The organism is Sinorhizobium sp. CB7, assembly GCF_041357635.1.
GTDB lineage: Bacteria > Pseudomonadota > Alphaproteobacteria > Rhizobiales > Rhizobiaceae > Rhizobium.
In genome coordinates, this window is record NZ_JAULLL010000013.1 from 1 (window position 1) to 114289 (window position 114289).

At 60.0% G+C, this 114289-nt stretch carries 115 protein-coding genes and 1 tRNA gene (1 of these 116 cut by a window edge); 68 read left to right on the top strand and 48 right to left on the bottom strand.

From position 1 onward, the window contains the following. The first annotated feature begins 88 nt into the window (after positions 1-88). The 7 genes from AAE029_RS23340 to AAE029_RS23370 all read left to right on the top strand — a co-directional run bounded on the left by AAE029_RS23340 (position 89) and on the right by AAE029_RS23370 (position 9916). Positions 89-3016, top strand: coding sequence for an aminotransferase (locus tag AAE029_RS23340; protein WP_371075289.1), 2928 nt, complete (start codon positions 89-91; stop codon positions 3014-3016). Between the two features lie 526 nt (positions 3017-3542). Then, the gene (locus AAE029_RS23345; RefSeq protein ID WP_371075290.1) at positions 3543-3737 is read left to right on the top strand and encodes a hypothetical protein; all 195 of its coding nucleotides are present in this window, start codon (positions 3543-3545) and stop codon (positions 3735-3737) included. 217 nt (positions 3738-3954) lie between these two features. Next, the gene (locus AAE029_RS23350) at positions 3955-4962 is read left to right on the top strand and encodes a P1 family peptidase (RefSeq protein ID WP_371075291.1); all 1008 of its coding nucleotides are present in this window, start codon (positions 3955-3957) and stop codon (positions 4960-4962) included. 112 nt (positions 4963-5074) lie between these two features. After that, positions 5075-6604, top strand: coding sequence for an ABC transporter substrate-binding protein (locus AAE029_RS23355; RefSeq protein ID WP_371075292.1), 1530 nt, complete (start codon positions 5075-5077; stop codon positions 6602-6604). Positions 6605-6661: 57 nt separating this feature from the next. After that, on the top strand, positions 6662-7609 hold the full coding sequence (locus tag AAE029_RS23360; RefSeq protein WP_371075293.1) for an ABC transporter permease: 948 nt from the start codon (positions 6662-6664) through the stop codon (positions 7607-7609). Positions 7610-7611: 2 nt separating this feature from the next. Then, positions 7612-8481 (top strand): ABC transporter permease, encoded by an 870-nt coding sequence (locus AAE029_RS23365; RefSeq protein ID WP_371075294.1) that lies wholly within the window; start codon positions 7612-7614, stop codon positions 8479-8481. Positions 8482-8512: 31 nt separating this feature from the next. Continuing rightward, the gene (locus AAE029_RS23370) at positions 8513-9916 is read left to right on the top strand and encodes an amidase (RefSeq protein ID WP_371075295.1); all 1404 of its coding nucleotides are present in this window, start codon (positions 8513-8515) and stop codon (positions 9914-9916) included. Between the two features lie 17 nt (positions 9917-9933). Here AAE029_RS23370 and AAE029_RS23375 read toward each other — a convergent pair whose 3' ends face one another. From AAE029_RS23375 to AAE029_RS23390, 4 genes are all read right to left on the bottom strand, one after another. Next, the gene (locus AAE029_RS23375) at positions 9934-10176 is read right to left on the bottom strand and encodes a hypothetical protein (RefSeq protein ID WP_371075296.1); all 243 of its coding nucleotides are present in this window, start codon (positions 10174-10176) and stop codon (positions 9934-9936) included. A 257-nt stretch (positions 10177-10433) separates the two neighbouring features. Further along, positions 10434-11285 carry an NlpC/P60 family protein gene (locus tag AAE029_RS23380; RefSeq protein ID WP_371075297.1) on the bottom strand — a complete coding sequence of 284 codons (852 nt, stop codon included), beginning with the start codon at positions 11283-11285 and terminating at the stop codon, positions 10434-10436. A 25-nt stretch (positions 11286-11310) separates the two neighbouring features. Beyond that, a complete protein-coding gene (locus AAE029_RS23385; protein WP_371075298.1) occupies positions 11311-11661 on the bottom strand; it encodes a MarR family transcriptional regulator in 351 nt (116 codons plus the stop codon). Positions 11662-11873: 212 nt separating this feature from the next. Further along, the gene (locus AAE029_RS23390) at positions 11874-13265 is read right to left on the bottom strand and encodes a M17 family metallopeptidase (protein ID WP_371075299.1); all 1392 of its coding nucleotides are present in this window, start codon (positions 13263-13265) and stop codon (positions 11874-11876) included. 149 nt (positions 13266-13414) lie between these two features. Here AAE029_RS23390 and AAE029_RS23395 point away from each other — a divergent pair, with 149 nt between their 5' ends. Further along, positions 13415-14242, top strand: coding sequence for a tetratricopeptide repeat protein (locus tag AAE029_RS23395; RefSeq protein WP_371075300.1), 828 nt, complete (start codon positions 13415-13417; stop codon positions 14240-14242). Between the two features lie 76 nt (positions 14243-14318). Here AAE029_RS23395 and AAE029_RS23400 read toward each other — a convergent pair whose 3' ends face one another. The 9 genes from AAE029_RS23400 to AAE029_RS23440 all read right to left on the bottom strand — a co-directional run bounded on the left by AAE029_RS23400 (position 14319) and on the right by AAE029_RS23440 (position 23348). Beyond that, positions 14319-15299: a type II secretion system F family protein gene (locus AAE029_RS23400; RefSeq protein WP_371075301.1), complete on the bottom strand. Its 981-nt coding sequence runs from the start codon at positions 15297-15299 to the stop codon at positions 14319-14321. A gap of 15 nt (positions 15300-15314) precedes the next feature. Continuing rightward, positions 15315-16322, bottom strand: a complete 1008-nt coding sequence (locus tag AAE029_RS23405; RefSeq protein ID WP_371075302.1) for a type II secretion system F family protein — start codon at positions 16320-16322, stop codon at positions 15315-15317. A gap of 5 nt (positions 16323-16327) precedes the next feature. Then, a complete protein-coding gene (locus tag AAE029_RS23410; protein WP_371075303.1) occupies positions 16328-17821 on the bottom strand; it encodes a CpaF family protein in 1494 nt (497 codons plus the stop codon). 31 nt (positions 17822-17852) lie between these two features. Next, a complete protein-coding gene (locus tag AAE029_RS23415; protein ID WP_371075473.1) occupies positions 17853-19130 on the bottom strand; it encodes a CpaE family protein in 1278 nt (425 codons plus the stop codon). 198 nt (positions 19131-19328) lie between these two features. After that, a complete protein-coding gene (locus AAE029_RS23420; protein WP_371075304.1) occupies positions 19329-20051 on the bottom strand; it encodes a CpaD family pilus assembly protein in 723 nt (240 codons plus the stop codon). Positions 20052-20107: 56 nt separating this feature from the next. Further along, positions 20108-21586: a type II and III secretion system protein family protein gene (locus tag AAE029_RS23425; protein ID WP_371075305.1), complete on the bottom strand. Its 1479-nt coding sequence runs from the start codon at positions 21584-21586 to the stop codon at positions 20108-20110. 13 nt (positions 21587-21599) lie between these two features. Next, positions 21600-22403 (bottom strand): Flp pilus assembly protein CpaB, encoded by an 804-nt coding sequence (cpaB, locus tag AAE029_RS23430; protein WP_371075306.1) that lies wholly within the window; start codon positions 22401-22403, stop codon positions 21600-21602. Between the two features lie 116 nt (positions 22404-22519). Further along, positions 22520-23032, bottom strand: coding sequence for a prepilin peptidase (locus AAE029_RS23435; RefSeq protein ID WP_371075307.1), 513 nt, complete (start codon positions 23030-23032; stop codon positions 22520-22522). Positions 23033-23165: 133 nt separating this feature from the next. Next, complete coding sequence (locus tag AAE029_RS23440; protein WP_371075308.1) at positions 23166-23348, bottom strand: Flp family type IVb pilin; 183 nt, start codon at positions 23346-23348, stop codon at positions 23166-23168. A 379-nt stretch (positions 23349-23727) separates the two neighbouring features. On the opposite strand from AAE029_RS23440, the gene AAE029_RS23445 reads away from it, so the two are divergent. From AAE029_RS23445 to AAE029_RS23475, 7 genes are all read left to right on the top strand, one after another. Further along, positions 23728-24156, top strand: a complete 429-nt coding sequence (locus AAE029_RS23445) for a pilus assembly protein N-terminal domain-containing protein (protein ID WP_371075309.1) — start codon at positions 23728-23730, stop codon at positions 24154-24156. A 177-nt stretch (positions 24157-24333) separates the two neighbouring features. After that, on the top strand, positions 24334-24894 hold the full coding sequence (locus AAE029_RS23450; protein WP_371075310.1) for a TadE/TadG family type IV pilus assembly protein: 561 nt from the start codon (positions 24334-24336) through the stop codon (positions 24892-24894). A gap of 83 nt (positions 24895-24977) precedes the next feature. Continuing rightward, positions 24978-25562, top strand: coding sequence for a TadE/TadG family type IV pilus assembly protein (locus AAE029_RS23455; protein WP_371075474.1), 585 nt, complete (start codon positions 24978-24980; stop codon positions 25560-25562). A 132-nt stretch (positions 25563-25694) separates the two neighbouring features. Next, a complete protein-coding gene (locus AAE029_RS23460; protein ID WP_371075311.1) occupies positions 25695-26915 on the top strand; it encodes a phosphopentomutase in 1221 nt (406 codons plus the stop codon). After that, the gene (locus AAE029_RS23465; protein WP_371075312.1) at positions 26912-27880 is read left to right on the top strand and encodes an adenosine deaminase; all 969 of its coding nucleotides are present in this window, start codon (positions 26912-26914) and stop codon (positions 27878-27880) included. The genes AAE029_RS23460 and AAE029_RS23465 overlap by 4 nt, the downstream gene beginning before the upstream one ends. A 118-nt stretch (positions 27881-27998) precedes the next feature. After that, positions 27999-28628, top strand: a complete 630-nt coding sequence (gene upp / locus AAE029_RS23470) for a uracil phosphoribosyltransferase (protein WP_371075313.1) — start codon at positions 27999-28001, stop codon at positions 28626-28628. A 242-nt stretch (positions 28629-28870) separates the two neighbouring features. Continuing rightward, positions 28871-29395, top strand: a complete 525-nt coding sequence (locus AAE029_RS23475) for a TIGR02281 family clan AA aspartic protease (protein ID WP_371075314.1) — start codon at positions 28871-28873, stop codon at positions 29393-29395. Between the two features lie 8 nt (positions 29396-29403). Here the strand turns inward: AAE029_RS23475 and deoA are convergent, their stop codons facing one another. From deoA to AAE029_RS23520, 9 genes are all read right to left on the bottom strand, one after another. Further along, complete coding sequence (gene deoA / locus AAE029_RS23480; protein WP_371075315.1) at positions 29404-30711, bottom strand: thymidine phosphorylase; 1308 nt, start codon at positions 30709-30711, stop codon at positions 29404-29406. 4 nt (positions 30712-30715) lie between these two features. Beyond that, complete coding sequence (deoC, locus tag AAE029_RS23485) at positions 30716-31489, bottom strand: deoxyribose-phosphate aldolase (RefSeq protein ID WP_371075316.1); 774 nt, start codon at positions 31487-31489, stop codon at positions 30716-30718. Next, positions 31482-32291: a purine-nucleoside phosphorylase gene (locus tag AAE029_RS23490; protein WP_371075317.1), complete on the bottom strand. Its 810-nt coding sequence runs from the start codon at positions 32289-32291 to the stop codon at positions 31482-31484. The genes deoC and AAE029_RS23490 overlap by 8 nt, the downstream gene beginning before the upstream one ends. Beyond that, positions 32288-32680 carry a cytidine deaminase gene (locus AAE029_RS23495; protein ID WP_371075318.1) on the bottom strand — a complete coding sequence of 131 codons (393 nt, stop codon included), beginning with the start codon at positions 32678-32680 and terminating at the stop codon, positions 32288-32290. The genes AAE029_RS23490 and AAE029_RS23495 overlap by 4 nt, the downstream gene beginning before the upstream one ends. Positions 32681-32684: 4 nt before the next feature. Beyond that, positions 32685-33656, bottom strand: coding sequence for an ABC transporter permease (locus AAE029_RS23500; protein WP_371075319.1), 972 nt, complete (start codon positions 33654-33656; stop codon positions 32685-32687). A gap of 10 nt (positions 33657-33666) precedes the next feature. After that, positions 33667-34770, bottom strand: coding sequence for an ABC transporter permease (locus tag AAE029_RS23505; RefSeq protein WP_371075320.1), 1104 nt, complete (start codon positions 34768-34770; stop codon positions 33667-33669). 7 nt (positions 34771-34777) lie between these two features. After that, entirely contained in the window at positions 34778-36289 is a 1512-nt protein-coding gene (locus AAE029_RS23510) for an ABC transporter ATP-binding protein (protein WP_371075321.1), read from the bottom strand. Positions 36290-36529: 240 nt separating this feature from the next. Beyond that, entirely contained in the window at positions 36530-37522 is a 993-nt protein-coding gene (locus AAE029_RS23515; RefSeq protein ID WP_371075322.1) for a BMP family protein, read from the bottom strand. 289 nt (positions 37523-37811) lie between these two features. Continuing rightward, complete coding sequence (locus tag AAE029_RS23520) at positions 37812-38129, bottom strand: hypothetical protein (RefSeq protein ID WP_371075323.1); 318 nt, start codon at positions 38127-38129, stop codon at positions 37812-37814. A gap of 225 nt (positions 38130-38354) precedes the next feature. On the opposite strand from AAE029_RS23520, the gene AAE029_RS23525 reads away from it, so the two are divergent. Beyond that, a tRNA-Ser gene (locus tag AAE029_RS23525) sits at positions 38355-38444 on the top strand. Positions 38445-38692: 248 nt separating this feature from the next. Here the strand turns inward: AAE029_RS23525 and AAE029_RS23530 are convergent. Together AAE029_RS23530 and AAE029_RS23535 are read right to left on the bottom strand one after the other, a co-directional pair. Then, positions 38693-39172 (bottom strand): SRPBCC family protein, encoded by a 480-nt coding sequence (locus tag AAE029_RS23530; RefSeq protein WP_371075324.1) that lies wholly within the window; start codon positions 39170-39172, stop codon positions 38693-38695. Then, positions 39156-39506, bottom strand: a complete 351-nt coding sequence (locus AAE029_RS23535; protein ID WP_371075325.1) for an ArsR/SmtB family transcription factor — start codon at positions 39504-39506, stop codon at positions 39156-39158. Before AAE029_RS23535 ends, AAE029_RS23530 begins: the two co-directional genes overlap by 17 nt. Before the next feature lie 108 nt (positions 39507-39614). Here AAE029_RS23535 and AAE029_RS23540 point away from each other — a divergent pair, with 108 nt between their 5' ends. From AAE029_RS23540 to AAE029_RS23555, 4 genes are all read left to right on the top strand, one after another. Next, positions 39615-40256 carry a dihydrofolate reductase family protein gene (locus tag AAE029_RS23540; protein WP_371075326.1) on the top strand — a complete coding sequence of 214 codons (642 nt, stop codon included), beginning with the start codon at positions 39615-39617 and terminating at the stop codon, positions 40254-40256. Between the two features lie 454 nt (positions 40257-40710). Beyond that, on the top strand, positions 40711-40866 hold the full coding sequence (locus tag AAE029_RS23545; protein WP_371075327.1) for a hypothetical protein: 156 nt from the start codon (positions 40711-40713) through the stop codon (positions 40864-40866). Between the two features lie 160 nt (positions 40867-41026). Then, positions 41027-41212, top strand: a complete 186-nt coding sequence (locus AAE029_RS23550) for a hypothetical protein (RefSeq protein WP_371075475.1) — start codon at positions 41027-41029, stop codon at positions 41210-41212. Positions 41213-41409: 197 nt separating this feature from the next. Next, positions 41410-41781, top strand: a complete 372-nt coding sequence (locus tag AAE029_RS23555; RefSeq protein ID WP_371075328.1) for a hypothetical protein — start codon at positions 41410-41412, stop codon at positions 41779-41781. Between the two features lie 87 nt (positions 41782-41868). Here AAE029_RS23555 and AAE029_RS23560 read toward each other — a convergent pair whose 3' ends face one another. Both AAE029_RS23560 and AAE029_RS23565 read right to left on the bottom strand, forming a co-directional pair. Beyond that, positions 41869-42504 (bottom strand): NrsF family protein, encoded by a 636-nt coding sequence (locus AAE029_RS23560; protein WP_371075329.1) that lies wholly within the window; start codon positions 42502-42504, stop codon positions 41869-41871. Then, complete coding sequence (locus AAE029_RS23565) at positions 42491-43057, bottom strand: sigma-70 family RNA polymerase sigma factor (RefSeq protein ID WP_371075330.1); 567 nt, start codon at positions 43055-43057, stop codon at positions 42491-42493. The genes AAE029_RS23560 and AAE029_RS23565 overlap by 14 nt, the downstream gene beginning before the upstream one ends. A gap of 197 nt (positions 43058-43254) precedes the next feature. Here AAE029_RS23565 and AAE029_RS23570 point away from each other — a divergent pair, with 197 nt between their 5' ends. The 5 genes from AAE029_RS23570 (at position 43255) to AAE029_RS23590 (ending at position 46157) form a co-directional block, all read left to right on the top strand. Beyond that, the gene (locus AAE029_RS23570) at positions 43255-43521 is read left to right on the top strand and encodes a DUF2282 domain-containing protein (RefSeq protein WP_371075331.1); all 267 of its coding nucleotides are present in this window, start codon (positions 43255-43257) and stop codon (positions 43519-43521) included. A 48-nt stretch (positions 43522-43569) separates the two neighbouring features. Beyond that, positions 43570-43854 carry a DUF2282 domain-containing protein gene (locus AAE029_RS23575; RefSeq protein WP_371075332.1) on the top strand — a complete coding sequence of 95 codons (285 nt, stop codon included), beginning with the start codon at positions 43570-43572 and terminating at the stop codon, positions 43852-43854. A gap of 179 nt (positions 43855-44033) precedes the next feature. Beyond that, positions 44034-44888 carry a DUF692 domain-containing protein gene (locus tag AAE029_RS23580; RefSeq protein WP_371075333.1) on the top strand — a complete coding sequence of 285 codons (855 nt, stop codon included), beginning with the start codon at positions 44034-44036 and terminating at the stop codon, positions 44886-44888. A gap of 9 nt (positions 44889-44897) precedes the next feature. Then, positions 44898-45659, top strand: coding sequence for a putative DNA-binding domain-containing protein (locus AAE029_RS23585; RefSeq protein ID WP_371075334.1), 762 nt, complete (start codon positions 44898-44900; stop codon positions 45657-45659). A gap of 15 nt (positions 45660-45674) precedes the next feature. Then, on the top strand, positions 45675-46157 hold the full coding sequence (locus AAE029_RS23590) for a DoxX family protein (RefSeq protein WP_371075335.1): 483 nt from the start codon (positions 45675-45677) through the stop codon (positions 46155-46157). 39 nt (positions 46158-46196) lie between these two features. On the opposite strand, the gene AAE029_RS23595 is transcribed toward AAE029_RS23590, so the two are convergent. Further along, on the bottom strand, positions 46197-46793 hold the full coding sequence (locus AAE029_RS23595) for a TetR/AcrR family transcriptional regulator (protein ID WP_371075336.1): 597 nt from the start codon (positions 46791-46793) through the stop codon (positions 46197-46199). A gap of 115 nt (positions 46794-46908) precedes the next feature. Between AAE029_RS23595 and AAE029_RS23600 the strand changes: the two genes are divergently transcribed. Together AAE029_RS23600 and AAE029_RS23605 are read left to right on the top strand one after the other, a co-directional pair. After that, positions 46909-47616 (top strand): glutathione S-transferase family protein, encoded by a 708-nt coding sequence (locus AAE029_RS23600; RefSeq protein WP_371075337.1) that lies wholly within the window; start codon positions 46909-46911, stop codon positions 47614-47616. 41 nt (positions 47617-47657) lie between these two features. Continuing rightward, complete coding sequence (locus tag AAE029_RS23605; RefSeq protein WP_371075338.1) at positions 47658-47960, top strand: putative quinol monooxygenase; 303 nt, start codon at positions 47658-47660, stop codon at positions 47958-47960. A 41-nt stretch (positions 47961-48001) separates the two neighbouring features. Here AAE029_RS23605 and AAE029_RS23610 read toward each other — a convergent pair whose 3' ends face one another. Continuing rightward, the gene (locus AAE029_RS23610) at positions 48002-48739 is read right to left on the bottom strand and encodes an SDR family NAD(P)-dependent oxidoreductase (protein WP_371075339.1); all 738 of its coding nucleotides are present in this window, start codon (positions 48737-48739) and stop codon (positions 48002-48004) included. 201 nt (positions 48740-48940) lie between these two features. Beyond that, positions 48941-49855: a LysR family transcriptional regulator gene (locus tag AAE029_RS23615; RefSeq protein ID WP_371075340.1), complete on the bottom strand. Its 915-nt coding sequence runs from the start codon at positions 49853-49855 to the stop codon at positions 48941-48943. A gap of 224 nt (positions 49856-50079) precedes the next feature. Between AAE029_RS23615 and AAE029_RS23620 the strand changes: the two genes are divergently transcribed. The 3 genes from AAE029_RS23620 to AAE029_RS23630 all read left to right on the top strand — a co-directional run bounded on the left by AAE029_RS23620 (position 50080) and on the right by AAE029_RS23630 (position 53254). Continuing rightward, a complete protein-coding gene (locus tag AAE029_RS23620; protein ID WP_371075341.1) occupies positions 50080-50754 on the top strand; it encodes a peroxiredoxin-like family protein in 675 nt (224 codons plus the stop codon). Positions 50755-50835: 81 nt separating this feature from the next. Further along, the gene (locus tag AAE029_RS23625; protein ID WP_371075342.1) at positions 50836-51747 is read left to right on the top strand and encodes a TIGR03571 family LLM class oxidoreductase; all 912 of its coding nucleotides are present in this window, start codon (positions 50836-50838) and stop codon (positions 51745-51747) included. Positions 51748-51862: 115 nt separating this feature from the next. Continuing rightward, the gene (locus AAE029_RS23630) at positions 51863-53254 is read left to right on the top strand and encodes an MFS transporter (RefSeq protein WP_371075343.1); all 1392 of its coding nucleotides are present in this window, start codon (positions 51863-51865) and stop codon (positions 53252-53254) included. A gap of 8 nt (positions 53255-53262) precedes the next feature. Here the strand turns inward: AAE029_RS23630 and AAE029_RS23635 are convergent, their stop codons facing one another. From AAE029_RS23635 to AAE029_RS23645, 3 genes are read right to left on the bottom strand one after another with little or no spacing between them, the layout of a single operon-like run. Then, positions 53263-53598, bottom strand: a complete 336-nt coding sequence (locus tag AAE029_RS23635; RefSeq protein ID WP_371075344.1) for a hypothetical protein — start codon at positions 53596-53598, stop codon at positions 53263-53265. Beyond that, complete coding sequence (locus AAE029_RS23640) at positions 53598-54476, bottom strand: DUF6772 family protein (protein WP_371075476.1); 879 nt, start codon at positions 54474-54476, stop codon at positions 53598-53600. The genes AAE029_RS23635 and AAE029_RS23640 overlap by 1 nt, the downstream gene beginning before the upstream one ends. Positions 54477-54530: 54 nt before the next feature. After that, positions 54531-55700, bottom strand: coding sequence for a mandelate racemase/muconate lactonizing enzyme family protein (locus AAE029_RS23645; protein ID WP_371075477.1), 1170 nt, complete (start codon positions 55698-55700; stop codon positions 54531-54533). A gap of 226 nt (positions 55701-55926) precedes the next feature. Between AAE029_RS23645 and AAE029_RS23650 the strand changes: the two genes are divergently transcribed. The 7 genes from AAE029_RS23650 (at position 55927) to AAE029_RS23680 (ending at position 62899) form a co-directional block, all read left to right on the top strand. After that, positions 55927-56694, top strand: coding sequence for a FadR/GntR family transcriptional regulator (locus AAE029_RS23650; RefSeq protein WP_371075345.1), 768 nt, complete (start codon positions 55927-55929; stop codon positions 56692-56694). Next, positions 56691-57491 carry an SDR family NAD(P)-dependent oxidoreductase gene (locus AAE029_RS23655; RefSeq protein WP_371075346.1) on the top strand — a complete coding sequence of 267 codons (801 nt, stop codon included), beginning with the start codon at positions 56691-56693 and terminating at the stop codon, positions 57489-57491. The genes AAE029_RS23650 and AAE029_RS23655 overlap by 4 nt, the downstream gene beginning before the upstream one ends. A 147-nt stretch (positions 57492-57638) precedes the next feature. Beyond that, positions 57639-58886, top strand: coding sequence for an ABC transporter substrate-binding protein (locus AAE029_RS23660; RefSeq protein ID WP_371075347.1), 1248 nt, complete (start codon positions 57639-57641; stop codon positions 58884-58886). Positions 58887-58898: 12 nt separating this feature from the next. Continuing rightward, positions 58899-59828: a carbohydrate ABC transporter permease gene (locus tag AAE029_RS23665; protein ID WP_371075348.1), complete on the top strand. Its 930-nt coding sequence runs from the start codon at positions 58899-58901 to the stop codon at positions 59826-59828. Continuing rightward, positions 59825-60673, top strand: a complete 849-nt coding sequence (locus AAE029_RS23670; RefSeq protein WP_371075349.1) for a carbohydrate ABC transporter permease — start codon at positions 59825-59827, stop codon at positions 60671-60673. Before AAE029_RS23665 ends, AAE029_RS23670 begins: the two co-directional genes overlap by 4 nt. Before the next feature lie 119 nt (positions 60674-60792). Continuing rightward, on the top strand, positions 60793-61836 hold the full coding sequence (locus AAE029_RS23675) for an ABC transporter ATP-binding protein (protein ID WP_371075350.1): 1044 nt from the start codon (positions 60793-60795) through the stop codon (positions 61834-61836). A 76-nt stretch (positions 61837-61912) separates the two neighbouring features. Further along, positions 61913-62899, top strand: a complete 987-nt coding sequence (locus AAE029_RS23680; protein WP_371075351.1) for a DUF72 domain-containing protein — start codon at positions 61913-61915, stop codon at positions 62897-62899. Positions 62900-62901: 2 nt separating this feature from the next. Here AAE029_RS23680 and pncB read toward each other — a convergent pair whose 3' ends face one another. The 8 genes from pncB to AAE029_RS23720 all read right to left on the bottom strand — a co-directional run bounded on the left by pncB (position 62902) and on the right by AAE029_RS23720 (position 72571). After that, complete coding sequence (gene pncB / locus AAE029_RS23685) at positions 62902-64206, bottom strand: nicotinate phosphoribosyltransferase (RefSeq protein ID WP_371075352.1); 1305 nt, start codon at positions 64204-64206, stop codon at positions 62902-62904. Between the two features lie 176 nt (positions 64207-64382). Then, complete coding sequence (locus tag AAE029_RS23690; RefSeq protein ID WP_371075353.1) at positions 64383-64727, bottom strand: hypothetical protein; 345 nt, start codon at positions 64725-64727, stop codon at positions 64383-64385. A 157-nt stretch (positions 64728-64884) separates the two neighbouring features. Next, positions 64885-65844, bottom strand: a complete 960-nt coding sequence (locus AAE029_RS23695) for a 2-hydroxyacid dehydrogenase (protein WP_371075354.1) — start codon at positions 65842-65844, stop codon at positions 64885-64887. 10 nt (positions 65845-65854) lie between these two features. After that, complete coding sequence (locus tag AAE029_RS23700) at positions 65855-67492, bottom strand: ABC transporter ATP-binding protein (protein WP_371075355.1); 1638 nt, start codon at positions 67490-67492, stop codon at positions 65855-65857. Beyond that, positions 67489-68637: an ABC transporter permease gene (locus tag AAE029_RS23705; RefSeq protein WP_371075356.1), complete on the bottom strand. Its 1149-nt coding sequence runs from the start codon at positions 68635-68637 to the stop codon at positions 67489-67491. Before AAE029_RS23705 ends, AAE029_RS23700 begins: the two co-directional genes overlap by 4 nt. Before the next feature lies 1 nt (position 68638). Further along, positions 68639-69724: a microcin C ABC transporter permease YejB gene (locus AAE029_RS23710; RefSeq protein ID WP_371075357.1), complete on the bottom strand. Its 1086-nt coding sequence runs from the start codon at positions 69722-69724 to the stop codon at positions 68639-68641. 160 nt (positions 69725-69884) lie between these two features. Beyond that, positions 69885-71720, bottom strand: a complete 1836-nt coding sequence (locus AAE029_RS23715; RefSeq protein WP_371075358.1) for an extracellular solute-binding protein — start codon at positions 71718-71720, stop codon at positions 69885-69887. A gap of 221 nt (positions 71721-71941) precedes the next feature. Further along, positions 71942-72571, bottom strand: a complete 630-nt coding sequence (locus tag AAE029_RS23720; protein ID WP_371075359.1) for a TetR/AcrR family transcriptional regulator — start codon at positions 72569-72571, stop codon at positions 71942-71944. Positions 72572-72611: 40 nt separating this feature from the next. On the opposite strand from AAE029_RS23720, the gene AAE029_RS23725 reads away from it, so the two are divergent. From AAE029_RS23725 to AAE029_RS23755, 7 genes are all read left to right on the top strand, one after another. Continuing rightward, on the top strand, positions 72612-73184 hold the full coding sequence (locus AAE029_RS23725; protein WP_371075360.1) for a hydrolase: 573 nt from the start codon (positions 72612-72614) through the stop codon (positions 73182-73184). A gap of 128 nt (positions 73185-73312) precedes the next feature. After that, positions 73313-74392 carry a penicillin-insensitive murein endopeptidase gene (mepA, locus tag AAE029_RS23730; protein WP_371075361.1) on the top strand — a complete coding sequence of 360 codons (1080 nt, stop codon included), beginning with the start codon at positions 73313-73315 and terminating at the stop codon, positions 74390-74392. 91 nt (positions 74393-74483) lie between these two features. Continuing rightward, the gene (locus AAE029_RS23735; RefSeq protein WP_371075362.1) at positions 74484-74864 is read left to right on the top strand and encodes a methylglyoxal synthase; all 381 of its coding nucleotides are present in this window, start codon (positions 74484-74486) and stop codon (positions 74862-74864) included. Between the two features lie 32 nt (positions 74865-74896). Further along, positions 74897-75922: a glucokinase gene (locus AAE029_RS23740; RefSeq protein WP_371075363.1), complete on the top strand. Its 1026-nt coding sequence runs from the start codon at positions 74897-74899 to the stop codon at positions 75920-75922. Positions 75923-76036: 114 nt separating this feature from the next. Continuing rightward, a complete protein-coding gene (locus AAE029_RS23745) occupies positions 76037-77827 on the top strand; it encodes an ABC transporter ATP-binding protein (protein WP_371075364.1) in 1791 nt (596 codons plus the stop codon). 19 nt (positions 77828-77846) lie between these two features. Then, positions 77847-78671, top strand: a complete 825-nt coding sequence (gene dapB, locus AAE029_RS23750; protein ID WP_371075365.1) for a 4-hydroxy-tetrahydrodipicolinate reductase — start codon at positions 77847-77849, stop codon at positions 78669-78671. 23 nt (positions 78672-78694) lie between these two features. Next, positions 78695-79330 (top strand): 2,3-bisphosphoglycerate-dependent phosphoglycerate mutase, encoded by a 636-nt coding sequence (locus AAE029_RS23755; RefSeq protein WP_371075366.1) that lies wholly within the window; start codon positions 78695-78697, stop codon positions 79328-79330. A 160-nt stretch (positions 79331-79490) separates the two neighbouring features. On the opposite strand, the gene phnF is transcribed toward AAE029_RS23755, so the two are convergent. Further along, a complete protein-coding gene (gene phnF / locus AAE029_RS23760; RefSeq protein WP_371075367.1) occupies positions 79491-80228 on the bottom strand; it encodes a phosphonate metabolism transcriptional regulator PhnF in 738 nt (245 codons plus the stop codon). 84 nt (positions 80229-80312) lie between these two features. Here phnF and phnG point away from each other — a divergent pair, with 84 nt between their 5' ends. From phnG to AAE029_RS23835, 15 genes are all read left to right on the top strand, one after another. Next, positions 80313-80789 (top strand): phosphonate C-P lyase system protein PhnG, encoded by a 477-nt coding sequence (gene phnG / locus AAE029_RS23765; RefSeq protein WP_371075368.1) that lies wholly within the window; start codon positions 80313-80315, stop codon positions 80787-80789. Beyond that, complete coding sequence (gene phnH / locus AAE029_RS23770) at positions 80789-81397, top strand: phosphonate C-P lyase system protein PhnH (protein WP_371075369.1); 609 nt, start codon at positions 80789-80791, stop codon at positions 81395-81397. Before phnG ends, phnH begins: the two co-directional genes overlap by 1 nt. Before the next feature lie 4 nt (positions 81398-81401). Continuing rightward, positions 81402-82511 (top strand): carbon-phosphorus lyase complex subunit PhnI, encoded by a 1110-nt coding sequence (locus AAE029_RS23775; protein ID WP_371075370.1) that lies wholly within the window; start codon positions 81402-81404, stop codon positions 82509-82511. 142 nt (positions 82512-82653) lie between these two features. Beyond that, the gene (locus AAE029_RS23780; protein WP_371075371.1) at positions 82654-83556 is read left to right on the top strand and encodes an alpha-D-ribose 1-methylphosphonate 5-phosphate C-P-lyase PhnJ; all 903 of its coding nucleotides are present in this window, start codon (positions 82654-82656) and stop codon (positions 83554-83556) included. After that, positions 83553-84329 (top strand): phosphonate C-P lyase system protein PhnK, encoded by a 777-nt coding sequence (gene phnK / locus AAE029_RS23785; RefSeq protein WP_371075372.1) that lies wholly within the window; start codon positions 83553-83555, stop codon positions 84327-84329. The genes AAE029_RS23780 and phnK overlap by 4 nt, the downstream gene beginning before the upstream one ends. Positions 84330-84345: 16 nt before the next feature. Further along, the gene (gene phnL / locus AAE029_RS23790; protein ID WP_371075373.1) at positions 84346-85056 is read left to right on the top strand and encodes a phosphonate C-P lyase system protein PhnL; all 711 of its coding nucleotides are present in this window, start codon (positions 84346-84348) and stop codon (positions 85054-85056) included. Continuing rightward, positions 85053-85670, top strand: coding sequence for a DapH/DapD/GlmU-related protein (locus tag AAE029_RS23795; protein ID WP_371075374.1), 618 nt, complete (start codon positions 85053-85055; stop codon positions 85668-85670). The genes phnL and AAE029_RS23795 overlap by 4 nt, the downstream gene beginning before the upstream one ends. 233 nt (positions 85671-85903) lie before the next feature. Further along, positions 85904-86758, top strand: coding sequence for a phosphonate ABC transporter ATP-binding protein (gene phnC / locus AAE029_RS23800; RefSeq protein WP_371075478.1), 855 nt, complete (start codon positions 85904-85906; stop codon positions 86756-86758). A 93-nt stretch (positions 86759-86851) separates the two neighbouring features. Next, positions 86852-87757, top strand: a complete 906-nt coding sequence (gene phnD / locus AAE029_RS23805) for a phosphonate ABC transporter substrate-binding protein (protein WP_371075375.1) — start codon at positions 86852-86854, stop codon at positions 87755-87757. Positions 87758-87832: 75 nt separating this feature from the next. Next, positions 87833-88792: a phosphonate ABC transporter, permease protein PhnE gene (phnE, locus tag AAE029_RS23810; protein ID WP_371075376.1), complete on the top strand. Its 960-nt coding sequence runs from the start codon at positions 87833-87835 to the stop codon at positions 88790-88792. A gap of 7 nt (positions 88793-88799) precedes the next feature. After that, entirely contained in the window at positions 88800-90140 is a 1341-nt protein-coding gene (gene phnE, locus AAE029_RS23815) for a phosphonate ABC transporter, permease protein PhnE (protein ID WP_371075377.1), read from the top strand. A gap of 226 nt (positions 90141-90366) precedes the next feature. Further along, a complete protein-coding gene (locus AAE029_RS23820) occupies positions 90367-91062 on the top strand; it encodes a DUF1045 domain-containing protein (RefSeq protein ID WP_371075378.1) in 696 nt (231 codons plus the stop codon). Positions 91063-91073: 11 nt separating this feature from the next. Further along, positions 91074-92213, top strand: coding sequence for an alpha-D-ribose 1-methylphosphonate 5-triphosphate diphosphatase (locus tag AAE029_RS23825; protein WP_371075379.1), 1140 nt, complete (start codon positions 91074-91076; stop codon positions 92211-92213). Next, a complete protein-coding gene (gene phnN, locus AAE029_RS23830) occupies positions 92210-92806 on the top strand; it encodes a phosphonate metabolism protein/1,5-bisphosphokinase (PRPP-forming) PhnN (protein ID WP_371075380.1) in 597 nt (198 codons plus the stop codon). Before AAE029_RS23825 ends, phnN begins: the two co-directional genes overlap by 4 nt. Positions 92807-92841: 35 nt before the next feature. After that, positions 92842-93348, top strand: coding sequence for a GrpB family protein (locus AAE029_RS23835; protein WP_371075381.1), 507 nt, complete (start codon positions 92842-92844; stop codon positions 93346-93348). Here the strand turns inward: AAE029_RS23835 and AAE029_RS23840 are convergent, their stop codons facing one another. Both AAE029_RS23840 and polA read right to left on the bottom strand, forming a co-directional pair. After that, positions 93349-95778, bottom strand: a complete 2430-nt coding sequence (locus tag AAE029_RS23840; protein ID WP_371075382.1) for a DNA translocase FtsK — start codon at positions 95776-95778, stop codon at positions 93349-93351. Between the two features lie 187 nt (positions 95779-95965). Beyond that, positions 95966-98980 (bottom strand): DNA polymerase I, encoded by a 3015-nt coding sequence (gene polA, locus AAE029_RS23845; RefSeq protein WP_371075383.1) that lies wholly within the window; start codon positions 98978-98980, stop codon positions 95966-95968. 402 nt (positions 98981-99382) lie between these two features. On the opposite strand from polA, the gene AAE029_RS23850 reads away from it, so the two are divergent. The 4 genes from AAE029_RS23850 (at position 99383) to AAE029_RS23865 (ending at position 103056) form a co-directional block, all read left to right on the top strand. Beyond that, the gene (locus AAE029_RS23850; RefSeq protein ID WP_371075479.1) at positions 99383-99799 is read left to right on the top strand and encodes a MarR family winged helix-turn-helix transcriptional regulator; all 417 of its coding nucleotides are present in this window, start codon (positions 99383-99385) and stop codon (positions 99797-99799) included. Between the two features lie 205 nt (positions 99800-100004). Continuing rightward, positions 100005-101393, top strand: a complete 1389-nt coding sequence (locus AAE029_RS23855) for a dipeptidase (RefSeq protein ID WP_371075384.1) — start codon at positions 100005-100007, stop codon at positions 101391-101393. A gap of 450 nt (positions 101394-101843) precedes the next feature. Beyond that, on the top strand, positions 101844-102581 hold the full coding sequence (locus AAE029_RS23860) for an SH3 domain-containing protein (protein ID WP_371075385.1): 738 nt from the start codon (positions 101844-101846) through the stop codon (positions 102579-102581). Between the two features lie 148 nt (positions 102582-102729). Then, entirely contained in the window at positions 102730-103056 is a 327-nt protein-coding gene (locus AAE029_RS23865) for a hypothetical protein (protein ID WP_371075386.1), read from the top strand. Between the two features lie 82 nt (positions 103057-103138). Here the strand turns inward: AAE029_RS23865 and AAE029_RS23870 are convergent, their stop codons facing one another. The 3 genes from AAE029_RS23870 to AAE029_RS23880 form a co-directional block, all read right to left on the bottom strand. Continuing rightward, positions 103139-103381 (bottom strand): DUF982 domain-containing protein, encoded by a 243-nt coding sequence (locus AAE029_RS23870; RefSeq protein ID WP_371075387.1) that lies wholly within the window; start codon positions 103379-103381, stop codon positions 103139-103141. Positions 103382-103517: 136 nt separating this feature from the next. Next, positions 103518-103700: a hypothetical protein gene (locus AAE029_RS23875; protein ID WP_371075388.1), complete on the bottom strand. Its 183-nt coding sequence runs from the start codon at positions 103698-103700 to the stop codon at positions 103518-103520. Positions 103701-103854: 154 nt separating this feature from the next. Beyond that, positions 103855-104082 (bottom strand): DUF6719 family protein, encoded by a 228-nt coding sequence (locus tag AAE029_RS23880; RefSeq protein ID WP_371075389.1) that lies wholly within the window; start codon positions 104080-104082, stop codon positions 103855-103857. 247 nt (positions 104083-104329) lie between these two features. On the opposite strand from AAE029_RS23880, the gene AAE029_RS23885 reads away from it, so the two are divergent. From AAE029_RS23885 to AAE029_RS23905, 5 genes are all read left to right on the top strand, one after another. After that, positions 104330-106618, top strand: a complete 2289-nt coding sequence (locus AAE029_RS23885; RefSeq protein ID WP_371075390.1) for a transglycosylase domain-containing protein — start codon at positions 104330-104332, stop codon at positions 106616-106618. A gap of 292 nt (positions 106619-106910) precedes the next feature. Beyond that, positions 106911-108824, top strand: coding sequence for a molecular chaperone DnaK (gene dnaK / locus AAE029_RS23890; RefSeq protein WP_371075391.1), 1914 nt, complete (start codon positions 106911-106913; stop codon positions 108822-108824). Between the two features lie 82 nt (positions 108825-108906). Further along, complete coding sequence (gene dnaJ / locus AAE029_RS23895; protein ID WP_371075392.1) at positions 108907-110043, top strand: molecular chaperone DnaJ; 1137 nt, start codon at positions 108907-108909, stop codon at positions 110041-110043. 224 nt (positions 110044-110267) lie between these two features. Further along, a complete protein-coding gene (locus tag AAE029_RS23900) occupies positions 110268-112133 on the top strand; it encodes an adenylate/guanylate cyclase domain-containing protein (RefSeq protein ID WP_371075393.1) in 1866 nt (621 codons plus the stop codon). A 264-nt stretch (positions 112134-112397) separates the two neighbouring features. Then, positions 112398-112604 carry a hypothetical protein gene (locus AAE029_RS23905; RefSeq protein ID WP_371075394.1) on the top strand — a complete coding sequence of 69 codons (207 nt, stop codon included), beginning with the start codon at positions 112398-112400 and terminating at the stop codon, positions 112602-112604. 95 nt (positions 112605-112699) lie between these two features. Here AAE029_RS23905 and AAE029_RS23910 read toward each other — a convergent pair whose 3' ends face one another. Then, positions 112700-113647: an MBL fold metallo-hydrolase gene (locus AAE029_RS23910; RefSeq protein WP_371075395.1), complete on the bottom strand. Its 948-nt coding sequence runs from the start codon at positions 113645-113647 to the stop codon at positions 112700-112702. A 172-nt stretch (positions 113648-113819) separates the two neighbouring features. After that, positions 113820-114289: the 3' portion of an alpha/beta fold hydrolase gene (locus tag AAE029_RS23915; RefSeq protein ID WP_371075396.1), read on the bottom strand. The gene runs 529 nt beyond the window's last position; 470 of the gene's 999 nt are visible here — the last part of the coding sequence; its start codon lies beyond the right edge, outside the window; the stop codon is at positions 113820-113822.

The following is a 114289-nucleotide window of genomic DNA, read 5'->3' on the forward strand; positions in this document are numbered from 1 at the left end:
TTTATGCATGTCGTTGCCGCAAAACCGCTGCACACTTTTGCGCGACATGCATTAGCATGGCGATATCGAATCGCTTGCGGGGGGAAACATGACCGACACAGCGCTTCTCGAAAGGATGCAGAGGCCGCGACCGGACGTCACGATCGCAGAAGCGGAGGAGCTTCTGCGGGACTATTACGGGCTTTCGGGCACATTGAAAGAACTCGGCAGTCAACAGGACCGCAACTATCGCATCGATACCGGCGAAGGCCGCTTCATCCTGAAAATCACGCATGCGGATTATGAAAGGATCGAGCTGGAAGCGCAGAATGCGGCGATCAAGCACCTGAAGTCCAAGCAGGGTGCGCCGCGCGTGCCTGATGTCATGGCGGCGACGGATGGCACGGAGATCATCTCCGTGAACGTTCGCGAGAAGAGCTATCAGATCCGCGTGCTGGAATATCTGGAGGGGGAACCGCTGACGAGGCGCAAGCACCTTCCCCCCGCCTCGGTCTCCGCTCTCGGCGAACTTTCGGCGCGGCTTGCCCGCTCGCTTGCGGATTTCGATCACCGCGGGCTCGACCGGAGCCTGCAATGGGACCTGCGCAAGGCGGGCCCGGTCGCCGTGCAGCTTCTTTCCGCCATTACCGATCACGAAGCGCGCGACCGCATCGCCAAAACCATGGTGGCCGCGGTACGCCGCATCCATCCGCTCGCCGGCCGCCTGCGGGTGCAGCCCGTGCATCACGATGTCACCGACGACAATGTGGTGAGCCGCCCCGAAGAGCGCGGCTCTCCGATCCCGGATGGTGTCATCGACTTCGGCGACATCATAAGGGGATGGCTGATCGGCGATCTCGCCGTCACTTGCGCCTCGCTGCTGCACCATGCCGACGGCGATCCCTTTTACATCCTGCCCGCGGTCAGGGCATACCACGCGACCTACCCTCTGAATGAGGAGGAATTGAAGGCGCTCTGGCCGCTTGTGGTCGCCCGCGCGGTCATCCTCCTTGCCAGCGGTGAGCAGCAGCTTGCCGTCGATCCGGACAACGACTATGTCCGCGGCAATATCGCGCATGAACGCGAGATTTTCGAAACGGCAACCTCCGCATCTTTCGACCTGATGGAGCACGCGATCCTCGATGTGGCAGGCATCACCGTCGCCCCGCCGGATATGGAGAGCTGGCATTCGCTCCTTCCCGACATCGCGCCGGAAAACATCGCCTATGCCGACCTCGGCGTGACCGGGCCGGATTTTGCCGAGGGCAACTGGTTCCGCCAGGACATGGACTGGCGGCTGCTGGCAAGAGCGGCGGCGGAGACGGGCATCGCGGCGACGCGCTATGGCGAATATCGTCTGTCGCGCACAGAGCTTAGAAGCGCCAAGCCGCCTCAGACCTTCGCGCTGCATGTCGACATGTGCCTGCCCGCCGGAACGGCCGTCACGGCGCCTTTCGGCGGCCGTGTCCAGCTTCAGGAGCAGCATCTCGTTCTTGTTGGCGCCGATGTCAGCCTGCATCTCGACGGGCTCGACTGTGCGCTCGAGGACGGTGCCGATGTCTTGCAAGGACAGCCGCTCGGGACGGTGGCGGGAGAGGAGGGCGCTATCGGTGGGCTGCGGGTTCAGCTTTGCCGTCTTCCGACAATGACGCCGCCGCTGTTCTGCAGTCCGGATCAGGTGGGCGCCTGGTCCGGCCTCTGCCCCTCGCCCGCAGCACTTCTGTCGCCTGGCTGCGATGCGCCCAAACCGGAAAGCGCGCAACTCCTTTCCCTGCGGCAGGCCCATTTCGCCAGCCCGCAGAAGAACTATTACAAGATGCCGCCGCAGATCGAGCGCGGCTGGAAGGAACATATGTTCGATGTCGAGGGGCGCGCCTATCTCGACATGATCAACAATGTCACCATTCTCGGGCACGGCCATCCGCGCCTGACCGCGGCGATCGCCGGGCAATGGTCGCGCCTCAACACCAATTCGCGCTTCCACTATGCCGCCGTGGCCGAATTTTGTGAACGGCTGGCAAAGCTCGCGCCGGAGGGGCTCGACACGGTCTTCCTTGTCAACAGCGGTTCGGAAGCCAATGACCTCGCCTTGCGGCTCGCCTCAGCCCATACGGGTGCGAAGAACATGCTCTGCCTGCTCGAAGGCTATCACGGCTGGTCGGTCGCCAGCGATGCGGTCTCGACGTCGATCGCCGACAATCCGCAGGCGCTTACCACCCGTCCGGACTGGGTGCACGCGGTCTCCTCGCCCAACAGCTATCGCGGCGAGTTTCGCGGACCGGATTCCGCCCCGGATTATGTGAATAAGGTGACTGCCGTCCTCGGAGCGATCGATGCGAAAGGCGAAGGCATTGCCGGCTTCATCTCAGAGGCCGTCTATGGCAATGCCGGCGGCATCTCGCTGCCTCAACACTATCTGGAGCAGGTCTATGCGCTGGTCCGCGCACGCGGCGGCCTTTGCATCGCCGACGAGATCCAGGTCGGTTATGGGCGTCTTGGACATTATTTCTGGGGCTTCGAACAGCAGGGCGTCGTTCCCGATATCATCACCGTCGCCAAGGGCATGGGCAACGGCTATCCGCTCGGCGCGGTTATCACCCGCCGCGCCATCGCCGAATCTCTGGAGAAGGAAGGCTATTTCTTCTCCTCGACCGGCGGCAGCCCGGTCAGCTCAGTCGTGGGCGTGACCGTGCTCGATATACTCGAGGACGAACAGCTCCAGCAGAATGCGAAAGATGTCGGCGATCATCTCAAATCACGGCTCGCCGCGCTGATCGACCGATTTCCGATCGCCGGCGCCGTCCACGGCATGGGCCTCTATCTTGGCCTGGAGCTGGTACGGGACCGGGAGACGCTGGCGCCGGCGACGGAGGAGACGGCGGCCATATGCGACCGGCTGCTGGACCTCGGCGTCATTACCCAGCCGACGGGCGATCACTTGAATGTGTTGAAGATAAAGCCACCCCTCTGCCTTTCCGTCGAGAGCGCCGATTTCTTCGCAGACCGGCTTGAAAAGGTGCTTGAAGAGGGCTGGTGAAGATCCGAGACTTCACCTGAACCGACCGCATTATCTTCGTGACGTTTTCGTGAAGTTCGCCTTTTAATGTTCGGCCCCCCATTGTCGTGGGTCGCGCGAGTTCCTATCTCAGCCTCGGTGGTCGAAGAAGCGCTTCGAACAGTCACCGGAATTGCACAAAGACGTGATAATGTTCTTTCAACAAATCCGGTAATTGTGAAACGAAATTTTTCCGATCGCCGACATTTTGACATGTTTCGGAATATGTTTCTGGTAGGTCATCTTCTATTGTCTACAAATAACGTAGATTACGAAGATGGTCGCCGCCGCTCTTGACTTCGTCAGGATCACACGAACGCAACGCCAACTGAGGAAGTGACATGCTGAAAATTAAAGCCTTCGCTCTCATCCTTGGGCGGTCGGTGCTTGGCAATGACCGTCCGGGCGCGCTCTCCCGCCCGAACTGTCGAATGTGACGTTCGTCCTCTCCCGGATCAAAACTGTCAATTCGCCATGACTGCGCAGGTGCGCAGTGGGAGTATATTTCATGAAGAAGCAAGTTATCGAATATGCAGGCGTTCCCGTTGGAATCGTCGTTCCGGATAATGACCGGCTAAAGTTCATCGCCGTGAAGTATCATGTTCACGATCTCGATGAACAGCGCTTTAGCTCGCCGGACGAAGTGAAGAGCGCAATCCACGACCTGCTCACGCGCCGCAACCCAAAACCTATCCACGTCTGAGGCGTGCCGTAACGGCAGCGCATAGGCCGGAAATCGGCGCCTCCAGCTCTGAAAACCCACTGACCGGCCCACCTATCGAGGCCGGTCTTGTTTTTTGGCGCTCTTTACGATCCTATCGGAATCGCTGCGCAGCCGTAATTCAAAGTGCTGCAGCGACCTTTGTGCGCCTGATAAGACGCACGGCGCTGTAGTGCCGGCAGTGGCGAAGGATTTTCCGGTGGCCGAACTTCTCAATCTCCTCACCGATATCGAAGGCGTTTCCGTCGGTCACGCAACCGATCTCCGTCTGGGCTCGGGCGTTACTGCGATCGTCTTCGACGAGCCTGCGGTCGCCTCGGGAACAGTGCTCGGTGGCGCGCCGGGCGGGCGGGACATGGCCCTTCTCGACCCCGCAATGACGGTCGAACGGATCGATGCGCTGGTCCTCTCCGGTGGCTCAGCCTTCGGCCTTGACGCGGCGGGCGGCGTGCAGGCGGGCTTGCGCGAAATCGGCCGAGGGTTTCAGGTCGGGTCAACACGCGTTCCGATCGTGCCGCAGGCGATCCTGATGGACCTGCTCAACGGCGGCGAAAAGGACTGGGGCCGGCACTCCCCCTATCGCGACATGGGTTACGAGGCTTTCAAGGCGGCGGCGAAGGGGATCTTTGCCCTCGGCTCCGTCGGGGCCGGCACGGGTGCGACGACCGCGACGTTCAAGGGCGGTCTCGGCTCCGCGAGTGCCGTTAGCTCCGCCGGTCACAGGATCGCGGCGCTCGTTACCGTCAATGCCCTCGGTTCGGCAACCATCGGCAATTGTCCGCATTTTTGGGCAGCACCCTTCGAACAGAATGCCGAATTCGGCGGGCTGGGCTGGCCCGCCTCCGTGACATCGGCCGATACGGCCATCAGGCTCAAGGGCTCGACCATCATGGCGACGACGATCGGCGCGATCGTCACCGATGCGCAATTGACGAAGGCTGAAGCGCACAGGCTGTCGGTTGCTGGCCATGACGGCCTTGCCCGCGCGCTGCTGCCGGCACATCTGCCCCTCGACGGCGATACGGTCTTTTCCGCGTCAACGGCTGCACGCCCGCGTAACGACATGCAAAATTTCATGGAACTCTGCCACCTGGCAACGATCGTGATGGCGCGCGCCATCGCCCGCGGGGTCTACGAGGCGACGGCTTTGCCATTTGCGAATTCGCTGAAGGCGTGGCGCGACCGTTTTTCGACGCTGTCTCAGTGAGAGAACGCGCTCGATACGAAAGGGATAATTCCGAATTGTTTTCAGTTTGAGAAACTGTCTTCCTTTTCAAGAAGAAGTCCAGAATAAAGAGCCATTTAACTTGGGGATCCGAATGACCAACGTCTCGCTTCCGCTCACGGTGCGCCTCTTCCGGCGGCTTTCCTTCGGCCTGGCCGTTTCGGCAGGGCTGATGATCGGCGCTGCCATCCCGGCGGAAGCTGCCAAAACAACGCTCAATCTTGGCATGAGCGTGGAGCCGACCGGTCTTGATCCGACCATCGCGGCACCGGTCGCAATCGGCCAGGTGACTTGGCAGAATATCTACGAAGGCCTGGTGACGATCGATGAAAGCGGCAAGATCATGCCGCAGCTCGCCAGGAGCTGGGAGATTTCCCCTGATGGCCTGACCTATGCGTTCAAGCTACAAAGCGGCGTCAGGTTCCATGATGGCGAGGCCTTCGATTCGACAGCCGCAAAATTCGCTCTCGAGCGCGCTCGCGGCAAGGACTCCATCAATCCGCAAAAGCGCTTCTTCGCCTCCATCGGGTCAATCGAGACACCCGATCCGGAAACGCTGGTGCTGCACCTGTCGGAACCGACCGGCAGCCTGCTCTACTGGCTTGCCTGGCCTTCCTCCGTGATGCTCGGTCCGCAATCGGCGGCAAACAACAAGACGACACCCATCGGCACGGGGCCTTTCAAGTTCGTCACCTGGGCAAAGGGTGACCATGTCGAACTCGAAAGAAATCCCGACTACTGGAACAAGGACCTGCAGGTGAAGCTCGACAGGGTGACCTTTCGCTTCATCGCCGACCCGCAGGCACAGGCCGCGGCGCTCAAATCGGGCGATCTCGATGCGTTTCCGGAATTTGCGGCACCGGAACTGATGGGCACCTTCGAGGGCGATGCGCGGCTGACAACGAAGATCGGCGATACCGAACTCAAGGTCATCGCCGGCATGAACAATATGCGCAAGCCCTTCAACGATAAGCGCGTGCGCCAAGCCCTCATGATGGCGATCGATCGCCAGACCGTCATAGACGGCGCCTGGTCCGGTCTCGGAACGGAGATCGGCAGCCACTTCACGCCGAACGACCAGGGCTATCGGGACATGACGGGGGTTCTGCCCTATGATCCGGAAAAGGCGAAGGCGCTGCTGGCGGACGCCGGCTATCCCGACGGTTTCACCTTCACCATCAAGACCCCGCAAATGACCTACGCGCCGCGCAGTGCCGAGATCATGCAGGCCATGCTTGCCGAGATCGGCGTGACGATGAAGATCGAACCCACGGAGTTTCCGGCAAAATGGGTGCAGGACGTCTTCACGGGACGCGACTTCGACATGACCATCGTCGCCCATGCGGAACCGATGGATATCGATATCTATTCGCGCGATCCCTATTATTTCAACTACAAGAACCCCGTCTTCAACGATCTGATGCGGAAGGTCCAGGCGACCGTCGATTCCGGCGAGCAGAACAAGCTCTATGGCGAGGCGCAGAAGATTCTCGCCGAGGACGTGCCTGCGCTCTATCTCTTCGTCATGCCGAAGCTCGGTGTCTGGGACAGGAAACTCAAGGGCCTGTGGGAAAGCGAACCCATCCCGTCCAATGTGCTGAGCGGCGTCTTCTGGGACGAATAGATCGCTGGCCGGCCAATCATAACCGCCTGAGGCTCAGGCTTCGCCATTGGACACGAGATGATCGCACTTCTTTCACGCCGGATATCGAGCCTGCTGCTGACGCTCCTCATCGTTTCGCTGGTGATTTTCGCGATCATGGATCTCCTGCCCGGCGATCCGGCGTCAATCATGCTCGGCACCTCGGCGACCTCAGAAACACTTGCGGCACTGCGCCACGAAATGGGGCTCGATCAGCCCCTGATCCTGCGCTACGGGCAGTGGCTGGCCGGCGCACTGACCGGAGATCTCGGACAGTCCTATACCTACGGCGTACCTGTGGCTGGCCTCATTCTCGAGCGGTTGGCGGTGACTTTGCCGCTCGCGCTGATGGCGATCATTCTTTCCATTCTCATCGCATTGCCGCTCGGCGTGCTCGCCGCCGCCCGACGCAACAGCGTCTTCGACGTCATTGCCTCGGTCTTGTCGCAGATCAGCATCGCCGTTCCTGCCTTCTGGGTGGCGCTGCTGTTGATCATCCTGTTTTCGACCACGCTCGGCTGGATGCCGGCCGGCGGCTTTCCCGGCTGGCGCAGCGGACTGATGCCGGCTTTCCAGGCGCTGCTATTGCCAGCCCTTGCCCTTGCCCTGCCCCAGGCGGGCGTGCTGACACGTGTGGCGCGCTCCGCCGTGCTTGAGACGATTCACGAGGATTTCACGCGCACGGCGGTCGCCAAGGGCCTTTCGACACAATCGGTGCTCTGGGGCCATGTTGTGCCCAATGCGCTGGTACCGGTTCTGACTATCCTCGGGCTGCAGTTCACCTTTCTAGTCGCCGGCGCGGTTCTCGTCGAAAACGTCTTCAATCTTCCGGGGCTCGGACGCCTCGCATATCAGGCACTATCGCAACGCGACATCGTCGTCATGCAGGATGTGGTGCTGTTTTTCGCCGGCTTCGTCATCACCATGAATTTCCTGGTCGATCTTTCCTACATGATCATCGATCCGCGATTGCGGGATGGAGCCTGACCATGGCCTCGATCTCCTCGCCTTCCACCAATTTCCCCAGGGGATCGCCCTTTTTCCGGATTCGGCGCCGGTACAATCTCGTTGCCGGTCTCGTCATCACCGCAGCCCTTGCCGGTGCCGCAATTCTATCGCTTTTCTGGACGCCGCTTCCGCCCGCCAGAATGCAGATCATCCATAAATTGCAGCCGCCGCTCTCCTACGGCATTCTCGGCACAGACCAGCTCGGGCGCGACGTCCTCTCCATGCTGATGGTCGGATGCTGGAACTCCCTCTCCATCGCGGTAACCGCGGTCGCCATCGGCGGAATGCTCGGCACGATCGTCGGGGTGGCTGCCGGCGCGCTTCGCGGCCTCTTCGAAAGCGTGACAATGCGCATCTGCGATGTTGTTTTCGCGCTGCCGCCCATCCTTTCCGCCATGGTGTTGGGCGCCTTCCTCGGGACGGGCCGCTTCACCGCGATCATCGCCATCGCCGTCTTCATGATCCCGGTTTTTGCGCGAGTGACCCTTTCCGGATCGCTGCAGGCCTGGAGCCGCGACTATGTCATGGCCGCGCGAGCGATCGGCAATACCCGCCTTGCCATCACCATGCGCCATGTGCTGCCTAACATTTCGAACCAGATCATTGTGCAGGCGGCAATCCAGCTCGGGCTCGCCATCCTGACGGAAGCGGGGCTCAGCTTTCTCGGACTCGGCATGGCGCCGCCCGCGCCCACCTGGGGCCGGATGCTCGCAGACGCGCAGACCTATCTTTCGCTGGCGCCCTGGCTTGCCATCCTTCCCGGGCTTGCCATTGCGATTTCTGTCTTCGGCTTCAATATGCTGGGAGATGGGTTGCGCGACCTCCTCGATCCACGGGAGCAAAGCCGATGAATTTTAGAACAATAGCTTCAAGAGATAGTCGATGAACGATCTGATCGGCCTTTCCATACGCGAGCTACGACGCCAATTTGCCAGCAAATCTCTGTCGCCGCTCGAGTACTGGTCGGCACTTGAAGGACATATCGCAGCATGGGAACCGACCATCTGCGCCCTCTACGCCTATGATCCGGAGGAAGCGCGCAGGCAGGCGCGGGCTTCGACGGAGCGCTGGACGAAGAGCGAGCCGATGGGACCGCTGGACGGCATTCCGGTAACGCTGAAGGAGCTGATTGCGACCAAAGGCCAGCCGGTGCCGCTCGGGACGAAAGCAATGGAACTGAAGCTCGCCGAAGCCGACGCACCGGTCGCCGCCCGCCTGCGCGAAGACGGAGCCGTGATTTTCGCCAAGACCACCTGCCCGGACTACGGCATGCTCTCCTCCGGCCTTTCCAGCTTTCATCATCTGAGCCGCAATCCCTGGAACCCGTCGCAAAATCCGGGCGGATCCAGCGCGGGTGCCGCCGCAGCGGCCGCGGCCGGATACGGTCCCTTGCATATCGGCACGGATATCGGCGGTTCAGTTCGGCTTCCGGCTGGATGGACCGGCGTCTTCGGTTTCAAGCCGACCCACGGCCGCATCCCCATTGATCCCTACTATATCGGGCGCTGTGCCGGACCGATGACCCGCACGGTCGAGGACACCGCCTATGCCATGGCGACGCTCTCGCGACCGGACTGGCGCGACGGCACCAGCCTGCCACCGAACAGCTTCGACTGGCTGGATCTCTATATCGACGTCCACGGCATGAAGATCGGCCTGATGCTCGACGCCGGATGCGGCTTGCCCGTCGACGACGAGGTCCGGGACGCCGTCGTCAAAGCGGCCCGGCGGTTCGAGGAGGCGGGAGCCATCATCGTATCCGTCGATACCGTGCTGACGCGAGAGATGCTTGACGGGCTCGACACTTTTTGGCGCGCACGGCTCTGGGGTGAGATCGCCGAACTCAGCGAGGAGCGTCGGGCGATGGTTCTGCCCTATATCCTCGAATGGGCGAGCGGCGCAGAAGGCATCACCGGCGCGGAGGCCATCAAGGGCTTCAACCAAACAATCGAGATGCGCAAGACCTGCGGACGACTGTTCACCCAGGTCGATGCGGTGCTCTCGCCGACCAACCCGATCGTTTCCTATCCCGCGGAATGGGCTTCCCCCACAAATGATCCGGCCCGCCCCTTCGAACATATCGCCTTCACCGTGCCCTGGAACATGTCCGAGCAGCCGGCGGCTTCGATCAATTGCGGGTTTTCGCGGTCGGGAATGCCGATCGGTCTGCAGATCGTCGCACCGCGCTTCGACGACATGCGCGTCTTGAAGCTCTCAAAGGCCTATGAGAGCTGGACCGGTATTACCTCGTGGCCTACAGCGCCATGCGCTCAAACCAATCCGTAAAGATGCTGCGGTCTGACCTACAGGGTTGCAGCGCCCTTCTCCTCGATATTCGCGCCGAGCTGGTGAAGGGCCTTATCGATGATACGCAGATCGTCCTGCAGCCCATCGTCGTCGGCAGCCATCGAGCTCTCGGTCGCGGCGCGCTGGACATCACGGGCCTCGATCCGCAGATCGCGAAGCAGGTCGACCTTCTCATCCACCGGCATCACGCTGTCCTCGATAATCTCCTTTACCTTCAATCCGATCGTGGAAGCGGCCATTGTCCCGTTCCTTTCAAGCAAGGTTGTCATCGGGCTGCGAGGATAACGGCTTCGGGAAGATGCAGTTCCGCTCGAGCGGTACGCTCAAGCCCTTTGTTTTTGGGCAATTCCGAACGGAAAACCGCTTCGCACTTTCTTGGAATTGCCTAAGCATGTCGCGCAAAAGTGTGCAGCGGTTTTGCGGCAACGACATGCATGAAAACAACAAGCTAATGCCTGTCGCGTGAATCTCTTTTCACGCGACAGGCTTTAGGCAATCACGGAACAGGGCGGCGATAGCCCGTCGGCTGATCGTATAGCCAGCCGATGCGCTTCACGGCCGCTTCGAAATTCTCGCGGGCCACGGTCATCGTGTGACCGTTTGCATGAATGATCGTTTCTGGGTCTTCCATGATTGCCACATGCCCTTTCCAGAAGACCAGATCGCCCCGCCTGAGCTCAGAGCGGTCGATAACCCTACCGAGACCGGACGCCTGCATATCCGTATCGCGCGGCGCTGCCCGCCCCGTCATCTGCAGGGCCAGCTGGACCACCCCCGAGCAATCTATCCCGAAACCGGAACGCCCACCCCAGAGATAGGGTGTTTCCATGAAGCGGGTCGCGATCTCGACATAATCTCCACCGTCATTATAGCCAAGCGGCCTGCAATGGGCCGCGTAAAGGGCCGTTCCATCCTCCAACAGGACGTAATGATTGCCGCGCGTCTCGGCTTCGCCGACAACCTTGATGCGGCTTCCCATCGATAATACGCCGACATGAGGTTTTCTGAGCTCCGGCTCCGGATAGACGAAACTGCGTTGCACGGCGATGACATGCGTCGGTTCCGGCTGCGGCTCGCCTAGGGTTCTTTCCGGCAAGTAACCGACATATCCGTCAGCAAGCGCCTTGACCCAGCACCAACCGTCGGCGCGATCAAAAACCGTGACCTCCTCGCCAAGCAGCAGTTCCGTGTCTATCCCCATGGCCAAGTCTGGCTTCGGCCGAAGCGCTGCTACCGGAATGGCGACCCTTGCCTTCGTTCCCTCGACAAAGGGTGCGGCTTCGATCTTGCCTTCAAGCCCTGCTTCGGCGAGGTCGGGCCGGAAAGCATTGAGACGCCGGTCGAGCATGATGTTTCCTTCCTTCAGATCTAATTCAAATCGGCAAGCGGCGGCCCTGGTCCCTGACCAGATCCCCCAGCTTTTCCAGATAAAGCGCGCCGCCGACGGTGCGTTTGATGATGACATTGCGGCGGTCGCGCTCATCGCGGACGCGATCGACCAGCCCCATTTCTCCCATCGTGTCCAGCGCCCTGGTGATGACGGGCTTGGTAACCCCGAGCGTTGCCGCAAGACCTCGCACCGTATGCGGCGGCGGCACGAGGTAGATATGCAGCAGGATCGCCATCTGCCGGAGCGTGAGATCCCGGTTGTCCAGCCGGACCTGTTCCAGCGCCACCCCATGCCAGAGACCAAGTGCCTGAGAGGCAGTCAATTCAACGGGCAAGGAGAACTCCGACACGATTACACAAAGCGCATATTCCGAATACCGGACGCGATTTTTCGGAGAAATTATGCGCGGCTCAAAGCATTGCTTCGCCCCATGCGCATCCAGAATGCAGGGCGCAGCGATCTCTCATTTTCCCGCATGCGCCCCGGAGAAACAAGAGGCGGCAGAAATCGCCGCCTCTCAAGGTAAATAAAATTCTAATAAAAAGCTCAGCGAATGCTCTGACGAATATGATGGTAAAGAGCGCGGATCGCCTGCGCTTCACCGCCGCCCGGCGAATGCGGACGCTCGGACTGAGCCCAGCCATAGATGTCGAAATGGACCCAGCTCTGCGTCTTCGTGACGAATCGCTTCAGGATAAGAGCGGCCGTGATCGCGCCCGCCATGCCGCCCGAGGGAGCATTGGTGATGTCGGCGAATTTGGTGCGGATGTCCTTGTCGTAGCCCATGTAGAGCGGCATGCGCCATAAGGGGTCGTCCGTTTCGAGGCTCGCCTCGATCAGGTCATGGGCAAGGTTGTCGTCATCCGTGAAGAAAGGCGGCAGATCGGGACCAAGTGCGACGCGGGCGGCGCCCGTCAAGGTCGCCATATCGATCAGGAGATCCGGTGCTTCCTCGTCGGCATAGGCGAGCGCATCGGCGAGAATCAGCCGTCCTTCGGCATCGGTGTTGTCGATCTGAACCGTCAGCCCCTTGCGGCTCTTGTAAATATCGCCGGGGCGGAAGGCATTCGACGAAATCGAGTTCTCGACGGTGGGAATGATGACGCGGAGATCGACCTTCAGCTTGGCATCCATGATCATGAGCGCCAGACCCATGACGTTGGCGGCGCCGCCCATATCCTTTTTCATCAGCAGCATGGAGGAAGCCGGCTTGATGTCGAGGCCACCGGTATCGAAGCAGACGCCCTTGCCGACCAGCGTCACCTTGCGATGTCCCTTCTTGCCCCAACGCAGCTCCAGGAGCCGCGGCGCATCGGCGCCGGCGCGGCCGACCGTATGTACCAGCGGGAAGTTTTCCTTCAGCAGGTCGTCGCCGATGATGACGGACATCTCCGCCTTGTAATGTTCGGCAAGAGCGCGGAAGGCGGCTTCAAGCTGCTCCGGGCCCATGTCGTTCGTCGGCGTATTGATGAGATCGCGGGCGAGGAAGACGCCGGCAAGCTGGCGCTTGATGTCGGCGGCGTCGGCATCGCGGGGGATCAGAAGCGTTGGTGCAACCGCTTTTTCCGAACGATAGCGATCAAAACGATAGCTGCCGAGACCGAAGCCGAGAGAAAGCCGGTTTGCCGTCAATGGCGCAGTTTCAATATGCCAGTCGCCGGCGGGCAGCGCTCTCGCCAGCTTGCCTGTCAGAAATGGCTGTTCCGACGGGTTGGTCCCGAGACCGAACAGGGCGCCACCGAGATGGCCCTCCGCGGTCGGGATCAGCAGCAATGAACCGCTTTCCGCCTTGTAGCCTGCCTTGCGGGCCCAATCGAGCGCGATGGGATCGATTGCACCGGTCTCGATATGGGCCGGCGTGACGGCGAAAATGGGCAGGGTCCTGCTCCCCTTGGTGTTGAAGGGAGTGGGTCTTTCGATGAACTGGTAGGGAGCCATAATTATCCTTCGGTGATCGCATTCAGAATCGCGAGATTAACTGAGTGTTAGGGTTAACAGACTATTGCTGGAGTGAAGATTGCGTCAAACCTTTCCCCTGTTCCGTTTGGAGGCCTGGCGCGGCATTTCTACCTTCTCTGGAACACGCAATGACCTCCCCGGCAACGCCTCTCCTCAAGACCCGCATTCTGCATGGCGCCTGTGCCGCTTTGATAGCGCTAGCACTTGCCGGCTGCACGACCACGAAGGACAGGATGAGCACCGGGTCGATACCGAGGCTGACGAAGCCGGTCGAGGAAATGAATGCGACCGAGCTCCGCGCCGCGGCGGAAAGCATCGGCAGGGCCTACGAGAAAAATCCGGGGAATCGCGACGCCGGCATCAACTATGCCAATCTCCTGCGCATGACCGGCCGCGATGCGCAAGCGCTTGCGGTCATGCAGCAGGTGGCAATTACCAATCCGAACGATCGCGGCGTTCTGGCTGCGTACGGCAAGGCCCAGGCGGCGAGCGGGCAATTGCAGCAGGCCCTCGATACCATCGGCCGCGCGCAGACCCCCGATCGTCCCGACTGGAAGCTGATGTCAGCCGAAGGCGCCATTCTCGATCAGCTCGGACGTGCCAGCGAGGCGCGTCAGCGCTACCGCAACGCGCTGGACATCCAGCCGAACGAACCGTCGATCCTGTCGAACCTCGGCATGTCCTATGTATTGACCGGCGATCTCAGGACGGCGGAAACCTATCTGCGCTCAGCCGCAAGCCAGCCCGCGGCCGACAGCCGGGTTCGCCAAAATCTCGCCCTCGTCGTCGGGTTGCAAGGCCGTTTCCCTGAAGCCGAGCAGATCGCACGCCGCGAACTTTCGCAAGAACAGGCCGACGCCAATGTCGCCTATCTGCGTGCCATGTTGTCGCAACAGAATTCCTGGCAGAAGCTTGCTGCGAAGGACGATAGCCCCGCCAGCAGCAACACCAATTAAAGGCCATCAACTCCTTTAAAGTCAGCGCGGCAGAACCGGCAAGTAGCGGCCGGCTTCCTCCGCGCTCGAGCCTCCGTCAGAACCGGTCCGAGACCTGAATGAGGGCTGGGCCAAGGATGACTGCGACCAGCACCGGCAGGAAGAAAAGGATCATCGGAACAGTGAGCTTCGGCGGCAGCGCGGCGGCTTTCTTTTCCGCCTCGTTCATGCGCTCGTCGCGCCCTTCCTGCGCCAGAACGCGCAACGCCTGGGAAATCGGCGTTCCGTAGCGTTCCGCCTGAATCAGCGCCTGAGTGACCGCCTTCACGTTGTCGATCTGGGTACGAGTCGCAAGATTGTCCAAAGCCACGCGACGATCCGGAAGGAAGGAAAGCTCAGCCGTGGTCAGAACCATCTCCTCGGCCAGTTCGGGCGATTGTTCGCCCATCTCCTCCGAAACGCGGCGCATGGCGGCTTCGATGGAAGTGCCGGATTCGACACAGATCAGCATGAGGTCGAGGGCGTCCGGCCAGGCTCGCTTGATCGAATGCTGACGTTTGCTGACCCGGTTGGAGATATAAATATTCGGAGCATAGAAGCCGATATAACCCGTACCGATGACGATGAGCAGGCGAATGCCGAAAGCCTTATCGGCCAGATGTCCAAGCCCGAAGACCCAGATACCGGCAACGGCCAGGAATGCGAAGGGCAGGAAGAAACGGGCGACAAGAAAGGCATTGAGCGCATTTTCAGAGCGATAGCCGGCGGCGCGCAGACGATTGACAGTGTTTTCGTCGACAAGAGCTTTTTTCAGGTTGAACTTCTCGACGATTTGCCGGGTAGATTGGTTGTTCTGGTTCCTGAGAGTGGCCTTGCTCGCACCATCGTTCATGCGCGCGCGCTCACGGGCACGGATCTGATCGCGCTCGGTGGATACCGCTTTCATGCGCTTGTTGAGATCGCCCCGTTCGAAAAACGGGATAGCAATCGTATAGAAGGTCGCAAAGACCGCGATTGCCACGAAAAGGGCGACCAGCATGCCCGGGTCTGTCAACTTTGCGGCGAGTTCCTGCGACATTCGAGCTTCCCCTGGTCAGATTTCGAAATTGACCATGTTGCGCATGATAAAAATGCCGATCGACATCCAGACGGCCGAAAATCCCATGATGAGATGGCCTCGGGGATCGGTGAAGAGAATCATCATGTATTGCGGCGATGTCAGATAAACCAGCAGCGCCACGATGAACGGCAGCGCCCCGATGATAACGGCCGATGCCTTGGCTTCCATGGAGAGAGCCTTGATCTTGGCCTTCATTTTCCTGCGATCGCGAAGGACGCGCGAAAGGTTGGAAAGCGCTTCTGAGAGATTGCCGCCGGCCTGCGACTGTATCGCGATGACGATTGCGAAAAAATTCACCTCCTGCAGCGGCACCTGGTTGGTCATGCGAGCGCAAGCCTCCGGCACGCTCAAACCCACCTGTTGGGACTCGATCACACGGCGGAATTCACTCTTCACGGGTTCCTGGCCCTCGGCGGCCACCAGCCGCAACGCATCATTCAGTGGCAGGCCTGATCGGATCGACCGCACGATAACGTCGAGCGCGTTCGGAAATTCATCCAGGAACTTGTTCTGACGACGCTTGATAAGGAAACCCACAACCCAGCGCGGCAGGCCAAGCCCTGCGACCAGAGGAAGGCCGAGAATCACCAGCAGCGGCGCCCCAGCGATAAAGATAATAAGGAGAACGAAGAGCGCGAAGATCGCGCTGAACAGATAGAACCTGCCGACGGTAATCGGCAATCCGGCCTGCGCCAGCCGGGATTTCATTGAAAGGGTCTTCCTGCTTTTCTCCTGCTGGCGCTTTTCGAGGTCCTTCAACGAATCCTGAACCGACTTGCGGCGCTTGGACATTTCCTGGACGCGGTCCCGCGCGGCCTTGACCTTGACGCGGTCGGTTTCGGCCGATTTCACGCGATTTACACGGATTTCGGCTTTCTTCTGCGTTTCCATCCTTGAATAGAGAATGCCATAGCACACGGCCGCTGCGGAGACAGCAGCGAGCACTATGATAAGAAGCACGACCGGATCCATACCGAACATCGTATTCAGCCTTGTTTCGACTTGTTTTCCATTTCATCGAGTGCGGCGGCGAGCCGTTTTTCCTCGTTGTAATAGCGGGCACGATCCCAGAAATTCGGCTTGCCGATACCCGTCGAGACGTGGCGGCCAAGGATGCGACCGGAAGCGTCTTCGCCCTCGATTTCGTAGCGCACCAGATCCTGGGTGATGATGACGTCTCCTTCCATGCCGACCACTTCCGTGATCTGCGTGATGCGTCTTGAGCCGTCTCTCAGGCGCGCTGCCTGAATAACGACGTCGACCGAGCTCGCGATGATTTCCCGCACCGTCTTGGCCGGCAGGCTGAAGCCACCCATGGCAATCATCGACTCCATGCGGCTCAGGCATTCGCGCGGGGTATTGGCGTGGATCGTGCCCATGGAACCGTCGTGACCGGTGTTCATCGCCTGCAGCAGGTCGAAGACCTCCGGTCCGCGCACTTCGCCCACGATGATGCGCTCAGGGCGCATACGCAGGCAGTTCTTGACGAGATCGCGCATCGTGATCTCGCCCTCGCCTTCGATATTGGGCGGACGTGTTTCGAGGCGCACGACGTGCGGCTGCTGTAATTGCAGTTCCGCCGTATCTTCGCAGGTGATCACCCGCTCGTCGGCATCGATATAGCGCGTCAGACAGTTCAGCAGCGTCGTCTTGCCCGAGCCCGTACCGCCGGAGATGACCACGTTGCAGCGCACGCGGCCGATGATCTGCAGCACCGTTGCGCCCTCCGGCGTGATGGCGCCGAAACGGACGAGCTGATCGAGGGTGAGCTTGTCTTTCTTGAACTTACGGATTGTCAGCGCCGGGCCATCGATCGCGAGCGGCGGTGCAATGACATTGACGCGCGACCCGTCGGGCAGGCGAGCATCGCAGATTGGGCTCGATTCATCGACGCGGCGGCCCACCTGGCTGACGATGCGCTGACAGATGGAGAGGAGTTGGGAATTGTCGCGAAAGCGGATTTCCGATTCGATCGTCTTGCCGCCCACTTCGATGAAGGTCTGGCCGGCGCCGTTGACCATGATGTCGGCGATGTCGTCGCGGGCGAGCAGCGGCTCCAGCGGACCATAGCCGAGCACATCGTTGCAGATATCCTCAAGCAGTTCCTCCTGCTCGGAGATCGACATTGCGAAATTCTTGATCGTGATAATGTCGTTGACGATATCGCGGATTTCCTCGCGTGCGCTCTCGCCGTCGAGCTTGGAAAGCTGCGAGAGGTCGATCGTATCGATGAGCGCGGAGAAAACCTGCGACTTGGTATCGTAATATTCGTCCGTGCGCGCTGGGCGACGACGCGGGGGTGGCGCGGGTTGAATTGGAGGCGGCGTTATCTGCTGACGCTGAGGCGCGGGCTCCGCCAGGACACCCGGTGCCTGGGAGGACGCAGGAGGCGCAGCAGGAGCCGGCGACGGCGGAGGCGCCACGGTTCCACCGAAGCCTCCGCCCTTTCCAAATCCCTCGGTCCCACGCTTTCCAAACATGCCGGCTATCCGTTCCTGTCTTCTGTTGTCTTCACTTGCGCTTCAGCAGGCCGAGTAGCCCGCCTTTCCTTGGCTTCTTGATCGCGACCCGACCGGTGACGATGTGGGCGAGTTGCGAGAAGGTTTCGGCGATCGGCGATTTCGGGTCCATCTCCGAGATCATGCGACCGCTGTTTGCAGCGTTGCCGAAAAGATTCACGTCGAAGGGGATGATTGCGACCGGTTCGATTTCAAGCGGCTCGCAAAAATCGGATATCCCGATTTCCGGCCGCTTTGGCATGCCGACCTGATTGAGGACCAGGTATGGCGCCTTGTCGTTTGGTCGGAGCTTGCGCAGTGCATCCAGGAGGTTTTTGGTGTTGCGCAGATTGGCAAGATCCGGCGTCGCGCAGATCACGATCTCGTCGACGCTCCCGAGCACACCGCGCGTCCACTCGGACCAGGCGTGCGGCACGTCGAGCACACTGACCGGTGCGCTGCGCTGCAGCACGTCAAGCACCGGCTGGAAGGCGGCCCCTTCGAAATCATAGGTTCGGTCGAGCATCGAAGGCGCGGCCAGGAGCGACAGATGCTCCGAGCACTTGGTCAACAGGCGATCGAGAAACACCTCATCAAGCCGCTCGGGCGCGAAGACGGCCTCCGCGATTCCCTGCGCCGGATCCTGGTCGAAGTCGATATTCGCCGTGCCGTAGGGCAGATCGAGATCGGCGAGGATCGTCTCCGTGGCGAAGAGATTGGAGATGCCGAAGGCGCAATTATGGGCGATCGTGGAGGAACCGACCCCGCCCTTGGCAGCGATGAAAGCAATGCTGCGGCCGAGCGGCTCTGCTTCCGGATCCACGAAGATGGCCGACATCGCGGCCATGAGGTCGGTCATGGCGACCGGCTGAACCATGTATTCCGAGATGCCGTTGCGCACGAGTTCGCGATAAAGGCCGATATCGTTGTGATGGCCGATGATGATGACTTTGGTGCTCGGATCGCAGACCTGTGCGAGCGGCGTAAGCTCTTCGAGGAGACTGGCAGCATTCGCGCGAGTCTCAAGAATGATCAGGTTCGGCGTCGGTGCCGATGCGAACATATTGGCGGCGGCAGCCGTGCCGCCGCTGGTGATGCGCAGGCTAACCTTTGCCATGCGGCGATCATTGCCGCACCGCTCCATGAGCTGCTGCAGCAGCTCGCTCTCGCAGAACGCATGCACGGAAATGCGCGGCAGGGGGCGCATGTTTTCGAGGTCGCCAGGACGCACCGCTTCTTCAGCCTGCCGGCCGTCCACCGGATCCTTGAATTCGTAGTCGATGGCGCTCATCATTCAGTTTCGTCCCATCCTTCGGCTCTCCAGCCGAGTTTGCGGCGCCAGAACACCGCGCGCCCAAATAGACGCGTCATCACTTTTGATCGGCACTAAGCCTCCTCGAAAATCGATTTCCGATTCCCAGAGGCGAAATCCCTTGTTTTGATGCATGTCGTTGCCGCAAAACCGCTGCACACTTTTGCGCGACATGCATCAGAAGCCACTGCCCGACCCGCCGAAACCGCCGCTGCTCAGCGTCGTCTGGCTGGTACGGTAGCTGTCGATCACGTTGGCGCGCTGCTGCGCATCAATCGGTGTCTCGGCGCGCGGCGCGATAAGATCCGTCGGATTGGCAACCTGTGCGGCCAGATTGTTCTGGGAAGCGCAGCCGAAATTGTACCAGTTCCTGTTGGCAAAGCTGTTCTCACCCAGATCCTCCGGCCATTGCCCACAATTGTGGGTGACGGCCGTCGTCGCCACGAAGCGCAGGCGGATCGGCGCGGCATCCCCGGCACCGCCGGCCGAATAGAAGCTGTCGACGATCTTCGGCGATGGAATACCATTGGCAACGAGTTGGCGGCGGATCTGCTTGCGCAATGCGACGACAGCCGTTGAATTATACGAGCCCTGCGGCGAGAGGATTTCGATCGTGCCCGTGGCATGCGCCTTGTAGTCCTGCGCAAAACCGCCGACGGTGTCCCGCAATCCCGTGGTCAAGCCGCGATCCGTCGAGGCGACGGGAATATCGACGCTATGCTCCGCCTCGGCCAACACGATCGGATGACGCTGGCGATAGTCGTCGGCGATGGAGCCGGTTACAAGGCTGTCCCGCGGAGCGGCGCAGCCGCTGATCGCACCGGCTCCCATTGTGATCACGGCCAGAACGGCAAGGCCGGAGAGACTCACTTGCCGTGCCTTCGCGGGGACGCTGACCATCGCATATTCTCTTTTTCTTTGATGTGATACGGCGCTCGTCATCTCTCCATCTTTCCTCATTTGTAGATGAAGCCGACTGTCCCGTGGAACTGCGCGTTCGCGACGGGCGCCTCCCTGCGTCCATAGATCTTGTTCACCCGATCCAGGAAGAAGGTCGCGGCATCGTTTTCAGGGCTGAAATTATCGTCCGGACGGGCAATGGCGTTTCGCGCCACCGGTCGCACGAGATAGGGGGTCGCGATGATGACCAGTTCGCTCTCGTCGCGCTGATAGGCCTTCTGGCGGAACAGCGTGCCGAGGATCGGGATCTTGTTCACGCCCGGCGTACCGTTGGTGTTCTGCTGGACGTTATCGCTCAGCAGGCCGGCAAGCGCGATGGAGCCGCCCGAAGGCAATTCCACCGAGGTTTCCGCCGATCGCCGGTTGTATGTCGCACCTTCCGTGCCGGCCATGGGTTCAGACACCTGTGTCTGAATTCTAAGGCTGATCCTGCCCGAGGAAAGCACGACGGGGGTAAAGGCGAGATTGATACCGTAATCATAGGGTGTCAGCACGACCTTGCCGTCGTCATCCGTCGAGGAATAGAGAACCTGGCCGCCGGAATTGAAGGTGGCGCTCTGGCCGGATATCGCCGTCAGCGTCGGTTCAGCAAGCGTGCGGATCACCTTCGCCTGCTCCATCGCGCTGATATAGGTGGAAAGATCATACTTTCCGATCGAGTTCGTAAAGAGGGCGCCAATGCCGCCGCCAACGATTGCGGTTGCCGTGTCATCCGCATGATCGCCCAGCTGCGCGATAGCCAGACCAGAGGAATTGGTGAGCAGGTGGTCGAAGCCAAGCTGCTTCAGGACCTGGCGTTTGACCTCGGCGACGGTGACCTTCAGCGTCACCTGGTCTTCTCCCTGGATCGTCAACAAGTTGACAATCTGGGATGTCTGTCGGGCTTCGGCAAACAATGCGACAGCGCTATCACCGCCGGTACCCGAGGCCGTTTCGGTTCTTGTCGTCGCCTCGCCGCCCTTGAGGAAGGCGAAGGCCAATTTTTCCGCCTGGGTCGAATCCTGGGGCGTCTGCACCGTCCCGGTCAGAACGATGTTGTCGGAGACGATCTCGACCGAGATATCGGAGTTCGGAATGAAGCGCTTGAGATTGGCCTGCAGCCCCGTAACGTCGCGCTCAACCGCTAGATCGAGGCTGACGATTTCCCGTCCGTCTGCGCCGAAGATGAAAATGTTGGTCTGTCCGACCTTCTTGCCGAAAAGATAGATGCGCCGCGAGGTCCGCGTCACGGCGTCGGCCATGGAGGGGTCCGAGACGAGGATATCGTGCGCATCCGTCGGCAGATCGACGACCAGCGCCTTGTTGAGGCCAAGTTTCAGGCGCCGGTGGGCGCCGGGACCCGTCTGCGCAATCTGGATCACGCTGTCGGAGCCCGCATAGGCGTCCATGGGAAGAATCGGGAGTCCGCAGAAGGCGAGCGAGACTGAAAGGCAGGTCGTCAGCAAGGATCCGGTGATTTTATTTAATACGCACATCGTGCCGTTTCCTTTACTGCGCCTTCGCCTGATCGCCACCGACGATCTTTCCGGACTTGATGACCTGGACGATCGCGCTGCCGTTATCCCCGCTCAGAAGATAGTCGGCGGCAACGGTGTCCTGTTCCCTCGCGTCGGCGACGGAACGCAGCGCAAGCGAAAGCCGGTCGGCCATCTGCTGGGCGACGGCGAGAACCTTGGTCTGGTCAGGGGTCAGCTCCAGCGTCGCCGTGGTGCCGACAGCGGCTTTCGAGCCGTCTTCCTTTTCCTCGATCTGCTGGTCGATAGCGAGGACGCGAACGTTGCTCAGCACCGTCTCGGTGATATATTTTTCGCCATCGCCCTTTCGGACCATGATCACGTCGACGCGGTCGTTCGGAAGAATGAAGCCGCCGGCGCCGGTCGCGACCGATATCTCCGTTGCGACAGCGCGTTTGCCGGCCGGCAGAAGCGCCGACATGATCCTGCTGCTGGAATCGGCAACCTTTTCCGGCCGAATGGGCTCTCCCTCGAAGATCGGCAGGCGGACCACGGCGCCTTGCATGTCCTTCAGCGCGTCTGGCTGGTCCGTATCGGTGATGAATCCCTTGACGACACTATCCTTCGGCCAGGCGGTCCATTGCATGGCATCGTCATTGAGGCGCGCGCCGACGGGGAGGTTGGCCTTTGAGACCAGGATGTTGATCGTGGGCTCCTTTTCGACGATCTCCTTGACCTGAGGAACGACATTGCGCCCTGCCAGACGCATCGCAAGAAGCCCGGCGAGCCCGGCCGTAACGACGGCGACTGCGAGAATCATTATGCGGGCGGGCTTCATCGAACATTCCTCGAGGACTCAAAATCTGTCCCCGCAGAATGGTCAGGAATTGGTGTAATTATGGTTAATGATAGACTTACAATTCTAGTTAACCGAAAGCTAAAATCGCTTTCTACCTAGTGCAATCTTTCCAGCGCAGCGAGCAGCAGAGGCGAGGATGGGTAAGCCAGGAATCCGCCGATTGCAATTGCGAGGCCGTAGGGGATTTTCTTGGCAAGAAGAAGCGAGTTCGGTACGGGCAATCCCGTCGCCAGAATAGTATTGGAGCTTCCACGCAACGCCAAAATAAGAAGGGTAATCAAGCCGCCGATAAACCCGACATTGACGACGAAAACTAAGAGCGGCTGGCCAAAGCCGAACCAGAGTGCCGCCGCACTCAATAGCTTGGCATCGCCTCCGCCCATGACGTTTGCTGCAAACAGCGCAAAGCAGATCGAAAACACGATAGCTGCGCCGAGAAGGTGCATGCCGATCGCGGACAGGCTCAGGCCAAGCACGGGTGCAAGAAGAAGAAACGATGCCGCCAAGATCAGAGACGCACGGTTCGGGATCGTCATCGTCAACAGATCCGAAAAAGCCGCGATCGCAAGGCATAAAGGGAAGATCACGAATGCTGCGGCTTCAACCACGGAGTTCTCCAGCACAAGCATCTGATGGAAGTCAGACCGACCATGATGTTATCTTCTGCACCTGGAAAGCAACAAAACCGCCTTATGCCAAGGCGGTTTTATGACGCTACGAGAATGCCCCGCGCCAGCTTAATTATGGTTTAGTGGACGTGAAGTTCAACTCTTTCGAGAGATTGTCGAACTGGTCATTCAAAGCATTGCCGAGGGTCGATGCGCCAGCGATGAGGGCGACGGAGATCAGGGCTGCGATCAGGCCATATTCGATCGCGGTCGCACCGGACTCATCTTTCAGAAAACGCGAGAAAAGCTTCGTCATGGTAGTATCATACTCCAGTTATGGTTCAGCACGCCCGCCAACCGTTGCCGTTGATCGGATGCGCAAAAGCTAACGAAAGGCTGTTTCTACGCGCTTAAGGAAGATGGTTACTTCTTTCTTAGTGCCTCAATGCATCTGGTATAGTTTACGTTTATCTAATGGTTTTACCAAAAACTTGCTGCAGTTTTGACGCGGCCTGATTTACAGTCGAAAGCAACGGCGCAAAACAGGCTTCATTATGCTACGGAAGCCTCCAATCAAAGACCTCGCCAATGATGCAGGACGGCACAAACTGCCCGTTTTTGAACCACTTAACGGTTCGTTCACTATTCTTTTCCATCCTAGACGCGCGTCGTTTCCGAGAAGCAAGGGGTCAAAAATGTCAACACGCGGCAGAACCGCCTTTCTTGCCTGTGTCGTTGCCATTTCGTGTCTCGGTGGATCAGAGATCGAAGCGCAGGAAGACATGATGCGCGTCTATATGGATCACGCACGCGTTCTCAAGCTCGACCGACCAGTCAGCAAGGTCATCATCGGCAATGCGAAGATCGCCGACGCAACCGTCGCCGATCCGAAAACCATCGTGCTCACGGGGCGCAGCTTCGGCGCCACCAATCTCGTTCTTCTCGATATAGACGGCAATGCGATCCTCGACGAACGGATCCTGGTTTCGATCGATGAGGGCAATACGGTCCGCGTCTATCGTCAAACGCAGCGTTCGGTTCTGTCCTGCACACCTAATTGCGAGCAGCACACGCAACAGAACAGCACCGAGGATGATGCCGCCGCCGCGGCCAGCGGTTCCTAATCCCACTGCATTGCGGATGATCGTGCTGTTTTCTTAAATTGCACGTGCCGGCGAAACGAAAAATCAAGATTCCTGCCCGATATATGAGGTCAGCAGACACGTCGGAAATGGATGATGGCAGCGGATCATAGTGATGTGGGCGGCGCCATGTCTGGCAGGCTGCCAGGGCGGAGGGGGATGCGCCGTTTCGTACGTTCGCGCGACGGCGCCGCGGCGATCGAATTCGCGCTGCTCGCCATTCCCTATTTCATGATCATCTTCGCGATCTTTGAAACATTCGTTGCCTTTGCGGCAGAACAGCTTGTTTCCAATGCGGTCGATACCATGGGACGGAGGCTGCGCATCGGGCAGATCACGGCAGCAAATACAACAGGGGAACAGTTCCGCCAGGCCTTCTGTGACGAGATCTCGATCCTGATCACGTGTTCGGAAAACGAACTTGCGACGCCGAGCAAGCTCTATCTCGACGTCGAAACATACAGCAAATTTTCGGATGTCCCGACGGACATACCCAGGTTGGTGCCGACGGATCCTTTCTCCGACCTGAAAACGACCGATTTCAAATTCGTCCCCGGCGGAAAGGGGACGATCAACATGGTGAGGGCCTATTACAGATGGCCGATCATCACCGATCTGATCCGCCCCTACATCACCAATATCCGGCCCGCCGACGGTACCATGCCGACGGACTTTCTCATCGTCGCCACGGCAGTCTTCCAGAACGAGCAATATCCCTGATGAAGACGTGTGATTTACGGTTTTTGAAGGGAACATCGATTGTGCACCGCTGGCTGATCGCCGGAAACGGGATCGGCCTGCGCATGCGGACGATATCCAAGCGCTTTTTGAGCGATCGTCAAGGAATTGGCGCAATAGAATTTGCGCTGCTCGTACCCGTGCTCCTGATGCTCTATTTCGGCGCGGTTGGAGCGACCGTTGGCTTCAGCATGGCAAAACGCGCGACACGGGCCTCCGGTACCGTGGCCGATATCGTCACGCAACAGACAAGCGTCGACAAAACCTACCTGGCCGAGATGCCGTCGGTAGCCCGCAGCATTTTTGCTCCCTACCGCACCGACAAGCTAACGTTGAATATAACCGGGATCACGATCGATAACTCGGCCAATGCCAAAGTGGCCTGGTCCTGGGGCTGGAAGGACAACGAAAACACCAAAGATGATCCGAAGGATGGAACAGTCACGACACCCTATCCGGTCAACAGCGCTGTAACGGTCCCTGACGAAATGAAAAAGGCCAACACCTTCCTCGTGCGATCAGAACTCCTCATCCCCTATGATCTATTCGCATTTGCTCCCGGTTTCCTGCCCGATGGAAACATTACCATCAAACGCGATTTCTTCTATCGCCAGCGCACGGGGGATTCCGTCACGTGCGGCAATTGTTGAGCCCAATCGTCTCCACATAAAGTGCCGACTGAAGCCATAAAATTGCCAAGCGAGAACGACCCGTATAAGGGATGCTGAATCAGCAACCGCACTATAACAATCGTCGCGGTCGGCATTCGCATCGGGTGGAAAATGGCACGCGCCTTTCTCTTCGTTCTTGATTCCTTCGGCGTCGGCGGTGGCCGCGATGCGGCCGCCTATGGCGATCAGGGCGCCGATACGCTCGGTCATATCGCCGAGTTCTGCGCGGCGGGCGCCGGTGACCGGGCCGGTCTGCGTTCCGGACCGCTGACGCTCCCCAACATGTCGGCCCTCGGCCTCATGCAGGTCGCCAAGATGGCATCCGGTCGCTATCCGGACGGCATGGCGCTGCCGGAGCGAATCTACGGGCTTTACGGCTGCGCCGACGAAGTGTCGCGCGGCAAAGATACACCCTCTGGGCATTGGGAGATCGCCGGGACGCCGGTCATGTTCGACTGGGGTTACTTTCCCACCGAAGGCGACGCATTTTCGCCGGAACTGGTGGAGACCATCTGCCAGGCGGCAGATATCCCGGGCATTCTCGGAAATTGTCACGCCTCCGGGACGGACATCATCGCCAAGCACGGCGAGGAGCATATCCGCACCGGCAAGCCGATCTGCTACACGTCGTCGGATTCCGTCTTTCAGATTGCCGCTCATGAGACCTATTTCGGGCTCGAGCGGCTGCTGACGCTCTGCCAGGTCGTGCGTGCCGTTCTCGATTCCTATAATATCGGCCGAGTCATCGCACGGCCCTTCATCGGAGAGACGGCATCAACCTTTGCGCGCACCGGCAATCGGCGCGACTTTTCCGTTCCACCACCGGAGCCGACACTGCTTGACCGGCTGATCGCCGCCGAGCGGAAAGTACACGCTGTGGGCAAGATCGGCGACATCTTCGCCCATCAGGGGATTACGCGCGTGGTCAAGGCGAATGGGAACATGGCGTTGATGGATGCGACCCTTGCGGCCATGGAAACGGCGGAAAGTGGCGACCTTGTCTTCACCAACTTCGTCGATTTCGACATGGTCTATGGACACAGGCGCGATGTGGCCGGCTATGCGGCAGCACTCGAGGCCTTCGACGCGCGCCTGCCGGAAGTGCATCGCAAGCTGCGGCCCGGAGATCTGGTTATCCTGACGGCCGACCACGGCTGCGATCCCACATGGCGCGGTACCGATCACACCCGCGAGCGCGTGCCGATCATCGCCTACGGGCCGGGGCTGCGATCCAAGGGGATCGGAATCCGCCCGACCTATGCGGATATCGGCGAAACGGTTGCGCAGCATCTCGGAATTGCCGTCGGCAGACATGGGAGCAGTTTTCTGTGACATCACATCTGAAGAAGGTTGAATTGCACTGTCACCTGGAGGGTGCGGCTCCGCCGGCGCTGACCGCAAGCCAGGCGCGCAAATATGGTGTCGACACCAGCGGCTTCATGCGTGACGGCATCTATCTCTGGCACGATTTCGCCAGCTTTCTCGAATGCTATGACAAGGTCTCCGAAGTCTACCGGACAGAGGAAGACTATGTCCTGCTTACCGAAGCCTATCTGACGGAGCTCGCAGATATCGGCACGATCTACAGCGAACTCATCGTTTCACCCGATCATGGCAACCGCATCGGGCTTGGCGCGGATGCCTACATCGCCGGCGTCTCAGCCGGAATCATCTCGGCGAAGGAGAAGACAGGCATCGAGGCGCGGCTGATCGTGACGGGAGAACGCCATTTCGGGCCGGAGAGCGTCGTCCGCGCAGCGGAATATGCTGCGAAAGCCGGCAATCCGCTGATCACCGGTTTCAATCTTGCCGGAGAGGAACGCATGGGCCGGGTCGCCGACTATGCCCGTGCCTTCGACATCGCCCGTGAAGCGGGGCTCGGCCTTACAATCCATGCCGGTGAAGTCTGCGGCGCTTTCAGCGTCACTGAGGCATTGGACGTGGTCCGTCCGTCACGCATCGGCCATGGCGTGCGCGCCATCGAGGATCGCGATCTGGTCAGGCGGCTCGCCGATCTGGGCACGGTGCTTGAAGTCTGCCCCGGCTCGAATATCGCCCTCAACGTCTTTCCGGATTTTGACACACATCCGCTTCCGGCGCTGCTTAATGCCGGTGTGCGCGTTACGCTCAATTCCGACGACCCGCCTTTCTTCCACACGTCCCTGATGCGCGAATACGAGTTGGCGTCGAAGACTTTCGGCCTTAGCGACGCAGATATCGACAGTATCACGCGCACGGCCATCGAGGCGGCCTTCATCGACGAGCCGACGCGGGCAGCACTTCTTACCCGGCTCTGATCCGAGGCGAGACTGGCATTCGGGATGACAAGGACAAATGTGCCTCTCCCCTTGCGGTCAGACCGAATTCCATGAAAGAACGTCAACAAAGACGAAATTACCGAGAGGCTGATATTCCATGGACGGTGTTACGGTCATCGACCACCCGCTTGTGCAGCACAAGCTGACGATCATGCGGCGCAAGGAGACGTCGACCGGAAGCTTTCGACGGTTGCTGAGAGAGATTTCCACACTGCTCTGCTATGAGGTGACGCGCGATCTCGAGTTGACGATGGAAACGATCGAGACGCCCCTGCAGGAGATGCAGGCACCGATCCTGGAAGGCAAGAAGCTCGTCTTCGCCTCCATCCTGCGGGCGGGCAACGGACTTCTCGAAGGCATGCTCGATCTCGTGCCTTCCGCCCGGGTCTCCCATATCGGCGTCTATCGCGATCACGAAACGCTGCAGCCTGTCGAATACTATTTCAAGGCGCCGGAGGACATTTCCGAACGGCTCATCATCGTCGTCGATCCTATGCTCGCCACGGGCAATTCCTCGATTGCGGCGATCGACAAGCTGAAGCAACGCGGTGCCCGCAATATCCGTTTCCTTTGCCTGCTGGCGGCACCCGAAGGGATCAAGCACTTCCGCGAAGCGCATCCGGACGTGCAGGTCTTTACCGCCGCGATCGACAGTCATCTGAATGAAAAGGGCTACATCGTTCCGGGCCTCGGCGATGCGGGTGACCGTATGTACGGCACGAAATAACGTATGTCGCGCAAAAGTGTGCAGCGGTCTTGCGGCAACGATACGCATGAAAACAACGGCATAAAGCTTGTCGCGACAGCCTTTACGTAAGGAATCCTTTACCAGAGTTTCAGCGTCTTGCACGCGTCGGACCGAACGATGACATTTGAGGCTGGATATTAGGGAGTTTTCAGCAGTTTATCGCTTAGGAATCGGGTCGTTTCGGCCCTGCATCACGCAGGATTGCAGGAAGGATCCGTCCCATGCTCGTGCGCATTGTCATTTTCGCGAGCCTCGCGGCTGTGCTGGCAACACAGGTTCCGGCTCTGTTCGAGAAGGACGAGCAGCCCGCTGAGGCGTCGGGTGCTATCGCAAACAGCTCCGTTTCTGAGAGAGCCGCGCAGGTCGCTCTGCCTCAGGGCAGCATGCGCCTGAGAGCCGATGCGCAGGGCCATTATTTCGGTGATTTCAAATTCAACGGCAAACCCGTCCGTGGTGTCATCGATACGGGCGCGACCTATGTTGCCATCAATGAGAGTCTGGCCCGACGACTTGGATACAGCGGCAATCAACTCGATTTTCGCTACACGGTGAATACTGCGAACGGACAGGCGAAGGTTGCTCATATCAAGCTCGATCGGATCGAGATCGGCACCATCCGGGTTCGCAATGTCGACGCAATGGTGTCAAGGGACGAAGCACTTAGCGAGACGCTTGTCGGCGTGAGTTTTCTGAAAAAGCTCGCCTCCTACAGCGTCATCGACGGCACGCTCAACCTCAAGCAGTAAAGGTCGCGTCAGAGCTGCCCAACTATCAGCGGCGGCAACTCGGGCGCCGCGTCCCCGATTTTGTAGGCTGCGATAATTGCCGCCGCTGCCCTTTCCGCTGCAGAAGCAGCGGCAGCGTGCACGAAGGCGATCGGATCACCCTTATGAACATAGGTGCCAAGCGGCAGAAAGCCGCTGAAGCCGACGCGGTAATCGATGCGATCATCGGGATGGCGACGCCCCCCTCCTAATGCAATCACGCTCATGCCGATGGCGCGGGTGTCGCAATGCACCAGCCAGCCGTCACGAGGCGCCGGGATAGCTTGCTCTACGGGAGCCCTGGCGAGGTAGCGATCGGGGTTTTCGATAAGGTCTGCCGGTCCTCCGAGGAGACGGACCATGTGTGAGAAAGTCTCTGCGGCGCGTCCCGTCGAGAGTGCGTCCTGCGCCATCTTTTCACCTTCCGAGACAGAGGCGGCGATACCGGCCTGCACAAGCATTTCCGCAGCCAACGCCAGAACGACGGCTTCGAGCCGGGTTTCCTTTTTCCTGCCGGCCAGAAAATCGAGGCAGATACGGACTTCGACGGCATTGCCCGCAGCATCGGCCAGGGGCTCGCTCATATCGGTGATCAGGGCGGAGGTTCGCACACCTGCGCCATTGGCGACCTCGACCAGGGAACGGGCCAGGTCTTCCGTTTCCTTCGGATCGGTCAGGAAGGCGCCATTGCCCGTCTTCACGTCGAGCACGAGGCTGTGCAGGCCGGCTGCGAGCTTCTTGGAAAGGATGGATGCGGTAATCAGCGGCATGGAATCGACTGTCGCCGTCACGTCGCGCACCGCATAGAGCCTGCGGTCCGCAGGTGCGAGCGTCGTCGTCTGGCCGATGATGGCGCAGCCCGCCTCCCTGACCGTTCGCCGAAAGAGGGCCTCATCGGGATGGATCCTGTAACCGGGGATCGATTCCAGCTTGTCGAGGGTACCCCCCGTATGGCCCAGACCGCGGCCGGAGATCATCGGAACGGCCAGACCGCAGGCCGCCGCAATCGGCGCCAGCATGAGGGAGACATTGTCGCCGACGCCGCCGGTCGAGTGTTTATCGGCGACAGGTCTGTCAACGCCGGCCCAGGATAGCGTCTCGCCCGACCTCGCCATCGCAAGTGTCAAAGCCACCGTCTCGTCGCGCGTCATTCCGCGGAACCAGACAGCCATGGCAAAAGCAGCCACCTGGCCGTCGGATATCTCTTCCTTCGCCAGGGCGGAAATGAAAGTCTCGATTTCCTTTTCGGACAAGATCTCGCCGTCGCGCTTCCGGCGGATGATCTCGTGGGGGATCATGTCCTCAGTATCCGGAGGAAGCGGCGACCGATTGGCCACCACCGAGAATGGCAAGGATATCCTCCAGCAGCCCCGAGGCGCCGAAGCGGAAGGTCGACGGCATCGCCCAGTCAGGGGCCATGATGGTTTCGGCGAGGCTGAGATAGAGCGAGGCGCTGGCGACCGTGCTTACCCCGCCTGCCGGCTTGAAACCAACCTTGCGGCCACTCTCCCTGATAGCACGGAGCATGATATCGGCAGCTTCGAGCGTCGCATTGACCGCCACTTTGCCGGTCGACGTCTTGATGAAATCCGCTCCCGCTTCGATCGCAAGCTCTGAGGCACGTCGGATCAATGCGGCATCCTTCAATTCGCCGGTTTCCAGAATCACCTTCAAGAGAACGGGCGCGGCGCATTCGGCGCGAACGCCACTCACCATCTTGGTCACCGCCTTTTCGTCTCCGGCGAGTAGCGCATGATAGGGAATGACAAGATCGATCTCATCGGCGCCGTCGGCAATCGCCTCACGCGTCTCTGCGGCAACGTCGGCGACCTCCATATCGCCGGAGGGGAAATTGACGACGGTCGCGATCCGTACCGGATGGCCGGAGCCGAGCACCTCACGGGCGCGGGCGACGAAACGGGGCCAGATGCAGATAGCAGCGCTATTGCCGTACGGCGTCTGGGCGCGCGCGCAGAGAGCATCGATCTGCGCTTCGGTGCAATCATCCTTGAGATTGGTAAGATCAAGCAGGGACAGGGCGACGGCGGCCGTCTCCCGTATCGAATGACTATTCATTATCGCTTCCTCCGCCAGCAATCATTTCCTTGAGAATAGCGGCGAGCCGGGCGCCGCCGACCGGTGCCATATCCTTCGTCTCCTCGTGGCTGAGCTCGGCGCCGGTCATGCCAGCTCCATAATTGGTGATAACGGACGCTGCGGCAACCCTGAGGCCGAATTGCCGTGCGAGTATGACTTCGGGCACCGTCGACATGCCGACGGCATCGGCCCCCAATATCCGCGCCATGCGGATTTCGGCCGGCGTTTCGAAGCTCGGGCCGGAAAACCACATATAGACGCCATGCGGAAGCTTGATGTCGACCTTTTCAGCCGCCTTGCGCATGCGCATGATCAAGTCGGTATCGTAAGCGCTCGTCATGCCGACAAAACGCTTATCGCCCTCTTCGCCAATCAGCGGATTCGTGCCGGAAAAATTGATATGATCCGTGATCTGCATCACCGAGCCGGGCGGCACTTCTTCGCGCAGTGAACCAGCCGAATTCGTGAGAATCAGGCTCTCAACGCCGAGGTCTTTCATTGCCTCGATGGGAACGCGCATGGCGCCGGCAGCGCCCTTTTCATAATAGTGCGCGCGTCCGGAAAGCATGATGACAGGCACATCGCCGAGATGTCCCGCGACAACCTCGCCCGCATGGCCGGATACCGCGCTCACGGGAAAACCCGGCAACTCGGCATAAGCAATACGAACCGGCTCCGACAGTTCGTCGACAAGCGAGCCCAGGCCGGAGCCGAGGACAATGCCATAGCGCGGCGCAAGTGCGCCGAGCCGCTCGACAAGAAGATCGCTGACACCAGTCATCCGAGGATCTCGGTTTGGAAACTGAAAGGCAGAAGCTCGTCCATCGTCATGGTTTTCTTCACGCCGACCTCGTCGCAGAGATAGATCTTTGTGTCCTTGCCGGCAAATTCGGCAATCTTCTGGCGGCAGCCGCCGCAGGGCGGGCAGAGCGGCAATTTCTCGGCAATCACCGCCATCTCGACGATCTTCTTCGCGCCGCCCATGATCATGGCGCCGATTGCGGTCGGCTCGGCGCACCAGCCCTGCGGGAAGGACACGTTCTCGATATTGGCGCCGCTATATATCCTTCCGTCCTCAGCGCGAATTGCCGCCCCGACCGGGAATTTAGAATAGGGCGCATGGGCGAAGCTCATTGCCTTGCGGGCCGCTTCGAAAAGATCATGAGACATCCGATCAACGCTCCTTGGTATAGGGGACACCACCCGCCTTCGGCGGTATGGCGACGCCGATGAAGCCTGCCAGCAGGATGCAGGTCAGAACATAGGGCAGAGCCTGGAAGATTTGAACCGGCACCTCGCCGATCAGCGGCACGGACTTGCCCTGCATGAAATTCGAGAAGGCGTCGAGGAAACCGAATAGCAGGCAAGCAAACATCACCGGCACCGGCTTCCATTTGGCGAAAACGAGAGCGGCCAACGCAATATAGCCCTTTCCGGCGGACATGTCCTTGATGAAGGCGGCCGACTGGGCGATCGCAAGATAGGTCCCGGAGAAGCCACAAAGAATGCCGGCACAGAGGACGGCGCGGTAACGCAGCCACGAGACTGAGATGCCGGCGGTGTCCACCGCCCCCGGATTTTCTCCGACCGCCCTGAGACGCAGGCCGAAGCGCGTACGGTAGAGGATCCACCAGGACAGCGGCACCGCGAGGAACGCCAGGTAGGTCAGAAGATTGTTGCCCGAGATCATGTTGGCATAGAGCGGCCCGATGATCGGAACGCCACGCAGCGTATCGGCGCCCGGCAGAATAATCGGCGCAAATCGCGCTCCACCCGGCAGTTGCGGTGTCCGCCCACCCTGCCCGAACCAGGCCTGGCCGAGCACGATGGTGATACCGGCGACAAAGAAATTGATGGCGACGCCCGAGACGATCTGATTGCCGCGATTGGTAATCGAGGCGAATCCATGGACGAGGCTCAGTGCCATCGAACACAGGATGCCGGCAAGGAGGCCGAGCCAGGCGGAACCCGAGACATACGCGACGCAGGCGGACGCGAAGGCGGATGCCAGCATCTTGCCCTCGAGCCCGATGTCGAAAACGCCGGCACGCTCGGAAAAGAGACCCGCGAGCGCAGTGAAGATCAGAGGTATCGACAGGCGGATGGTCGAGCCGAGAATGCTGATGAAGATATCGTAGAATTCCATCCGTCGCCCCTTACGCCGTTGCGAACTGCTGGTAGACGCGCACGAGCGCCGGCCTGAACATATATTCCAGTGCCCCGGCAAAGAGGATCACCAGACCCTGAATCACCAGGATCATTTCGCGCGTGATGTTCGGCATGTCGAAGGAAAGCTCGGCGCCGCCCTGGTAGAGAACGCCAAACAGGATGGCGGCAAGGATGATGCCGATCGGATGGTTGCGCCCCATCAGGGAGACTGCAATACCGACAAAGCCGGCACCGCCAACGAATTCAACCTGCAATCTTGCGGAAGCACCCATCACGGGATTGAGCGCCATCATGCCGGCAAGCCCGCCCGATATCAGCATGGCGACGATGACGGTTCGAACATAGGGAACGCCGGCATAGACGGCTGCCGTCGGGCTGACGCCGAGCGTGCGCATCTCGAAGCCAAGCTTGGTGCGCCAGATCAGGAGCCAGACGAGGAAACACATCACCAGCGCAATCAGGAACGACACGTTGAAGGGAGCAGCACCGAGCCTCAACCCGAACAGCGCCAACAGCCAATCGAGCTTCGGCAATTGGCCGCCTTCGAGGAAGGTCCGGGTTTCCGGCGCCATCTTGCCTGGCACGATCAGCACGTGCACCAGCAGATAGACCATCAGGGCAGCGGCGATATAGTTGAACATGATCGTCGTGATGACGATGTGACTGCCGCGTTTGGCCTGCAGCCAGGCGGGAATGAGGGCCCAGGCCGCGCCGAAGACCGCAGCGCCGATCACGGCAAAAGGCATGGTGACATACCACGGCACGTAGTTGTCGAGAGCGAGCGCCACGAGCGCGCAGCCGAGGCCGCCGAGATAGGCCTGCCCTTCCGAGCCGATGTTGAAGAGACCGGTATGGATCGCAACCGCGACAGAAAGGCCGGTGAAGATGAAGCTCGTCGCATAGAACAGGGTGAAGCCGATGCCTTCACCGCGTCCGAGCGCACCCTGCAGCAGGAGCACAAGCGCGTCCAAGGGATTTTCACCGATCAGCCAGACGACGAAGCCGGAGATCAGGAAGGCAACCAAAAGATTGAGGAGTGGAATCAGACCGTAATTGATCCAGTTGGGAAGCGGTACGGAAGCGGTGCTCATCAGGGCCTCATGCCGCAATGCCGGCCATCATCAGGCCGAGGGTCTGTTCGCCGGCATCGGCCGTCTTCTCGCCGACGATATGGCCGGCGAACATGACGAGGATACGGTCGGAAAGCGCGCGAATCTCATCGAGCTCGACGGAGACCAGCAGGATCGCCTTGCCGGCGTCGCGCATATCGATGATGCGGCGGTGGATGAATTCGATGGCGCCGATATCGACGCCGCGCGTCGGCTGTCCGATGATCAGCATCTTCGGATCGCGCTCGATCTCGCGGGCGACAACGATCTTCTGCTGGTTGCCGCCGGAGAAATTGGCAGTCTTCAGGCGCGCATTCGGCGGCCGGATATCGTATTTCTCGATCTTTTGCATGGCGTCCTTGCGGATCGCTTCCAGATCGAGAAGCAGGCCTTGGCCATATTTCGGATCGCGATGATAGCCGAGCATCGCATTTTCATATTCCTCGAACTTCAGCACGAGACCCATATGGTGCCGGTCCTCCGGAATATGGGCGAGGCCAAGTTCGCGCAGGCGGGCGGGATCGGCCCTTTCGATCGACTGCCCGTCGAGGAGGATCTCACCCGCGGCCGGCTTGCGGATGCCGGCGATCGCCTCGAGTAGCTCCGACTGGCCGTTGCCCGCGACACCGGCGATGCCAACGATTTCGCCGGCACGCACGTCGAAGGAGACGTTGTCCACCATGGTAACGCCGCGATTGTCCGTGACGGTAAGATTCCTGACGGAAAGGACGGTCTCGCCGGGACGGCCGGCGCCTTTCTGCACTCGCAGAAGCACGCGGCGACCGACCATCAGCTCGGCCAATTCCTCGACAGTCGTTTCCGCGGTCTTGCGTGTCGCCACCATTTCGCCGCGACGCATGACCGAGACGGTATCGGTAATGGCCATGATCTCACGCAGCTTGTGCGTGATGAGGATCACGGTCTTGCCCTGATCGCGCAGCACGCCGAGGATCCTGAAAAGGTGATCGGCTTCGGCCGGTGTCAGCACCCCGGTCGGCTCGTCGAGAATGAGGATTTCGGCGCCGCGATACATGGCCTTCAGGATCTCGACGCGCTGCTGCAGGCCGACCGGCAACTCCTCGATCAGAGCGTCGGGATTGACTTCCAACCCGTAATCCTGCTCCAGCCGCCGCAGCTCCGCACGCGCTGAAGCCACGCCCCTGGCAAGCAGCGCTCCGCCTTCAGCGCCGAGCATGATGTTTTCCAGGACGGTGAAATTGTCGACCAGCATGAAATGCTGGTGAACCATCCCGATGCCGGCGGCGATCGCCGCCTGGCTATCGCGAATGGCGACGGGATTGCCGTTGACGCGGATCTCGCCGCTATCGGCATGGTAGAAGCCGTAGATGATCGACATCAGGGTCGATTTGCCGGCACCGTTTTCGCCGATGATCCCATGGATCGTGCCTTTGGCGACGGTCAGATTAATGTCCTTGTTGGCATGGACAGTACCGAATTTCTTATCGATACCAATGAGTTCGATGGCGGGCGGTTGGCTCACGGCAGGCTCCAGCGGACGGCTCCAGAGCGGCTCAGCTTTTTATGGAAGCGCAGAACCGCCCTAACCTTTAGTTTTGCGCAATTCCGAACGGAAAACCGCTTCACACTTTTCCTGGACTTGCTTTTGTTTCTGCGCAATTCCGAACGGAAAACCGCTGCGCACTTTTCCTGGAATTACTGCAGATAAGAAAAGGGCGCATGGCGAAGTTCTTCCGCCGTGCGCCCGATCTTTAGCCCTCTATCACTTCGGGCAGGAATTGTCCGTCATGTAATCGTGGACCTTGATGGTGCCGGCAATGATGTCCGCCTTTGCCTTTTCGACGGCAGCCTGCATCTCAGGCGTGATCAGTGGCTTGTTGTTGTCATCAAATGCCCAGGTGACGCCATCCTCCTTGACGCCAAGCGCCTGAACGCCGGGCGTGAACTTGTCGTTCTTCATGTCGGAATAGGCATTGTAGACGGCGAGGTCGACGCGCTTGACCATCGAAGTCAGAACCGAGCCTGGATGCAGATGGTTCTGGTTGGAGTCGACGCCGATCGAGAGCTTCTGGTTGTCGGCAGCCGTCTGCAGGACGCCGAGACCGGTCGCGCCGGCAGCCGCGTAAATGACGTCTGCGCCCTGGTCGATCTGGTTCTTGGTCAGTTCGCCGCCACGCACCGGATCGTTCCAGGCAGCACCCGTGGTGCCCGTCATGTTCTGGAAGACTTCGATATCCGACTTTGCGGCGCGCGCGCCCTGCTCGTAGCCGCATTCGAACTTGCGGATCAGGGGAATGTCCATGCCGCCAACGAAGCCAACCTTGCCTGTCTTCGATGCCATGCCGGCGAGCACGCCGACGAGGTAGGAGCCTTCCTCTTCCTTGTAGACGACTGAACGAACATTCGGTTTGTCGACGACGGCGTCGACGATGATGAATTTCGTATCCGGATATTCAGCGGCAACCTTTTCGATGGCGGACGTCCAGGCGAAGGACACGGCGACAACGGGGTTGTAACCGCGGCTTGCAAAATTGCGGATGGCCTGCTCACCCTGGGTGTCACCCGTCGGCTCGAAGTCGCGATAGGCGATGCCGGTTTCAGCTTTGAACTTCTCAGCGCCGTTGTAAGCTGCCTCGTTGAAGGATTTATCGAACTTCCCGCCGGTGCCATAGACGAGCGCGGGCTTGATATCCGCCGCAAGCGCCGTCGCCGACATGGCGGCCATGGCAAGGAGAGTAAGAAGGGATTTTTTCATTGTGCAGCCCTGTTGCTATGATCTTGTTGGGTCCTCCCGCACGCCTTTGTTAATGCAGGCATGTCTGCGGAACCATCAGGCCTCCCCTCGGACGCCTGACTGCACGCATCCTTGCATGGCTCCAGGAAAAATTCACCAGAAATTTTTCAGGTGGTAAAGATTTGCAGCATCAATCCTTTTCGGCAAATTGGCCGCTGGAAAGCCGAATTTGCGGAGGATGGCGCGGCTTGGGCGGAGTGACGAGACGATGGCTTCCTCGTGAGTTGAAACCACCGGCCCGGTCATGGCGTCAAACGGAGAAGCGGCCCGCCACCGGCGGTTTCTTGTAAGCCACCATCCACAGAAGCAGCGAAAAGACAAGAAATACCGCGAAGGCCGGCTGAAGCAGGAACCACTTTATGGCGACGTCATAGAAGCGCGGATGAATATAGTAGGAGATCGACGACTGCACAGCAGAAAGCGTGGATGGACTCAACTCCTCCCAGGCATCACCAAAGGAGGTCATCATGACGGCAGACGCCGCCATCGACTGGATCGAATCAACCGTCCCGGCGATCACGGCGACCGCAAGCGCGACAAGGCTACCCAGACGCAACAAGAAACGCATCACACCCTCCGAAACGCCATTCCGCCGGTTTTGACCCGTCGGCGGCGCCGTCTCCAGCCTCTATATTAGATAGTGAGCCCCAGCCCGGAGCACAATGGAAGAAGCAACGGCAGTTTTATGCAAAGAAGTCAAAAAACTGTTAGATTTCGGTTGATCCTCAAAAATTCATCGGTATATATCGCGGCCGTTCCGGCGGTTTGCTTCTTCAGCGAACGAACCGTCAAAGGACAGGTGGCCGAGTGGTTGAAGGCGCACGCCTGGAACGCGTGTGTACGTGAAAGCGTACCGAGGGTTCGAATCCCTCTCTGTCCGCCATTCACCGCCGGTTGTCCTTTATGGCGCGATATTGCCGCCCAATCACCGCACACCCACCAAGCGGCATAGAAACTCGCCAATTCTACGCTACAGCCCGAAGAATCTTGGTCAGGCGTTTACAAACAAACTTAGCGCGATAACGACGGTTTACGACTTCGTTGCGGTCGTCCGGGCTTGGGCCGCAAAGTCCTGAAAACGATCGATCACGGTACTATGCCGACCACCGCCAACCTCCAAATGGGCAGCGTTCAACCATCTAGCCAGGCAGCAAGGCCGTCCAGCGTCTGCAGCCCATATTCCACCGCGCCGAAATCGATGACCGCCTTCCGCCGCTCGCGGCTGGGGTGAAGCTGGCGCATGGTCAGCACGGTCTTGCCGTCGGCCTGCTCATCGAAAGTAATGATCATGTAGAAGCGTTCGGGGTCGTCAGGCTCCGGAGTGCCATAGTCCACCACGATCAGTTCGTTGGGCACGATCTTCAGGAAGCGCATCAGATTGGGCAAGCGCTGCTGCTGGCCATCGAACTCGCCCACCATGTCGAAGCGCCATACCCCGCCCTCACGAATGTCAGCCTCATGGTTCTCAATGCTGAGGCCAGCCGGGCCATACCATTGTGCCAGCGCTTCCGGGTTCATCCAGGCGGCGAAGACCTTTCGGCGCGGATGCTTCAGCACCTTGACCAGAACGATTTCGCGATCGAGCGACCAGTTCTCAAACAGCTTTTCCATCGTCATTCCCTTCCGCCTTGTCCAGATAGGCTTCCAGCCGGTCGAGCCGCTCGGCCCAGCGTCGCCGCTCCGCTTCCATCCAGTTTGCCGCCTCGTCGAAGCGCGCCCGCTCCAGCCAGCACCAGCGGCTGCGCCCGCGCTTTTCGCTGGCGATCAATCCGCAATCCTCCAGCACTTTGAGATGCTGGGCGAAGGAGGGCAGCGCCATGTCGAAGGGCTCGGCCAGAACGCTGACAGGCATCTCCCCTTCGGCAAGCCGCGATACCACGGCGCGGCGGGTCGGGTCGCTAAGGGCATGAAAGGCAAGGTCGAGAGGGGTCGAATGATAGGGCATGCGCCACGGTAAAGCGGATCGTACACGTGGGTCAATAGATAATAAGGTACTTGCCTTTGTATCTTGCTCACGTTAATAAGGCATATACCTTACTATCAGGAGAGGCCAATGGCAGTTCGTGTCGATCTCAACATTTCCCTGGACGGTTTCGCGACAACCACAGATCAAACGCCCGAGAATCCGTTTGGCGCAGACTGGCCGCGTCTGGTTGCTGCTTATGCTGCTACCCGAACGGTGCGTAAGCGCGTGTTCAAGGACACGTCCGGAACAGGCACCACCGGCGTCGATGAGAAATATGCCCAGGCATACTTCTCAAATATCGGCGCTGAGATCATTGGCGCCGGCATGTTCGGATTTCACGCTCACCCCAACGATCCCAACTGGCGCGGCTGGTGGGGAGAAGAGCCTCCATTCCGTGTCCCGGTATTCGTCCTGACTCATAAGCCGCGGCCTTCCATAGAGATGGCTGGAGGCACCACGTTTCACTTCCTCGCGGCGGATCCAGTTGATGCGGTGCAGCGAGCCGCGAGAGCCGCAAACGGCAAAGACGTTCGGATAGGTGGTGGACCAACCATTGTCCGCGACTTTCTCAAGGCCGGACTTGTGGACCGCCTCCATGTCGCCATTGCTCCAATTCTGCTGGGGCGGGGCATACGCCTCTGGGACGAGTTGCGCGGTTGGGAGACGGGCTACACCGTCAAGGCAGAAACGGCCGAGAGTAGGACTGTCCACCTCACTTTCCAGCGCTAATCGCCGGCCAGCGATTTTCGGCGCCCATGGGCCGCCCCACTTGATTGATGGCCGCCTTTTCTGCACCCTGACGGTGTTGAATTTTTCCTGGTCACATAATCGAAAGCAGATCGACTGCTCCCCACCCCTATATTGCCATTCTACTCCAACTCTATTTGGGAGGGTCATGGAGGGCTATGGCGTAGACGTAGTTCTCCGTTTCGTCGTTCTCGGCCCGCCATTTTCCGATTACGCGATATACTGCAAGATAGCTCGAGGGTCACAATCCGACCCGTCGCAGCCATATGGGTCCAGGCGTTCCCAACGACAATTTCCCCCGGACCTAAACCAGTAAAGGCGAGTGCTATTCCTGAAGTGACCGCTCTCACCCGGTTCCAGAACTGCCATCATTGTGAATAGTCCGCGGGCAGTCTCGACGTCATCAGGAACGGCGACCACAGAGAATGCTTCGTTCATGGGAACGTTCGCGATGAGCGTGAGCAAGAATCCGAATATCGCGCCGCAAAAGACGATTGATGTGACCGAAAGGCCGGTAACCACCTTGAGCATTCCAGCCCCCGCCATTCGCTGGCTGCACCATCCGCAAGCATTGCAGCCGAATGATTCCTGAGCCTGCTGATCGGCGATCTGCAGATCAGACGAGTGACCGCACCTTGCCTGTTCCTTCCTGGTGGCTTTGGTTACAAGAAGAGGTGCCTCAACGACGGCTCTGCCTGGTATTGACACCTATCTCCCGTGCTCCTAATATAGAACAAAACAGGAACATGGAGATTGTGATGACCCACACTGAGCAGGTTATCGCCAATGCCCTTGCTTTCGTCGCCGCGTCTCGGGCAGCAAGAGAACGAGATCTCGAACGGCGTGCCGCCTGGCAGAAGCGGATTGAGCTAACAAAGCCTCTTCCGAGCTATGTTAAACAGGGCGGTGTTCAGCTTTCGTTGAAATTGGACTCCTAGGAACCAAGACAGACGACCGAAGCCATTGAACTCAAGGTTCCGGCGAAAGCGGCGAGATCGCCCCTAAATTTCGCCCGCGATCAGTAACGCCATCAGGTTAGCTGAAAGCATGGAACCGCTCCCCCCGATAGGCGTTTTTATGAGTTGTATCGGGCGCTACCGGCATTCCCGCCGGCACTCCCGAATGGGAGAGAATCATGAAAATGCTGTTAGTCTCTGCTGGGCTGTTGGCCGCAACCGCTCTTTCGGCTTATGCAGCCGAACCTGCCAAGATGGTCGACACGAAGATGGGTAAGGTCATGGCTACTGAAAAGGGCATGACGCTTTACACATTCGACAAGGATACCAAAGACAAGTCCAACTGTGACAAGAATTGCCTGAAAAAATGGCCAGCCTTCCATGCTGCGGCCAAGTCCAAAGCAGCAGGCGAATGGTCGCTGGTCAAAGCTGCGGATGGAAAGGAAATGTGGGCCTATGAAGGCAAGCCGCTTTACACCTATGCCGAAGACAAGAAACCCGGTGACATGAACGGCGAAGGCGTTGGCGGCGTTTGGCATGTCGCCAAATAACTGACCGCAGCCGTTGCGCTCGCCCGCATCATCGAGGGCGGGGCGGGCGGGCGAATTGGTTTATGGAGCTGGCACCCAGGCTTGCAGTCACCATTTCAGAATGCGCCTTCCGGCAAGATAACCAATGAACGTCACGATCGCGATCGCGATCGGATACCAGAGCGCCACGAAAAGCGGGCTGTCATCGTTGCAGTTGGCGGCATAAAAAGTCGCGGCAATGCCGCTCGCCGCGAGTCCCGCCACGGCTCCGGCGATCCCGGGCTTCTCGGGTGCACTCTGGCGTAGCGCAAAGAGGAAGCAGGCGAGCGGGCCGACTGATAGAAGCGGGATGAGTGTCAGGCAAAAGCGCGAATTGTGGCCGACCACGCGCGCAGCCCAGCTATCGGCCGGCATCACCGCCAATTCAACGAGCACTGCTGCAGCCAGCAGCAGCGGTGCCGCCAAAAGAGCCCAGGACGAGGCTTTCAAGGCAACGCCCGGGCGCCCAATCCGGAAGACGAGGGTCGTCGCCGTGACGGCGAGTGCAATCGTCACGACGAACTTGAAGAGAAACCGGACGGTCTCCAGCGCGCTTGCGATATCCGCGCGAAAGCCAATGCCGGCAAAGAAGACGATCCCGGATATCAGAATTCCGATGATGACCGCGAACGCCAGCGTGCGGCCGAGCCGCGAGCGGACCGGCGCGTCCTGCGCCAGAAGGTTGATCAGGTCATCGGTCTTCACTTAACTCACTCCGATAGAGCGCAGCGAGCGCCTTCAACGCACGGTGAAGCGCCACGCGGACAGCGCCTTCACTCATCCTGAGGCGATCGGCGGTCTCCCGCACGCTCGTTCCTTCGACGGAAATAGAGCGAACGATGGTACGCTGCGGATCCTTCAGCCGCCCCAACATATGATCGACATCGAGCCGATCCAACCTGTTTGCCTGCTCTTCCGCCTCGAGCGTCGCGATGACATCATCGATCGGAACATTTACATGCCGGCCGCGCCGGCGCAGGCTGTCGATCAGCTTGTTGCGCACGATCGTCGAAATCCACGGACCGATCGCACGGGATGTATCCCATGTCCCGCGTTTCAGATGGATCGCCAGCAGCACTTCCTGAACCACATCCTCGGCCTCGCTTGCCGGCGCACCGAACTGATCGCAGCGCCGGCGCGCCATGGCACGCAGATGCGGCGTCACGGCGGACAGGAACCGATGGTAGGCTTCCGTGTCACCGGCCATGGCCGCACGCATCCAGATCGCCCATTCCTCTTCGCGCGCCGAATGTTTCATTCGACATCCCCTACGTTCGGACAACCGGATTCGTTACCGCTGGCAGTCGTATCTTTCACCTTTTCCCGAGAAGTGAAAGCGCAAGTCGCGGCAAGCGGCTGAGAAAAATTTCGGCTGGTGTGTAATATCCGCCGCTGCCGCTCCGTAGACCGCGGTGCAAGCCACTCACGGCTCGCCTTTCTTACGGAGACAGAACCATGAAAAACAGCATCATCACCCTGGCACTCGCCGGTTCGCTCGCTTCCGCGCTCGCATCCGTCGCTGCTCCGGCCTTTGCGGCTGATACCAAGGAAAAATGCTACGGCGTTGCCATGAAGGGCCAGAACGATTGCGCCGCCGGCAAACACGACTGCGCCGGCAAGTCGACGATGAACTACGATAAGGCCTCCTTCAAGCTCGTTCCGACCGGCACCTGCGTCTCCATGAAGACGCCGCACGGTCACGGCTCGCTCACTCCGGCCTGATCCGGAACCGGCAGAAACCGCTGAATCAGCCAATATCCGGAGTTTACCATGACCAAAGTTCCCACAGTCGCCCTTGCGGCATCGCTCGCCACGGCATTGACGCTGGCTTCCGGCGTTAGCGCCTCCGCCCAGGATGCCCCCAAGGAAAAGTGCTACGGCGTCGCCCTCAAGGGCCAAAACGATTGCGCCGCCGGACCGGGTACGACTTGTGCCGGTACCTCGAAAATGGACTACCAGCAGAATTCCTGGAAGCTCGTTCCCTCCGGCACATGCGAAACGATCCAGACGCCGAACGGCCACGGCACGCTGAAGCAGGGCCCGGCTCCGGTCTGATCCAAGGTTCGAAAAGGCAGGCGGCACAGCTGCGGCGGTGCCGCCGCCCCTAGAGCCGGATGATTTCAGGTCGAAACGACCTGAAATCTGAATCCGCCTCTCAATCAAAAACTTAGCGGGATGTCGCCCGAAAACCGCGCACACTTTTCGGCATCCCGCTAAGGAAAAGGACGTTTGCCATGAAAACATCAGAACTCCCTCGACATGCCGGCGTCGGCTTCAAGCCGGAGCATTTTTCCGCGATCAATGCCGCGCCTCAGCCGATCGGCTTCTTCGAGGTCCATGCCGAAAACTACATGGGCGCCGGAGGCCCACCGCATGCCCAGCTCGGACGGCTGCGTGACGACTACGCGCTTTCGATCCATGGCGTCGGGCTTTCCATCGGCTCGATGCAGCCGCTCGACAAGGACCATCTCGCCCGCCTGAAGATCGTCTGCGACCGCTACGAGCCCGAGAGCTTTTCCGAACATCTCGCCTGGTCGACGCACGATACCGTCTTCCTCAACGACCTGCTGCCCCTGCCTTACACCGGAGAGACGCTTGCCCGCGTCTGCGAGCACATCGATCAGGTGCAGAGCTTTCTCCGGCGGCAGATGCTGCTCGAAAACCCGGCGACCTACCTGCTCTTCCACGAGAGCACGCTTGCTGAAACGGATTTTCTCGATGAGGTCGTCGCCCGCACCGGCTGCGGCCTGCTGCTTGACGTCAACAATGTCTTCGTCGCCGCGACCAACCACGCGATGAATCCGCGTGATTACCTCTCCCGGTTCCCGGTCCAGTGGGTGCGCGAAGTACATCTGAGCGGCCACTCTGAAACCGTCGACGAGGTCGGCGCCCCTCTCCTCATCGATTCGCACGACACGCCGGTCAAGGATCCGGTGTGGGACCTCTACCAGGAACTGATCACCCGCATCGGCCCGGTGCCAAGTCTCGTCGAATGGGACAATGACGTTCCCGATTGGCCGGTTCTGCGTGCGGAGGCTGAGGCTGCCGAGGCAATTCTTTCTCGCGCCGCCAAGCGCCATGCCGCGTGAGGATATACCATGTCCATCACAACCCAGATGCAGTTCGCCGCCACGTTGAGGGACACGAATCAGCCCGTTCCCGAAGGGCTCAACGCCTGGAATGGGGCGCGCCCGGAGCGCCGCTTCGGTGTCTATCGAAATAATGTCGCGGTCGGCCTCATCGGTGCCATCGCCTCGCGCTTTCCCGTTGCCGAAAGGATCGTCGGCAAGGATTTCTTCGCCGCAATGGCGCATGAATTCATCCGCCTCAATCCGCCGCGCTCGCCGCTGCTTTTGGCCTATGGCGATGATTTCGCGGAATTCGCCGAGAGCTTTGAGCCGGCTAAAGAGATTAATTATCTCCCGGACGTTATACGGCTGGAGGCAGCGCGCGGGCGAGCCTATCATGCCGCCGATGCAGTGCCGCTCGACACTGCACGCCTTGCCGCCGTCGACCCGCAACATGTGGCGAGCCTCAGGTTTACCATGCATCCTTCGGCGGCGATCGTCCGATCTGTGCATCCGATCATCACCATCTGGGCAATGAATGCCGGCGAAATGATGCTTTCGCCGATCCAGGAATGGCAATGTGAGGATGCCCTCGTTGTTCGTCCGGAAATGACCGTCCTGGTGCGGCGCCTGCCGGCCGGCTGTGCCGCATTTCTGCAGGCGCTGACTTCCGGGGCCGAGCTTTCCGCGGCGGTGGAAGCGGCTGTGGTTGATTCCGCCGAATTCGACCTTTCCGCGAACCTCGCGGGCGCTCTCCAGGCCGGAGCCTTCGCCGCAATTTGCCGAGCGTAAACCGGGAGCATAATCATGAACGATGAAATGACGACCACCCCGATGGTCGAGCAAAGCCTGATGCAGAGGCTCTACGGCATCCTCAAGCTTCTCGACCGCATTCCGCATGATGTGATCGCGCTGATTTCGCGCCTGTCGATCGGCGCGGTTTTCTGGCAGTCCGGCCAGACCAAGGTCGAAGGCTGGCATGTCACCGACAACGCCGTCTATCTGTTCCAGACAGAATACAAATTGCCGCTGATCGATCCCTGGATCGCCGCCCACCTTGCCGCCTTCAGCGAACATTTCTTTCCGGTCCTGCTGGTACTCGGTTTCGCCAGCCGCCTTGCAGCGCTGGCTCTCCTCGGCATGACGCTGGTGATCGAGATCTTTGTCTATCCTGATGCCTGGCCGACGCACGGCACCTGGGCGGTGTGTTTCCTGGTCATCATCGCCGGCGGTCCAGGTCGCATATCGATCGACCATTTCATCGCCCGACATTTTCGCAACCGCATTTGACGCGCTGCCCGGGAGTGAAAGAGGAGGAGCGCCGATCATCTACACAACGGCGCTCCCCGCATCGATAAGCGCGAAGGCCGGGCGGACAAGGCCTTCAAGGAGTGACCGCTCCGGCCGCGTCCGCGCCAGAACGCGGATTCCGAGCAACATGCCGAGCAACATCCTCGCCATGTCATCCGCTGTCTGGCTGCTACTGATAGAACCGTCCGCCTGCCCCCTCTCGACGCAGCGGCGGAAGAAGGCCTCGACCTGAACCAGAACCCCGGCAATGACGCGCTGGAACTCCGGATCGTGCGGCGCGAGCTCGAGCGCCGAATTGACGAGCATGCAGCCCTTGCGTTTTTCGTCCTCCAGCGAGCGGGTGATGATCTCATTGAAAAAGGCAGCAATCGCTTCTCGCGGTGGCCTGCCTTCGAAACGGCCAACGCGATCGCCAAAGCTCCGCTCGACATAGAAATCCAGCGCCCGACGATAGAGGGAGCGTTTATCGCCGAAGGCGTTATAGATGCTGGCCGCGGTGAGCCCCATGATCTCGCCGAGATCTCGGATCGAGGTCGCCTCGTAGCCATGCTCCCAGAAATGCTCTACCGCAAGCCCAAGCACGGCCTCCTCATCGAATTCCCTCGGCCGGGCCATGGCTGCATCTCCCGAAAAGTTGATCCGCACCGAAGCGGCGTATGATTTTTCAGGTGCATTTTAAAGCGACCGTTCTAAAATGCAATCGATGGCCCTATCTCCCGGAGGAAAGTTCGTGATCCGCTTTTATTTTCATCCCACGCCGAACCCAATCAAGGTTGCACTTTTCCTGGAGGAATCCGGTCTGCCCTACGAGGTCATTCCGATTGACACCAGCAAGGGCGAGCAGCACAGCCCTGCGTTTCGCGCGATCAATCCGAACGGCAAAGTGCCGGCAATCGTCGACACGGAAGGTCCGGGCGGGAAAGAGGCACGCGTTTTCGATTCCGGCGCAATCCTGCTCTATCTCGCCGACAAGATCGACCGCTTCACCGGCAAACCCGAGGACAGGCCGGAACTGCTCTCCTGGCTGTTCTTCATTGCCTCCGGACTCGGACCCTTTTCCGGCCAGGCGGTGCACTTTCAATTTGCTGCGGCCGATAGGGCTCCCTACGCCACCAACCGCTATCGCAAGGAGGCTGAACGCCATTACCGCGTGCTCGACACCCACCTCGACGGCCGCAACCATATCGTCGGCAACGAATATACGATCGCCGATATGTCCGGCTGGGGCTGGATCGACCGCGCCTCGCGCGTCATGCATGGCGAGGAAGAACCATTGGCGAAATTTCCAAATATCAGGCGCTGGTTTGATGCCATCGATGCTCGCCCGGCGGCGGCGCGCGCCCGCCTGGTCGGCAAGGATCATGCCTTCAAGCGCGAGAACGATGAGGAGACTAAGCGTGCGCTCTTTCCCTCGAACTATCCGGAGCTAATTCAATAGCCGTGGCCTACTATGTTCAATCTCAGACAGAGGACAGCACCATGACGAAAGTCGCATTGTATGTCGAGCTCAAGGCAAAGGCCGGCAAGGAGGAAGAGGTTGCAGCTTTGCTGAAGAACGCAGAGGGGCTGGTGGAAGAAGAGCCGGAAACGGTCGCTTGGTTCGCCGTCCGTTTCGACCAGCACACTTTCGCGATCTTCGATGCTTTCGACAGCGAGAGCGGCCGCGAGGCCCATTTAAAAGGCCGGGTCGCGGCGACCCTCATGAGCCGCGCCGACGAGCTGCTTCAAACGCCACCGCAGATCAAGAGCCCGGACGTTCTGGCAGACCGCCTGCCCGGCTGATGCTTTTTGGCGGGTCAGTAATTGTCTGAACCGTCCAATTATCAATATTGAGCGACACCGCCGTCGACGAAGAGCTCGACGCCATTGATATAGCTGCTGTCGTCGGAGGCCAGGAAGACCGCGGCCTTCGCAAGGTCCTCCGGCGTTCCCACGCGACCCAGGGGAATATTGGGAACGAGCGAGGCCTTGACGTCTTCGCTCATCAGAACCGAGAGACCAGGGGTTTCGGTGTGACCGGGACTCAGCACGTTGATGCGAATGTCCCGTCCCTTAAGATCAAGGATCCACCCGCGCGCAAAGGAGCGCACCGCCGCTTTCGTGGCGTCGTAGACGGAGAAGGACGGATAGCCCTTCATCGAGGCGATCGAACCGTTGAGGATGACCGAGGAACCTTTTGAGAGCAGCGGCAGAGCCTTCTGCACAGCGAATAGCACACCGCGGACATTGGTGTTGAACGTCTTGTCGAAATGCTCTTCGGTGATTTCGCCGAATGTGCCGAGTTCGTAAATGCCGGCATTGGTGAACAGAACGTCGATGCGACCGGCCTTCATCTTCACGATTTCGTAGATGCGATCGATATCGTCAAGATTGGATGCATCGGCCTGAACGGCAGTCACGTTGCTGCCGATCTCGGCAACGGCCCTATCCAGCTCCGACTGGCGCCGGCCGGTAATGAAAACATGGGCGCCTTCTTCGACGAACCGCTTGGCGGTGCCGAGCCCGATGCCGGCACTGCCGCCAGTAACGACAGCGATCTTGCCTTCGAGTTTCCTTGTCATTGCTCCATTCCTTCGATCATGTCTCCCCGAGGGACCTTTCCCACTGGAGAAAATTGCTTCGGCGATCCCGACTGACGGGATCATGCGTTTGAAGGTACGGAGCGCCCGTTCCGGCAGTAGAAGGCGCGTGCGACTAGAGCTTATTCCCTGTCGGAATGTGGTCGGGCGATGATATGGGTGCGCTGGAGAAGCGGTCTGAGGTTACGCTGCCGTCAATGTGCCTGATTTCGGTGGTTGGGCCAACTGCGTCTCGACGAAAGCCGCGAAGGCGCGAGCCTTGGCGCTGGCGATTCGACCGCCCGGGAACACGGCCCAGAGATCGACCGGCGCAATGAGCCAATCCGTCAGCACCGCCTTGGCCTCGCCGGAAGAAAGCTCACGCGCGAACATCCATTCGGATGCGACCGCGAGCCCCATTCCCGCAAGAACCGCGGACCGCACGCCTTCGGCGGCGGAAACGCGGAGACGGCCCTTCACGGTGACGGAGATCTCCGACGAGTCTTTTCGGAACATCCATATGTCACGGCCGGGGCCCCTGGCATGTATGATGCTTTCATGGGCCACCAGTTCACTTGGAATCTTCGGCTCCCCGACTCTCTCGAGATAACTGGGCGCACCGATAACGAGGCGACGCGCCTGACCGATCTTGCGTGCCGTCAGGCTTGAATCCGCAAGCTCTCCCATTCTGAGCGAAACATCGATGCCCTCCTCGATGAGGTCGATCTGGCGGTCGTCGAGGATGACCTCCATGTCGAGATCCGGATGTTCGCTAAGGAATTTGGGCAAGTGCGGGATGACATGCAGGCTGGCGAAGGTCGTTGCCGCACTCACCCTGAGCCTGCCGGAAAGGCTGGCGCCTGCCCCGCGCGCTGCAAGGTCCGCCTCGTCAGCCTCCTCTATCGAGCGCTTGGCCCGCCGAAAAAAATTCTCACCCGCTTCCGTCGGCACCAGTCCGCGCGTGGAGCGAAGCAGCAGTTTGACACCGAGGCGATCCTCGAGCTGCGCGACAGTCTTGGAAACGGCCGGCTGACCGACGTGAAGCTGACGCGCAGCTTCCGAAAAGGAGCCGGTTTCCACGACCCTGACAAAGGTTTCCATCGCGACAAGTCTGTCCATGCTCATTCTCCCTTGGAATAAGGCATAGCATCCAACGCCGCTTTTCGCCAATCCATGGCATAAGTGAAGCGCCATATATTCCCGCTGAGAATTGACCTTATGCTTACGGGCTCACTACTTCGTCCCGGCGGAAATCGTACCCTCAACCGTAAACGCCGAGGCTGTGCCAGCCTTCGAATTGAAGCGAAGGCTCGGCAACGCCCAGTTCTTCAGGGAACGTTGCCATGACGTTGCAAGCCAAGCTCGATGCATTCAAGGCCGACTTCGAAGCTGGAAAACCACCCCATAACGCGCCTGCCTCTACCATAGAGTTGATGCGTCGGGCGACCGCCGAGCTCATCGCTTCCGGCGCCGCTCAACACGCGCTCAAAGCGGGCAACAAAGCGCCTTCCTTCAGGCTCAATGATCACGATGAAAATCCGGTCAGCCTGATCGATCTCCGGAAGCGCGGTCCCCTGGTGATCAGTTTCTACTGCGGCATCTGGAGCCCCTATTGCAACATGGAACTGCAGGCTCTGGAGGTGGCCAAGCCTGAATTCGAAAGGCTTGGCGCCGGACTGGTGGCGATATCGCCGCAGACCGCACGGAACAGCCGCAAGTCGATCCACCAGAACAGGCTAACCTTTCCAATCCTTTCCGATACCAAGGGTACGGTTGCGGCTGCATTTGGCCTGCGCTTTTCGCTGCCGGACTATCTCATCGAGCTTTACAGGGGCCTGACATACGATCTGCCGAGCTTCAACGATGATCCGAGCTGGACGCTGCCGATGCCAGCCCGATACATTATTGGGCCGGATGGCATCATCCTCTATGCCGAAGTCAATCCCGACCATACCCGTCGTCCAGAGCCTGACCACATGCTTCCGGCGCTCCGGTACGCATCCGCAAACGTGAGATAGGCAGGCATCGCGTCCCGATCGCTTCAAGGTTATGGTGTCAGCGTCAATTCTCGCGATTCCAGAACCAGCGGAGAATGTCCGATGCTTTTCGAGCCCGACAGACTGTCGCTCGGCCTTGTCCTTCCGATGCAATCCCGACAGCAGCAAAAGATCGATCTCTCCCGGCAGATCGCCTTGGCGCAAAAAGCCGACCGGCTTGGTTTCTCGGCGCTCTGGGTCCGGGACGTGCCCCTCAATAGTCGCGATTATCCCGATCCCATCGGCCATTCCGATCCGTGGGTGCTTCTCGGCGCGCTCGCCGTATCGACAAGCCGAATCCATCTGGTCACCGGCGCAATCGTGCTTCCGCTGCGCCATCCGCTGCATATCGCTAAAGCCGCTCTCTCGATGAACGACCTTTCGTCAGGCCGCTTTGTCCTAGGCCTCGGCTCAGGCGATCGCCCTTCCGAATTCGCGTTGTTCGGTCGCGATTTCGACGCCCGCAAGGAACTGTTCCGCATCAACTGGACACACCTCGCCGCCGCTCTTGGCGAACGGGGTGACGTGCTTGATGCCGAAGGAATACCGCAGCCTATGTTCGAGCTGCTTCCCCGTCTTGTTGCCTCCCAGGTTCCGATGCTTGCGGTGGGCTCGGCGACGCAATCGCTGGAGTGGATCGCGCGAAATGCCATAGGATGGGCGACCTATCACCGACCCTTTGCGGCGCAACGCGACAGAATCGCCCTTTGGCGACGAGCCGTCGCGAAGACGACCGATGAATTCCGCAGCTTTAGCCAGGCGATGGCGCTCGAGCTCGTCGACGATCCCGACACACCGGCAGAGGATATCAATCTTGGTTATCGGCTGGGTCGTCACGCGCTCGTCCGCATTCTCCGCGAGCTTCGCGGAACCGATGTCCATCATGTGATGTTCAACCTCACGGATAGTCCCCGCCCCGTCGAGGAGGTGCTGGATGAAATTGCCGCAGAGGTGATGCCGGCGATCGCCGGATAGCTTGCCACCGGTGTGGCCATCAAACCACAAGCCGAAAGACGAAAAGATACTTCGATCATCGCCGAAACATTGCTCGGGGATATGCCCTAAGCTTTCCTCATCAGGAGAAAGCCATATGTCCAAATCCGCTTTAGAAAAACATTCAATTGCGAGCATCGTGACCGCAGCAAGCTTCGGCTTTGTCGTGGTGCAGCTCGACGTCACGATCGTCAACGTCGCTTTGCCTGCCATCGCCGCAAGCCTGAGCGGTGGCGTGGCCGAGCTTCAATGGGTGGTCGATGCCTATTCGCTCGTCTTCGCAGTCCTTCTGCTGTCAGCCGGCGTCATTGGCGATCGCTTCGGATCCCGACGGACCTATCTTGCCGGTTTCTGGGTCTTCGGGCTGGCATCGCTCGGCTGCGGCCTTGCGATAAACACGGAAACGCTCATCGCCGCACGGGCGCTGCAGGGCATTGGTGCTGCGCTGCTCGTTCCGAGCTCGCTTTCCATCCTCAACCATGCCAGCGGCCACGACAGGGCGTTGCGTGCGCGTATGGTCGGCCTGTGGACGGCAGCCGGCGGCGTCTCGATTGCCGCCGGACCTATCCTCGGCGGTCTTCTGCTCGGCTGGTTCGGCTGGCGGACGATTTTCCTGGTCAATATTCCGATCTGCGCCTTTGCCATGCTGCTCACGATGAAAGTCACACCAAAGACCGAAGTCGCCGAAGGAGAGCGCAGCCTCGATCCCGTCGGGCAACTGCTCGCGATCGTCGCGCTAACGGGCCTGGTCGGCGCCGTCATCGAAGCGCGGCCGCTTGGCATGACGCATCCTCTGGTTCTCAGTGGACTGGTCCTGGCAATTGCGGCGGGCATCGCGTTCGTGCTGGTCGAGCGTCGCTCGCGCGCGCCGATGCTGCCGCTGGAATTCTTCAGCAGACCGAATTTCAGCGCCGCAGTCATCTTCGGGATCATGGTCAATCTGACTTACTACGGCGTCATTTTCGTCCTCAGCCTCTACCTGCAGCAGGTCAAGGGATGGTCGGCGACCGTAAGCGGGCTCGCCTATCTGCCGCTGACGGGCGGCTTCATCCTGAGCAACATGGTGAGCGGCGCGGTCGTCGCACAGTGGGGTTCGCGGCTGCCGATGGTCGTCGGCGGCATGATCGGCGCCACCGGTTTCACCTTGCTGGCGCTCCTCGACGAGCACAGTACCTATCTCGCCATGCTGCTGCCCTTCATCCTTATTCCCTCCGGCATGGGGCTCGGCGTTCCGGCGATGACGACCGCGATACTCGGCAGCGTCGATCGCCGGTCCGCGGGCGTCGCCTCGGCGGTTCTCAACACTGCACGGCAGGCGGCTGGCGCGATCGGCGTTGCGCTCTTCGGTGCGCTCGCTGGCGGCGGCCAGATCGTAGCAGGGCTGCAGTTGTCGGCGCTGATCTCAGTCGCGCTCGTCCTTTGCGGGGCAGCCTGCGCTGCTTTCGGCATGCAGGCGCACAGAGAATCCGCTGCAGAAAGAGCGGGTTAATTGCGCGGTCAGGCCTTGAGGTGAAGCGTGACCAAAATGGTGCTCTCGGCACCCTCTTCGAAGCGCGCCGAAAGCCGCAACCAGTTGCCGAAATGACCGACACGGGCTGCGGCCAAGCCGTCCTTGACCGTCGGCATTTCGAGGCTGGTTCCCTCGCGTATCCAATGCATGCCATCAGGAGATATTTCCACCCAGGCGACGGGCGCGCGGCCGACCGGCGCCTTCAAGGCGCGAACGAAGATGATTGCTTCCCTTGCCCATCCCGCCTCATAGGGCTCGCTGGCGGCCTCGCCGGACCATGTTTCGTTGCGGGCGACAATGGCGGTGATATTTTCCGGCAACATCAGAAAAGCCCCGAGATGCAGATCGAATCGACATAGAGGAAGGCGCGCTTTGCAGCATCGGTCTCGGCGAAGACACAGAAATTGAGCATGCACCAAAGGTTTTTCATCGCCGGCATGCGGATCGAATCAAAGCCCGACATGTCGAAGCTGCGGTCGTTGCAGCTGAACGACAGCGCCTTCATCGTCTCCAGATCGAAATCGAAACGCAGATAACTCCAGTTCACCTTGGTCGGGATCTCGTTGTAGCAGAGCCTTTGCGTTCCGCCGGGAAGGTCCTGCCAGCCATCCGATGCCAGATGATCGTGACTTACGGTCTTGCTCTCGCCACCAATGGGCGTGAAATGGGTCGTCTGGCATTTGTACTGCCATTTCTGCACGTGTTGACCATCCGAGGCATTCAGGAAACGAAGATGCGGCATGACGCGCTCCGCACCCTGATCCCTGTCGCCGCCTTGCAGATCAAACAGGAAGCCGACCGATCGCACGTCGGTCTCCGAGAGCCTCAGTTCGGTGGCTTCCGGCTTGAAGGTGAAATACATCTCGAAGCGGATCGGTCCGCGCTTGCGGAATGTCAGCCGCTTGATCGCCACATTTCGAGCGCCGGGGCGCGGGCGGGTCGCGACCTTGAGCGCATAGGAATTTTCCATCCCGCCATGCGAGCCTGCATCCCAATGGCTAAGGGTCGAGAGCATGGCGCTGCTGTGTTGCGCATAGCCCGGCAGCATGGTGTCGAGATCGTCTTCATAATTACCGACGAGCTGCGACCAGCCGCAATGGCCACGTCCGAATTCGTCCAGGCTGATGATCCGCGGCAGCGGATCGAAGCGGCTGAGCCGGGGATTCGACAGAAGCAGCGCCGAGCGCAATGTCTCCGCCATGTCATTGGTTGCAAGGCTTTCAGTCAACGTCCTGTCTCCTGTCCGGACAAATGATTATTGGCTGCGAAGGCGGGCGACCGCATCCCAATCGATCGCGAGGCCCAGGCCAGGGCCGGTCGGCACGTCGACCATGCCGTTCTTCGCCCGGACGCAACCGGGGGCGAGATCGGCAAGCTGTGTCTTGAACGGGCTGAGGTCGCATTCACATTCCATGACGCGGAAGCTCGGCATGGCCGCCGAAAGATGCACGCTCGCCGTCTCGCAAATGATGCCGGACATGCCGATATGCGGCGCATAGGCGACGTCGTGATTTTGAGCGAGCACCGCGATGCGACGCGTTTCGCTGATGCCGCCGGCGCGCGCCACGTCGGGCTGGGCCACCGAAAGCGTCCGGTTCATGATCAGCCGCATCGCCTGGTCGACCGTGTAATTGCTTTCTCCGGCGGCAAGCGGCACATCGCAGCGCCGGCGCAATTCCTCGTATCCCTGTTCGTTTTCCGGGGCCAGAGGCTCCTCAAACCAGAAATAGCCGTTGGCCGAAAGTGCCCTGCCGACTTCGACCGCCTCATCCAGCTGATAGGCCCAGTTGGCATCGACGCAGAGGCCGATCGCATTGCCCGCGCGCCTGCGCAACCGCTCGATGCGGCGGCAGGCCTCCTTCACCGGCCGCGCCATTTTGACCTTGATCTCAGAAAAGCCGCGCTCGATGTAGTTGTCGAGCTCGCGATCCGCCTCCTCGTCGTCGACCCAGTTCACAGCGGCGGCATATACGGGTATCTCCTCGCGACCAATGCCGCCCAGAAGCTTGGCGATCGGCAGGCCGGCCACTTTGCCCAGAATGTCCCAGAGCGCAATGTCGACGCCGGCAATCGACTCGATCAGCATGCCGCCGGCCCGGCCCGAGAGCGCGCGGCGCATCGACTGCCACAGCGCTCCGATATTGCGGGGATCCTGCCCAACAAGACGCGGCTTCAATGAGGTTTCAATCAATTCGGCATAGGCTTTCGGCGAAAACCGCGCCAGCGTCTCGCCGACACCCACGATCCCGGCATCGGTGCGCACCTCGACAAGCACGATCGAAACGGCGGTATAGGCGCCCCACGAAGTCACCGTCGGCTTCGGCAGCTTCTGGGTCAGCGGATGGGCGATCACATCGGTGATCCGGAAATCCTGCGCCGCAACCGTCGCTGCAATCCCTGTCGGATCTGTTGTCTGGCTGATCATGAATGGCTCTTTCGATCGGGCGGCCTTCAGCGACATCATTGCGATGAGGGTCCCAGGCGCGCCGTTCAGTCTCCTCGACATCTCCTCTGCGTTACCGGCCGCGCGTGCAGCCGGTAACGTTTGATGCCTCCTGTCTATACGACACTTAGTTTCTTTGCAACTAACAAACTTAGTTGCTATGTTGGTGAGGAACGTGCTAAAGCGAAATTCAGCACGAAGGACAGCTATGAACACCAGCGCGACCAGAAAGACCCTTTTTTCCACCAAGCTCACCACGCCGCTTCGCCTGGCGGATGCGGTCTCGGACGAAATCGCGACGGCGCTTTTCGATGGCCGCATCTCGCCGGGAGAGGCGCTCCCGTCCGAGGGCGAGATCGCGAAGGACTTCGGGGTGAGCAAACCGATCGCGCGCGAGGCATTGCGGCAGCTTGCGGCGGCGGGGTTGATCTCCACGCAACAGGGCAAGGTCGCTCGTGCCAAGGCGCTCAACGGCGAGCCCTTTGAGCGCATCTACGGCTATGCGATCCGCTCCAGCCTCGAACGGCTGCGCGAGGCCAATGAAATGCGGCGGGTCATTGAAACCGGCATCGCACGGCTGGCGGCGCAGCGCCACGACAAGGCCGGTATCGCCGTCATGGAGAGCGCCCTTGATGATATGAACCGCGCACTCGGCGATCCAGACGCCTTTACCGAGGCCGACATCCTGTTCCATCTCGGCATGGCGCTTGCCACCGGCAATACAATGATCCGCGTGCAGATGGAGGGGCTGCGCTCGGTGCAGCGCGAAGTCTCCGAACTCTTCTCTCGCCGCGCCAATCGTACCAACGCGGATTGGAGAGCCACCATCGACCGTCACCGCGCCATCTATCAGGCGATCGCCGACGGGAATGTCGATGCGGCCGAGAGGAGCATCGAGATCCATTTCGAAGCGGCCGATGTCGCTTCACTGGAAGTGGCGCGAAAGCTCGATGCGAAAAAGGAGCGGGACGAATGAACGGAGGTTTGTTCTCGCTTGCCGGCCGTCGGGCGCTGGTTACCGGAGCCAACACCGGTATCGGCCGGGCGCTGGCTCTGGGTCTCGCCGCCCAGGGCGCGGATCTGATTTTGCATCACCTGCACGACCCCGAAGGGATCACGGGCGTGCGCGACCGGGCCGCTGCAATGGGTCGCCAAGCCATGGTCATGGAGGCGGATTTCAGCGAGCCTGCAGCCGCGAAGGGCTTGGCGGATGCGGCACTCGCCCAGCATGGCCCGATCGATATTCTCATCGCCAATGCCGCCATCGAGCGTCGGAGCGCCTGGGAGCACCTGACGGACGGCGATATCGCGATGCATGTCGCCGTCAATTTCGCGTCACTGCTGACGCTCACGCGCAAGCTGGTGCCCGGCATGGCAGAGCGCAACTGGGGCCGCGTCGTCGCCATCGGCAGCGTGCTGGCAACACGCCCACGCGCCGAGACGGTGGTCTATGCCGCGCTGAAATCGGCGCAGCTCACGGCAATCCGTGCCATCGGACGCGAGGTCGCCGGCAAGGGCGTGACCATGAACGTGATCTCGCCAGGCGCCATCGAGACCGAACGCAATGCGCAACGATATGGCGATGCCGAATTCCGGCGCGCCGTTGCCGCAAAGATCCCGGTTGGCCGGCCCGGCCGGCCCGAGGACTGCGTCGGTCCCGTGCTCATGCTTTGCAGCGATGCGGGAGGCTATATCACCGGTGCCAACATACCCGTCGATGGCGGCTGGTCGATCGGGGATGCTCCGATCACCCTGGCTGGGGCAGCGTCATGAGCGCGGCGGTCAGTGTGGCCACGCTCGAGGCAGGTTGCATAGTCGCGGTAGGCGGAGAGCATCAACCACATGTCATATCAACGCCCGCCCGGCCACCAGCCGGGACAGGTGTTCTCACAAACGGCTAACGAATTCAGGGAGGATTTCATGAAAGCCGCAACGAAGGTTCTGACAATCTCGGCGGTGCTGGCGCTCGGCCTGATGTCCACATCGCTTTCCGCCGCCGAATTGCGCGTCACGGTATGGACGGGCAATAAGGCGCAACTCGAAATGCTCAACGGCTTCGGCGCGGGTTTTGCGAAAACCCATCCCGGCGTCACCGTGAAGTTCGAGACCATTCCGGCAGCCGACTATACTCAGAAACTGACCTTTCAGTTGGCCGGCGGCAATCCGCCCGATCTGGCGTGGATGATGGAGGACGCCGCGCCTGCCTTCGAGAATGCCGGGATCGTTGCGGATGTCGGACCGGCGCTGAAGGCGGCGCAGGGCTACGAGCTTGCGGATTTCTCGCCTGCCGCAATGGGGCTCTGGGCCAGCGGCGACAAGGTGTTCGGCATTCCGTTCTCCACCTCGCCCTTCATGATCCTTTACAACAAGACCCTGTTCGACAAGGCCGGCCTCGAAGACCCGGGCAAACTCGCCGACAAGGGTGAGTGGACCATGGAAAAATTCCGCGAGGTGGCGAAAGCCCTGAAGGACAAGACCGGTAAGTGGGGCTTCGAGTTCAAGGACGGTCAGGGATATGAATCACGCATGATGCATGCCGTCATGCCACCGATCCGTGTCTATGGCGGCTTTGCCTGGCAGGACGGCCAATGTGGTTTCAACAAGCCGGAAGCCGTAGCAGCGATGACGCTGCTACATGACATGGTCTTCAAGGACAAGTCGATCGTGCCACCTGGCGAACAGGGCGATTTCTTCTCCGGCAACTCGGCCATGACGATCAACCAGATCTCGCGCGCCCCGAACCTTGCCAGCGCGAAATTCGAATGGGGCATCGCACCCCTGCCGACCGGTCCGGCGGGCGCATCGCCTGTCATCGGCCAGGCCGGCCTCGTGATTTTCAACCAGGGCAAGCAGAAAGAGCTGGCAACGGAGTTCCTCGCCTATATGACCGACAAGGCGAATGTCGCCACAATGGCGCAATTCTTCCCGCCGGCCCGCCAGTCCGTCCTGCAGGACAAAGCCTTCACGCAAAGCAACGCGATCATCAAGCCGCAGCAGATGGCCTATGTCGCCGATGCTATCGCCAGCGGCCAGGTCCTGCCAAGCCACGAGCACAGTCCGCAGATCCTGGCAGCACTCGCGCCGCGCATGGATGCCTTCTGGAAGGCAGATGCCAACCCTCAGAAGTCCATGGATGCGGTTTGCGCCGCAATCCAGCCCCTTCTGTAACAGGTGGCGCGGATGGTACAGAACGTCAGCGGCGAAAGCTCGGCACGCGCATGGCGCGTGCCGAGGCTGAGCCTTAAGCGTCGAGAGGCGCTGGAGGCGTGGCTCTTTGTCAGCCCGATCGTGACCGGTTTCCTGATCTTCTTCGTCGGACCGCTCGTCGCGGTCGTCTTCTACAGCATGACCGAGTGGAACCTGCTGACGCAGCAGGCGACCTTCGTCGGCATGCGCAACTATGTCGATGCGCTGACGCAAAACCCGGATTTCTGGCATGTCATCCGCAATTCGCTGATCTTTGCCGCGGGCCTTGTACCGTTCAACATGGCCCTTGCCCTGTGCCTGGCACTCGCCCTTTCGCGCCCCTTCTTCGGCGTCGTCTTCTTCCGCACCATTTTCTTCGCACCGGTGATCACCTCGGCGGTTGCCTGGGCGATCGTTTGGAAATTCCTGCTGCAGGGCGAAAACGGCTTCGTGAACCAGATGCTCGCCATCATCGGCATCGACGGTCCAAACTGGCTGCGTGACCCCAACTGGGCAATGGTCGCCGTCATATTCACCCGCGTCATCAAGATGGTGGGGCTGAACATGATCCTCTATATCGCAGCCCTGCAATCGGTACCGCGCGACTACGAGGAAGCGGCGCGCCTCGAAGGGGCCTCCGGCTGGCAGATCTTCTGGTCAATCACCTGGCCGCTGCTGGCACCGACCACGCTTGTCATCATGATCATCACCATGATCGGTTCGTTCAAGGTGTTCGACCACATCTACCTGATGACCAATGGCGGGCCGGAAAACGGCACGCTGGTGCTGGCCTTCTACATTTACGAGCAGGGCTTCAAGTTCTTCAACACCGGCTATGCTTCGGCTCTGGCGATGATCATGTTTATGGTCGTTCTGGTGCTGACCATCCTGCAGCTCCTGCTGCGACGCAAGGAGGCGTCATGACCCTCTCGCCGCGCAGACTTCATCTGCTCTACCGCATCTGCTGGGCGCTGGCGCTGGCCGCGCTGGCAATCCCCTTCGTCTTTCCCTTCCTCTGGATGATCTCCTCCGGCTTCAAGAGCCCGACCGAAATCTTTGGCCAGCCGAGCCTCATCCCCACGGTCTGGCGCTGGCAGAATTTCATCGAGGTCTTCACCTACCAGCCCTTCGCGCGGCAATATTTCAATTCGCTCTATATCGCGCTCGTTGTGACGGCGCTGACGCTCGTGGTGTCTTCGCTTGCCGGTTATGCGCTTGCACGCATGCGCTTTGCCGGCGCCGGCCTGCTGATGGTGTTCCTGCTCTCGGCGCTGATGGTGCCGGAGGAGGTGACGATCATCCCGAATTTCTTCCTGATGCGCTGGCTGGGGCTGATGGACACCCATTTGCCGCTGATCCTGCTTCCTGTCTTCGGTCCGCACGGGATCATGGCGACCTTCCTCATGCGCCAGTATTTTCTGGCTTTGCCAAAAGAGGTGGAAGAGGCCGGCAAGATGGACGGGCTGTCCCGTTTCGGCATCTGGTGGCTCATCGCGCTGCCGATGTCGCGGCCGGCGCTGGCGGCCGTTGCCATCATCACTTTCCTCTTCTCGTGGAACCTCTTCCTCGAACCGCTCGTCTTCGTGAGCTCACTCAATCTGTTCACGCTGCCGCTCGCGCTCAACAATTTCAACGATCCCTATGGCCTGCCGCTCTGGAACCTCCAACTAGCGGCGACAAGCCTCGCCGTCGTGCCGATCCTCGGGATCTATCTGATCGCGCAGCGCCAGATCATCGAAAGCTTCGCCATGTCGGGCGTGAAGGGCTAGAGCAATTCCAGGAAAAGTGCAGAGCGGTTTTCCGTCCGGAATTGCGTAAAAACAAAAAGTTAGAGCGGTTCTGCGCTTCCATAAAGAGCTGAACCGCTCTAACCCAAGGAGAAACAGTCATGACAAGCCTGACATTGAAGAATCTGGAAAAGCGCTTTGGCAGTGTCCATGTGATCAAGGGCGTCGACCTCAGGATCGACGACGGTGAGTTCGTCGTTTTTGTCGGTCCTTCCGGCTGCGGCAAGTCCACGCTTCTGCGCATGATATCGGGTCTGGAAGACATCACCGGAGGCTCGCTCTATATCGGCAACCGCCTTGTCAACGAAGTGCAGGCCGCCAGGCGTGGCGTCGCCATGGTGTTTCAATCCTACGCGCTCTATCCGCACCTGAATGTGCGCGACAACATGGGTTTCGGGCTGAAGGTGCGAAAGGTGCCGCGACCGGACGCCGAAAGACGCGTGAAAGAGGCTGCCGCCACGCTGAAGATCGAGGGGCTGCTCGATCGTTTCCCACGCGAACTCTCCGGCGGCCAGCGCCAGCGCGTCGCCATCGGCCGGGCGATCGTCGGCAATCCTGACGTCTTCCTGTTCGACGAGCCGCTTTCCAACCTGGATGCCGAATTGCGCGTCCACATGCGCTCCGAAATCGCCGCGCTGCACAAGCGCCTCGGCAATACCATGATCTATGTCACCCATGACCAGATCGAGGCGATGACGCTTGCCGACAAGATCGTGGTACTGCGCGATGGACAGATCGAACAGGTCGGCACCCCGCGTGAACTCTATTCGCGGCCGCACAACGTCTTCGTCGCGCAGTTCATCGGCAGTCCGAAGATGAATATCCTGCCGATCGCAATCCTTGCGAAAAGCGCCGGCGACAGCAGCATGGCGCGAACACAGACCGATCGGGTCGGCATGCGTCCCGAGCATCTGTCGATTGTCACGCCTCAGAACGGCATGTTCGTCGGCACTGTCGCGCTCAGCGAGTATACCGGCGCCGGTTCGCTAGTCCATGTGGCGATCGAGAATGCCGGCACCTGCCTTGTCCTCCACGATGGTCCGATTGCGCCGGCGATCGGTGAGGTCGTAGGACTGACTATTTCGCCGGAGAATCTGCACTTCTTCGATGTGAACGGGAACGCGATTGCGACGGAACAGAACTGATTTCTGCTCCACTCCGAGACTGACCGGCGCGATTCATTCTTGGGAACAAAGGCCGCGGTCAGGATGTTGACGCCGTATGACGAAGACCGGAACCATTCGCATCGGCATCTCGGGATGGACCTATCGGCCGTGGCGCGGCGTCTTTTATCCCAAGGATCTTCCGCAGAAGCAGGAACTCGGCTATGCGGCGCGGCATTTCGCATCGATCGAGATCAACGGCACCTTCTATGGCCTGCAGAAGCCTGACAGTTTCGCGCGGTGGGCCGATGAAACGCCTGATGATTTCGTCTTCGCGATCAAGGGTTCGCGCTATATCACCCATATGCGCAAGCTGCGGGACATCGAAACGCCGCTCGCCAATTTCTTCGCATCCGGCCCTTTGCGGCTCGGCCGAAAGCTCGGGCCCATCCTCTGGCAGTTTGCGCCGCGCTTCGCGTTCGATGCCGCATTGTTCGAACCGTTCCTAGCATTGCTGCCGCAGGACACGGCGACGGCTGCAGCACTTGCCCGCCGTCACGACAGCCGTCTCGAAGGACGTAGTTGGACGAAAAGCGATATCGAGCAGCCGCTTCGCCATGCAATCGAAATACGCCATGACAGCTTTCGGTCGCCCGAGTTCATCAAGCTGCTGCGCCGCTACAATGTGGCGCTTGTCTGCGCCGATACCGTGGAATGGCCGAGGCTGATGGATCTGACTTCGGACTTCGTCTACTGCCGCCTGCACGGCTCGGAAGAGCTCTACGTCAGCGGCTATGACGACGATGCGCTCGATCTCTGGGCGCGACGCGCGGATGCCTGGGCTCATGGTCGCGAGCCGGCTAAGGCCGACCGCGTGCTCGGCCCTACGAGGCCGCGCTCGAAAGGCCGGGACGTCTACGTCTATTTCGATAATGATGCGAAGGTCCGCGCGCCCGCGGACGCCAAGGCGCTCGCCGAGCGACTCGGCATTGCAGTAGACAGTGAAAAGCAGGTGCAATCGGGCAGGCCATCCAGGGGTCACCGGCGGGCTGCACGTCCTGCAGCGCGCCAGAATGCATCACAGCGCGCCCGAGCTCCTAATTAATCTCAGACGAAGACTTCCTGATCCACACGATCCTCGGCACCGAAGAACTTCAGATAGCGCTCGACCTCGGCCGGATCGCCCGTCGCCTTCTGCGGATTGTCCGAGAGCTTGACCGCCGGCCGGCCATTGGCTTCGCTTACCTTACAGACGATGGAGATCGGGTGGAGGCCGTCGTTTTCGGTCGGCGCGCAGCCGGCAAAATCATTGGTGAGATTGGTGCCCCAGCCGAAGCTCATGCGCACCCGTCCCTCGAAATGGTTATAGGTGTCGATGATGGCGTCGACATCGAGGCCATCGGAAAAGATCAGGAGTTTCTGGCGCGGATCGCGGCCCATCTTCTTCCACCAGGCAATGATCTTCTCGCCGCCCTCGATCGGCGGTGCGCTGTCGGGACGAAAGCCGGTCCAGTCGGCGACCCATTCCGGCGCATTGCGCAGGAAGGCAGCCGTGCCGAAAGCATCCGGCAGCACGATCAACAGGTTGCCGCCATAGAGCCGGTTCCAGTCCCGCATCACCTTATAGGGTGCGTTGGCGAGCTCCTCATCCGTCCTGGCGAGTGCTGCTGCAACCATCGGCAGTTCATGCGCGTTCGTTCCCACCGCCTCGAGATCGGAATCCATCGCCAGCAGCACGTTGCTGGTGCCGGTGAAGGCCGGACCGATACCTTCCTTCAGCGCTTCCACGCACCAGCGCTGCCAGAGGAAGCTGTGGCGACGCCGCGTGCCGAAGTCCGAGATGCGGAGGCCCGGAAGCTGTCGCAGGCGCTCCACCTTCTCCCACATCTTCGCCTTCGCCCGGGCGTAGAGCACATCCAGCGTAAAGGGTCCGAGCGTCTTCATCGCGGCGCGCGAACGCAACTCATTGATGATGGCGAGCGCCGGAATCTCCCACATGGTCGTTTCTTTCCAGGACCCGTGGAAGTCCAGAATATACTGACCATCCTTGATCGACAGCTCGTATTCCGGAAGCTGAAAATTCGAAAGCCATGTCAGAAATTCCGGCTCGAAAATCTGCGCCCTGCCATAGAAGGAGTTACCAGCCAGCCACATCATCTCTTTCTTTGAGAGTCGGATGGTTCGGGCATGATCGAGCTGCTCGCGCAGTGCGCCCTCGTCGATCGTCTCGGCAAGCCGGACGCGCTTCGTGCGATTGATCAGCGAGAAGGTTGCATTCACATCCGGATAGAGCTTCCAGATCATCTGCAGCATCAACAGCTTATAGAAATCCGTGTCGATCAGGCTGCGGATGATCGGGTCGAGCTTCCAGGTGTGATTATAGACGCGAGTTGCGATATCGGTCTTGGTCATAGACTCCTGCCCCTGCCATCCGGTGGGCCGCATGCTTCGTGACGGAGTGATGCGCAGTAAACCGGATGTGCGTCTTCTTATCGAAAAATGCCAGAGCAAAGTCCATAGTTTTGCTCAATAAAAACGCCCTGCGCCGATGACGCAGGGCGTGATGGTTTTCTGAACGCCGGCTTGCCTTATTGCTGCGTCGGGGCTTGCCGTGTCGGGGATGGCGGCTGTTCCGGAGGGGTCGGCTCCGTCGGGACCGCTCTGCCGTTCTGCATCGATGGCGGCGGGGGCGGCTGAGGCTGCTGGCTTTGCATTTCCTGACCCGGCTGCTGCGGCGCGACCTGGTCGCTCTCACGCTCGCCCCAGATTTCCACAGGAATCCAGAGAATGAATGCGAGCACCAGGGCAACGACCAGAACGGTCAATATCCGAGATCCCCAATTGCCCTGGCGCGCCTCTGTCGGCGTCAGCTCCTTCTCCTCGTGCAGTCTGTTGTCGGACTCTTCCCAACGGGTTTCCGTGCGAGGTGCCATCGTCGTCTCCTTCCGTTTTATCGGTGGGACAGGATCTCGCAGCATCTTCACGAGCATCCGCAGGCAAAACGACTGGAAGGAGGGAAAGTTCCGATCTTGGGTACAGCGCCGTGTGTCTATAAAGCGCACGGAGGTCGCTGTAACACCTTGAATTGTCTCAATAGCCGCCGGCGCGATCGACCAGATATTGCAAGGGTTCGCCGCGCTCGAACCGGCCAATCTGTGTTTCGACATGGCGGAAAAGCGCGTCCACGTCGGAAGCCGCCGCCGCATGCGGCGTCAGGATAACGTTCTCCATGGCCCAGAAGGGACTTGCCGCCGGCAGGGGTTCGATCTCGAATACGTCCAGGGAGGCACCGCCAAGAATGCCGTCGGTCAATGCTGCTGTAAGATCGGTTTCCACCTGGCTTTTCCCGCGCCCGGCATTGATGAAGACTGGCTTGCCCAGCGGGCCGCCCTGTCGCAGCTTGGAAAACACCTTTTTATCGAAGATCCCTGTCGTCTCGACCGTCAAAGGCAGGAGGCCGACCAGGAAGTCGGTCCTGGCGAGGAAAGCGTCGAGACCGTCGGCGTCGAAGGTTTCGATGCCTTGGATCTCGTGCTTGCGGCGCGACCACCCGATGACGTCGAAGCCCATGAGCTTTAATTTCCTTGCCGCGTCCTGGCCGAGCACGCCCATGCCCATAATGCCGACGGTGACGTCCTTCGCCTCCGGCTGCGGCAGTTCGCGCCAGATGCGGTCCCGCGCCTGCCGTTCATACGAACGAACCTGGCGCAGGTGCGCCAGGCACTGCAACACCACCCATTCGCTCATGCGCGTGGTCAGGCTCTCATCTACAAAACGAACCAGGGGCACATCCGGCAGGCCATCCGTCGCCAGGATGTGGTCAACGCCTGCGCCACCCGAAAAGATGACCTTCAGGTCCGGCGCCCGCGCAAAGAGATCCGGTTGCGGTTTCCAGATGACGGCATAGTCGATGCCTTTGAGATCCCGTTTCCCCACTCGCGGATCGGCGAGATTGATGGTTTCCCGGTCCTGGAAGGACTTTGAGAGAGCTGTGGCTACGATCTGCGGATCGAATTTCAGATCGATGATGACAGAGCTTCTCTCGGGCATGGTCTCAAACTTACTGGCTGACGGTGCCGGTGGGGACGGCTTCGATGTTGAAGGCGGCGGCGATGAGCGCCTTTGTATATTCATCGCGGGGTGCGCGGAAGATCTGCGAGGAAGATCCCTGCTCCACCACCTTGCCGAAGCGCATGACGATGACGTCGTTTGCCAGCGCCTTGACCACCTTGAGGTCATGACTGATGAAGAGATAGGCGAGATCATGCTTGCGCTGCAATTCACGCAGGAGATCGACGACCTGCGCCTGCACGCTCATGTCGAGCGCCGAGGTTGGCTCGTCAAGCATCACGAAACGCGGCTTCAGCACCATGGCCCGGGCGATCGCGATGCGCTGGCGCTGGCCGCCGGAAAATTCATGCGGATAGCGCCAGCGTGTCAGGGGATCGAGACCTACCTCTTCGAGCGCCCAGCAGACATGCCGATCGCGCTCGTCGGCCGAGAGCGAACGTTCGTGCACCTTCAGGCCCTCGGCGACGATATCGCCGACGGACATGCGGGGGCTCAGCGAACCATAGGGATCCTGAAAGACGACCTGAAGCTGGTTGCGCAGCGGCCGCATCTCCCGGAAGGAATAATCGGCGATGTCCTTGCCGACGAAGCTGATACGCCCCTGTGACGAAATCAGCCGGGTGAGGGCAAGGCCAAGCGTGGTCTTGCCGGAGCCAGATTCGCCGACGACGCCAAGCGTCTGTCCGGCGCGCAGCGCGAGATCGATCCCATCAACGGCCTTCACATGATCGACAACGCGGCGCATCAACCCCGCCTTGATCGGGAACCAGACGCGGATATCGGATCCTTCCATCACGATCGGCTTCGATGGATCGGCTACAGGCGGCTCGCCGCGCGGCTCGGATGCCAGAAGATGGCGCGTATATTCATGCTTGGGGCTGGCGAAGACCTCTTCGACGGTGCCGGTCTCGACGATCCGGCCCTTGGTCATGACGCAGACGCGATCGGCAAACTTGCGCACGATGCCGAGGTCATGGGTGATGAACAGCATGGACATGCCATGCGTCCCCTTGAGATCGCGCAGCAATTCGAGGATCTGCGCCTGCACGGTCACGTCCAGTGCCGTCGTCGGCTCGTCGGCGATCAGCAGTTCGGGACGGTTTGCAAGCGCCATGGCGATCATCACGCGCTGGCGCTGCCCGCCGGAAAGCTCATGCGGATAGGCCTTCAGACGCTTTTCCGGCTCGCGGATGCCGACCTGGTTCAATAATTCCAGCACGCGATTGCGCGCCGCCTGGCCCGTCACGCCCTGATGAAGCGCAAGAACCTCGCCGATCTGCTTTTCGATCGTGTGCAGCGGATTAAGCGAGGTCATCGGCTCCTGGAAGATCATCGTGATGTCGTTTCCACGGACCTCGCGCAGAACGGTGTCGGAGGCCTTCAGCAGGTCCCTGCCCTTGAAGATGATCTCCCCGGAGGGATGACTCGCCGAAGGATAGGGCAAGAGCCGCAGGATGGAGTTGGCCGATACCGATTTGCCGGAGCCCGATTCGCCGACGAGTGCGACGACCTCACCCTTGTTGATCTCGAAGGAAATATGATCGACCGCAAGTGACGCTTGGCCGCCCTGATGAAAGGCGACGGACAAGTCGCGGACGGAAAGAAGCGGTTCGGAAGCATGGTTCATTGGAATGTCTTCCTCGGATCAAAGGCATCGCGCACCGCCTCGCCGACGAAAATCAGCAGCGACAACATGATCGACATGGTGAAGAAGGCCGTCAGCCCAAGCCAGGGTGCCTGCAGGTTCGCCTTGCCCTGCGCGATCATCTCGCCCAGCGACGGCGAGCCGGGAGGCATGCCGAAACCGAGAAAATCGAGCGAGGTCAACGTCGTGATCGACCCTGACAGGATGAAAGGCAGAAAGGTCAGCGTCGCGACCATCGCGTTCGGCAGCAGGTGCCGGTACATGATCGTGCGGTTGTTGACGCCGAGCGCGCGGGCGGCCCGCACATATTCGAAATTGCGGGCGCGCAAGAATTCGGCCCTGACGACGCCGACGAAGCCGACCCAGGAAAACAGCAGCATGATACCAAGCAACACGAAGAAACCCGGCGGCAGGACCGCGGCGATGATCAGCAGGATGTAAAGCACCGGCATCGACGACCAGATTTCAATAAAGCGCTGGAGCAAAAGGTCCGTCCAGCCGCCGAAATAGCCCTGGACCGCGCCGGCCGTCACGCCAACGATGGCCGAGCAGATGGTGAGCGCTAGACCGAACAGGACCGAGACGCGGAAGCCGTAGATTATGCGCGCCAGCACATCGCGTGCCTGGTCGTCCGTGCCGAGCCAGTTGAGATTGCCAAGCGTGCAGCCGGGATCGGCGGCACCCTGCGGATAGCCGGAGCAACGCTCCTCCTTGCTCATCAGCCAGAAGGGTGGCGTCGGCGCGGAATGGGGGATGTTGGAGTTCACCGAGCGGTAGGAATAGTGAATCGGCGGCCAGATCATCCAGCCGTTTGCGTTGATCTCGTCGGAGATTACCGAGGAGCGGTAATCCGTCTCCGCGAGGAAGCCGCCGAACTTTTCCTCGGGGTAATCCACCATTACCGGAAACAGGATCTCGCCTTTGTAAGAGGCAATGATCGGCTTGTCGTTAGCGATGAATTCCGCAAACAGGGTAAGCACGAAGAGCAGCATGAACAGCCAGAACGACCAGTAGCCACGGCGGTTCGCCTTGAAATTCCGCCAGCGGCGGATGTTGGTCGGCGAAAAAAGTCCTTTGCGCGGCGGCTTGACCGGAGCGACCGAAACCGGGTTCGTGACTTTGTCCATCTCAGACATCCCTCCGCTCGAAATCGATGCGCGGGTCGATCCAGGTATAGATCAGGTCCGAGATCAGGCCGACGAAGAGGCCAAGAAGGGAGAAGATGTAGAGCGTCGCGAAGACGATGGGATAGTCGCGATTGACCACCGAAAGATAGCCGAGGCGTCCGAGTCCATCGAGCGAAAAGATGTTCTCGATCAGGAGCGAGCCGGTAAAGAAGGCGGAGATAAAGGCGCCCGGAAAGCTGGCGATGACGATCAACATGGCGTTTCGGAAGACATGGCCGTAGAGCACCTGTCGGTCATTCAGCCCCTTGGCGCGGGCCGTGATCACATATTGCTTCTTGATCTCATCGATGAAGGAGTTCTTGGTCAAAAGCGTCGTGGTGGCAAAGGAGGCCAGCGACAGCGAGATCAGCGGCAGGACCAGGTGCCAGAAGTAATCGAGCGGCTTCTGCCACCAGGGCAGATCGGCGAAATTGTCGGAGACGAGGCCGCGCAGCGGGAACCAGTTGAAGAAGGAGCCGCCAGCAAAAAGGACGATCAGAAGAATGCCGAAAAGAAAGCTCGGGACGGCGTAGCCGATGATGATAGCCCCCGACGTCCAGACATCGAAGGTCGAGCCGTCCTTCACCGCCTTGCGGATACCGAGCGGGATCGAGATGGCATAGGAGAAGATCAGGATCCAGACACCAAGCGAAATCGAGACGGGTAGTTTATCGATGATCAAATCGATGACCGAGGTGTTCCGGAAGAAGCTTTCGCCGAAATCGAAGCGGCTATAGTTCCACATCATTTCCAGGAAGCGTGTCAGCGGCGGCTTGTCGAAGCCGAACTGTTTTTCCAGCTTGGCGATCAACTCGGGATCAAGACCCTGCGCACCGCGATATCGGGAACTGCTGTCGTCGAATTGCTGTCCCAGGTCGCCGCCGCCGGAAAGACGCTGGTCGGCGCCGTCTGCCTGTCCGGTCAATTGCGCGATGACCTGCTCGACCGGACCACCCGGCGCGAACTGAATGACGATGAAGGAGATAGCCATGATGCCAACGATCGTCGGTATCATCAGAAGCAGGCGACGAAGGATGTAGGATGCCATTAAAGCTTGCCAGCCCCGCGCATTGTCGCCGTCTGGCGACGTTCAACTCTCACCAATATACTCTCCTTTTCCGTCGTTGCGCTGCCACAGCGCCGTGCGTCCTGTAAGACGTTGATTCGGTCACTCTGGACGCTTCCGTCGCGCGATGGCAAGGTTTTCCTTACTTGCCTGCGCTTGTGGACCACCAGACGGTCGGCATGCCCAGTGAATATTCGGGAAGCTCCGGCGGATGGGTGATCGTGTCCCAATAGGCCATGCGAGAAACCCGTGAGCCGTAGCTCGGCACGACGATATGATGGGCGAGCAGAACCCGGTCCAGTGCCCGTGTCGCAGCGACAAGATCGTCGCGGTCCTTGGCGAAAATCACCTTTCGGATCAGCGCATCGACACCGGGATCGCTGATGCCGCTATAGTTCTGCGAGCCTTCGCGTTTTGCCGCATCCGAGCCCCAGTATTCCGCCTGTTCGTTGCCGGGGTTCATCGTCTCCCCCCATCCGTTGTATATCACGTCGAAATCGCGCGAACGCCAGCGATTGGTGAATTGCGACGGCTCTATGCTGCGAACCGTCGCCTCGATGCCGATCTTTCTGAGATTCTGCGAGAAGGATAGGGCGACCGGCTCGATCGTCGGGCCGTTCAGCAGGATCTCGAAGGTAAGCGGTTGGCCGGTGTTGACGTTGACCATCCGGTTGCCCTTCAGCTCATAGCCGGCCTCGCGCAACATGCCGATTGCCGTGCGCAGGTTCTCGCGAAGTTTTGCCGGATCGCCGCCGACCGGGTTCTTGTAGGGTTCGGTGAAGACCTTCGCCGGTACAAGGTCCTTTACTTCGTTCAGGATCTCCAGCTCACGACCCTCAGGGAGGCCGGAGGAAGCGAGCTCGGTGCGGAAGAAGAAGCTGTCGACGCGATCATAGGAACCATAGAAGATGGTGCGGCGCAGTTCCTCGAAATCGAAGGCATAGTTCAACGCCTCGCGCACGCGCTCGTCGGCGAATTTTTCGCGGCGCGTATTGAAGATGAAGCCGACCATGACGCCGACCTTGCGCATTTCGTTTTCGACTTCCTCGCGTTTCACCCGGCCATCCTTGACCGCGGGAAAATCATAGGCGGTCGCCCAGCGCTTTGCGGCATTCTCCCACCAGTAATCCGTGTTCCCGGACCGGAATGCCTCAAACATGACATCGCGGTCGGCATAATAGGTGTACTGGATGGCGCCGAAATTGTTCTGTCCGATATTTACGTTCAGGTCCTTGCCCCAATAGTCGTCCCGCAGCTCGTAGCGGATGGTCGAACCGGGCGTGACGGCGGCAATCTTGTACGGCCCTGAGCCGATCGGCATCTCCAGCGTCGTGCGCGAAATATCGCGCGGCTTGCCGTCCGGTCCCTTCGCCTCCCACCAGTGTTTCGGCACGATAGCGAGCTGTCCGACGATCTGCGGGAGCTCCCGGTTGTTGGCTTCGTCGAATTGGAACGTGACTTCCCGATCACCGGTCTTTTCGGCGGATTTGACGTGGCGGTAATAGAATTCCTGCTGCGGATTGTTTTTCTTTGCCTGCTCGAAGCTGAAGATCACATCCTCGGGCGTCACCGGTTGACCGTCGGCCCATCGGGCTTCCGCGCGCAGTCGGAACGTCACTGAGGAAATGTCGTCGGGATATTTGACTGCTTCGGCCAACAAACCATAGGACGACGAGACCTCGTCGAGTGCGGGCGTCAACAGTGTCTCGAAAACGAGACCCAGACCTTCGCCAACCTCGCCCTTCGCAAGCAGCGGATTGAGCGTATCGAAATTTCCCTCGGAGGAGAGACGGAGAGTTCCGCCCTTGGGCGCCTGCGGATTGACGTAGTCGTAGTGGTCAAAGCCGGAAGGATGTTTCAGTTCGCCGACAGTCGAAATGCCTGTCCGCCACCCACCCGCATCCTGTGCCATGGCTCCAACGGCAAGAAACAAAGAGCCGATAACGGACAGCGCAAGCTTCGGCATCAAGGATGTCATTCGCCAATTCCCATCTTATTTTATTTAGAGCGGTTCTGCTTTTCATGGAAACGCAGAACCGCTCTAACTTTTCTTTTTACGCAATTCCGGACGGAAAACCGCTTCGCACTTTTCCTGGAATTGCTCTAGCCGTTACCAAGGATACGAGAAATACGGGCGAAAAACAGGATATTGTTTCATTTTTGCCCGCCTCGCGAATTTTTGAATGCCATGGCCAGCGATCAGGTCGTCACTTCCTCCAGCCGGTGTCTCAGCATTCGGCGAAGCTCGCCGATCAGACGCGGATCTCCCGCGCCATCCGGGTCATAGGCGGCCGCAACGACAATGCGAATAAGCTCGAGAACGAGCGCTGCAAGCAGATCGGCGTCCGGCTCCACCGAAGGATCGGCATTCCTCAAGAGTGCTGCGATATTTGATCTGAGCTCGGCGCGCGATCGCGCCTTTCGCTCCTTCGGCACGTCGCGGCGTGCTGCAAGAACGGGAAACTCGGGAAACTCCTCGAGAAAGGTGCCGAGTCTCACGAAGATTGCGTCGCCAATGTCGGCGGCGTTCTTGCCCCCGGTTATTTCTTCCAGTGCCATCAATGCCGCATTGAGGTGCTGCAGGCGGTCGATATGCAATGCTTCGGCAAGCAACAGCTTGGTCGGAAAGAACTGATACAGTGAGCCGATCGAGGAGCGTCCTTCGGCCGCGATCTCCGTCATCGTGGCGGCATCATAGCCTTTTTGTAAGAATACCCTTGCTGCCGCCTCCAGGAGCATTGCAACCCGTTCATGACCGCGCTGGCGCTTCGGTTCACGCAATTTCGGTTCAGGAGTTGATTTTTGTGAGGCTATCCTCATATTTGTCATGGTGAGGGTATCCTCATATTTTATTTCCGGAGCCTCTTTCATGTCCCTCTACGATCCCAAGACCACGGCACTCATTTCCATCGACCTGCAAGGCCTCATTGTCGCACGCGCGGTCGCGCCCTATTCTGCCCAGCAGGTCATCGAAAACACCGCCGCGATTGCCAGGAAATTGAAATCGCAGGGTGGCACGACGATCTTCGTCACCGTCGGATTCTCCCCGGACTATGCCGATGCTGTCAACCAACCGGTCGATGAGGCCACGACTTTCCCGGATGGCGGGCTTCCGGCTGCCGCGCTCGCCGCTCCACCGGAAATTGCTGCGCTCACGCCTGACGTTCACATCGTCAAGCATCACTGGAGCGCTTTCTATGGCACGGAATTGGATCTGCAGCTTCGTCGTCGTGGAATCAAAACGGTGATCGTCACCGGTATCGCCACTAATTTCGGGGTCGAATCGACGGTCCGCGATGCCTTTGCGCATAATTATGCGGTCCTCGTCGTCGACGATGCGGCAACGAGCTTTTCAAAGGAGATGCACGAATTCTCCTGCACAAAGATCCTCCCGAGGCTCGCCCGTATCCGCAAGACAGCCGACCTTCTCGCAAACGCCTGAACCCCTTGTCGCGATCTGTCATTGCCTTTCTTGAGCCTCCTTTACAAGACATCGATTCACCAGAATCGGTTTTCACGGTAGATTTGACGGCAAATCACTTCGGCGGATGCCGGCAGAGGGGAATGGGCATGGCTTTTCGCGTCACTCGGATTTTCGACAGATTCGGCATGCTGGCATTAGCCAGCGCGATGGGTGCGACCCTGATTGCAGTCGGCGCGAGCGCTCAGCAGCAGACGCCGAGTCCGGGCAGCGCCAAGGCGCTCTTTGGCGCCGTCGCATTGCCGACCGAAGGACCCGCCAAGCCGCTCGGCTTTTATGCAAAAGGATGCATGACGGGTGCAGTGGCCCTGCCGACCGACGGGCCGACATGGCAGGCGATGCGACTTTCGCGAAATCGCCGCTGGGGCAATCCGGCGATGATCGCACTTCTGGAGCGGCTTTCCCAGGATGCGGTAAAATATGCCGGCTGGCCCGGCATTCTCGTCGGCGACATAGCCCAGCCGCGGGGAGGCCCGATGTTTAACGGCCACGCCTCGCACCAGATCGGGCTCGATGCCGACGTCTGGCTGACGCCGATGCCTGCGCATCACATGACGGCCCAGGAACGCGAGGACCTGCCGTTTACCTCCATGCTGCAGAAGAACAAGTTTCTGACCATCGATCCCGATGTCTGGACGGATTCGCACGCCAGGCTGCTGATGTTGGCGGCAAGCTATCCTCAGGTCGAACGCATCTTCGTCAACCCCGCAATCAAGAAGAAAATGTGCGACACCTGGACAGGCGACCGCACCAATCTCGGAAAGCTGCGCCCGGAATACGGGCATGATTCGCATTTCCATATTCGCCTCAAGTGCCCGCCGGGCGCTGCCGCCTGCAAATCGCAGGCGCCGGTTGCCGCCGGAGACGGTTGCGACAAATCCCTCGCCTGGTGGTTCACGAAGGAACCCTGGGCGCCGCCAAAGCCGAAGCCGCCGGGCGCAAAGCCGGTCAAGCCCCGCGAAGTCATGGTCTCCGACCTGCCGAAGGCTTGCGCCGCCATTCTGAGCGCGCCTTCCGTTCCTTCCATCGCGGATGCGACCTTCGGCGGAGCTGCGCCATCAGATAATTCGGTGCCCGCTGAGCCGGCTGCGACGCTCGTCAATTCTTCGCAGAGCAGCCTGCTGCCCGAAAGCGGTCCCGTGCCCTATTCGCGACCCTCCGACCAATGAGGCGCGCCGGAACGGCTCCTTGTCTTTCAAATGGCATTCGCTTGGTATAGAAGGCCAAATCGATTTAAAACATCGGGCGGAGTTGGGCTTCATGGCCGGCAGCAAATGCATCGCGCTCATTGCGCATGACGAGAAAAAGGACGCCATGGCGGAATTCGCCCGCCGTAACCAGAAGACACTCGGCAAGTCGCGCATCGTCGCAACCGGAACCACGGGTGGGCGCGTACTAGACGCCGCTCCGGGGCTCGATGTGACACGCCTGAAGAGCGGGCCGCTTGGCGGCGACCAGCAGATCGGCGCCATGATCGCCACCGGCGAGGTCGACCTTCTCATCTTCTTCGTCGATCCGCTGACGCCGATGCCCCATGATGTCGACGTGAAGGCACTGATGCGGCTTGCCATCGTTTACGACATTCCGATGGCTCTCAACGAAGCCACCGCCGAACGACTGATCACAACGCTTCAAGATTAATCCGCCGATCGGCGGCAGCAACGGAACCGGCCATGTCAAAGCTCAACCACAGCGAAGCTTCCCTGCCCTTTCCCATTCTGATCGGCGATATCGGCGGAACCAATGCGCGTTTCTCCATTCTTCCCGATGCGGAAGGCGAGCAGGAGCATTTTCCGAACGTGCGCACCGCAGATTATGCCACGATCGACGAGGCGATCCGCCGCGACGTTCTCGACAAGACTGACATGCGGCCACGCTCAGCCATTCTTGCCGTTGCCGGCCCGATCAACGGAGATGAGATCCCGCTCACAAATTGCGACTGGGTCGTCCGCCCGAAGACCATGATCGCCGACCTCGGCCTCGAGGACGTGCTTGTTGTCAACGACTTCGAGGCACAGGCGCTTGCTGTCGCCTCTTTCTCCGATCAGCATCGCGAACGGATCGGCACCGCCGGCGACGACATGGTCGCCTCCCGCGTCGTGCTCGGTCCCGGCACCGGCCTCGGGGTCGGCGGTCTGGTCCATGTACAGAATTGCTGGATTCCCGTTCCGGGCGAGGGCGGGCATATCGATCTCGGGCCACGCAGCAAGCGTGATCTGGAGATCTTCCCGCATCTGGAGCCGATCGAAGGACGCATTTCCGCCGAGCAGATCCTCTGCGGCCGCGGCCTCGTAAACCTCTACCGCGCCATCTGCGCTGCCGATGGCAACGAGGCCGTCCTGCGCGAGCCGGCGGAGATCACCACGCGCGCATTGGCCGGCACGGACAGGGTTGCCATGGAAACGGTCTCTCTTTTTGCGACCTATCTCGGCCGCGTGGCGGGCGACATGGCGCTCATCTTCATGGCGCGCGGGGGCGTCTATCTTTCGGGCGGCATATCGCAGAAGATCATTCCGGCCCTTCAGAAGCCGGAATTTCGCGCTGCATTCGAGGACAAGGCGCCGCATTCGGCGCTGCTGCGAAGCATTCCGACCTATGTCGTCACCCATCCTCTCGCAGCGCTTGCCGGCCTTTCGGACTATGCCCGGTCGCCCGTCAAATTCGGGCTTTCGACGGAAGGCCGCCGCTGGCAGCGGTGAACCGAAAAGGGTGATTCTGCCGTCGCTATGGTCAAAACTGTCCCGACTGGTTATAGAGGCCGCGCAGAATAGCTCATAGCGAGCAGTGCGATCGTGAGATAGGAACCCCGATCATTGGAATCTTCTGAGAGCAGGCCCAAGCAGTTCAACAGCGATACAGTGACAGGCGTCCTGAAGCGCATTATCGCCGAAAATGGCCGCGATCATATCTGGGGCTACGTGTTTGCGATTGCCTGCCTGGCGGCCGTGGCGCTGTCGACGGCCTTTACCGCCTGGATCATGGAATCGGTTATCAACGAAGCCTTCGCCAATCGGCGGGCCGACATTGTCTGGATCATCTGCCTCTCCATCTTCCTCGCCTTCGTGTTGCGCGGCTTTGCAAGCTACGGGCAGGGCGTCGCCCTTTCGAAGATCGGCAACAATATCGTCGCCCGCTACCAGCGGCGCCTTTATTCGCATCTGATGACGCTGTCGGTCGGCTTCTTCAGCGAGGCTCGATCGGCGCATATCGCCGCCCAGATCAGCCAGAACGTCAGCGGTATCCGCGACGTGCTGAACCTGACCATCACTTCGACGGCCCGCGACCTGCTGACGCTGATTTCGCTCATCATCGTGATGCTGCTGAAAGATCCGCTGCTGACGGCGATCGTCTTCCTGATCGCTCCTCCGCTGCTCTATGCGTTGCGCTATGTCTCGCAGCGGCTGCGCAAGACGACCCGCGAAGCGGTGCACCTCAACAGCCATGTGCTCGGCGCGACACAGGAGACGATCCAGGGGATTGCCATCGTCAAGGCCTTCACCATGGAGAATGAGCTGCGCAAGAAGGTCGAGAAAATCATCGGTGCTGCGGAAAATCGAGCCAACCGCATCGCCCGTCTTACCGAGCGCACCGCGCCACTGACGGAAACCTTCGCGGGCTTCGTTATCGCCAGCGTTCTCGCCTATGCCGCCTATCGCGCCATCTATCAGAACATACCGCCGGGCGCCTTCTTTGCCTTTGTGACCGCGCTATTGATGGCCTATGATCCCGCACGGCGCCTCGCCAAGCTGCAGGTTCAGCTGGAGCGGGCAGTCGTCAACGCACGCATGATCTATGAATTGCTCGACATGGAACCGCGTCAACGCGACCTGCCGGATGCGAAGGATCTGATCGTCACCGAAGCGCGCATCGAATTTCGCGGCGTGACATTTGCCTATGCCAGCGGCGAGTCCGTCCTTAACAATGTCGATCTCGTCGCAGAGGGGGGCAAGACCACCGCGCTCGTCGGCCCGTCCGGAGCGGGCAAATCCACTGTCATCAGCCTCATCCCCCGCTTCTACGACCCAAAGGAAGGGCAGATCCTGATTGATGGTCAGGACATCGCGCACGTCACCAAGCAGTCGCTGCGGCAGCAGCTCGCCTATGTGTCGCAGCAGCCCTATCTCTTCGAGGGAACGATCCGCGACAATATCCGCTATGGCCGCCCGGAGGCGACGGACGCCGAGGTCGAGGAGGCCGCAAGGCTCGCCTATGCCCATGATTTCATCCTGGCGCAGCCGCAGGGCTACGACACGCCGGTCGGCGAAAACGGCGTGACCCTTTCGGGCGGCCAGCGCCAGCGCCTCTCGATCGCACGCGCGCTCGTGCGCAACGCGCCGATCCTGCTGCTCGACGAGGCGACCTCGGCGCTCGATACGGAATCGGAAGCGGCGGTCCAGAAGGCGCTCGACCAGGCCATGACGGACCGCACGGTGGTCGTCATCGCTCATCGGCTTTCCACGATCGTCCGGGCTGACAAGATCGTCGTCATGCAGCAGGGCCGCGTCGTCGAGGAAGGCAACCACGAGACGCTTGCGAAGGTTAGTAACGGACTTTACGCTCGCCTCAACAATCTCCAAAGGCCATCGGCTTCCGAACAATTCTAAGAACAGGCAACGGTCTGACATGGATGACGCTGCAATGAAACTGGTGGTGGTTGGTGCGGCGGGCCGGATGGGCCAGACCCTGATCCGCCTCATTCACGGCACCGAAGGTGCCACACTCCATGCGGCCGTCGAACGCCCTGGATCACCCTTTATCGGCAAGGATGCCGGCGAGATCGCCGGGTTGGGGCCGATCGGCGTCACCGTCACCGATGACCCGTTAAACGCCTTCCTGCATGCGGACGGTGTCGTCGATTTCACTTCGCCGGCCGGATCGGTCGCCTTTGCCGGTCTTTCGGCGCAGGCTCGTATCGCGCATGTGATCGGCACCACGGGCTGCTCGGCAGAGGATGACGCCAAGATCAAGGCCGCTGCCCGGCATGCCCGCATCGTCAAGTCCGGCAATATGAGCCTCGGCGTCAATCTTCTGAGCGTGCTGACCGAGCAGGCCGCCCGCGCGCTTGCTCCATCCGACTGGGATATCGAGATCCTGGAAATGCATCACAAGCACAAGGTCGATGCGCCCTCCGGCACGGCGCTGCTGCTCGGCGAGGCCGCAGCCCATGGTCGCGGCATCGACCTTTCGGCCCATTCCGTCCGCGTCCGCGACGGTCATACCGGAGCGCGACCGGCTGGCACGATCGGCTTTGCAACGCTGCGCGGCGGCTCGGTTGTCGGTGATCACTCGGTCATCCTCGCCGGCGAAGGTGAACAGGTGACGCTGTCGCACAGCGCGGGGGATCGCTCGATTTTTGCCCGCGGCGCGATCAAGGCGGCGCTATGGGCGCGCGACAAGAAGCCCGGCTACTATTCCATGCTCGATGTCCTCGGGCTCTCCAGCAACTGACCTTATATCGAAGGAACTTTTCAATGAGCGGAACTCTCGTCCTCGTTCGCCACGGCCAGAGCGAATGGAATTTGAAAAACCTTTTCACCGGATGGAAGGACCCGGGCCTGACCGAACTCGGCATTCAGGAGGCAGAGGCGGGCGGGCAGGCCCTCGCCGACTACGGCATCAAGTTCGACGTCGCCTTCACATCCGTTCTCAAGCGCGCGAAGGACACCTGCAGCATCGTCCTCGAAAAGGTAGGCCAGCCGAATCTGGAGACGATCTTCGATCAGGCGCTCAACGAGCGCGACTATGGCGACCTTTCCGGTCTCAACAAGGACGATGCCCGCGCCAAGTGGGGTGAGGAACAGGTCCATATCTGGCGCCGCTCCTACGACGTCCCGCCTCCGGGCGGCGAAAGCCTGCGCGATACCGGTGCCCGCGTCTGGCCCTACTACATGACCGATATTCTGCCCCGCGTCCTATCCGGCCAGAAGGTTCTGGTTGCGGCCCATGGCAACTCGCTGCGCTCGCTGGTCATGGTCCTCGACAGGATGACGAAGGAAGACATCCTGAAGCTCAATCTCGCGACGGGCGTTCCGATGGTTTACAAGCTGAAGGCAGACTCCACCGTCGCTTCCAAGGAAGTGCTCGGCGATATGTCTCACGCTCACTGAGCGAAAACATCGCTCTAAAGCCTGTCGCATGAAAAGAAATTCACGCGATAGGCTTTAGCTGGTTGTTTTTCATGCATGTCGTTGCCGAAAAACCGCTGCACACTTTTTGCGCGACATGCATTCGTCCGACCGTCCGATCGGACGAGGATGATGTTTCGAATCAATTTTCGATCGTGAACTGCACTCGGTCGGCAGCGAAGCGACTGATGGAATATTGGACCGGCACGCCGTCCAAATCCGTATTCATGGAGCGGGTAATCAGCACGATGGCGCCGGGGGTCAGCTCCAGATCGGCGAGATCGCCGGCATCGGCATGGGCGGCGGTAATTTCCGTTGTCGCGCGCACGTAATCAGGCAAACCCAATTCGCGAAATGCCTTGGTAATCGATCCGGTCCGGCGATAGCTCTCTCCGATTCCGGCGAAACGATCCGCCGGAAACCAGTTCGTCGCACGCGAAACCGGTCGCAGATCCGCCTGCCCGACGGTCTCCATGCGAATGAGTGCGGTCCCTTCCGGCAATTTAAGCCAACGGGCAATTTCCGCAGTCGCCTTCTCTTCGGCAAGCCCCAGGAGAACGCTGCGAGCCTCCCGGGCCTGGTCGCCGATCCCCTGTGAAAACCGGGTGCGCCGCGTGATCGGAAAATTCAGCCGTTCCTTCCGCTCTATCAGCGTACCGCGCCCTTGTACCGCACGCACGATTCCTTCCTGCGCCAGAGCCGCAAGCGCGCTTCGAACCGTGTGGCGATTGACGCCGAATTGCACTGCGAGCACCGTTTCAGGTGGCACCATGCCAGTTTCGTCATAGGCGCCCTTGCCGATTGCCTCACGAATTCGATCGGCGATCTGGCGCCAAAGCGCCACGCCCGTTTGTCTTTGAACCTGTTTCAGCCCCATCATGTCACACGCTTGTCATGCCCCAGATTTATGGATAACTTATCTTGTATGGTTGTCTATATCAATAGACATTTCGAGGATCTGGCGATGAAATCGGACAGAATGAGTGGAACCCAGGCTCCGGCTATACCGGAGCGCAAGCGCGCAGCCGACCTTCTGGCGCGCGCCACGAAAGAGGAACTCGCCCATGCCTGGGCGCAACTGGCGGAAAAACCCGAGGTCCAGCTCGTACGCGGGCCGGAGACGGGTCTGGTGATGGTACGCGGCCGCGTCGGTGGTGGCGGCGCGCCATTCAATCTCGGCGAGGTCACCGTGACGCGGGCCACCGTCAGGCTTTCGTCCGGTGCGATCGGCCATGCGCAGGCACTCGGCACCGATCGGGAAAGGGCGCGACTTGCAGCCGTCTTCGATGCGCTCTGGTCCAAAGACGATACGCGCAATTTCATCGAAGAGTCGCTTCTGTCGACGATAGCGGGACGGATAGCGGTCGATGACCGCAAAAGGGCTGAGGAAACCGCGGCCACCCGCGTCGATTTCTTCACCATGGTACGCGGAGAAGACTAATGGGCCTCAAGACCGAAGCCTTGACCGGTGGCTTTACCGAACCGGTCTTCCAGGCGCAGAGCGTGTTCCGAATGATGATGGACGGAATGGCGCGCCCCGGTACGATCCAGACGATCGTACCGGATGTCGCTCCGCCTTCACCTCTCGGCATCGCCGCCGGTGCCATAGCGCTTTCCCTTTGCGATCACGACACGCCGGTCTGGCTTTCGGCCACCCTGGCAAAGTCGGCCGTGCCCGACTGGCTGGCTTTTCATACAGGTGCACCAATAACGCAGGAAAAGGCCGAAGCCCGATTCGCCTTCGTCGAAAGCGGGGGAACGCTTTCCTCCTTCGGACTGTTTGCAGCCGGAACCCAGGAATATCCCGATCGTTCGACGACGATCATCATCGAGATGTCCAGTCTCGAAGGCGGCCGTGAACTTGCACTGCAAGGGCCTGGTATCGCGAGCGTGCAAGCCATTGCGCCCGTCGGCCTGCCGGAGACTTTCCTGCGTCTCTGGACCGAGAACCGCACCCTCTTTCCGCGGGGCATCGATATCGTCCTGACTGCCGGGCGCAGGCTCATCTGTTTGCCGCGTACCACGAAGATCACCGCAACGGAGATGTGACCTTATGTATGTTGCCGTCAAAGGGGGCGAGGCCGCCATCGCCAATGCCCATCGTCTGCTCGCCGACCGCCGTCGCGGTGATCGTTCACTGCCGGCAATCGGCATCGACCAGATCGTGGCGCAATTGGCGCTTGCGGTCGATCGGGTGATGGCCGAAGCCTCGCTCTACGACAGGACGCTTGCGGCGCTCGCTGTTCGGCAGGCCCGCGGCGACATGATCGAGGCCATCTTTCTGCTGCGCGCCTATCGCACGACATTGCCGCGCTTCGGCTATTCGAGGCCGCTCGATACGGCCGCAATGAAGATCGAGCGTCGCATTTCCGCCACTTACAAGGACCTGCCGGGCGGCCAGCTTCTCGGACCGACCTTCGACTATACCCACCGCCTTCTCGATCCGTCGCTGCTTGCCGACGAGGCCGTCGAGCAGCCGGCCCAGAAGGAGGCCGAGAGCGGCCCTATCATGCGCGTGGCGGAAATCCTCAACCAGGAGGGTCTGATCGAGTCCGATGGCGATCTCCCGGAAGATCACGAAACCGGCGACCTTACACGCGAGCCCATGGAATTCCCGATGACGCGCGATCTTCGCCTGCAGGCGCTCGCCCGCGGCGATGAAGGCTTCCTTCTCGCGCTCGGTTATTCGACGCAGCGCGGCTACGGGCGCACCCATCCGTTCACCGGCGAAATCCGCATCGGTGAAGTGGAAGTCGAATTCGACGTTCCGGAACTCGGCTTTACGGTTTCACTTGGCACGATCCAGATCACGGAATGCCAGATGATCAATCAGTTCAAAGGCTCTGCAAAGGTCCCGCCTCAGTTTACCCGCGGCTACGGTTTGGTCTTCGGCCAGAGCGAACGCAAGGCTATGGCCATGTCGCTGGTCGACCGCGCATTGCGCGCCGAGGAACTCGGCGAGGACATCACGGCCCCGGCGCAAGACGAGGAGTTCGTCATTTCGCATTCCGACAATGTGCAGGCCACGGGATTCGTCGAGCATCTGAAACTGCCGCACTATGTCGACTTCCAGGCCGAACTCGACTTCGTGCGCCGGATGCGGCGCGAATTCGAAGAGGCTCGCGATAGCGGACTGGATGGTCTGAGGGAAGCTGCGGAATGAACTCGACACCCTCAGTCACGGTCCTTTTCGGCATACCAGTAAGCACAGCCGACGCCGGTTCCGGCCAGAACCGCCATGAAGATGATGATCAGAGTGCCGATTTCCATCTCGGTTTCCTCCTGATAAAGAAGGACAACGCCTAATGTCTTTGGAAGTTTCACAAGACAACGGTCTCGCAACCTATAATTTTGCCTATCTCGACGAACAGACGAAGCGGATGATCCGCCGCGCGATCCTGAAGGCGATCGCCATTCCCGGCTATCAGGTGCCTTTTGCCTCGCGCGAGATGCCGATGCCCTATGGTTGGGGTACCGGCGGCGTGCAGGTAACGGCCTCGATCATCGGACCCGAGGATGTGCTGAAGGTCATCGACCAGGGCGCCGACGACACGACGAACGCCGTCTCCATCCGCGCCTTCTTCCAAAAGGTCGCCAACGTTGCTGTCACGACGCATACCAAGGATGCGACGATCATTCAGACGCGCCACCGCATTCCGGAGGAGAAACTCGGTTCCGGCCAGGTCCTTGTCTATCAGGTGCCGATTCCGGAGCCTCTGCGCTTCCTCGAGCCGCGTGAAACAGAGACGCGCAAGATGCATGCGCTCGAGGAATATGGCCTCATGCATGTGAAGCTCTACGAGGACATTGCCCGCAACGGGCGCATCGCCACGACCTATGCCTATCCGGTGAAGGTCAACGGCCGATATGTGATGGATCCCTCGCCGACGCCGAAATTCGACAATCCGAAAATGCACCGTTCTGAGGCGCTTCAGCTCTTCGGCGCCGGGCGCGAAAAGCGCATCTACGCCGTGCCGCCCTATACCGATGTCGTCAGCCTCGACTTCGAAGATCATCCCTTCGAGATCCAGCGCTTCGGTAAGCCCTGCCCGCTCTGCGGCGCAGAGGACGTCTATCTTGATGAGGTCATTCTCGATGACAAGGGCGGCCGGATGTTCGTCTGCTCCGACACCGATCACTGCGAAGATCGCCGGGCCCACGGCCATGCCGGCGAAATGTTGGCACCCGGAAAGGAGGCAGCCGAATGAGCGAAGCACCGCTTCTGAAAGTCCACGATATCTCGAAGTTTTACGGCGGCCGCATCGGCTGTCAGAACGTCTCCTTCGAGCTGTGGCCGGGCGAAGTGCTCGCGATCGTCGGCGAGTCCGGCTCCGGCAAGACGACGCTTCTGAATTGCATTTCCACGCGCCTGATGCCGACCACCGGCAGCGTCGAATACCATATGCGCGACGGCAGCTATCGCGATCTTTATCACATGAACGAGGCGGAACGACGCTTCCTGATGCGCACCGACTGGGGCTTCGTGCATCAGAATCCTGCTGACGGGCTGCGCATGACCGTATCGGCGGGCGCCAATGTCGGCGAGCGACTGATGGCGATCGGCAACCGCCATTACGGCAATATCCGCTCGACGGCGATCGACTGGCTGGAGCGCGTGGAGATCGATGCCGACCGCATCGACGACCAGCCGCGCGCCTTCTCAGGCGGCATGCGCCAGCGCCTGCAGATCGCCCGCAATCTCGTAACCGGCCCGCGCCTCGTCTTCATGGACGAGCCGACAGGCGGTCTCGACGTCTCCGTGCAGGCACGCCTGCTCGATCTGGTCCGCGGCCTCGTCCACGATCTCGGGCTCTCCGCCATCATCGTCACGCACGATCTCGCCGTCGCCCGTCTGCTTTCGCATCGCATGATGGTGATGAAGGACGGCCATGTGATCGAGCACGGTCTGACCGACCGGGTGCTCGATGATCCGCGCGAGCCCTATACGCAATTGCTCGTGTCCTCGATCCTACAGGTTTGAACCGGAAAGATACGCCATGGCTACGCCCCTCGTCGTTTCCGAAGTCTTCAAGAGCTTCACCATGCATTTGCGCGACGGCATCCGCCTGCCGGTCGTCGCCGATGTCTCCTTCTCGGTCGCAGCCGGCGAATGCGTTGTGCTCGGCGGTCCTTCCGGCATCGGCAAGAGTTCGCTCTTGAAGATGATCTACGGCAACTATGCGGTCGATTCCGGACAGATCCTGATCAGCCACCGGGAGCGTATCGTCGATCTGGCCAAGGCCGATCCACGAACGGTGCTCGACGTCCGCCGACGGACGATGGGCTATGTCAGCCAGTTCCTGCGCACGGTCCCCCGCGTTGCGGCAATCGATGTCGTTGCCGAACCGCTGGTGGCGCGCGGCGAAGAGGCCGGAACCGCCCGTGAAAGGGCGGCAACCTTGCTTTCGAGACTGAACCTGCCGCAGGATCTCTGGCAATTGCCACCGGCCACTTTCTCCGGAGGCGAGCAGCAGCGCGTCAACATCGCTCGCGGCTTCATCACCGATCACGTCATCCTGCTGCTCGACGAACCGACCGCTTCTCTCGATGCGACCAACCGTGCCGTTGTCGTCGGCATGATCGAGGAGAAGAAGAAGGCGGGCGTGGCCCTGCTCGGCATCTTCCATGACGAGGAAGTCCGCGAGGCCGTTGCCGACCGCATTCTCGATGTCAGCCAGTTTTCTCCCAGAAAGGCAGCAGTTGCATGAGCAAGCAACTGGGCGAACAGCCCCTGATCCACCCGAGCGCAACCGTGAATAACTCCACCCTCGGCCGCTATACGGAAATTGCCGACCGATGCCGCATCGATGAAGCGGAATTCGGCGATTACTCCTATATCATGCAGGACGGCGCTGTCTGGTGCGCCACGATTGGGAAATTCGTCAACATCGCCGCAGCGGTGCGCATCAACGCCACCAACCATCCGACGTGGCGCGCAACGCTGCATCATTTCACCTATCGCGCGGCCAATTATTGGCCGGATGCGGATATGGAAACTGATTTCTTTAGCTGGCGTCGACAGAACAAGGTTGTTATCGGCAACGATGTCTGGATCGGCCATGGCGCCACGATCCTGCCGGGCGTCACCGTCGGCAACGGCGCCGTGATCGGCGCGGGTGCGGTCGTTTCAAAGGATGTCGCCCCCTACACGATCGTCGGCGGCGTGCCTGCCAAACTCATCCGTGAGCGATTTACGAAATCGGTCGGCGAACGCATGGATCGGCTGGCCTGGTGGGATTGGGATCACGCCAGATTGCGCGATGCGCTCGACGATTTTCGGGTCCTTTCCGCCGAAGAATTCCTTGTGCGGCATGGCGCCTGAGTGTCCTGCCGCTGAATCACGATGATTTTGAGTCGACTCGACCCAAGATCATGAAACGTGATCGATTCTAAGAGGTTAGATCGAGATTCGGCCGGAAAGCCGCACACACCTTTCCTCATCCCGCTCTAGCCCCTCAATTGTGACAATACTTACACAAATCTGACATTTGAGCTTCACGAAGCGGGTCTAATGGCTTCGTCGACGCAGGGGTAAATTGCGAAAGAGAGAGCATGATGTTCGAGCTGAAGAATGTCACCCGCCGCTTCGGAAACAAGCTTGCAGTTGACTCTGTTACGCTCGACATTCCGCAAGGCCAGATGGTTGGCATCATCGGCCGTTCCGGCGCTGGAAAATCCACGCTTCTGCGGATGATCAATCGCCTCGTCCAGCCATCGTCGGGGTCCATTCATTTCGGCGGCGTCGAAGTTTCGAAATTGCGTGGTCACGCCTTGCGCGCCTGGCAGCGCGACTGCGCGATGATCTTCCAGCAGTTCAATCTCGTTGCACGCCTCGACGTATTGACCAATGTCATGCTCGGTCGCCTCAACCATCGTCCGACCATGCTGAGCCTCCTCAACATCTTCAGCCATGAGGAACGCGTCAACGCCATCGCTGCGCTCGAACGCCTCGGCATTGAGCAGACGGCGCTGCAGCCGGCAGGCACGCTCTCCGGCGGACAGCAGCAGCGTGTCGCGATCGCCCGTGCCCTGATGCAGAATCCCAAGATGGTGCTTGCCGACGAGCCGATCGCCTCACTCGACCCGCTGAACGCCAAGATCGTCATGGATGCGCTGCGCGACATCAACGAGCGCGAAGGCATCACTGTCATCACCAATCTTCATACGCTGGATACAGCACGCAACTACTGCGAACGGATCGTCGGCATGGCGAACGGCCGCGTGGTCTTCGACGGAGCGCCGGGCGACCTCACGGTCGACGCCGTCAGGGAAATCTATGGCACCGACCGGGATGGCTCGGGGATCGACGAAACCATGACGTCGACCAGCATCAATATCACCGACACGTCTGCGCCCGTCGCGGCAAGTGCATCTGCCAACGTGCAACCGCTGGCAATGGCCGGTCTCTGAGAGGGGCGGCCGGATCGAGTTGCCCGCGTTAAGGGCACCCTTCTTCGTAACAGGAAGACACGCCGGGGACACCGGCACATCAGGAGAGAACTCATGTTGAAGAAAGCCCTCTTTGCAGCCACGGCGCTTCTCGCGCTCACCGGCGCTGCCGCTGCCGAAGACATCAAGGAATTCCGCATCGGCATTCTCGGCGGTGAAAACGAAACCGACCGCCTGCGCAACTACGCCTGCCTCGCCGACCACCTGAAGGAAGCCTTCGGTTTCGAGAAGGTCTCGCTCTTCCCGGCTGCCGACTATGACGGCGTTATCCAGGGCCTGCTCGGCGGCACGCTCGACTTCGCCGAACTGGGCGCTTCCGGCTACGCAGCCGTTTACCTCAAGGACTCGAAGGCTGTCACTCCGATCCTGACCACGCAGCAGGCTGACGGTTCGACCGGCTACTACTCGATCGGTCTCGCCCGCAAGGATTCCGGCATCAAGACGATCCAGGACGCCAAGGGCAAGAAGCTCGGCTACGCCGATCCGGACTCCACCTCCGGCTATCTCGTTCCGCTGACGCAGATCCCGAAGACCACGGGCGTTCCGAACGACCAGTTCTTCGCCTCGACCCAGTTCAACGGCGGTCACGAGAACAACCTGCTTGCAGCCTATGACGGCAAGGTCGACGTGGCCGTTGACGACTCCTCGGGCATCGGCGATTTCATGGACGGCTACACCTCCGGTACCTTCCGCAAGGAAGTCGACAAGGGTGCCGTCGACCCGAACCTGCTCGTCGAAGTCTGGCGCTCGCCGCTGATCCCGAACGGCCCGCTCGTCGTCCGCAACGCTCTCGGCACTGAGTGGCAGACGAAGCTGACGGACTTCTTCATGAAGCTTCCGGCTAACGATCCGAAGTGCTTCGCTGCCGTCGAAGGCGGCGACTACAAAGGCTACGCTCCGGTCAAGCCGGAATTCTACAACGCCATCATCGACGTTCGCAAAGCTGCTATCGGCGGCTGATCGGCATGATCACCACAGGGCGACCGGCAACGGTCGCCCTCTTTTTATTTGTCTTCTGTCCGAGCGGAACGATCCATGACATTTGCTCATCCCCAGCCGGAACTGCAAGGCTCGCACGCGATCGGCGAAGCGTGGCGCAAGCTGGTGGTACGGCGCCGGCTCTATACCGGCTTCGGTCTGCTCGTTCTCCTCATAGCCTTCGTCAGTTCCGTTCGCTTCGCTGACGAGAGCAATGCAGGTCATTTCTTTGATCGCCTGCCGCATCTTTTCGACTTCCTGAGCTGGCTCATTCCGAAGGACTGGAACGACGTTTGGCGGGCGCTGTTCGACATTGCAAGCCCGAATGACAAGGGCGGCGAAGAGTTCAATTTCGCCAAGGGTCGCGTCTATGTCTGGGGCGACTACTACATTCCCGAATATTTCGAGCTGATGATCATCACGATCAACGTCGCAATCGTTTCGACGATCATCGCCTTTATCTTCGCCGTGCCGCTCAGCTTCCTGGCCGCACGCAATCTGGCGCCGTCCGGGATTCTGCGCGTCGCTGTCAAGCGTTTCATGGAATTCCTGCGCGCCTTTCCGGAAATCGTGATCGCCGGCCTTTTCTCGGCCATCCTGTCGATCGGGCCGGTCGCCGCCATCATCGCCGTCAGCCTGCATACGATCGGCGCGCTCGGCAAACTCTTCTTCGAAGTGATCGAGAATATTGACATGCGCGCCGACGAGGGCATCAGGTCGGTGGGCGCAACATGGACCGAACGGGTGCGCTTTGCCGCCCTGCCGCAGGTGCTTCCGAACCTCACTTCCTATGCGCTGCTGCGCCTCGAGATCAACGTCCGTGCCTCGACCATCATCGGTGCGGTCGGCGGCGGCGGTATCGGCGAGGAGTTGAAGCTTTCCATCTCGCGCGGCTTTGGCGCAAAAACGGTGGCGCTCGTCCTGCTGTTGTTCATCACGATCGTCGCCGTCGATCAATTCTCCGCCTGGTTGAGGCGCCGCCTCGTGGGCGAACACGCCTTCCTTCTGCAACACTGAGGATGCCATGACGCTCGTCGACGCAAGCCGCGCACAATCGATCGAGGAACGCTTTCCGGAGGTCTTTCATCGGCCGTTCCTCAAGCGCTTCGGCCCGCTGCTGACACTCATTGGAGTCATCCTCTACGGCATCTACGCCGTCTGGTTTTTCGATCTTCCCAAACTCGTCGCGGAAGCCCATTGGGAGCGCTTCGGCATCTATATGAGCCAGTGGGTCAGCTACGACGTGCAGCCGGAATTCCGCATTTCCGGCGACGAGATCGATATAAGGTATCCGCGCTTCTCGCCGCTTGGCGACAATCCGAACCCGGATTGGGTGAAGCGCGATCCGGATGGTTCGATTATCGTCGCTGTCAGTGGTACCGGCCGGTCGGTCACGATCAGCAAGACTGAGACGACGTTGACCGCGCATGGTACGACCGTTGTCGTCGACATGTCCGGCGAGCACCCGAAAGTTCAGGGCGAGGCGCCCTACTGGATGACGGTCTACGACACCAATGTCATCGCCAATATGGGCTTTGCCGGTGACGTCAGCATCTCGGCCAACCGTGTGAAGGTCCGCAAACGTTTTCTCGGCTGGGCCAACTTCGTCTTCGATACGCATTCGCCTTTCTTCGACAAGCCGGTCGGTGAAGTCGTGAGCCTCATCGTTTCGGGACCGGAGTTGAAGCCCGGCACGTCCAATCTGGCGCTGGCCTTTGACAATATCTGGAACAATTCCGCATGGCAGCACGGCGACGTCTGGACGAAGCTCTTCCAGACCATCGTCATGGCCTTTCTCGGCACGCTGCTCGGTTCCGTCGTCGCGTTCCCGCTGGCCTTCCTGGCCGCACGTAATATTACGCCCAACCGTTTCGTCAACCAATTGCTGAAGCGCTTCTTCGACTTTCTGCGTTCCGTCGATATGCTGATCTGGGCGCTGTTCCTCACCCGCGCTTTCGGTCCCGGACCGCTGGCCGGCAGCGGCGCGATCTTCCTCACGGAGACCGGCACGCTCGGAAAGCTCTATTCGGAAGGATTGGAGAATATCGACGATAAGCCGCGTGAAGGCGTGCAGTCGACCGGTGCTCCCAAGCTACTCGTGCATCGCTACGCCGTCGTACCGCAGATCGTCCCGGTTATCGTCAGCCAGACGCTTTACCAATGGGAATCGAATGTGCGTGGCGCCACCATCATTGGTGCCGTCGGCGCGGGCGGTATCGGCCTGAAGCTTTGGGAGGCGATGCGGACCAACGCCAACTGGGAAAACGTCGCATATATGGTCATCCTGATCCTGATCGTCGTCTTCCTGTTCGATACGGCCTCCAATGCGCTGCGCTCACGCTTGATAGGACCGAAGGCACATTAGAAGGTTTTTCGTGCGTTCCTTTGAATACACGGCACTCCAACATGTCTTCAGGTCTTCCGACCGTCGATTGCAATTGTGGGATTATATGCCCTAAAAAGGTGGTATCGCAGGCGCCGCCATCATCATTCTGTCATGGAAATCTTTTAGCGCAGGCGTGCTTGCGGCTTGCCGCCAAATCACTGCACATTGCGCTCCCCGTTCTGGAAGATTTCCAAGGATATCAGCCTTGCGCTACGCACTCTATTTCACGCCGCCGAAGGATCATCCTTTGACCGGACTGGCAGCCCGTTGGCTCGGTCGCGACGCCTTTACCGGAGAGGCATTTCCTGCCTCCGATCACGAAAACCTCAGTGCTGAAAAACAGTACGACCTGACGGCCGATCCTCGCCGCTACGGCTTCCACGCAACGCTCAAGGCGCCATTCGAGCTTGCGGCTTCGGTCACCGAGCAAGATCTCATGGCGGTTGTGCACGATTTTGCCGCGCGCACGCACGCCTTCGAGATCCCAGAACTCGTCCTCGGCCAGATCGGTCATTTCTTCGCCCTCGTTCCGGGCTCGCTGCATGCCCCCCTTCAAAATTTCGCTGCAACCGTGGTAAAGTCCTTCGAGCCGTTTCGGGCAGCGCTTTCGGACGCCGATGTCGCGCGTCGCAAACCGGAAAAGCTGACCGAAAGCCAGAGAGCCCATCTCATGCGCTGGGGTTATCCCTATGTCATGGACGATTTCCGTTTTCACATGACACTGACGGGTCAGGTGCCGGAGGAGCATGCGCCGGCGATGAAATCGATCCTGACCCGGCGTTTCGCCGATTTTACCGGGCGGCCACTTGCCGTTTCCGGGCTCGCCGTCTTCGTCGAGGAGATGCGCGGAGATCCGTTTAAAGTTCACTCCTGGTTGCCGCTCGCAGGCGCCACAAGCTGAAAGATCGCACGATGACCAAAGAGACCGTCTTTTCCAACGCTCGCATCGTCCTCGAGGATGATGTCATCACAGGTTCCGTCCTCGTCCGTGACGGCAGGATCGCCGACATCTCCGAGGGCAGCTCGAGGCTTGGCGAGGATTTCGAAGGGGACTATCTGATTCCCGGCCTCGTCGAGCTGCACACCGATCATCTGGAGGGCCATTACCAGCCACGTCCCGGCATCCGCTGGAACAAGACGGCGGCGATCCAGGCCCATGACGCGCAGGTCGTTACGTCAGGAATTACGACCGTATTCGATTGCCTGCGCATGGGCGCGGACGAGGACGGTGGTTTTGCCGATGGTGAAATGCGCGAGATGGCCGATGCGATCCAGGCCGCAACCCGCGAAAACCGGCTTCGCGCCGAGCATCTGATCCACCTGCGCTGCGAGGTTTCGGCAGACAACGTTCTCGAGCATTTCGAGGGCTTCAAGGCCGACCCCTATGTCGGGCTCGTCTCCCTCATGGACCACGCGCCCGGCCAGCGCCAGTTCCAGACGATGGATCAGTATATCTTCTATTACCAGAAGAAGCGTGGCCTGAGCGACGAGGAATTTGCGCGTTTCGTTGCCAGACGACAGGAAGAATCAGCGCGAAACTCCACGCCCCACCGCAACGTGATTTCCAAGCTCTGCGCCGAGCGCGGCATTACGGTAGCAAGCCATGATGACGCGACGCTCGACCATGTCGAGGAGGCGATTGAGAACGGCGTGCGTCTTGCGGAGTTTCCAACCAGCGTCAATGCCGCCAGAGCCTCACACGAGGCTGGCATGAGCGTGCTCATGGGCGCGCCCAATATCGTGCGCGGCAGGTCGCATTCCGGCAACATCGCCGCCCGCGATCTCGCCGAATTGGGCGTGCTCGACGTGCTTTCGTCGGACTACGTGCCGTTCAGCCTTCTGCATGCGCCGTTCATCCTTGCCGACGAGGTCGAAGGCGTGAGCCTGCCGAAAGCAATCGCCATGGTAACCGCGACACCGGCGCGCACGGTCAGCCTGAACGATCGCGGTCGCATCGCGACCGGTCTGCGTGCGGATCTGGTGCGTGTCCATCACGAGCAGGGCGTGCCCGTCAGCCGCTCCGTATGGCGTGAAGGACGGCGTGTCGCATGATGATTGTGCAGGATCCCGCAGGCGCGGAAGCAGGAACGATGGTCGTCGTAGTCGGGCCGAGCGGTGCCGGCAAGGATACGCTGATGGCGCTGGCCGCACGGCACTTCGAGGGCCGAGGTGACGTGCATTTCGTTCGCCGGGTCATCACCAGGGATGACGAGGCAGGCGGCGAGGATCACATGGCCGTTTCCGAAGGAGGCTTCGAGGCCATGGAGAAGGCCGGCGCCTTTGCCGTCACCTGGGAGGCCCATGGCCTGCGCTATGGCATTCCCGCCGAAGTATTCGAGCCGTTGAGCCACGGGCACCTAGTCATTGCCAACGGTTCGCGCTCCGTGCTTCACCGGTTCCAGGCGACCTTCCCTCGGCTGAAAGTGATCAACGTTACGGCCCGGCCAGAAATCCTTGCAAGCCGTCTGGAGGCTCGTGGCCGTGAGACGCACGAGGACATCATGGCGCGGCTCGCTCGTGGTCCCTTGACCGTCCGTGGCGAATATGACGTTACCGAGATTGACAACAGTGGTTCACTCGAGGAAGCCGAGCGCAAGATCATCGACGCCCTGAGTGGCTTTCTATCAGCCGAGCGCCAAACTTGATGGTCGGCTATCAAAGGCGCGACAAGGGACACGGCATGCGAGAGATCAGGATCGTTGACTACGATCCCGCCTGGCCCACGCTGTTCGAAGCGCTGGGCGACGAGCTCGCAGCCTTGTTAGGAAACCGATTGCTGGCGGTTCATCATATCGGCAGCACTTCCGTACCGAACCTGCCGGCGAAGCCGAAGATCGACATGGATGCGGTCATCGTTTCGCATGACGTGCTGCCCGAGGCGATCGCTCTGGTAAAGGCGGACAACTATGTCTTCCATGGGGATCCCTATGGCGGAGGCCGCTGGATATTCACCCGCGACCACGAGAGGCATGGTTTCCGCCTCTATCTGTGCGGACCCGACAATCCTGCCCATCGCGATCGGATCCTGTTTCGCGACTATCTGCGACAGCACCCCCAGAGGGCGCAAGCATATGCAGACCTCAAGCGCCGCCTCGCCGCTAGAGCCGACGGCGACTGGGATTTCTACACCGGCGGCAAGAGCGCGTTTGTTGCTGAGACCCTCGTTCTGGCAGGCAGGTCAGGCTGACTATTCTCCGTCGCTTCTGCCGGAAATGATCTCGCGTTTGCCGACATGGTTGGCCGGCCCGACGAGCCCTTCCTTCTCCATGCGCTCGACGAGCGAAGCGGCCCGATTGTAACCGATGCCGAGGCGGCGCTGGATATAGGAGGTGGAGCACTTCTTGTCGCGCATCACTACCTTGACGGCCTGCTCATAGAGTTCGTTGCCGTCTTCGGAGGCAATCGCCCCCTTGTCGAAGACCGCGCCGCCTTCTTCCGCCTCTTCTTCCTCTTCCTCGTCGGCCGTGACCGTGTCGAGATATTCCGGCCGTCCTTGCGTCTTCAGATGCGCCACGACCTTTTCCACCTCGGCATCCGAAACAAAGGGACCGTGGACGCGTGAAATCCGTCCGCCGCCCGCCATGTGAAGCATGTCGCCCTGGCCGAGGAGCTGTTCGGCGCCCTGCTCGCCGAGGATGGTGCGGCTGTCGATCTTCGACGTAACCTGAAAGGAGATGCGGGTCGGGAAGTTCGCCTTGATCGTGCCGGTGATGACGTCGACCGAGGGACGCTGGGTCGCCATGATCAGATGGATGCCGGCTGCGCGGGCCATCTGAGCGAGACGCTGGATCGCGCCTTCGATCTCCTTGCCCGCGACCATCATCAGATCGGCCATCTCGTCGACGATGACGACGATATAGGGCATCGGCGTCAGATCCATTTCCTGCTGTTCTTCGATCGGCGCGCCGGTGCCCTTGTCGAAGCCCGTCTGAACCATGACATGGATCGTCTCACCCTTTTCTCGAGCAAGCGCGACGCGGCCGTTATAGCCATCGATGTTGCGCACGCCGAGGCGTGACATCTTTCGATAGCGCTCCTCCATCTCGCGCACCGCCCATTTCAACGCCATCACCGCCTTCTTCGGATCGGTAACGACCGGCGTCAGAAGATGTGGAATGCCGTCATAAACGGAAAGCTCCAGCATCTTGGGATCGACCATGATCAGGCGGCACTGCTCCGGCGTCATGCGATAAAGCAGCGACAGGATCATCGTATTGATCGCGACGGACTTGCCGGAACCGGTCGTTCCGGCGACCAGCAGATGCGGCATCTTGGCAAGCTCGGCGATGACAGGCTCGCCGCCGATGGTCTTGCCGAGCCCGAGCGCCAGCTTGTAACCGCTCTTTTCGAAATCCTGGCTTTCGATCATTTCGCGGAAATAGACGGTCTCGCGTGTGGCATTCGGCAGCTCGATGCCAATGACATTGCGGCCGGGCACGACCGCGACACGGGCCGACAGCGCCGACATGGACCGGGCGATATCGTCGGCGAGACCGATGACCCGCGAGGATTTCACACCTGGGGCCGGTTCGAATTCATAGAGTGTCACGACCGGGCCGGGACGGACATGGATGATCTCGCCCTTGACGCCGAAGTCCTCCAGCACACTTTCCAGAAGCCCTGCATTCTGCTCCAGGGTCTCTTGCGACATGATCTCGCCGACACGCTCGACGGGCTCCTGCAGCAGCGTACGCGGCGGAAACTCATAGCCCGAGGCGGTGACGTTTGCCGAGGGCTTCGCCCGGGCGACCGGCTGCGGCACACGGTCGGGCGGCACAAAAACGGGCTGGACAGGCGGTATCGGAGCCCGAACGGGCATCGGCGCGATCGGCGGCGCCCTTCCGAAATCTGGCTTCGGCTGCTCGACCGCAACGGCGGCCGCAGGGGGACGCGGAGCGCTTTTCATGGGTGGTGCGGCCACCGGTGCCACTTCGATCGGTGCGACGACGGCATCGACCGCCTTCCTGCCGGGGCGCCATTCCACTATGCGGAAACGCGCGGTGATCGAGTCGAGCGCAGGCTCGACTTTCGGACGTGCTACCGGCGGAAGTGCTGCCGACGGGATTCGAATCGGCTCGGCGCGCTCCTCCTCGAAAGCCATTACTTCCCAGAAAGCGGAATCCGAGATGGAGGAAAGACCCGACACGGCACGAAAGGACGACTTCTGATTTAGCATGCTGACGGCAATCGCCTGGAGTTGCTGATCGACTATGGTCCCGGATTCCGTGACCACCGGTTCGTTCGAAGCGTGAGAGACCGGCTCGGCCTCCGGGAGATAGATATCGAACGGCACATCAATCTGTATGGGGCCGCGTGCCTCCATCTGAATAGCCTGCTTTTCAACCTGAATGGGAGGCTGCGTGACGATCGTTTCTTCTTGAATAGGCGGGTCTTCCAGCACCGGCTCGGGCGCGGCCTCCTGCGGAGGACGGCGCCTGGTTATCAGGCTTTCCGGGGTCCGGGTGAAGCGCACATTCGGCGCGAGCGAAAAATTGCTCTGCCAGAGCGGAGCGGGTATTCGTTCTCCAGCCTCCTCTGAGATCTCCTGTGGATCTTCCGCCTCGTTACCAGCGGTAAAATCCTCGGCACCCGTCAAATTGGTTCTGGGAAAACGCATTCGATCCGCTACTCACTCATGATTAGCAACTATTGACCTCCCCCGGCTTAGAAAAGGAAGGTTAATAAGTTCCTTCCGAGCGTGCCGGAAGAGGACATCGGAACTGGGTCTGGAAGACCCGAATTGCGAGCCTTTTCCTGCGCTTGCGGTCGTTGGAAAAAATCTTCGTCGTGGAGGGGAGAGACGCTTAGTGCGCCTCGTCCCAATTGGTCGCCGCGCGAGCATCGACCTTTAGCGGCACCCGCATGTCGAGAGCGGGCATGGCGGCATTTTCCATGACCGAAACGATGATCGGCATGGTTCTTTCGACGTCGGCATCCTCGACCTCAAAGATAAGCTCGTCGTGGACCTGCAGCAGCATGCGCACGCGTTCCAAAAGGCCTGCCTTTTTGAGCGCCGGCTCCATCTTGACCATGGCCCGGCGGATGATGTCGGCGGCAGATCCCTGGATCGGAGCATTGATGGCCGCCCGCTCGTTGAAGGCGCGAACCGACGGATTGGACGAGCGGATCTCCGGGTAGTGCGCGCGCCTGCCGAAGATGGTCTCGACGTAGCCCTTGTCGCGGGCAGAGGCCTTCGTGGTTTCCATATAGTCACGGATGCCGGGGAAGCGTTCAAAATACTTCTTGATGTAATCGCCGGCTTCCGAGCGCTCGATCGAAAGCTGGTTGGCGAGACCAAAGGCGGAGATGCCGTAGATGATGCCGAAATTAATGGCCTTGGCGCGGCGGCGCACCTCGCCCGGCATTCCGTCCACCGGCACGCCGAACATTTCGGAGGCCGTCATGGCGTGAATATCGACACCGTCGGCAAAAGCCTGCCGCAGTTGCGGAATGTCGGCGACATGGGCAAGCACGCGAAGCTCGATCTGGCTGTAGTCCGCCGAGACCAGCTTGTGGCCTGGCGTGGATATGAAGGCGGTGCGGATCTTGCGGCCTTCGATCGTGCGAACCGGAATGTTCTGAAGATTCGGCTCGGAGGAGGAAAGCCGCCCCGTGGTGGTCGATGCCAGCGCATAGGATGTATGCACCCGCTTCGTTTCGGGATGGACATAACCAGGCAGCGCATCGGTATAGGTCGATTTCAGCTTGGTGACCTGGCGCCAGTCGACGATCTTGCGCGGCAGCTCGAATCCGGCAGCGGCCAGGTCTTCAAGCACTTGCGCCGAAGTCGACCATTGTCCGGTCTTCGTCTTGTTACCGCCGGCAAGTCCCATCTTGCCGAAAAGAATATCGCCGAGCTGCTTCGGCGAACCGATCGTGAAGCGCTCGCCGGCAAGCGTATAGATCTCATCCTCGAGTGCGGCAGCACCCTGAGCCAGTTCTCCTGAAAGGCGCGAGAGGATCTGCCGGTCCACCGTAATGCCGCGCTCTTCCATGCGTGCCAACACCGACACAAGCGGGCGCTCCAGCCGCTCATATACGGCCGAGAGCCCGGCGGCAGCAAGCCGCGGCTTCAGCACCATCCAGAGCCGGAGCGTCACGTCGGCGTCCTCGGCCGCATAATGGGTTGCCCGCTCGATATCGACCAGATCGAAGGTGACGTTCGCCCGTCCACTGCCGGCAACCTCCTTATAGGTGATCGGCTTGTGGTTCAGCCATTTTTCCGAGAGCGAGTCCATGCCGTGCGCGCCTACTCCGGCGTCAACCACATAGGACATCAGCATCGTGTCGTCGAAACTCTTCGTCTCGACACCGTACCGCTTCATCAGGAGGTAGTCGTATTTCAGGTTCTGGGCGACCTTCAGGATCGACTCGTCTTCCAAAAGCGACTTCAGCCGTGGCAGGGCATCGCGCATCGGAATCTGGTTTTCGACAAGCCCGCCGCCAAGCAGATCCCCGACACCGTTCTTATGGCCGAGCGGCACATAAGCCGCCCGTATCTTCGTGCCCGACGGGTTCTCCGCATTGTCGGCAATCGCCATGGAAAAGCCGACCAACTCCGCCTGCATCGCATCGAGCGAGGTCGTCTCGGTGTCGAAGGCGACAAGGCCTGTCTCGCGGGCATCAGCAATCCATTGGTCGAGCGTCAGCAGGTCACGGATCGTCACATAGCCCGAATGATCGAACGGCAGCGAAGCAAAGGCCTCGGCGCGCGTCTTGGCAAGGTCGGCCGGTGCTGCCGCATCCCCACTCGCCACGCGAAATTTGGAAACCGCCAGCACCGGAACGGAAGGGCCTTCGATTTCGGCAACAGCTCCGGCGACGGGCGCAGCTTTGGCTGGCGCAGTTCCCGCTACGTCGAGATCCGGGCCGTGGGCAGACGCTCCCCGTTCGATTTTGAGGTCGACGGGCTCGATGGCGCTGGCGTCACAATTGCAGGCCTGCGCGACACGCCGCGTCAACGAGCTGAATTCCATCGCCTTCAGGAAGCCGATCAGCTTTGGACCGTTCTGCGGCTCCAGCACCAATGCGTCAAGGTCGAGTTCCAGCGGGACATCGGTCCGCAACCGCACGAGTTCGCGCGACAAACGCGCCATTTCGGCATTGGCGATGATCGTCTCGCGCCGCTTCTGCTGCTTGATCTCGTCTGCACGCGCCAGCAGAGTGTCGAGATCCCCGTATTCTGCAAGGAGCTGCGCCGCCGTCTTCGGCCCGACGCCGGGAATGCCCGGGACGTTATCGATCGAATCGCCGGTCATGGCCTGCAGGTCGATCATCTTGTCGGGTGTGACACCCCACTTTTCGACCACGTCCGGAATGCCGATCTGCTTGTCCTTCATGCTGTCGTACATGTGGACGTTCGGCGTGACGAGCTGCATCAGATCCTTGTCTGATGAAACGATGGTGACGTCGGCGCCGATCCTCTCCGCCTGGTGCGCATAGGTGGCGATGATATCGTCCGCTTCGAAGCCTTCCGTCTCGATGCACGGCAGGTTGAAGGCACGCGTCGCTTCACGGATCAGGCCGAACTGCGGGATCAGCTCTTCCGGCGGCTCGGAACGATTGGCCTTGTAGGCGTCATAGATATCCTTGCGGAAAGTCTTGGACGAATAATCAAAGATGACGGCGAAATGCGTCGGGGTAACGCCCACGGACGTGTCACGCGCATCCGTCAGAAGCTTCCAAAGCATATTACAGAAACCGGAGACTGCTCCGACGGGAAGCCCGTCGGATTTTCGCGTCAGCGGAGGTAAGGCATGGAAGGCCCGGAAGATGAAACCGGAACCGTCCACGAGGAAGAGATGATCGCCTTTTTTCATGGCAGCATGGATAGCGCGGGCGTCCTTCAAGGTCCACACAAAGTTAGGCGCTCGAATGGATTCAGCCTCACTGAATTGTTACCGATTTGTAACAGTCGGTTTTGGCCCCCTCCCTTGAAAAACCACATTCGAAAGCACATTTCATTGTTACCGGCGCTTCATTACGCCGAGGGTCTGATGACCGGCCTGTCCCCCGCCGCATCAGGCTTGGACAAAGGCCTTATCCCCTCTCCGGGCCTTTGTCCCCAATTAGAGCCGCCATGGTCCACCTCCAGACCGTGGCGGCTTTCTTATATGGGCCTCAACCTTTGAAGTTACCGCATCGTCCCGATAGATCGCTTGCGATTTATTGATTGTTTCGTCCCAAATTTAGGCTTATCTAAAATCATGGGATTCAGGCGGATAGACTCGGCAGCCTACCTCGCCAGCCAGATGGCGAAAGGTTTTGCCCGCTCGTTGCATCAACGGGCGGTCGGTCTTGGCTTTTCGCCCGGTCAGTTCCCTATCCTGCTCGAACTATGGGCCGAGGATGGGCTGACCCAGAAGCAACTTCTGGAGCGGGTTGATATCGAACAGGCGACGATGGCCAACACGCTCTCACGCATGGCAAGGGATGGCTTGATCGAGCGTAGACCGCACCCCTCCGACAAGCGGGCGCAGCTTATATTCCTGACGGAGAAGGCCTGCGCCATGGAAACGGAGGCGATCAAGGCCGCCCTGCAGGCCGATCACGACCTGTTCAAAGGTTTTCGCAGCTTTGAGCGCGAACTGCTGATGGAATATATACGCCGCGTCATCGAGAACGCGAAGAGACTTTGATTTCGGCCCTCGGGGTAATTCGGTCATTGGATGGCAAATGGGGCAAAATTGGCGCAGGATTTCGATAGCCGGCTGCCGAGCAGGTAGCTGCCGATCCGCCCCTCACGCCAAGTAACCATAAATTGCATCGATGATCCTCCTTTCGGCCTCGAAACGGGATGAGCTTTGGTCTATCGTCCCGACCAAAATCACGAAGGAGTCGCAGATGACGGACGTATCACCGGTGCTTGAACGCGCGGACAAGAACCTGACTTCGAGCCTGGACAAGCTCTTCGAACTGATGCGGATCAAATCGATCTCGACCGATCCCGCCTACAAGGCGGATTGCCGCGTGGCGGCCGAATGGCTGACGGCTTATCTCAAATCGCTCGGCTTCGATGCGTCGGTGCGCGAGACAGCAGGCCACCCGATGGTGGTGGCGCATCACGCGGCTGCGCGCCCCGATGCGCCGCACGTGCTTTTCTACGGACATTATGACGTGCAGCCGGTCGATCCGGTCGCGCTTTGGGAAAACGATCCGTTTACCCCTGAAATCAAGGACATGGGCGAGGGGCGCAAGATCCTGACGGGACGGGGCGCTTCCGACGACAAGGGCCAACTCATGACCTTCGTCGAGGCCTGCCGGGCCTATAGGGAAATCAACGGCGCGCTTCCCTGCCGCGTCACCATTCTCTTCGAGGGCGAAGAGGAATCCGGCTCGCCGTCGCTAAGGCCTTTCCTTGAAGCCAATGCCGCCGAGCTCAAGGCCGACTACGCGCTCGTCTGCGATACGAGCATGTGGGACAGAGACACGCCCGCCATCGCCGCAGCGCTCCGCGGCCTCGTCGGCGAGGAAGTCATCGTGACTGCCGCCGATCGTGACCTTCATTCCGGCCTTTTCGGCGGCGCTGCCGCCAATCCGATCCGCATCCTGGCCGATATCCTCGCCGGCCTTCATGACGAGACCGGCCGCATCACACTTGAAGGCTTCTACGAAGGCGTCGAGGAGACGCCCGACAATATCAAGGCATCATGGGAGACGCTCGGCCGCACGGCGGAGAATTTTCTGGGTGAGGTCGGTCTCTCCGTGCCATCAGGCGAAAAGGGCCGTTCCGCCCTGGAGCTGACCTGGGCTCGGCCGACGGCCGAGATCAACGGCATCTGGGGCGGCTACACGGGCGAGGGCTTCAAGACCGTAATCGCCGCCAAGGCTTCGGCCAAGGTTTCCTTCCGTCTCGTGGGGCAACAGAATCCGGCCGCAATCCGAGAAAGTTTCCGCGCCTATGTGCGCTCGAAGATCCCGGCCGACTGCTCCGTCGAGTTTCACGCGCATGGCGCTTCGCCAGCTATCCACCTCTCCTACGATTCGCCGCTGCTGACAAAAGCCAAGACAGCACTTTCCGATGAATGGCCGAAGCCTGCGATCATCATCGGCATGGGCGGTTCAATCCCGATTGTCGGAGACTTCCAAAAGATGCTCGGCATGGAATCGCTGCTCGTCGGCTTCGGGCTCAGCGACGATCGCATCCATTCGCCGAACGAGAAATACGACCTCGCATCCTACCACAAGGGCATCCGTTCCTGGATTCGGATCCTCGATGCGCTGACCGCCTGACAAAAGCGCGTCCGAGTGAGAAGTGATCAACAAAAAGGCCGGATCGAACCGGCCTTTCGTTATCCACCTTCACAGCAGTGCCAGTACATCCGTGGTCAAAGGGAAAGCGGACGTCGCAGCCGAGAGTGGTCCGGAAAGATTAACATTGCCTCTATCCTTCCTCGACCGCATCATGGAAGGAAGCTCACACGCCGAAGCGTGCTCGAGGTTCCACCGGCTACGTGATCTTCTGGCATAAAAGTCGGTGCTTCTCTTCCCCATTTCAAGCCCTGACACAACTTTCCGGCGTTCAACCTAGGTTCAGGCGAGGTTTGGTAAGCTGTTCCATGAAAAATAAGGAGTGCCTTACCAAAGCGAAAGGCTACTCCATATTACAGGATTACAGGCTCAGGGATGCCGGCATGCGACGAATCGCGATGCAAGGCGCCCGAAAATCAAGGAGTAACCTCGTTGAAAAGAACAGTTCTAGGCGCTTTCGTGACCGGCGCGCTCATGCTCGTGCCGGCGATCGTGCAGGCGGCGCAAGGCTATGCGACCGCTGATGTCAACATGCGCTCGGGGCCAAGCACGCGATATCCTGCCGTCACAGTCATTCCGGCCGGCGAGTCGGTCGAAATTCATGGCTGCCTTGCGGAGGTCCCATGGTGCGACGTGGAGTTCTATGGCGGTCGCGGCTGGGTAGCCGGCCGATATGTCCAGGCGGTCTATCGGCAGCGGCGCGTCTATGTCGAGCCCGACTATTATCGTCCGCTTGGAATACCAACGGTCGTTTTCAGCGTCGACAACTACTGGGATCGCTACTATCGCAACCGCGACTTCTATCGCGACCGTGATCGTTGGCGTCGCGGATCCTATTATGGACGGGACTACGGGGATCGTGACCGCGATTTCTATCGCCGGGATGACAACTGGGGACGGGACTATGGGCGGCGCGACGATGAGTGGCGCTTTGACAACCGACGTGACGACGACTGGCGCCGCGCCGAACGCAGGCGGGACGACAATGATCGCAGGCGAGACAACGATAACAATGACCGGCAGCGCGTAGAGAGCCCGCGGACGGAGGAAGTAAGGGAGCATTCACGGGACAGCGAGCGCAGAGTTCAGAATCCGCACCTGGAAAGGATGATTCGGGAGGGCTCAAGTCCGAGGTCGCCACGCTGCACGCCGGATAACGCGCCCTGCTGAGACATCAAGGTCGGAAAGGGCGACCAAAGCGCCGCCCTTCCAGCAAGGCTTCATTGGCAGTTGCTCCCGCCTTTGTTCCGGATCATGTTCATGCAGAGTTCATTCAGAATAGTGTAACCTCTTCTTCAGTAACGGAAGGAGTACACCCATGAACAGGATCGTCACCGCGACCATCGCGGCAACGTTGGGTTTGGGGGCGGCTCTGACTTCTGTCGAGCCGGTAAGTGCGATGCCATTGGCGCGTCCGTCGATCTCGGAAGCATCCCCGATCGAGCAGGTACGGCACCGACGCCATTACTATCGCGACTACCCCTACTACTATGAAGATGATTGGGATTGGCGGCGAGAACGGGCTTGGCGCCACGATCGTCGTGATTGGCGCCGCTCATACTACAGGCGCCATTGGCATCGTGGATATGACTGGCGCCGCGACTATTACCGCGGCAACGGAATCTATCTCGAGTTCCGTCTCTAAAATATCCAAGGAAAAGCCCGCTCACGCGGGCCTTTTCTTTTCCGCTCTCATGTCAAATAGAGCCCGTTTGGACGGAGGCGCGTCAATGCTTGCTTATTTCCACTTCGCGAACCGCAGCGAGAAATTCCGAGCGGGCTTCCTCGGCGGTGCCACGACCGGCAAGTGCTGCACGGCACTTGCTGCGGGCCCTTAAAAACTGGATACCCCGCATGTCCGGCCAGCCCTCGGTCAAACAAATCAACGCTTCGAAGGGACCTCCAACGATGCGTGAACCTTCACCGATAAAGCTGACCTCGATGGGTTTTTCCCATTTTTCGGTCGGCATGATCGTACTCCTCCCTTCGTCACAATCACTCTGAGCCATAATGAAACAGGACAGTCGAAAGTTCCAGAGAGATGTATAAAACAAAAAGGGTACCCCCGGTGACCTTCACTCTATCAGTGGCATTTCCTTGCAACTACTATCGGAATTGTGGAGGTCTTCGCGCATTCATGAGCAGCTCATGCCTTGAAGCGAAGTCTCCGAACATCTTCCGGAGGCGCTCCTCCTCCGCACGGTCAAGACGATGCCGACGCGCAAATTCCCTGATGCTCCAGACCTCGCGCAGCCTCGTCTCATCAATCTCTTTCGTATCGATTCTCATTGAACGTCTCCGGCTCTACTCTTGAGACCGCGATGGAACGCGCGATGAAGTGAAAAGTTCCAGCTGGACCGCGCAATACCGCGGTTGCGGAATCCGCGCTCTTAGCCAGTTTCAGCGTCAAGCTGAGCCGGCGTATGCTTCTCCTCATCAGATATCACTGATGAACGCACTTTTTTGTTATCTTTTCTCGATTCTTGGCTTTGGTGAATTTGGCGATCATTCCCGCCGGGCAACTCTTGTCGTCGAAGAGAACTGTCTCACCGGCTGCCATCGACGATACGGTAGGCCGCTGCGTGACCTTTCTCGACTGGGCATTCGATGGTGAAACTGAGGCGGACGTCGCAAAGATCGCAACGGCGATCAAGGTGATGACAGGACGCATTGTAGCCCCTCCATGGCACTGTGCCAGCTAACCAAACGGCTGCTCCGACGACAAGCTGTCCAATGGTACTAACTCGAAGCGATAAGGAATTGCGGCTGTTATCAAAGCGGATTTTCAGTTCTTTAACCACCCCTTAAATCGCCGCATTTAGAGTCCACCGAGCGGTGGGTCCGCACGAACGGCTTTGGGCGGCAAGCAAGCCTGTCCTGCAGGTAATCAGAATAATCGGAGATACGACCGGTCCGCGATGGCAGGCAGAAACAGATCACGCGACAGGATAGAACCTTCGTTTGCCGGCAGCGATGATCACGGCGATGACGACTTTTCTCTCGATGCCAGCGACCGGATTGCGGGCGGACGATCGTCCGGTCGCAGGAATGCGGATATTCCACGGGCGAAGTCTCAGAAAAGACGCGGTAAGGTTGAACGGCGTAAGTCCGGCGGTTTCACCGGCCTGATCCGCAGGCTCGTCTATTGGTGCATCGTCCTTGCCATATGGGCGGGCATCGGCGTTGCCGGACTGGTGCTCTACTACGGCTCACGCATGCCGAGCGCCAGCACCTGGGCCATTCCCGACCGTCCGCCGAACGTCAAGATCGTTGCAGTCGACGGAAGCGTGATCGCCAATCGCGGCACGACTGGCGGCGAGGCGCTCTCGCTCGACAACATGTCGCCCTATATTCCGGAAGCCGTGATCGCCATCGAGGATCGACGCTTCTATTCGCATTACGGCATAGATCCGCTCGGTCTTGCGCGTGCGCTGGTCACCAATCTCGTCAGCGGCCGCACTGTCCAGGGCGGCTCGACGCTGACACAGCAGCTTGCCAAGAACCTGTTCCTTTCGCCGGAGCGCACGCTGGAGCGCAAAGTGCAGGAGGTGCTGCTCGCTCTCTGGCTGGAGCAGAAATACACGAAGGATCAGATCCTTGCGATGTATCTGAACCGCGTCTTCTTCGGTTCGAACGCCTATGGCGTCGAAGCGGCCTCGCGGCGCTATTTCAACAAGTCCGCCCGCGACGTCAGTCTCGGCGAGGCGGCCGTGCTGGCGGGCCTCTTGAAGGCCCCGTCGCGCCTGTCTCCCGCCCGCGATCCGGAGGCCGCCAATGCGCGTGCGCAGGTCGTGCTGCAGGCTATGCGCGATCAGGGCTTCATTACCGATGCGGAAATCAAGACCGCGATGTCACAGCCGCCGGCAAAGGCGAAAAGCTACTGGTCGGGCGCCGGCCAATACGTCGCGGATATGGTAATGGACGAGCTTTCCGGCCTTGTCGGCGACGTGAAGGAAGACGTCGTCGTCGATACCACCATCGATAAATCACTGGAAAAGAAGGCAGAGCAAACCCTCGTCGACGTCCTCGACAAGGATGGCGTCAAGCTCGACGCTTCCCAGGCAGCACTTGTCTCCATCGACGGCACAGGCGCGATCCGGGCGCTGGTCGGCGGCAAGGATTATGCGGAGAGCCAATTCGATCGTGCCGTCAAGGCGAAACGTCAGCCAGGTTCCTCTTTCAAGCCCTTCGTCTATGCCGCCGCACTCGAAATGGGGCTCACTCCTTCCTCCATCCGCAATGACGCGCCGGTACGGATCGGCAACTGGACACCGGAAAACTACGAGAAGAAGTATAGCGGCGAGGTGACCCTTGCGACTGCCCTCGCCCATTCCTTGAACACGATTGCCGCGCAACTCGTCATGGAGGTCGGGCCAGAACAGGTCATCAAGCTCGCCCACCGGCTCGGCGTCGAATCCGAGCTCCAGCCTAATGCCTCGATCGCGCTCGGCACGTCCGAAGTCTCGCTGATGGAGCTGACATCCGCCTATGCCGCCTTCATGAACGGCGGTTACAAGGCGACACCGCATGTGATTCGGCGCATTACGACCGCGTCGGGCAAGGTCCTCTACGAGAATACATACGGCGACCCGCCGCGTGTGCTGTCCGAAACGATCGTTGCCGAAATGAACGCCATGATGATGGGCGTCATCAACGGGGGCACGGGCAAGAGCGCGCGCATTCCGGGCTGGCAGGCAGCCGGCAAGACGGGAACCACCCAGAATTCCCGCGATGCGCTCTTCGTCGGCTTCACCAGCAACCTGACGACAGGGGTCTGGTTCGGCAATGATGACGGCAAACCGATGAAGCGGGTGACCGGCGGCGGCCTTCCGGCGAAAGCCTGGAAGGAATTCATGGTTGCTGCACATCAGGGATTGTCACCTGCACCGATCTTCGGCGGCGGCCAATATATCGACAACGGCGGCGATGGTCGGCCGGTAGCGCAATCATCGCAGGAGCAACAGCCAACCACGATCGGGGGTCTTATCTCCGGCGTTCTCGGCGGCAATGAATTACCGCAGCGCCCCGTTCAGCAGCAACAGGCCGGCTCGCCGCAGAACTATCCCGTGCCGCCCGGCGACGTGGCCGTGCAGGATGGAACAGGCTACGACAACATCGTGCCTCCCGGCGATGTTGGCGAGCCGTCGAGCACCTCCGGCGTGCAGCCGCGACGCACGACGCTTCTCGACATCATCATGGGCAATTGATCATCCTGCTTCCTGATATCGCTTGCATGAGGGACGTAAGGCTGATCTCATAGGAAATCCACCGTTTTTCAGGGTGTCGACATGCTGTTTAAGACGCTGAAGCATTTCAGGCACAACGCATTCGTTTTGCTTGATTCCGGTTTAACTCTCGCCTTGCAGTCAGTAAAACCGCTACTTATATACGCGGCATCACCGCAGTCATGACTGCGCAATCCACAAGACCATCCCGTAAGGGGCTGTCAGGGAAACGCCTGTTCGGGGTTCCGACAGCTTGCTTCAAGGAGAGAATGACATGGCAAAAGTAATTGGTATCGACCTGGGAACTACGAATTCCTGCGTCGCCGTCATGGACGGCAAGGACGCGAAAGTGATCGAAAACGCCGAAGGCGCCCGTACCACACCTTCCATGGTGGCATTTACCGATGACGGCGAACGTCTTGTTGGCCAGCCGGCAAAGCGCCAGGCCGTTACCAACCCGACGAACACGCTGTTTGCTGTCAAGCGCCTGATTGGCCGCCGCTATGAAGATCCGACGGTCGAGAAGGACAAGCACCTGGTCCCCTTCAAGATCCTGAAGGGCGACAATGGCGACGCTTGGGTCGAAGCCAATGGCAAGTCTTATTCTCCGTCGCAAGTCTCCGCGATGGTTCTTCAGAAGATGAAGGAAACCGCCGAATCCTACCTCGGCGAAAAGGTCGAAAAGGCCGTCATTACCGTTCCCGCCTACTTCAACGACGCGCAGCGCCAGGCAACCAAGGATGCCGGCAAGATCGCGGGTCTTGAAGTTCTGCGCATCATCAACGAGCCGACCGCTGCTGCGCTTGCCTACGGCCTGGACAAGAAAGAAGGCAAGACCATCGCTGTCTACGACTTGGGCGGCGGCACCTTCGATATCTCGATCCTGGAGATCGGTGACGGCGTGTTCGAAGTGAAGTCCACCAACGGCGACACCTTCCTCGGCGGTGAAGATTTCGACATGCGCCTCGTCGAATACCTTGTTGCCGAGTTCAAGAAGGACAACGGCATCGATCTCAAGAACGACAAGCTGGCCCTGCAGCGCCTCAAGGAAGCTGCTGAAAAGGCCAAGATCGAGCTCTCCTCCTCGCAGCAGACCGAAATCAACCTGCCGTTCATCACGGCCGACGCTACCGGTCCAAAGCACCTGACCTTGAAGCTGACGCGGGCCAAGCTCGAAAGCCTGGTCGACGATCTTGTCCAGCGTACGGTCGCACCTTGCAAGGCAGCCCTCAAGGATGCCGGCGTTACCGCTGCCGAAATTGACGAAGTGGTCCTCGTCGGCGGCATGAGCCGCATGCCGAAGGTCCAGGAAGTCGTCAAACAGCTGTTCGGCAAGGAACCGCATAAGGGTGTCAACCCGGATGAAGTGGTCGCCATGGGTGCCGCCATCCAGGCCGGCGTTCTGCAGGGCGACGTCAAGGACGTTCTGCTCCTCGACGTGACCCCGCTGTCGCTGGGCATCGAAACGCTGGGCGGCGTCTTCACCCGTCTGATCGAGCGCAACACGACGATTCCGACGAAAAAGAGCCAGGTCTTCTCGACCGCCGACGACAACCAGCAGGCCGTCACCATCCGGGTCAGCCAGGGTGAGCGTGAAATGGCCGCAGACAACAAGCTGCTCGGCCAGTTCGATCTCGTCGGCCTGCCGCCAGCCCCGCGCGGCGTACCGCAGATCGAAGTCACCTTCGACATCGACGCCAACGGCATCGTCAATGTCTCCGCCAAGGACAAGGGCACCGGCAAGGAACAGCAGATCCGCATCCAGGCATCCGGTGGTCTTTCCGACGCCGACATCGAGAAGATGGTCAAGGACGCCGAAGCCCATGCCGCTGAAGACAAGAAGCGTCGCGAGGGCGTAGAAGCCAAGAACCAGGCCGAAAGCCTGATTCACTCCACCGAGAAGTCGCTGAAGGATTATGGCGACAAGGTTTCGGAAGCCGACCGCACCGCGATCTCTGACGCGATCGCAGCGCTCAAGACCGCTGCGGAAGCCAGCGAGCCGGACGCAGACGATATCAAGGCCAAGACCCAGACCCTCATGGAAGTTTCCATGAAGCTTGGTCAGGCGATCTATGAAGCGCAGCAAGCAGAAGCATCTTCAGCCGATGCATCCGCTAGCAGCGAAGACAATGTCGTCGATGCCGACTATGAAGAAATCAAGGACGACGACCGTAAGAAGTCCGCGTAATCCGCGGAAGGCGGTTATGCTCAACGATGAAATCCGGCTGCCATTGGCAGCCGGAAATCCATTTTCCGGGGTCTAATCCTTTATGGCAAAAGCGGACTTTTACGAAATTCTGGGTGTGGCCAGAACGGCGGACGAAAAAGAACTAAAAAGCGCCTTCCGCAAGCTGGCGATGAAATATCATCCGGACAAGAACCCGGACGACAAGGAAGCGGAACGCAAGTTCAAGGAAATCAACGAAGCTTACGAAATGCTCAAGGACCCGCAGAAGCGGGCAGCCTATGACCGATACGGTCACGCGGCTTTCGAGCATGGCGGCATGGGGGGTGGCGGCTTCGGCGGCGGTGGTTTCGCGGGCGGCGGATTCTCCGATATTTTCGAGGACATCTTCGGCGAGATGATGGGCGGCGGCCGCGCGCGCAGCCGCTCCTCCGGCGGGCGCGAACGCGGCGCGGATCTCCGTTACAACATGGAGATCACGCTGGAAGAGGCCTATACCGGCAAGACGGCGCAAATCCGCGTCCCGACCTCGATCACCTGCGATGTCTGTTCGGGTTCGGGCGCCAAGCCCGGCACGCAACCGAAGACCTGCAGCACCTGCCAGGGTGCCGGCCGCGTGCGGGCCGCCCAGGGCTTCTTCTCAATCGAGCGGACCTGCCCGACCTGCCACGGCCGCGGCACGATCATTCCCGATCCTTGCCCGAAATGCCATGGCCAGGGCCGTGTGACGGAAGAGCGATCGCTCTCGGTCAATATTCCGGCCGGTATCGAGGATGGGACGCGCATTCGCCTGCAAGGCGAAGGTGAAGCGGGCTTGCGCGGCGGTCCCGCCGGCGATCTCTACATCTTCCTGTCGGTGAAGCCGCATGAGTTCTTTCAGCGCGACGGCGCCGATCTCTATTGCACGGTTCCGATCTCGATGACAACGGCCGCGCTCGGCGGCACCTTCGACGTCGCAACGCTCGACGGCACGAAATCGCGCGTCAGCATTCCGGAAGGAACGCAGGTTGGCAAGCAGTTCCGATTGAAGAGCAAGGGCATGCCGGTATTGCGGTCGAACCAGACCGGCGACCTCTATATTCAGATCCAGATCGAGACGCCGCAGAAACTCACCAAGCGCCAGCGCGAACTGCTGCAGGAGTTCGAGCAGATCTCCTCCAAGGAGAATAATCCGGAATCAACGGGTTTCTTTGCTCGGATGAAGGAATTCTTCGAGGGCTGAGGCAAGCGAGCGTTTTGCTAAACCAAAGAAGCCGGGAGCAAACGCTCCCGGCTTTTTTCCGTCAAGGCCGCCGATACAGCCAGCCGCAACCAGTCGATACGCCTGTCCCAATTCGAAACGCGGTTGCTTTTTCCTGCGGAAAACTTTGCTAACGATCTGCAGGACATGTAAGTAATAAATGGTTAAATTAGCGTTTCCGACTACAAGAGAATTTCGAGGGACACTTGGAACGCCGACTAGCCGCAATCCTCGCAGCAGACATCGTTGGTTACAGCCGGCTGATGGGCACCGATGAGTCCGGTACGCTCGCTGCCGTGAAACGGCATCGGAACGAACTGGTCGATCCCAAGATCGCCGTGCACAAGGGACGCATCGTCAAACTGACGGGAGACGGAATGCTTGTGGAATTTCCGAGCGTCGTGAACGCCGTTGCCTGCGCGTCGGAAATCCAGCGGGACATGCGGCAGCGAAACAAGGATGTGCCCGAACAAAAGCGTATCGAGTTCCGCATCGGCGTCCACCTCGGGGATGTAATCGTCGAGGACGGCGATATCTTCGGCGATGGCGTGAATGTTGCCGCACGGCTCGAGGGCATCGCCGAGCCCGGCGGCATCGCGGTCTCTGCGTCTGTGCGTGATCACGTGGGGTCGCGCCTCGAACTCACGTTCAACGATCGTGGCGAGCATTTCCTCAAGAATATCGAACATGCCGTCCGGATCTATACGATCTCGCTCGATCGCCCGGTCGTCTCGCCAACCGCTGCGACAACACTTGCGACAGCAAAGGAAAGGCACAAGCAACTCATCGCGGTTCTGCCCTTCACCAATATGAGCGGCGATCCGGAACAGGAATATTTTTCCGACGGCATCACCGAAGACATCATCACGGATCTGTCGAAGATTTCCGGTCTTTACGTCGTCGCCCGCAATACATCATTCACTTACAAAGGGCGATCCGTGAAGGTGAAGCAGGTCGCGCAGGAACTCGGCGTCAATTTCATTCTCGAAGGGAGCGTCCGTAAGGCCGGCCAGCGTGTCCGCATCACCGGCCAGCTCATCGACGCAAAGAATGGCGGCCACGTCTGGGCCGACCGCTTCGACCGCGATCTCACCGATATCTTCGCCATTCAGGACGAAATCACCCATGCGATCGTCGATCAGCTCAAGGTCAAGCTATTGCCGGAGGAGCAAAAGGCGATCGCCGCGGAACCGACCACGAATGTCGAAGCCTATACCTATTATCTCCGGGGTCGGCAGTTCTCGCATGCCTGGACCAGAGCCTATCTGCTGCTCGCGCGGCGCATGTTCGCCAAGGCGGTCGAGCTCGATCCGCTGTATGCCAGGGCCTATGCCGGCATTGCCGACTGCGAATCCGCTTTGCGTGACTGGCATGCCGACGAGTTTCCGCTCGAAAGCATCATGACGATGAGCGCCAAGGCGCTCACGCTCGATCCAAATCTGGCCGAAGCCCACGCCTCGCGTGGGCTTGCGCTGCATCAGGATGGTCGCGACGATGAAGCCGTCGCTGAATTCGAGCAGGCGCTTGCGATCGAACCCGATCTCTACGAAGCCAATTTTCACTACGGGCGCTTCCTGTTCATGCAGGGAAAATTCGAGGATGCGATCCGATTCTTCCTGCATGCCGCGGAGCTCAGGCCCGACGATTATCTGTCTCCGATCCATCTTATGAGCGCGTTTCAGTCGGTCGGGCGCTCGGATGAGCGGGAGAAATGGGCCAGGATCGGTTTCGAGCGGGCTGAGCGGGCGCTCGACAAGCATCCCGAAAATTCAGGTCCAGCCCATCGCGGAGCACTGGCGCTCGCCCATATCGGCGAAGGCGCACGTGCCAAGGAGTGGGCCGCCCGGGCGCTTGCGATCGATCCCGACGATATCGTCGCCCAATACAATACCGCTTGCGTCCATGCGCTTCTCGGCGAATGCGATGTGGCGCTCGATCTCCTGGACCGCCTGCTGCCCCACTCCTCCTGCTACCAGCTCATGTGGTTTAAATATGATTCCGATCTGGATCCTATCCGCGACCACCCACGCTTTCAGGGCATGCTGGACGCGATCAAGGCTTGCACGCCTTAGATCATAAGCGTGATCGGTTCGCCTGGATCGGGGCAGGATGCGGACGAAAACCGCGCTGCACTTTGCCTGGAATTGCTCCAGCCCGGCCCCCTAATCGGAATGGGCTGCAAAGAGACCTCATCCGCCCACAATTGTACCGAAGCGGGACATCTCGGAATTGGCGAACAAAATTGCATTAACGGCGGCCACGGATGCGCCTTGCAATTTCCCGAAATGGCATCAGTCTTGGCGCCGGAATGTTTGGCGACCTTATTGGAGTATCACGTGTCGACACCGGTCAACCCTGCCTTCTTCTCCGACGATGTCGATGTGCTCGCCGGCGCGCTCTATTCCTGGTGCGCGGAGCGCAACATCAAGCTGCGCAGCCAGCAGGGTCTCTCCGTGGCTAATATGGCGATTGATCTTTATCACGCAGGACACCAGACCCAGGACGAACTGCTCGTCGCTCTGCATGAGTGCGAATTCCACTAGAGACAGGTGGTTTCAGGCCGAATCGATCTCAAATCTAGCCAGCGGAGGAACCGCGCGTCCGAGCGGTTCCATTCACGACCAGGAAACGCAGCCTATCATGCCGCCACGAAACGGTAAGCATTGCCCGCGCGCTCGGCATAGCCGACACCGGGATAGGCCCAATGATAGCCCAGCATCTTGACCCTCTCGGTCGCAGCCTGATCGATCAGCGCCCTGCGGTTGGCAAGGGCGACCTCCGCATCGGTGTCGAAGCCGAAATGCCAACCGGGATGTTCGAAGAACACGACATTGCTGGTGGCGGCATCGCCGGTAATGATAAGTCCGTCTCCGCCGGCGAGCTGCAATGAAATATGGCCCGGCGTATGGCCGCGGGTATCGAGGACCTGGATGCCCGAGACGATTTCGTCACCGGCCTTGACCGTGGTCACACGTTCCCTGATCGCCGAGAGATCCCGCTGCGCGCCGCGGGCAAAATCATGCAATACCGAAGGCATATTTTTCTCGTAGTCCGGATCCATCCAGAATTGCCATTCGGCTTCGCTGACGAAATAGTCGGCATTCGGATAAAGCAGCTTTCCCTCCCGCGTCGTCAGGGCGCCGGAATGATCCGGATGCGCATGGGTCAGGACTATCTTCGTGATCGCGGCTGGATCGACACCCGCGGTCTTCAGGTTGTCGGCAAGACGTCCCGCGCTCGCCTGGAAATTCGTGCCAGAGCCGACATCGATCAGGATCAGATCGTTGCCGGTGCGGATGAGCGGAATATTGGCCTGAAACGGCGCGCTTGCAGCGTTGCCGCCGAGACGCTTTAGGATAGGCTCCCGCTCCTCAGGAGCAGCATCCGGCAGGATGACCTCCGCAGGAAGCGTAAGAAAGCCATCGCTCACCACCGTTATGTCGAAGGCGCCGTTGCTGAACCGGTGAATGTCGGCTGCATAAACGCTTTTCGGGAGGAGGGATAGTGCTGCGATGGAAATGCCCCCGGCCAGAACTGCCCGGCGCTCGGGATTGGAAAGCTCACTCTTTTCAGCAATGCGGATCATTATCGTTTTTCCTTGAAATCTCGATGGGGATACCGGCCGGTGCTAAAGCGGGATGCCGAAGGTGTGGGCGACATTCCACTCTAACTCCTTAATTCTAGAGAATCTTTCTGCGTTCAAGCGCATTCACTTGAACGCAGAATTCTCAAGCCGTTGACGCGTCGACATTGAACCGTCACGACCTTGCAAATTCCAGAAGATCCGCGTTGAGCCGTTCCTTGTGGGTATCGGTGATGCCATGCGGTGCACCTTCATAGACTTTCAGAATGGCATGGGGGACAAGCCTCTTGGAGGCGCGGGCGGCGGCATTGATCGGTACGATCTGGTCGTCGTCGCCATGGACGATCAGCGTCGGGACGTCGAATTTCTTCAGATCCTCCGTGAAGTCCGTCTGCGAGAAGGCGACGATCGAGTCATAGGTGTTCTTGTGACCACCCATCATGCCCTGCACCCAGAAGCTGTCGATCATGCCCTGTGACGCCTTGGCGCCAGGCCAGTTGAACCCGAAGAACGGGCCGCTGGCGATATCCTTGTAGAGCTGCGAGCGGTCAGCAAGGCTTGCGGCCTGGATGCCGTCGAAGACTTCCTTCGGCAGACCGCCGGGATTCTTGTCCGTCTTGACCATCAGCGGCGGGACAGCGGAGA

Excerpts from the sequence above, each read along its gene's own strand:
- AAE029_RS23340 (WP_371075289.1), top strand. The coding sequence starts at position 89 with ATGACCGACACAGCGCTTCTCGAAAGGATGCAGAGGCCGCGACCGGAC.
- AAE029_RS23345 (WP_371075290.1), top strand. The coding sequence starts at position 3,543 with ATGAAGAAGCAAGTTATCGAATATGCAGGCGTTCCCGTTGGAATCGTC.
- AAE029_RS23355 (WP_371075292.1), top strand. The coding sequence starts at position 5,075 with ATGACCAACGTCTCGCTTCCGCTCACGGTGCGCCTCTTCCGGCGGCTT.
- AAE029_RS23360 (WP_371075293.1), top strand. The coding sequence starts at position 6,662 with ATGATCGCACTTCTTTCACGCCGGATATCGAGCCTGCTGCTGACGCTC.
- AAE029_RS23365 (WP_371075294.1), top strand. The coding sequence starts at position 7,612 with ATGGCCTCGATCTCCTCGCCTTCCACCAATTTCCCCAGGGGATCGCCC.
- AAE029_RS23370 (WP_371075295.1), top strand. The coding sequence starts at position 8,513 with ATGAACGATCTGATCGGCCTTTCCATACGCGAGCTACGACGCCAATTT.
- AAE029_RS23375 (WP_371075296.1), bottom strand. The coding sequence starts at position 10,176 with ATGGCCGCTTCCACGATCGGATTGAAGGTAAAGGAGATTATCGAGGAC.
- AAE029_RS23380 (WP_371075297.1), bottom strand. The coding sequence starts at position 11,285 with ATGCTCGACCGGCGTCTCAATGCTTTCCGGCCCGACCTCGCCGAAGCA.
- AAE029_RS23390 (WP_371075299.1), bottom strand. The coding sequence starts at position 13,265 with ATGGCTCCCTACCAGTTCATCGAAAGACCCACTCCCTTCAACACCAAG.
- AAE029_RS23395 (WP_371075300.1), top strand. The coding sequence starts at position 13,415 with ATGACCTCCCCGGCAACGCCTCTCCTCAAGACCCGCATTCTGCATGGC.
- AAE029_RS23400 (WP_371075301.1), bottom strand. The coding sequence starts at position 15,299 with ATGTCGCAGGAACTCGCCGCAAAGTTGACAGACCCGGGCATGCTGGTC.
- AAE029_RS23405 (WP_371075302.1), bottom strand. The coding sequence starts at position 16,322 with ATGTTCGGTATGGATCCGGTCGTGCTTCTTATCATAGTGCTCGCTGCT.
- AAE029_RS23410 (WP_371075303.1), bottom strand. The coding sequence starts at position 17,821 with ATGTTTGGAAAGCGTGGGACCGAGGGATTTGGAAAGGGCGGAGGCTTC.
- AAE029_RS23415 (WP_371075473.1), bottom strand. The coding sequence starts at position 19,130 with ATGAGCGCCATCGACTACGAATTCAAGGATCCGGTGGACGGCCGGCAG.
- AAE029_RS23420 (WP_371075304.1), bottom strand. The coding sequence starts at position 20,051 with ATGGTCAGCGTCCCCGCGAAGGCACGGCAAGTGAGTCTCTCCGGCCTT.
- AAE029_RS23425 (WP_371075305.1), bottom strand. The coding sequence starts at position 21,586 with ATGTGCGTATTAAATAAAATCACCGGATCCTTGCTGACGACCTGCCTT.
- cpaB (WP_371075306.1), bottom strand. The coding sequence starts at position 22,403 with ATGAAGCCCGCCCGCATAATGATTCTCGCAGTCGCCGTCGTTACGGCC.
- AAE029_RS23440 (WP_371075308.1), bottom strand. The coding sequence starts at position 23,348 with ATGACGAAGCTTTTCTCGCGTTTTCTGAAAGATGAGTCCGGTGCGACC.
- AAE029_RS23445 (WP_371075309.1), top strand. The coding sequence starts at position 23,728 with ATGTCAACACGCGGCAGAACCGCCTTTCTTGCCTGTGTCGTTGCCATT.
- AAE029_RS23450 (WP_371075310.1), top strand. The coding sequence starts at position 24,334 with ATGCGCCGTTTCGTACGTTCGCGCGACGGCGCCGCGGCGATCGAATTC.
- AAE029_RS23455 (WP_371075474.1), top strand. The coding sequence starts at position 24,978 with ATGCGGACGATATCCAAGCGCTTTTTGAGCGATCGTCAAGGAATTGGC.
- AAE029_RS23460 (WP_371075311.1), top strand. The coding sequence starts at position 25,695 with ATGGCACGCGCCTTTCTCTTCGTTCTTGATTCCTTCGGCGTCGGCGGT.
- upp (WP_371075313.1), top strand. The coding sequence starts at position 27,999 with ATGGACGGTGTTACGGTCATCGACCACCCGCTTGTGCAGCACAAGCTG.
- AAE029_RS23475 (WP_371075314.1), top strand. The coding sequence starts at position 28,871 with ATGCTCGTGCGCATTGTCATTTTCGCGAGCCTCGCGGCTGTGCTGGCA.
- deoA (WP_371075315.1), bottom strand. The coding sequence starts at position 30,711 with ATGATCCCCCACGAGATCATCCGCCGGAAGCGCGACGGCGAGATCTTG.
- deoC (WP_371075316.1), bottom strand. The coding sequence starts at position 31,489 with ATGAATAGTCATTCGATACGGGAGACGGCCGCCGTCGCCCTGTCCCTG.
- AAE029_RS23490 (WP_371075317.1), bottom strand. The coding sequence starts at position 32,291 with ATGACTGGTGTCAGCGATCTTCTTGTCGAGCGGCTCGGCGCACTTGCG.
- AAE029_RS23495 (WP_371075318.1), bottom strand. The coding sequence starts at position 32,680 with ATGTCTCATGATCTTTTCGAAGCGGCCCGCAAGGCAATGAGCTTCGCC.
- AAE029_RS23500 (WP_371075319.1), bottom strand. The coding sequence starts at position 33,656 with ATGGAATTCTACGATATCTTCATCAGCATTCTCGGCTCGACCATCCGC.
- AAE029_RS23505 (WP_371075320.1), bottom strand. The coding sequence starts at position 34,770 with ATGAGCACCGCTTCCGTACCGCTTCCCAACTGGATCAATTACGGTCTG.
- AAE029_RS23515 (WP_371075322.1), bottom strand. The coding sequence starts at position 37,522 with ATGAAAAAATCCCTTCTTACTCTCCTTGCCATGGCCGCCATGTCGGCG.
- AAE029_RS23520 (WP_371075323.1), bottom strand. The coding sequence starts at position 38,129 with ATGCGTTTCTTGTTGCGTCTGGGTAGCCTTGTCGCGCTTGCGGTCGCC.
- AAE029_RS23530 (WP_371075324.1), bottom strand. The coding sequence starts at position 39,172 with ATGGAAAAGCTGTTTGAGAACTGGTCGCTCGATCGCGAAATCGTTCTG.
- AAE029_RS23535 (WP_371075325.1), bottom strand. The coding sequence starts at position 39,506 with ATGCCCTATCATTCGACCCCTCTCGACCTTGCCTTTCATGCCCTTAGC.
- AAE029_RS23540 (WP_371075326.1), top strand. The coding sequence starts at position 39,615 with ATGGCAGTTCGTGTCGATCTCAACATTTCCCTGGACGGTTTCGCGACA.
- AAE029_RS23545 (WP_371075327.1), top strand. The coding sequence starts at position 40,711 with ATGGGAACGTTCGCGATGAGCGTGAGCAAGAATCCGAATATCGCGCCG.
- AAE029_RS23555 (WP_371075328.1), top strand. The coding sequence starts at position 41,410 with ATGAAAATGCTGTTAGTCTCTGCTGGGCTGTTGGCCGCAACCGCTCTT.
- AAE029_RS23565 (WP_371075330.1), bottom strand. The coding sequence starts at position 43,057 with ATGAAACATTCGGCGCGCGAAGAGGAATGGGCGATCTGGATGCGTGCG.
- AAE029_RS23570 (WP_371075331.1), top strand. The coding sequence starts at position 43,255 with ATGAAAAACAGCATCATCACCCTGGCACTCGCCGGTTCGCTCGCTTCC.
- AAE029_RS23575 (WP_371075332.1), top strand. The coding sequence starts at position 43,570 with ATGACCAAAGTTCCCACAGTCGCCCTTGCGGCATCGCTCGCCACGGCA.
- AAE029_RS23580 (WP_371075333.1), top strand. The coding sequence starts at position 44,034 with ATGAAAACATCAGAACTCCCTCGACATGCCGGCGTCGGCTTCAAGCCG.
- AAE029_RS23585 (WP_371075334.1), top strand. The coding sequence starts at position 44,898 with ATGTCCATCACAACCCAGATGCAGTTCGCCGCCACGTTGAGGGACACG.
- AAE029_RS23590 (WP_371075335.1), top strand. The coding sequence starts at position 45,675 with ATGAACGATGAAATGACGACCACCCCGATGGTCGAGCAAAGCCTGATG.
- AAE029_RS23595 (WP_371075336.1), bottom strand. The coding sequence starts at position 46,793 with ATGGCCCGGCCGAGGGAATTCGATGAGGAGGCCGTGCTTGGGCTTGCG.
- AAE029_RS23605 (WP_371075338.1), top strand. The coding sequence starts at position 47,658 with ATGACGAAAGTCGCATTGTATGTCGAGCTCAAGGCAAAGGCCGGCAAG.
- AAE029_RS23610 (WP_371075339.1), bottom strand. The coding sequence starts at position 48,739 with ATGACAAGGAAACTCGAAGGCAAGATCGCTGTCGTTACTGGCGGCAGT.
- AAE029_RS23615 (WP_371075340.1), bottom strand. The coding sequence starts at position 49,855 with ATGGACAGACTTGTCGCGATGGAAACCTTTGTCAGGGTCGTGGAAACC.
- AAE029_RS23620 (WP_371075341.1), top strand. The coding sequence starts at position 50,080 with ATGACGTTGCAAGCCAAGCTCGATGCATTCAAGGCCGACTTCGAAGCT.
- AAE029_RS23625 (WP_371075342.1), top strand. The coding sequence starts at position 50,836 with ATGCTTTTCGAGCCCGACAGACTGTCGCTCGGCCTTGTCCTTCCGATG.
- AAE029_RS23630 (WP_371075343.1), top strand. The coding sequence starts at position 51,863 with ATGTCCAAATCCGCTTTAGAAAAACATTCAATTGCGAGCATCGTGACC.
- AAE029_RS23635 (WP_371075344.1), bottom strand. The coding sequence starts at position 53,598 with ATGTTGCCGGAAAATATCACCGCCATTGTCGCCCGCAACGAAACATGG.
- AAE029_RS23640 (WP_371075476.1), bottom strand. The coding sequence starts at position 54,476 with ATGGCGGAGACATTGCGCTCGGCGCTGCTTCTGTCGAATCCCCGGCTC.
- AAE029_RS23645 (WP_371075477.1), bottom strand. The coding sequence starts at position 55,700 with ATGATCAGCCAGACAACAGATCCGACAGGGATTGCAGCGACGGTTGCG.
- AAE029_RS23650 (WP_371075345.1), top strand. The coding sequence starts at position 55,927 with ATGAACACCAGCGCGACCAGAAAGACCCTTTTTTCCACCAAGCTCACC.
- AAE029_RS23655 (WP_371075346.1), top strand. The coding sequence starts at position 56,691 with ATGAACGGAGGTTTGTTCTCGCTTGCCGGCCGTCGGGCGCTGGTTACC.
- AAE029_RS23660 (WP_371075347.1), top strand. The coding sequence starts at position 57,639 with ATGAAAGCCGCAACGAAGGTTCTGACAATCTCGGCGGTGCTGGCGCTC.
- AAE029_RS23665 (WP_371075348.1), top strand. The coding sequence starts at position 58,899 with ATGGTACAGAACGTCAGCGGCGAAAGCTCGGCACGCGCATGGCGCGTG.
- AAE029_RS23670 (WP_371075349.1), top strand. The coding sequence starts at position 59,825 with ATGACCCTCTCGCCGCGCAGACTTCATCTGCTCTACCGCATCTGCTGG.
- AAE029_RS23675 (WP_371075350.1), top strand. The coding sequence starts at position 60,793 with ATGACAAGCCTGACATTGAAGAATCTGGAAAAGCGCTTTGGCAGTGTC.
- AAE029_RS23680 (WP_371075351.1), top strand. The coding sequence starts at position 61,913 with ATGACGAAGACCGGAACCATTCGCATCGGCATCTCGGGATGGACCTAT.
- pncB (WP_371075352.1), bottom strand. The coding sequence starts at position 64,206 with ATGACCAAGACCGATATCGCAACTCGCGTCTATAATCACACCTGGAAG.
- AAE029_RS23690 (WP_371075353.1), bottom strand. The coding sequence starts at position 64,727 with ATGGCACCTCGCACGGAAACCCGTTGGGAAGAGTCCGACAACAGACTG.
- AAE029_RS23695 (WP_371075354.1), bottom strand. The coding sequence starts at position 65,844 with ATGCCCGAGAGAAGCTCTGTCATCATCGATCTGAAATTCGATCCGCAG.
- AAE029_RS23700 (WP_371075355.1), bottom strand. The coding sequence starts at position 67,492 with ATGAACCATGCTTCCGAACCGCTTCTTTCCGTCCGCGACTTGTCCGTC.
- AAE029_RS23705 (WP_371075356.1), bottom strand. The coding sequence starts at position 68,637 with ATGGACAAAGTCACGAACCCGGTTTCGGTCGCTCCGGTCAAGCCGCCG.
- AAE029_RS23710 (WP_371075357.1), bottom strand. The coding sequence starts at position 69,724 with ATGGCATCCTACATCCTTCGTCGCCTGCTTCTGATGATACCGACGATC.
- AAE029_RS23715 (WP_371075358.1), bottom strand. The coding sequence starts at position 71,720 with ATGACATCCTTGATGCCGAAGCTTGCGCTGTCCGTTATCGGCTCTTTG.
- AAE029_RS23720 (WP_371075359.1), bottom strand. The coding sequence starts at position 72,571 with ATGACAAATATGAGGATAGCCTCACAAAAATCAACTCCTGAACCGAAA.
- AAE029_RS23725 (WP_371075360.1), top strand. The coding sequence starts at position 72,612 with ATGTCCCTCTACGATCCCAAGACCACGGCACTCATTTCCATCGACCTG.
- mepA (WP_371075361.1), top strand. The coding sequence starts at position 73,313 with ATGGCTTTTCGCGTCACTCGGATTTTCGACAGATTCGGCATGCTGGCA.
- AAE029_RS23735 (WP_371075362.1), top strand. The coding sequence starts at position 74,484 with ATGGCCGGCAGCAAATGCATCGCGCTCATTGCGCATGACGAGAAAAAG.
- AAE029_RS23740 (WP_371075363.1), top strand. The coding sequence starts at position 74,897 with ATGTCAAAGCTCAACCACAGCGAAGCTTCCCTGCCCTTTCCCATTCTG.
- dapB (WP_371075365.1), top strand. The coding sequence starts at position 77,847 with ATGGATGACGCTGCAATGAAACTGGTGGTGGTTGGTGCGGCGGGCCGG.
- AAE029_RS23755 (WP_371075366.1), top strand. The coding sequence starts at position 78,695 with ATGAGCGGAACTCTCGTCCTCGTTCGCCACGGCCAGAGCGAATGGAAT.
- phnF (WP_371075367.1), bottom strand. The coding sequence starts at position 80,228 with ATGATGGGGCTGAAACAGGTTCAAAGACAAACGGGCGTGGCGCTTTGG.
- phnG (WP_371075368.1), top strand. The coding sequence starts at position 80,313 with ATGAAATCGGACAGAATGAGTGGAACCCAGGCTCCGGCTATACCGGAG.
- phnH (WP_371075369.1), top strand. The coding sequence starts at position 80,789 with ATGGGCCTCAAGACCGAAGCCTTGACCGGTGGCTTTACCGAACCGGTC.
- AAE029_RS23775 (WP_371075370.1), top strand. The coding sequence starts at position 81,402 with ATGTATGTTGCCGTCAAAGGGGGCGAGGCCGCCATCGCCAATGCCCAT.
- AAE029_RS23780 (WP_371075371.1), top strand. The coding sequence starts at position 82,654 with ATGTCTTTGGAAGTTTCACAAGACAACGGTCTCGCAACCTATAATTTT.
- phnK (WP_371075372.1), top strand. The coding sequence starts at position 83,553 with ATGAGCGAAGCACCGCTTCTGAAAGTCCACGATATCTCGAAGTTTTAC.
- phnL (WP_371075373.1), top strand. The coding sequence starts at position 84,346 with ATGGCTACGCCCCTCGTCGTTTCCGAAGTCTTCAAGAGCTTCACCATG.
- AAE029_RS23795 (WP_371075374.1), top strand. The coding sequence starts at position 85,053 with ATGAGCAAGCAACTGGGCGAACAGCCCCTGATCCACCCGAGCGCAACC.
- phnC (WP_371075478.1), top strand. The coding sequence starts at position 85,904 with ATGTTCGAGCTGAAGAATGTCACCCGCCGCTTCGGAAACAAGCTTGCA.
- phnD (WP_371075375.1), top strand. The coding sequence starts at position 86,852 with ATGTTGAAGAAAGCCCTCTTTGCAGCCACGGCGCTTCTCGCGCTCACC.
- phnE (WP_371075376.1), top strand. The coding sequence starts at position 87,833 with ATGACATTTGCTCATCCCCAGCCGGAACTGCAAGGCTCGCACGCGATC.
- phnE (WP_371075377.1), top strand. The coding sequence starts at position 88,800 with ATGACGCTCGTCGACGCAAGCCGCGCACAATCGATCGAGGAACGCTTT.
- AAE029_RS23825 (WP_371075379.1), top strand. The coding sequence starts at position 91,074 with ATGACCAAAGAGACCGTCTTTTCCAACGCTCGCATCGTCCTCGAGGAT.
- phnN (WP_371075380.1), top strand. The coding sequence starts at position 92,210 with ATGATGATTGTGCAGGATCCCGCAGGCGCGGAAGCAGGAACGATGGTC.
- AAE029_RS23835 (WP_371075381.1), top strand. The coding sequence starts at position 92,842 with ATGCGAGAGATCAGGATCGTTGACTACGATCCCGCCTGGCCCACGCTG.
- AAE029_RS23840 (WP_371075382.1), bottom strand. The coding sequence starts at position 95,778 with ATGCGTTTTCCCAGAACCAATTTGACGGGTGCCGAGGATTTTACCGCT.
- polA (WP_371075383.1), bottom strand. The coding sequence starts at position 98,980 with ATGAAAAAAGGCGATCATCTCTTCCTCGTGGACGGTTCCGGTTTCATC.
- AAE029_RS23855 (WP_371075384.1), top strand. The coding sequence starts at position 100,005 with ATGACGGACGTATCACCGGTGCTTGAACGCGCGGACAAGAACCTGACT.
- AAE029_RS23865 (WP_371075386.1), top strand. The coding sequence starts at position 102,730 with ATGAACAGGATCGTCACCGCGACCATCGCGGCAACGTTGGGTTTGGGG.
- AAE029_RS23870 (WP_371075387.1), bottom strand. The coding sequence starts at position 103,381 with ATGCCGACCGAAAAATGGGAAAAACCCATCGAGGTCAGCTTTATCGGT.
- AAE029_RS23875 (WP_371075388.1), bottom strand. The coding sequence starts at position 103,700 with ATGAGAATCGATACGAAAGAGATTGATGAGACGAGGCTGCGCGAGGTC.
- AAE029_RS23880 (WP_371075389.1), bottom strand. The coding sequence starts at position 104,082 with ATGCGTCCTGTCATCACCTTGATCGCCGTTGCGATCTTTGCGACGTCC.
- AAE029_RS23885 (WP_371075390.1), top strand. The coding sequence starts at position 104,330 with ATGGCAGGCAGAAACAGATCACGCGACAGGATAGAACCTTCGTTTGCC.
- dnaK (WP_371075391.1), top strand. The coding sequence starts at position 106,911 with ATGGCAAAAGTAATTGGTATCGACCTGGGAACTACGAATTCCTGCGTC.
- dnaJ (WP_371075392.1), top strand. The coding sequence starts at position 108,907 with ATGGCAAAAGCGGACTTTTACGAAATTCTGGGTGTGGCCAGAACGGCG.
- AAE029_RS23910 (WP_371075395.1), bottom strand. The coding sequence starts at position 113,647 with ATGATCCGCATTGCTGAAAAGAGTGAGCTTTCCAATCCCGAGCGCCGG.